Source organism: Streptomyces sp. NPDC037410 (assembly GCF_055602235.1).
The window spans coordinates 175,672-274,597 of the sequence record NZ_JBVJWR010000002.1 but is presented as its reverse complement, the minus strand read 5'-3'; the positions used below and the strand labels follow the sequence as shown (position 1 = coordinate 274,597).

88 protein-coding genes and 1 pseudogene (1 of these 89 cut by a window edge) are annotated in these 98,926 nt (G+C 72.9%); 38 read left to right on the top strand and 51 right to left on the bottom strand.

The window, feature by feature from the left end; all coding sequences use genetic code 11:
• Positions 1 to 337 precede the first annotated feature (337 nt).
• The 5 genes from ACZ7HT_RS04185 to ACZ7HT_RS04165 form a co-directional block, all read right to left on the bottom strand.
• The gene (locus ACZ7HT_RS04185) at positions 338 to 1,876 is read right to left on the bottom strand and encodes an ATP-binding protein (protein ID WP_471159516.1); all 1,539 of its coding nucleotides are present in this window, start codon (positions 1,874 to 1,876) and stop codon (positions 338 to 340) included.
• Positions 1,873 to 2,619, bottom strand: a complete 747-nt coding sequence (locus tag ACZ7HT_RS04180) for a response regulator transcription factor (RefSeq protein ID WP_471159514.1) — start codon at positions 2,617 to 2,619, stop codon at positions 1,873 to 1,875. Before ACZ7HT_RS04180 ends, ACZ7HT_RS04185 begins: the two co-directional genes overlap by 4 nt.
• 71 nt (positions 2,620 to 2,690) lie before the next feature.
• Entirely contained in the window at positions 2,691 to 4,214 is a 1,524-nt protein-coding gene (locus tag ACZ7HT_RS04175; protein WP_471159512.1) for a streptophobe family protein, read from the bottom strand.
• Positions 4,215 to 4,334: 120 nt separating this feature from the next.
• The gene (locus ACZ7HT_RS04170) at positions 4,335 to 6,566 is read right to left on the bottom strand and encodes an MMPL family transporter (RefSeq protein ID WP_471159510.1); all 2,232 of its coding nucleotides are present in this window, start codon (positions 6,564 to 6,566) and stop codon (positions 4,335 to 4,337) included.
• A gap of 176 nt (positions 6,567 to 6,742) precedes the next feature.
• Positions 6,743 to 7,930 carry a serine hydrolase domain-containing protein gene (locus tag ACZ7HT_RS04165; RefSeq protein WP_471159508.1) on the bottom strand — a complete coding sequence of 396 codons (1,188 nt, stop codon included), beginning with the start codon at positions 7,928 to 7,930 and terminating at the stop codon, positions 6,743 to 6,745.
• Positions 7,931 to 8,126: 196 nt separating this feature from the next.
• On the opposite strand from ACZ7HT_RS04165, the gene ACZ7HT_RS04160 reads away from it, so the two are divergent.
• Complete coding sequence (locus tag ACZ7HT_RS04160) at positions 8,127 to 9,479, top strand: MFS transporter (RefSeq protein ID WP_471159506.1); 1,353 nt, start codon at positions 8,127 to 8,129, stop codon at positions 9,477 to 9,479.
• A gap of 62 nt (positions 9,480 to 9,541) precedes the next feature.
• Here the strand turns inward: ACZ7HT_RS04160 and ACZ7HT_RS04155 are convergent, their stop codons facing one another.
• A complete protein-coding gene (locus tag ACZ7HT_RS04155) occupies positions 9,542 to 10,138 on the bottom strand; it encodes a TetR/AcrR family transcriptional regulator (RefSeq protein ID WP_471159504.1) in 597 nt (198 codons plus the stop codon).
• A gap of 172 nt (positions 10,139 to 10,310) precedes the next feature.
• On the opposite strand from ACZ7HT_RS04155, the gene ACZ7HT_RS04150 reads away from it, so the two are divergent.
• The 3 genes from ACZ7HT_RS04150 to ACZ7HT_RS04140 are packed head-to-tail and all read left to right on the top strand — an operon-like array spanning position 10,311 to position 14,242.
• Positions 10,311 to 11,876 (top strand): class I adenylate-forming enzyme family protein, encoded by a 1,566-nt coding sequence (locus ACZ7HT_RS04150; protein ID WP_471159502.1) that lies wholly within the window; start codon positions 10,311 to 10,313, stop codon positions 11,874 to 11,876.
• Between the two features lie 22 nt (positions 11,877 to 11,898).
• Positions 11,899 to 13,092, top strand: coding sequence for an acyl-CoA dehydrogenase family protein (locus tag ACZ7HT_RS04145; protein ID WP_471159500.1), 1,194 nt, complete (start codon positions 11,899 to 11,901; stop codon positions 13,090 to 13,092).
• 34 nt (positions 13,093 to 13,126) lie between these two features.
• The gene (locus tag ACZ7HT_RS04140) at positions 13,127 to 14,242 is read left to right on the top strand and encodes a CaiB/BaiF CoA transferase family protein (RefSeq protein ID WP_471159498.1); all 1,116 of its coding nucleotides are present in this window, start codon (positions 13,127 to 13,129) and stop codon (positions 14,240 to 14,242) included.
• A 28-nt stretch (positions 14,243 to 14,270) separates the two neighbouring features.
• On the opposite strand, the gene ACZ7HT_RS04135 is transcribed toward ACZ7HT_RS04140, so the two are convergent.
• The 3 genes from ACZ7HT_RS04135 to ACZ7HT_RS04125 all read right to left on the bottom strand — a co-directional run bounded on the left by ACZ7HT_RS04135 (position 14,271) and on the right by ACZ7HT_RS04125 (position 16,367).
• A complete protein-coding gene (locus ACZ7HT_RS04135; protein WP_471159496.1) occupies positions 14,271 to 14,624 on the bottom strand; it encodes a hypothetical protein in 354 nt (117 codons plus the stop codon).
• A 41-nt stretch (positions 14,625 to 14,665) separates the two neighbouring features.
• The gene (locus ACZ7HT_RS04130) at positions 14,666 to 15,589 is read right to left on the bottom strand and encodes a TauD/TfdA dioxygenase family protein (protein ID WP_471159494.1); all 924 of its coding nucleotides are present in this window, start codon (positions 15,587 to 15,589) and stop codon (positions 14,666 to 14,668) included.
• A 73-nt stretch (positions 15,590 to 15,662) separates the two neighbouring features.
• The gene (locus ACZ7HT_RS04125; RefSeq protein ID WP_471159492.1) at positions 15,663 to 16,367 is read right to left on the bottom strand and encodes a TetR/AcrR family transcriptional regulator; all 705 of its coding nucleotides are present in this window, start codon (positions 16,365 to 16,367) and stop codon (positions 15,663 to 15,665) included.
• Positions 16,368 to 16,582: 215 nt separating this feature from the next.
• Here ACZ7HT_RS04125 and ACZ7HT_RS04120 point away from each other — a divergent pair, with 215 nt between their 5' ends.
• A complete protein-coding gene (locus ACZ7HT_RS04120; protein ID WP_471159490.1) occupies positions 16,583 to 17,788 on the top strand; it encodes an NADH:flavin oxidoreductase in 1,206 nt (401 codons plus the stop codon).
• Between the two features lie 210 nt (positions 17,789 to 17,998).
• On the opposite strand, the gene ACZ7HT_RS04115 is transcribed toward ACZ7HT_RS04120, so the two are convergent.
• The 5 genes from ACZ7HT_RS04115 to ACZ7HT_RS04095 all read right to left on the bottom strand — a co-directional run bounded on the left by ACZ7HT_RS04115 (position 17,999) and on the right by ACZ7HT_RS04095 (position 22,259).
• Positions 17,999 to 18,193 carry a hypothetical protein gene (locus ACZ7HT_RS04115; RefSeq protein WP_471159488.1) on the bottom strand — a complete coding sequence of 65 codons (195 nt, stop codon included), beginning with the start codon at positions 18,191 to 18,193 and terminating at the stop codon, positions 17,999 to 18,001.
• 180 nt (positions 18,194 to 18,373) lie between these two features.
• Positions 18,374 to 19,477, bottom strand: coding sequence for an acyl-CoA dehydrogenase family protein (locus tag ACZ7HT_RS04110; RefSeq protein ID WP_471159486.1), 1,104 nt, complete (start codon positions 19,475 to 19,477; stop codon positions 18,374 to 18,376).
• Positions 19,456 to 20,637: an acyl-CoA dehydrogenase family protein gene (locus ACZ7HT_RS04105; protein WP_471159484.1), complete on the bottom strand. Its 1,182-nt coding sequence runs from the start codon at positions 20,635 to 20,637 to the stop codon at positions 19,456 to 19,458. The genes ACZ7HT_RS04110 and ACZ7HT_RS04105 overlap by 22 nt, the downstream gene beginning before the upstream one ends.
• On the bottom strand, positions 20,634 to 21,602 hold the full coding sequence (locus ACZ7HT_RS04100) for an NADPH:quinone oxidoreductase family protein (RefSeq protein WP_471159482.1): 969 nt from the start codon (positions 21,600 to 21,602) through the stop codon (positions 20,634 to 20,636). Before ACZ7HT_RS04100 ends, ACZ7HT_RS04105 begins: the two co-directional genes overlap by 4 nt.
• A 69-nt stretch (positions 21,603 to 21,671) precedes the next feature.
• Positions 21,672 to 22,259: a helix-turn-helix domain-containing protein gene (locus ACZ7HT_RS04095; RefSeq protein WP_471159480.1), complete on the bottom strand. Its 588-nt coding sequence runs from the start codon at positions 22,257 to 22,259 to the stop codon at positions 21,672 to 21,674.
• Positions 22,260 to 22,326: 67 nt separating this feature from the next.
• Between ACZ7HT_RS04095 and ACZ7HT_RS04090 the strand changes: the two genes are divergently transcribed.
• Complete coding sequence (locus ACZ7HT_RS04090; protein ID WP_471159478.1) at positions 22,327 to 23,280, top strand: NAD(P)/FAD-dependent oxidoreductase; 954 nt, start codon at positions 22,327 to 22,329, stop codon at positions 23,278 to 23,280.
• 97 nt (positions 23,281 to 23,377) lie between these two features.
• A complete protein-coding gene (locus ACZ7HT_RS04085; RefSeq protein WP_471159476.1) occupies positions 23,378 to 24,151 on the top strand; it encodes a VOC family protein in 774 nt (257 codons plus the stop codon).
• Between the two features lie 73 nt (positions 24,152 to 24,224).
• Here ACZ7HT_RS04085 and ACZ7HT_RS04080 read toward each other — a convergent pair whose 3' ends face one another.
• The 8 genes from ACZ7HT_RS04080 to ACZ7HT_RS04045 all read right to left on the bottom strand — a co-directional run bounded on the left by ACZ7HT_RS04080 (position 24,225) and on the right by ACZ7HT_RS04045 (position 33,307).
• Entirely contained in the window at positions 24,225 to 24,974 is a 750-nt protein-coding gene (locus ACZ7HT_RS04080) for a PIG-L deacetylase family protein (RefSeq protein ID WP_471159474.1), read from the bottom strand.
• A complete protein-coding gene (locus tag ACZ7HT_RS04075; protein ID WP_471159472.1) occupies positions 24,971 to 25,918 on the bottom strand; it encodes an SIS domain-containing protein in 948 nt (315 codons plus the stop codon). Before ACZ7HT_RS04075 ends, ACZ7HT_RS04080 begins: the two co-directional genes overlap by 4 nt.
• A gap of 104 nt (positions 25,919 to 26,022) precedes the next feature.
• A complete protein-coding gene (locus tag ACZ7HT_RS04070; RefSeq protein ID WP_471159470.1) occupies positions 26,023 to 27,141 on the bottom strand; it encodes a GntR family transcriptional regulator in 1,119 nt (372 codons plus the stop codon).
• A gap of 83 nt (positions 27,142 to 27,224) precedes the next feature.
• The gene (locus ACZ7HT_RS04065) at positions 27,225 to 28,532 is read right to left on the bottom strand and encodes an alpha/beta fold hydrolase (protein ID WP_471159468.1); all 1,308 of its coding nucleotides are present in this window, start codon (positions 28,530 to 28,532) and stop codon (positions 27,225 to 27,227) included.
• A 92-nt stretch (positions 28,533 to 28,624) separates the two neighbouring features.
• On the bottom strand, positions 28,625 to 29,011 hold the full coding sequence (locus ACZ7HT_RS04060; RefSeq protein WP_471159466.1) for a VOC family protein: 387 nt from the start codon (positions 29,009 to 29,011) through the stop codon (positions 28,625 to 28,627).
• 74 nt (positions 29,012 to 29,085) lie between these two features.
• The gene (gene nadE, locus ACZ7HT_RS04055; RefSeq protein WP_471159464.1) at positions 29,086 to 29,916 is read right to left on the bottom strand and encodes an ammonia-dependent NAD(+) synthetase; all 831 of its coding nucleotides are present in this window, start codon (positions 29,914 to 29,916) and stop codon (positions 29,086 to 29,088) included.
• A gap of 66 nt (positions 29,917 to 29,982) precedes the next feature.
• Entirely contained in the window at positions 29,983 to 31,134 is a 1,152-nt protein-coding gene (locus tag ACZ7HT_RS04050; protein ID WP_471159462.1) for a sulfite oxidase, read from the bottom strand.
• Between the two features lie 4 nt (positions 31,135 to 31,138).
• Positions 31,139 to 33,307, bottom strand: coding sequence for an ATP-binding protein (locus tag ACZ7HT_RS04045; protein WP_471159460.1), 2,169 nt, complete (start codon positions 33,305 to 33,307; stop codon positions 31,139 to 31,141).
• Between the two features lie 283 nt (positions 33,308 to 33,590).
• Between ACZ7HT_RS04045 and ACZ7HT_RS04040 the strand changes: the two genes are divergently transcribed.
• A complete protein-coding gene (locus ACZ7HT_RS04040; RefSeq protein WP_471159458.1) occupies positions 33,591 to 34,814 on the top strand; it encodes a GNAT family N-acetyltransferase in 1,224 nt (407 codons plus the stop codon).
• 42 nt (positions 34,815 to 34,856) lie between these two features.
• Here ACZ7HT_RS04040 and ACZ7HT_RS04035 read toward each other — a convergent pair whose 3' ends face one another.
• The 5 genes from ACZ7HT_RS04035 to ACZ7HT_RS04015 form a co-directional block, all read right to left on the bottom strand.
• Entirely contained in the window at positions 34,857 to 36,458 is a 1,602-nt protein-coding gene (locus tag ACZ7HT_RS04035) for a molybdopterin-dependent oxidoreductase (RefSeq protein ID WP_471159456.1), read from the bottom strand.
• A gap of 200 nt (positions 36,459 to 36,658) precedes the next feature.
• Positions 36,659 to 37,561: an amino acid ABC transporter permease gene (locus ACZ7HT_RS04030; protein WP_471159454.1), complete on the bottom strand. Its 903-nt coding sequence runs from the start codon at positions 37,559 to 37,561 to the stop codon at positions 36,659 to 36,661.
• Positions 37,558 to 38,223 (bottom strand): amino acid ABC transporter permease, encoded by a 666-nt coding sequence (locus tag ACZ7HT_RS04025; protein ID WP_359519261.1) that lies wholly within the window; start codon positions 38,221 to 38,223, stop codon positions 37,558 to 37,560. The genes ACZ7HT_RS04030 and ACZ7HT_RS04025 overlap by 4 nt, the downstream gene beginning before the upstream one ends.
• Before the next feature lie 10 nt (positions 38,224 to 38,233).
• Entirely contained in the window at positions 38,234 to 39,082 is an 849-nt protein-coding gene (locus ACZ7HT_RS04020; protein WP_471159451.1) for a glutamate ABC transporter substrate-binding protein, read from the bottom strand.
• A 36-nt stretch (positions 39,083 to 39,118) separates the two neighbouring features.
• Entirely contained in the window at positions 39,119 to 39,874 is a 756-nt protein-coding gene (locus ACZ7HT_RS04015) for an amino acid ABC transporter ATP-binding protein (protein ID WP_471159449.1), read from the bottom strand.
• Between the two features lie 229 nt (positions 39,875 to 40,103).
• On the opposite strand from ACZ7HT_RS04015, the gene ACZ7HT_RS04010 reads away from it, so the two are divergent.
• On the top strand, positions 40,104 to 40,562 hold the full coding sequence (locus ACZ7HT_RS04010; RefSeq protein WP_471159447.1) for a Crp/Fnr family transcriptional regulator: 459 nt from the start codon (positions 40,104 to 40,106) through the stop codon (positions 40,560 to 40,562).
• A gap of 88 nt (positions 40,563 to 40,650) precedes the next feature.
• On the opposite strand, the pseudogene ACZ7HT_RS04005 reads toward ACZ7HT_RS04010, so the two are convergent.
• A pseudogene (locus ACZ7HT_RS04005) lies at positions 40,651 to 40,719 on the bottom strand (hypothetical protein); the annotation flags it as partial.
• 7 nt (positions 40,720 to 40,726) lie between these two features.
• On the opposite strand from ACZ7HT_RS04005, the gene ACZ7HT_RS04000 reads away from it, so the two are divergent.
• The 3 genes from ACZ7HT_RS04000 (at position 40,727) to ACZ7HT_RS03990 (ending at position 43,568) form a co-directional block, all read left to right on the top strand.
• Positions 40,727 to 40,912: a hypothetical protein gene (locus ACZ7HT_RS04000; RefSeq protein WP_471159445.1), complete on the top strand. Its 186-nt coding sequence runs from the start codon at positions 40,727 to 40,729 to the stop codon at positions 40,910 to 40,912.
• 285 nt (positions 40,913 to 41,197) lie between these two features.
• Positions 41,198 to 42,136: a radical SAM protein gene (locus tag ACZ7HT_RS03995; RefSeq protein ID WP_471159443.1), complete on the top strand. Its 939-nt coding sequence runs from the start codon at positions 41,198 to 41,200 to the stop codon at positions 42,134 to 42,136.
• A gap of 82 nt (positions 42,137 to 42,218) precedes the next feature.
• Complete coding sequence (locus tag ACZ7HT_RS03990; protein WP_471159442.1) at positions 42,219 to 43,568, top strand: carboxyl transferase domain-containing protein; 1,350 nt, start codon at positions 42,219 to 42,221, stop codon at positions 43,566 to 43,568.
• Between the two features lie 9 nt (positions 43,569 to 43,577).
• Here ACZ7HT_RS03990 and ACZ7HT_RS03985 read toward each other — a convergent pair whose 3' ends face one another.
• From ACZ7HT_RS03985 to ACZ7HT_RS03975, 3 genes are all read right to left on the bottom strand, one after another.
• Positions 43,578 to 43,904, bottom strand: coding sequence for a plasmid stabilization protein (locus ACZ7HT_RS03985; RefSeq protein ID WP_471159440.1), 327 nt, complete (start codon positions 43,902 to 43,904; stop codon positions 43,578 to 43,580).
• Between the two features lie 65 nt (positions 43,905 to 43,969).
• Positions 43,970 to 44,431: an ATP-binding protein gene (locus ACZ7HT_RS03980; protein WP_471159438.1), complete on the bottom strand. Its 462-nt coding sequence runs from the start codon at positions 44,429 to 44,431 to the stop codon at positions 43,970 to 43,972.
• Positions 44,432 to 44,504: 73 nt separating this feature from the next.
• The gene (locus tag ACZ7HT_RS03975; protein ID WP_471159436.1) at positions 44,505 to 45,710 is read right to left on the bottom strand and encodes a serine hydrolase domain-containing protein; all 1,206 of its coding nucleotides are present in this window, start codon (positions 45,708 to 45,710) and stop codon (positions 44,505 to 44,507) included.
• 185 nt (positions 45,711 to 45,895) lie between these two features.
• On the opposite strand from ACZ7HT_RS03975, the gene ACZ7HT_RS03970 reads away from it, so the two are divergent.
• The 4 genes from ACZ7HT_RS03970 to ACZ7HT_RS03955 all read left to right on the top strand — a co-directional run bounded on the left by ACZ7HT_RS03970 (position 45,896) and on the right by ACZ7HT_RS03955 (position 49,058).
• On the top strand, positions 45,896 to 46,285 hold the full coding sequence (locus tag ACZ7HT_RS03970; protein WP_471159434.1) for a hypothetical protein: 390 nt from the start codon (positions 45,896 to 45,898) through the stop codon (positions 46,283 to 46,285).
• Between the two features lie 95 nt (positions 46,286 to 46,380).
• A complete protein-coding gene (locus tag ACZ7HT_RS03965; RefSeq protein ID WP_471159432.1) occupies positions 46,381 to 47,769 on the top strand; it encodes an MFS transporter in 1,389 nt (462 codons plus the stop codon).
• Positions 47,770 to 47,983: 214 nt separating this feature from the next.
• Entirely contained in the window at positions 47,984 to 48,502 is a 519-nt protein-coding gene (locus tag ACZ7HT_RS03960; RefSeq protein WP_471159430.1) for an SgcJ/EcaC family oxidoreductase, read from the top strand.
• A gap of 97 nt (positions 48,503 to 48,599) precedes the next feature.
• Entirely contained in the window at positions 48,600 to 49,058 is a 459-nt protein-coding gene (locus ACZ7HT_RS03955; protein WP_471159428.1) for a group II truncated hemoglobin, read from the top strand.
• A gap of 59 nt (positions 49,059 to 49,117) precedes the next feature.
• Here ACZ7HT_RS03955 and ACZ7HT_RS03950 read toward each other — a convergent pair whose 3' ends face one another.
• Genes ACZ7HT_RS03950 through ACZ7HT_RS03935 form a run of 4 tightly spaced genes read right to left on the bottom strand, consistent with a single transcriptional unit; the run spans position 49,118 to position 51,802 of the window.
• A complete protein-coding gene (locus tag ACZ7HT_RS03950) occupies positions 49,118 to 50,575 on the bottom strand; it encodes a sensor histidine kinase (RefSeq protein WP_471159426.1) in 1,458 nt (485 codons plus the stop codon).
• On the bottom strand, positions 50,572 to 51,249 hold the full coding sequence (locus ACZ7HT_RS03945) for a response regulator transcription factor (protein WP_471159424.1): 678 nt from the start codon (positions 51,247 to 51,249) through the stop codon (positions 50,572 to 50,574). The genes ACZ7HT_RS03950 and ACZ7HT_RS03945 overlap by 4 nt, the downstream gene beginning before the upstream one ends.
• A gap of 59 nt (positions 51,250 to 51,308) precedes the next feature.
• Positions 51,309 to 51,443: a TrmO family methyltransferase domain-containing protein gene (locus ACZ7HT_RS03940; RefSeq protein WP_471159422.1), complete on the bottom strand. Its 135-nt coding sequence runs from the start codon at positions 51,441 to 51,443 to the stop codon at positions 51,309 to 51,311.
• Entirely contained in the window at positions 51,443 to 51,802 is a 360-nt protein-coding gene (locus tag ACZ7HT_RS03935) for a hypothetical protein (RefSeq protein ID WP_471159420.1), read from the bottom strand. The genes ACZ7HT_RS03940 and ACZ7HT_RS03935 overlap by 1 nt, the downstream gene beginning before the upstream one ends.
• Positions 51,803 to 52,061: 259 nt before the next feature.
• Here ACZ7HT_RS03935 and ACZ7HT_RS03930 point away from each other — a divergent pair, with 259 nt between their 5' ends.
• Positions 52,062 to 53,837, top strand: a complete 1,776-nt coding sequence (locus ACZ7HT_RS03930; protein ID WP_471159418.1) for an FAD-dependent monooxygenase — start codon at positions 52,062 to 52,064, stop codon at positions 53,835 to 53,837.
• Here ACZ7HT_RS03930 and ACZ7HT_RS03925 read toward each other — a convergent pair.
• From ACZ7HT_RS03925 to ACZ7HT_RS03905, 5 genes are all read right to left on the bottom strand, one after another.
• Positions 53,814 to 55,463 carry a glycosyl hydrolase family 8 gene (locus ACZ7HT_RS03925; protein ID WP_471159417.1) on the bottom strand — a complete coding sequence of 550 codons (1,650 nt, stop codon included), beginning with the start codon at positions 55,461 to 55,463 and terminating at the stop codon, positions 53,814 to 53,816. The genes ACZ7HT_RS03930 and ACZ7HT_RS03925 overlap by 24 nt on opposite strands.
• A gap of 198 nt (positions 55,464 to 55,661) precedes the next feature.
• On the bottom strand, positions 55,662 to 56,714 hold the full coding sequence (locus ACZ7HT_RS03920) for an AI-2E family transporter (protein ID WP_471160053.1): 1,053 nt from the start codon (positions 56,712 to 56,714) through the stop codon (positions 55,662 to 55,664).
• Between the two features lie 91 nt (positions 56,715 to 56,805).
• Positions 56,806 to 57,423 (bottom strand): 4'-phosphopantetheinyl transferase family protein, encoded by a 618-nt coding sequence (locus tag ACZ7HT_RS03915; RefSeq protein ID WP_471159416.1) that lies wholly within the window; start codon positions 57,421 to 57,423, stop codon positions 56,806 to 56,808.
• Positions 57,410 to 57,640: an acyl carrier protein gene (locus ACZ7HT_RS03910; RefSeq protein WP_471159414.1), complete on the bottom strand. Its 231-nt coding sequence runs from the start codon at positions 57,638 to 57,640 to the stop codon at positions 57,410 to 57,412. Before ACZ7HT_RS03910 ends, ACZ7HT_RS03915 begins: the two co-directional genes overlap by 14 nt.
• A 60-nt stretch (positions 57,641 to 57,700) precedes the next feature.
• Entirely contained in the window at positions 57,701 to 58,558 is an 858-nt protein-coding gene (locus ACZ7HT_RS03905; RefSeq protein ID WP_471159413.1) for a class-II aminoacyl-tRNA synthetase family protein, read from the bottom strand.
• A gap of 287 nt (positions 58,559 to 58,845) precedes the next feature.
• Between ACZ7HT_RS03905 and ACZ7HT_RS03900 the strand changes: the two genes are divergently transcribed.
• Genes ACZ7HT_RS03900 through ACZ7HT_RS03885 form a run of 4 tightly spaced genes read left to right on the top strand, consistent with a single transcriptional unit; the run spans position 58,846 to position 64,202 of the window.
• Entirely contained in the window at positions 58,846 to 59,946 is a 1,101-nt protein-coding gene (locus ACZ7HT_RS03900; protein ID WP_471159410.1) for a phytanoyl-CoA dioxygenase family protein, read from the top strand.
• Positions 59,928 to 61,229 carry a DUF6271 family protein gene (locus ACZ7HT_RS03895; RefSeq protein ID WP_471159406.1) on the top strand — a complete coding sequence of 434 codons (1,302 nt, stop codon included), beginning with the start codon at positions 59,928 to 59,930 and terminating at the stop codon, positions 61,227 to 61,229. Before ACZ7HT_RS03900 ends, ACZ7HT_RS03895 begins: the two co-directional genes overlap by 19 nt.
• Positions 61,226 to 62,923: a condensation domain-containing protein gene (locus tag ACZ7HT_RS03890; RefSeq protein WP_471159404.1), complete on the top strand. Its 1,698-nt coding sequence runs from the start codon at positions 61,226 to 61,228 to the stop codon at positions 62,921 to 62,923. Before ACZ7HT_RS03895 ends, ACZ7HT_RS03890 begins: the two co-directional genes overlap by 4 nt.
• Before the next feature lies 1 nt (position 62,924).
• The gene (locus ACZ7HT_RS03885; RefSeq protein ID WP_471159402.1) at positions 62,925 to 64,202 is read left to right on the top strand and encodes an MFS transporter; all 1,278 of its coding nucleotides are present in this window, start codon (positions 62,925 to 62,927) and stop codon (positions 64,200 to 64,202) included.
• Between the two features lie 21 nt (positions 64,203 to 64,223).
• Here the strand turns inward: ACZ7HT_RS03885 and ACZ7HT_RS03880 are convergent, their stop codons facing one another.
• On the bottom strand, positions 64,224 to 65,024 hold the full coding sequence (locus ACZ7HT_RS03880; protein ID WP_471159400.1) for a TSUP family transporter: 801 nt from the start codon (positions 65,022 to 65,024) through the stop codon (positions 64,224 to 64,226).
• Between the two features lie 98 nt (positions 65,025 to 65,122).
• Here ACZ7HT_RS03880 and ACZ7HT_RS03875 point away from each other — a divergent pair, with 98 nt between their 5' ends.
• The gene (locus ACZ7HT_RS03875) at positions 65,123 to 65,896 is read left to right on the top strand and encodes an AraC family transcriptional regulator (protein ID WP_471159398.1); all 774 of its coding nucleotides are present in this window, start codon (positions 65,123 to 65,125) and stop codon (positions 65,894 to 65,896) included.
• A gap of 10 nt (positions 65,897 to 65,906) precedes the next feature.
• Here ACZ7HT_RS03875 and ACZ7HT_RS03870 read toward each other — a convergent pair whose 3' ends face one another.
• Both ACZ7HT_RS03870 and ACZ7HT_RS03865 read right to left on the bottom strand, forming a co-directional pair.
• Positions 65,907 to 67,169 carry a ricin-type beta-trefoil lectin domain protein gene (locus ACZ7HT_RS03870; RefSeq protein ID WP_471159396.1) on the bottom strand — a complete coding sequence of 421 codons (1,263 nt, stop codon included), beginning with the start codon at positions 67,167 to 67,169 and terminating at the stop codon, positions 65,907 to 65,909.
• A 124-nt stretch (positions 67,170 to 67,293) separates the two neighbouring features.
• Positions 67,294 to 68,475 carry an alginate lyase family protein gene (locus ACZ7HT_RS03865; protein ID WP_471159394.1) on the bottom strand — a complete coding sequence of 394 codons (1,182 nt, stop codon included), beginning with the start codon at positions 68,473 to 68,475 and terminating at the stop codon, positions 67,294 to 67,296.
• Positions 68,476 to 68,730: 255 nt separating this feature from the next.
• On the opposite strand from ACZ7HT_RS03865, the gene tpx reads away from it, so the two are divergent.
• Positions 68,731 to 69,231 carry a thiol peroxidase gene (gene tpx, locus ACZ7HT_RS03860; protein WP_471159392.1) on the top strand — a complete coding sequence of 167 codons (501 nt, stop codon included), beginning with the start codon at positions 68,731 to 68,733 and terminating at the stop codon, positions 69,229 to 69,231.
• Between the two features lie 70 nt (positions 69,232 to 69,301).
• Here tpx and ACZ7HT_RS03855 read toward each other — a convergent pair whose 3' ends face one another.
• Complete coding sequence (locus ACZ7HT_RS03855) at positions 69,302 to 69,712, bottom strand: Fur family transcriptional regulator (RefSeq protein ID WP_471159390.1); 411 nt, start codon at positions 69,710 to 69,712, stop codon at positions 69,302 to 69,304.
• 198 nt (positions 69,713 to 69,910) lie between these two features.
• Here ACZ7HT_RS03855 and katG point away from each other — a divergent pair, with 198 nt between their 5' ends.
• The 6 genes from katG to ACZ7HT_RS03825 all read left to right on the top strand — a co-directional run bounded on the left by katG (position 69,911) and on the right by ACZ7HT_RS03825 (position 78,754).
• Complete coding sequence (gene katG / locus ACZ7HT_RS03850; RefSeq protein ID WP_471159388.1) at positions 69,911 to 72,136, top strand: catalase/peroxidase HPI; 2,226 nt, start codon at positions 69,911 to 69,913, stop codon at positions 72,134 to 72,136.
• 226 nt (positions 72,137 to 72,362) lie between these two features.
• Entirely contained in the window at positions 72,363 to 75,158 is a 2,796-nt protein-coding gene (locus ACZ7HT_RS03845; RefSeq protein ID WP_471159386.1) for a hypothetical protein, read from the top strand.
• Positions 75,159 to 75,436: 278 nt separating this feature from the next.
• Positions 75,437 to 75,955 (top strand): toxin-antitoxin system HicB family antitoxin, encoded by a 519-nt coding sequence (locus ACZ7HT_RS03840; protein WP_471159384.1) that lies wholly within the window; start codon positions 75,437 to 75,439, stop codon positions 75,953 to 75,955.
• Positions 75,956 to 76,052: 97 nt separating this feature from the next.
• A complete protein-coding gene (locus ACZ7HT_RS03835) occupies positions 76,053 to 76,895 on the top strand; it encodes a DUF4097 family beta strand repeat-containing protein (protein ID WP_471159382.1) in 843 nt (280 codons plus the stop codon).
• A gap of 96 nt (positions 76,896 to 76,991) precedes the next feature.
• On the top strand, positions 76,992 to 77,972 hold the full coding sequence (locus tag ACZ7HT_RS03830; RefSeq protein ID WP_471160050.1) for an ATP-binding cassette domain-containing protein: 981 nt from the start codon (positions 76,992 to 76,994) through the stop codon (positions 77,970 to 77,972).
• Positions 77,969 to 78,754 carry an ABC transporter permease gene (locus ACZ7HT_RS03825; protein WP_471159380.1) on the top strand — a complete coding sequence of 262 codons (786 nt, stop codon included), beginning with the start codon at positions 77,969 to 77,971 and terminating at the stop codon, positions 78,752 to 78,754. The genes ACZ7HT_RS03830 and ACZ7HT_RS03825 overlap by 4 nt, the downstream gene beginning before the upstream one ends.
• A gap of 82 nt (positions 78,755 to 78,836) precedes the next feature.
• Here the strand turns inward: ACZ7HT_RS03825 and ACZ7HT_RS03820 are convergent, their stop codons facing one another.
• Positions 78,837 to 80,201: an alkaline phosphatase gene (locus tag ACZ7HT_RS03820; protein ID WP_471159378.1), complete on the bottom strand. Its 1,365-nt coding sequence runs from the start codon at positions 80,199 to 80,201 to the stop codon at positions 78,837 to 78,839.
• Positions 80,202 to 80,436: 235 nt separating this feature from the next.
• On the opposite strand from ACZ7HT_RS03820, the gene ACZ7HT_RS03815 reads away from it, so the two are divergent.
• Positions 80,437 to 81,507, top strand: a complete 1,071-nt coding sequence (locus ACZ7HT_RS03815; RefSeq protein WP_471160047.1) for a M20 family metallopeptidase — start codon at positions 80,437 to 80,439, stop codon at positions 81,505 to 81,507.
• A gap of 56 nt (positions 81,508 to 81,563) precedes the next feature.
• Here ACZ7HT_RS03815 and ACZ7HT_RS03810 read toward each other — a convergent pair whose 3' ends face one another.
• On the bottom strand, positions 81,564 to 82,706 hold the full coding sequence (locus ACZ7HT_RS03810; protein ID WP_471159376.1) for a PP2C family protein-serine/threonine phosphatase: 1,143 nt from the start codon (positions 82,704 to 82,706) through the stop codon (positions 81,564 to 81,566).
• A gap of 190 nt (positions 82,707 to 82,896) precedes the next feature.
• Between ACZ7HT_RS03810 and ACZ7HT_RS03805 the strand changes: the two genes are divergently transcribed.
• Complete coding sequence (locus ACZ7HT_RS03805) at positions 82,897 to 84,600, top strand: hypothetical protein (RefSeq protein ID WP_471159374.1); 1,704 nt, start codon at positions 82,897 to 82,899, stop codon at positions 84,598 to 84,600.
• Between the two features lies 1 nt (position 84,601).
• On the opposite strand, the gene ACZ7HT_RS03800 is transcribed toward ACZ7HT_RS03805, so the two are convergent.
• The 3 genes from ACZ7HT_RS03800 to ACZ7HT_RS03790 all read right to left on the bottom strand — a co-directional run bounded on the left by ACZ7HT_RS03800 (position 84,602) and on the right by ACZ7HT_RS03790 (position 89,656).
• Positions 84,602 to 86,734, bottom strand: a complete 2,133-nt coding sequence (locus ACZ7HT_RS03800; protein WP_471159372.1) for an ATP-binding protein — start codon at positions 86,732 to 86,734, stop codon at positions 84,602 to 84,604.
• Positions 86,735 to 87,017: 283 nt separating this feature from the next.
• A complete protein-coding gene (locus tag ACZ7HT_RS03795; protein WP_471159370.1) occupies positions 87,018 to 88,280 on the bottom strand; it encodes an MFS transporter in 1,263 nt (420 codons plus the stop codon).
• The gene (locus ACZ7HT_RS03790; protein ID WP_471159368.1) at positions 88,277 to 89,656 is read right to left on the bottom strand and encodes an MBL fold metallo-hydrolase; all 1,380 of its coding nucleotides are present in this window, start codon (positions 89,654 to 89,656) and stop codon (positions 88,277 to 88,279) included. The genes ACZ7HT_RS03795 and ACZ7HT_RS03790 overlap by 4 nt, the downstream gene beginning before the upstream one ends.
• A gap of 89 nt (positions 89,657 to 89,745) precedes the next feature.
• On the opposite strand from ACZ7HT_RS03790, the gene ACZ7HT_RS03785 reads away from it, so the two are divergent.
• The gene (locus ACZ7HT_RS03785; protein WP_471159366.1) at positions 89,746 to 90,423 is read left to right on the top strand and encodes an ArsR/SmtB family transcription factor; all 678 of its coding nucleotides are present in this window, start codon (positions 89,746 to 89,748) and stop codon (positions 90,421 to 90,423) included.
• The gene (locus ACZ7HT_RS03780) at positions 90,420 to 90,716 is read left to right on the top strand and encodes a sulfurtransferase TusA family protein (protein WP_471159364.1); all 297 of its coding nucleotides are present in this window, start codon (positions 90,420 to 90,422) and stop codon (positions 90,714 to 90,716) included. The genes ACZ7HT_RS03785 and ACZ7HT_RS03780 overlap by 4 nt, the downstream gene beginning before the upstream one ends.
• Positions 90,717 to 90,739: 23 nt before the next feature.
• Here the strand turns inward: ACZ7HT_RS03780 and ACZ7HT_RS03775 are convergent, their stop codons facing one another.
• A complete protein-coding gene (locus ACZ7HT_RS03775) occupies positions 90,740 to 91,015 on the bottom strand; it encodes a peptidoglycan-binding domain-containing protein (protein WP_471159362.1) in 276 nt (91 codons plus the stop codon).
• Between the two features lie 35 nt (positions 91,016 to 91,050).
• Here ACZ7HT_RS03775 and ACZ7HT_RS03770 point away from each other — a divergent pair, with 35 nt between their 5' ends.
• Positions 91,051 to 92,298 (top strand): sensor histidine kinase, encoded by a 1,248-nt coding sequence (locus ACZ7HT_RS03770; protein WP_471159361.1) that lies wholly within the window; start codon positions 91,051 to 91,053, stop codon positions 92,296 to 92,298.
• 132 nt (positions 92,299 to 92,430) lie between these two features.
• On the opposite strand, the gene ACZ7HT_RS03765 is transcribed toward ACZ7HT_RS03770, so the two are convergent.
• Entirely contained in the window at positions 92,431 to 93,648 is a 1,218-nt protein-coding gene (locus tag ACZ7HT_RS03765; RefSeq protein ID WP_471159359.1) for a HupE/UreJ family protein, read from the bottom strand.
• A gap of 304 nt (positions 93,649 to 93,952) precedes the next feature.
• On the opposite strand from ACZ7HT_RS03765, the gene ACZ7HT_RS03760 reads away from it, so the two are divergent.
• From ACZ7HT_RS03760 to ACZ7HT_RS03745, 4 genes are all read left to right on the top strand, one after another.
• Entirely contained in the window at positions 93,953 to 95,344 is a 1,392-nt protein-coding gene (locus ACZ7HT_RS03760; protein WP_471159357.1) for a CBM96 family carbohydrate-binding protein, read from the top strand.
• Positions 95,345 to 95,523: 179 nt separating this feature from the next.
• Complete coding sequence (locus ACZ7HT_RS03755; RefSeq protein WP_471159355.1) at positions 95,524 to 96,801, top strand: MFS transporter; 1,278 nt, start codon at positions 95,524 to 95,526, stop codon at positions 96,799 to 96,801.
• Positions 96,798 to 97,838 carry a TolB family protein gene (locus ACZ7HT_RS03750; RefSeq protein WP_471159353.1) on the top strand — a complete coding sequence of 347 codons (1,041 nt, stop codon included), beginning with the start codon at positions 96,798 to 96,800 and terminating at the stop codon, positions 97,836 to 97,838. Before ACZ7HT_RS03755 ends, ACZ7HT_RS03750 begins: the two co-directional genes overlap by 4 nt.
• Before the next feature lie 232 nt (positions 97,839 to 98,070).
• Positions 98,071 to 98,926 carry the 5' portion of a hypothetical protein gene (locus ACZ7HT_RS03745; protein ID WP_471159351.1) on the top strand. 680 nt of this gene lie beyond the right edge of the window, so 856 of the gene's 1,536 nt are visible here — the first part of the coding sequence; it begins with the start codon at positions 98,071 to 98,073; its stop codon lies off the right edge, out of view.

Genomic DNA, 98,926 nt, shown 5'->3' with positions numbered 1-98,926 from the left:
AGAAAACCAGCCCGGCACACTCCCCCCCCCCCCCCCCTCCGCCCCCCCCCCCCCCCCCCCCCCCCCCCCCCCCCCCCCCCCCCCCCGCCGTGCGTCGGGCGCCGTCGCGGACGGCGACGATGCCGTTGAAGACGCCCACGTACGCGGCGCCGCCGACGACGCTGCGGCCGAGGAGGAGCGTGCCGGGGTTCTCGTAGCCGTAGTTGTCTCCACGATGAGGCTGTCGCCCCAGCACGCGTCATGCCTGTGCATCAGGGCCTTCCTCCACCCGGTTCGCCACTGTCTCTACGGCGCACCGCCTTCGGGACCCATCGCAGAGGGTGACACGGACGGTGCCTCACCCGCTGCCGTCCGCTTCTGGCTGTGACGCGTCGGGCAGCGGCAGTTCGATGCGGAACGTGCAGCCCTGGCCGGGTGCGGTGTCGAGGGTGAGTCGGCCGTCGTGGGCGGTGACGAGGGCGTGGGCGATGGCGAGGCCGAGGCCCGAGCCGCCGGTGGTGCGGGCGCGGGAGTCGTCGGTGCGGTAGAGGCGGTCGAAGACGCGGTCGCGTTCGGCGAGGGTGAGGCCCGGTCCCTCGTCGGCGACTTCGAGGACTGCCCGGTCGGCCGCCGTGCCGACGCCGATACGGATCGGCGTGCCGGGCGGGGTGTGGGTGACGGCGTTGCCGATGAGGTTGGTGACGACCTGGCGGAGCCGGGATTCGTCGGCGACGGCGGGGGCGGTGGCGGGCTTTCCGCCGCCTGGACCCGTGAGGGTCACGGGACGTGCCGCGTCCAGAGCCTGTACGTCGTGCAGCGCGTCGGCGGCCAGCGTTCGGAGGTCCATGGGGGCGAGGTCGAGATCGAGAGCGGGTTCGCGGGCGGAGACCGCGTCCTCGTCGAGGCGGGCCAGGAGGAACATCTCCTCCACCAGGCGTGTGAGGCGTTCGGACTCGGCGGCGATCCGGGTCATGGTCTGGTCGACGTCCTCGCGGGTGGGCAGGGCGCCCATGCGGTAGAGGTCGGTGTAGCCCTTGATGCCGACGAGGGGCGTGCGGAGTTCATGCCCGGCGTCGGCGAAGAAGCGCCGGGTGCGTGCCTCAGCCTCCGAGCGGGCCTGGAAGGCCGTGTCGATCCGGTCGAGCATCTGGTTGAGGCAGGCGGTCAGGTGCCCCACCTCGGTGTGGGGGGCCGCCAGTTCGGGGACGCGGTGGGAGTAGTCGCCGGCGGTGATCGCCGTCGCGGTCTCCTCGATGCGGGTCAGGGGGCGAAGCCCGGAGCGGACGGCGAACCAGCCGGCGACGGCCAGCAGCACGAGCAGGGCGGCCCCCACCGTGAGGGAGAGGTTGCGGGTCTTGGTGACGGTGCGGTCGACCTCGTCGAGGGAGGTCGCCACGACCACGCTGCCCCGGTCCTCGGCCCTTTCGGGTGGGAAGACCTGGGCGGGCTGGGTGAGGGCGATGACCCGCCACTCGTGGTCGCCGTCCTTCGAGGGCACGGTGAAGGGCCGGCCTTCGTGGGCGAGGACGGCCGCACGGTCGAGGGGCGGGAGCTCGGGACCGCCGCCCGGGGGTACGGTGCTCGTTTCGAACTCCCTGGTGGTGGCACCCTCGTCGTCCAGATACGTCACGGTGGTGTCGCCGAGGACGCTGAGCGCCTGCACGCCCGGCGGGGTCTCGGTTCCGGCGGGCGGGGCGAGTCGGGCGGCGATCTGCCCGGTCAGGACGAGCCGGTCGTCGACACGGTCCTGGAGGTAGCCGCGCAGGGCCGTGGTGACGATCACGCCGGTGCCGAGGAGACCGACCGCGACCAAGGCCGTGGTCAGGCACAGCAGGCGGGTGCGGAGGGACAGCCTGCTCGGCCGTCTCTTGGTCGGCCACCAGGTCGGGCGCTTCACGGCCGGGGCTCGCGGATCACGTAGCCCACGCCTCGGATCGTGTGGATCAGCTTGGGCTCGACCCGGTCGACCTTGCGGCGCAGATAGCTGATGTACGTGTCGACGATGCTGGGGTCGCCGCCGAAGTCGTACTCCCACACAGCGTCCAGGATCTGGTTCTTCGTCATGGTCCGTTCGGCGTTGGCGACGAGGAAGTGCAGAAGGCGGAACTCGGTCGGCGACAGCCGCACGGTCCGTCCCGCCCGGGTGACGTGGTGGCTCTCGGGTTCCAGTTCAAGGTCGCCGACAGTGATCCGGGCGGGCTGCTCTCCCTGGGTGCGGCGCAGGACGGCTTGGATGCGGGCGATCAGTTCTTCCAGGTCGAAGGGTTTGGTGACGTAGTCGTCGCCACCGAGGCGCAGGCCGTGGAGCCGGTCCTGGCGGTCGTCCCGTGCGGTGACGAACAGTACGGGCACGTCGCCGCCCCGGCCGGGCAGGGGTGAGCGGGGCTTGGCCCTCAGGCGGCGGATCACTTCGAAGCCGTCCATGTCCGGGAGCATCACGTCGAGCAGGACGAGATCCGGCGTGCGAGCCGCGGCAAGGTCGAGGGCTTCCTGACCTGTGGCGGCGGCGTCGACGTCGAAGCCGGCATAGCTCAGTGCGGTGCGCAGCAGTTCCCGGACGGTGGGCTCGTCGTCGACGACGAGCAGGTGGTGCCGGCGGGGGCGACCCACGGAGTGCGGGGTAGGTGCGGATGCCGCCATGGTGTGGATCGCCGCCTTCACGGACTGGGGACTGGGCCGACAGGGGACCTGCTCAGGAGATCACATGGGGCTCACGACACCGTGTCCGACGGGACCCGGGTGGCGGTTCGGGTCGCGGTCGGTCGTCGGTTCGTGCTGCCGGGCCGCTGTGGGGCGATGCCCGAACGCCGGGCGCGCCGACTGTGCAGGCGGCTGCCGGCGTACGAGGCGAGGGCGGCCAGGACGAAGCCGGTCAGTGCGGACAGTCCCATCCCTCCGTCCAGTCCCCCGGTCATGCCGCCCATCTCGTTGCCCATGAGACTGATGCCGATCCGCACCGACCCCTGCGCGAGCAGGGGAAGCAACAGTGCCGCGATGCCCACCACGATGCCCGTGCGCAGGGCGATCTCCGCGTGGCGGTCGAGCAGTGCCTCGGAGTCCTCGCGCGGGGTGCGGGCCGGGGTGCGGGCGGAGGCCACGTACCCGGCGATCACCAGGAGGAGGAGCATGAGGACCATGGCGATCAGCCACAGCGGCACTCCGGCGCCCGACCAGCCTCCGAGGTCGACGGACTTGTCCTTGCCCGCCGCGTCGCCCTGAGCGGCACCCATGCCGCCGAGCATGCCGAGCATCCCGCCGCCTTCGGGCTGCAGTCGTTCCATGCCCGCCCGCCAGGAGGTGCCGAGGCCGGCGGTGAGCAGGACGGCCATCAGGTTGGGTCCGAGGAGGAGCAGCAGGCCCGCCGCCTTGGCCGCCTGGTCCCGGCCGGTCAGGGCCGCGGCCCCGGCCAGGAGCGCGACGACCAGGGCCGAGCAGCACAGCACGGCTCCGATCCCGGTCAGGGTGGAGGTGACGGCGTTCCACTTCAGGCGCAGGTGGCTGAGGGCGACCGGGCGCGGCAGGGTCGTACGGCGGGCCACGAGACAGCCGAGGGCGAGGACGGCACCGACCCACAGCAGGCCGAAGAAGACGGTCGCCGGGGTGTCGGTGTCGAACATCACCGACGACAGGCCCTTGGTGAGGCCTCCGCCCGCGCCGCCTCCGAACCGGCTGAACGCCCCGGACGAGGCGCCCTTGCCGAAGCGCTCCGTCACGCTCTCCGGCAGCCGGGCCGTGCCCTGAGCCAGGCCGGCCGATATCGGGAGGACCACGGCCGAGGTCACCAGCGCGCCGCCGCACCGGGCCCACATCAGCGCCACGGTGGGCCGCTTCCGTCGGCGCAGGGGCCGGAAGAAGCCGATCGCCAGGACAGCCGTGCCGAGGAACGTCAGCATCAGGGGCGTCACCTCGGCCGCACCGGTCAGGCCGAGGCTCAGGCCTCCACCGCCGCCGCCCAGGCCCCCGAGCAGCCCGCCGAGTCCGCCGCCCAGGCCGCCGCCGTCGGCGGACTCGGCGGAGGGCGCCGATTCCACGGTGACGCCGCCACCGACGGCCATGCTCACCATCATCGACACGAGGCGGGAGACGGGGGCGATCGCTCCGGCGCCGAGGACCGTGAGCGCCGCCCATACGGTGGCTGTCATCGCCAAAACGGCGGTCGCGACAGCGAGGGCTCCTTCGAGGGCATGGCGCCAGGGCGAGCCGGGAGGACGGGGGGACGGCGGGGCGGAGGACATGGGGCAGGCTCCTGTGTACGACATAACGGGGTACGGGAGAGGGGTACGGGGCGGCGGGAGGGGGTCGCCGCCCCGTGGACTTGGGCGCGGGACCGGGGTTGTCGGGCCCTGGGCACGGGCTTAGTGACCGGTGCCGGTTCCCGCGGGTTCGGCGACCCTGTCGGGACCTTGGGACGGCGTCTCGGCGGTGCCGGCCGTGGCGTCACTCCGGTCCCGCTCAAGCCGCTCGCCCTCGACGTCCAGGTCGGGCACGAGGCGGTCCAGCCAGCGGGGCAGCCGCCAGGCCCGTCGGCCGAGCAGGGCCAGGACGGCCGGGACGATCGCCATGCGGACGATGAAGGCGTCGAAGAGGACGGCGGCGGCGAGACCGAAGCCGATGGTCTTGAGCATCTGCTCGTCGCTGCCCATGAAGGACGCGAACACCGAGATCATGATCACGGCCGCCGCGGTCACCACCCGTGCGCTGTGTTCGAATCCGCTGACCACGGAGTCCTTCGGCGACTGCCCGTGGACGTACGCCTCGCGCATCCGGGTCACGAGGAACACCTCGTAGTCCATGGCGAGTCCGAAGACGACGCCCACCATGAAGATCGGCATCATCGACATCACCGGTCCCGGTACCGCGACCCCGAAGAGCGAGGACAGCCAGCCCCACTGGAACACGGCGACCACCGCGCCGAGGCCGGCGAGGACGGAGAGCAGGAAGCCCAGGGCCGCCTTGAGCGGGACGAGGAGGGACCGGAAGACAACGATGAGCAGCAGGAACGCCAGGCCGACCACGAGCCCAAGGTACGGGAGCAGGGCATCGGACAGTTTCTGCGAGACGTCCACGTTCATCGCGGTCGATCCGGCGACCAGGACGTGGGCGTCGCTGTCGCTCGCGAGTGCCGGGTCGCGCAGCGCGTGCACGAGGTCGGCCGTCTCGGTGCTCGCCGGCGCGGTCGCCGGGACGACGGTCAGAACAGCGGTGTCGCCGGACTTGCTCAGCCTCGGCTGTCCGACCGCTGCGACGTCCTTCCTGTCGCGGACGTCCTCGGCCACGGTCTGGGCGGTGGCCTTGGCACTGCCGCCTCCCTCCGCCTGGACGACGACGGTGAGCGGGCCGTTGTAGCCGGGGCCGAAGCCGTCGGCGACCATGTCGTACGCGCGGCGCTGCGTGGTCGAGACGGGCTTGCTCTCGTCGCCCGGCAGTCCCATCTCCAGTGACGCCGCCGGCACGGCGATCACGCCGAGCAGGGCGATGCCACCCAGGAGGACGGCGACCGGCCGCCGGACGACGAACCGGGCCCAGCGCACGCCCATGGCACGCTTCGGACTGTCGTCCTCGCCGCGACGCCGCTTCGCGCGGGGCGGACCGATCCGGCGGCCGCAGATCCCGAGCAGTGCGGGGATCAGCGTGACGGCGATGAGCACCGCGATGACGACCGTGCCGGCCGCGGCGAGGCCCATCTGCGTGAGCAGCGGAATGCCGACCACAGCCAACCCGGCGAGGGCGATGACCACGGTAAGGCCCGCGAACACGACCGCCGATCCGGCGGTGCCGACCGCGTGCCCGGCCGCCTCCTCGCGGCTGCGGCCGCGGGCGAGTTCGGCGCGGTAGCGGGAGACCACGAACAGGGCGTAGTCGATGCCGACGGCGAGGCCGATCATGGTGGCGAGACCGCTCGTGGTCGAGCCGAGCCCGAGCGGCTCCGCCAGCACCTTGATGGCCAGTCCGCCGATGCCCACGCCGAGGATGGCGGTGAGCAGCGGAAGCCCGGCGGCGAGCAGTGAGCCGAAGGTGATGACGAGCACCACGGCGGCCACCGCGAGGCCCAGGGCCTCGGAGGAATGGCCGCCGGCGACCGCGTTGACGGCGTTGCCGCCGACCTCGACCGTCAGTTCCGTCGAGCCGGCCTTCTCGACGGTGTCCTGCAGCGCGGTGCGCGAGCTCTCCTCCAGCTTCGAGGCGGGCACCTCGTAGGAGACCTGGGCGTAGGCGGTGGAGCCGTCGGCGCTCACCGACCGGGTGGCGTAGGGGTCGGTGACTCGCGTGACCTGCGGATCGTCGCCGAGGTCCCGGACCGTCTCCTGGACGGCCTTCTTCGCCTCCGGGTCGGTGATCTTGCCGTCCTCCGCCCGGAACACGACCCGGGCCGTCGCGCCGTCGCCGTTCAGCTCGGGGAAGCTCTTCTCCAGGAGGTCGTAGGCCTGCTGAGCCTCCGTGCCTGGCATCGAGAAGTCGTTGGGCGGCGGGGCGGGAGCCCTCCCGGCCAGCACCCCCGTCCCCACGAGCAGAACCACCCACAGCAACGCGACCAGCCAGCACCTCCGGAAGGAGAACCGGCCCAGCCGGGAAAGGAATGTGGCCACAGCAGACGCTCCACGTCGGTCGAGGCGTATCGGAACAGGTGCCGACGCTGTCAGCCCGTCCTGATCACCTCCGGAGAGATCCTGGGAACTTCCTGAGAGTTCCGGACATCACCGCGGTGGGCGATGCCCGGATCTCCGGCAAGGCCGCTGTCACCGCGGCCCGATTCACAGGAAGTTCACCGAGTCGCTTCGAGGTGGGTCCCTATCCGCAGGAACGCCTGGACGAGCGGGGCGACGGGCACGTCCGGGGAGATGACCTGGGAACCGAAGTGGACGGCGACGAGGTCGAGGCCGGGTGAGACGAAGAGCCGCTGGCCGTGGATGCCGCTGGCCAGGTAGGAGCCGTACGGGTCGTTCGGGATCCACCACAGGTCGTGGTACGAGAGCGTGGCCGGCGAGTCGGGCGGTGCGGCGGGGAACCGTACGCGCCGGGGATAGCCGTCGGGGACGCCGCTGGTGATCGTCGTCGCCACTTCCTCGGGTACGACCTGCCGGTCGCCGACCGCACCGCCGCAGCGCAGCATCTCTCCGAGCCGGGCGACGTCGCGCGCCGTGGCGCTGAAGCCGCCGCACGCCGCCTCGACGCCGTCGCCGTCGAGGATGTAGTAGGCGTCCTCCTCGGCGCCGATCTTCGACCAGATCATCTCGCTCAGCAGCGCGGAAGTGGTGAGGCCGGTGACCCGGCGCAGGACCTCGGCCAGCGTCTCGACATTGCCGTTCTCGTAGCGGAACTCGGTGCCCGGCCGACCGGTCGCGCGGGCGGTCAGGAGGTGTTCACGGATGGTCGTGGGGCCGTGGTAGCCGAACGGCCGCAGCTGCGGGGCGATGACGGCGAAGTACCGCTGTGCCTCGATCGCCTTGTCGAAGGGCCGGCCCGCGTAGCTGACCTGGGTGCCCATGTGCAGCAGGTCCTCGATCGTGGCGTCGCCGAACGCCGTACCGGCGAGTTCGGGAACGTGGGCCGATGCCGGGGCCGATCGGTCCAGCTGGCCCTGGTGCGCCAGGGTCGCCGCCATCAGGCCGATGTACGACTTGGCCGCCGAGGCGTTGAAGTGCGGGGTGTGCGCCTCGGTGCCATGCCGGTAGGTCTCGTGGACGACGGCGCCGTGGTGCATCACGAGGAACGCGTCCGTCTGGGCCGCCGCGAACAGGTCCTCCAGCTTGAACGTGGTGCCGCCGAGCTCGATGTCGAGCGCGTCGAGGTCAGCGGGTCGGTCGGGCAGGGGCCGGGCGGGCTCAGGGCCGCGCCACACGCGGCGGCTGGGGGTGAGCTCACGGCCCGCGGACGTGAAGCGGCGGATCCAGGCGGGGTCCGTGTAGCCGCGGGTCCACGAGAGATCACCGAGTCGGGGCAGGTCGGTCATGGGGTACTCCATACCGCAGAGGTCTTGAACAAGTACGCCGTTAACGTACAACCTGTTCAGCAGCAGGCGACAGACCTCGATGCCGATCGCCGTACGCCTGCCATGCGCGTTTCCGCGTGAACCGTCGACCGCCCCACCGGATCGGCCCGTTCACACCGCCTCCGCGCCCTTCCCCGCCGAGCCGCAGGAGTTCCCCATGGCCGAACCGTCCCCGCCCGCCTCGCCCCGCGAGACGTCCGGAGCACCACCGCATCCGGCGTTCGACCGGCGGCGGGCCTGGCTGATCGCCGCGCTGATCGTGACGTTCATGCTCATCAACTACGCGGACAAGGCCGTCCTGGGACTCGCGGCCGTGCCGATCATGGACGAGCTGGACATCAGCAACAGCACGTACGGGTTGATCTCCAGCTCGTTCGCGCTGCTGTTCAGCCTGTCCGGGCTGATCGTCGGCTTCGTCTCCGCGAAGGTCTCCAGCAGGGTTCTGCTCTTCGCGATGGCCGCCCTGTGGGCGGTGGCCCAGCTGCCGGTGCTGTTCGTGGCGTCGGTGCCGGCCCTGATCGCGGGGCGGATGCTGCTCGGGGCCGCCGAAGGACCGGCGGCGTCGATGTCGATGCACGCCCTGTACAAGTGGTTCCCGGAGGACCGGCGGGGCCTGCCCTCGGCCCTGCAGATCAGCGGCGCGGCACTGGGCATGCTGATCGCGGCACCGGTCCTGACGTGGCTGATCACCGGCTTCGGGTGGCGCTCCGCGTTCGCGGCACTCGCGGCGGCCAGCCTGGCCTGGAGCCTGGTGTGGTGGCGGACGGGGCACGACGGCCCGTACGGCGAGGAACACACCCGTGGTGGACGCCCGCCCGCCGGCACCGCGTACGCGTCTCCCGTCGGACAGCGGCTGCCGTACCGGCTCCTCCTGCTGAACGGCACGGTGCTCGGGAGCATCGCCAGTGCCTTCGGCGCCTCCTGGGCGATGGCGTTGAGCCACGCGTGGCTGCCCGTCTACCTGCGTACAGAGCTCGACATGACGCCCGGCGCCGCGGCCACGCTGATCAGCGTGGTCTCCGCTTTCAGCCTCGTCCTGCTGCTCTCGGTGCCCCCGGTCCTCGATCTCCTGCACCGGCGCGGCCTCTCGCGCCGGTGGTCGAGCGGCGCCCCGCAGGGCATCGCCGTCACGGTCGCGGCGCTGGCCATGGCCGGCTTCCCGTTCGTGAGCGGCGGGACTCGCCTGGTGCTGCTCGCCCTGGCGTTCGGCGGGCACGCCATCACGTTCCCCCTGCACTACATGACGGCGTCCGCCGTGACGCCTCCGCAGCAGCGGGGGGCGGTCTTCGGCATCGTCGCGGCAACCGGCACACTGCCCGGGGTGATCGCCCCGTACCTGACCGGGCATCTGCTGGACTCCGCCTCTTCGCAGAGTGCCGGGTACACCCAGTCATTCGCCCTGTCCGCCGCCGTCATGGCGGCGTGTGGGCTGGTGGCTCTGGTCGCCATCCGGCCGGAGCATGACGCGCGGCGACTGACTCCGGTCGCCGCGACTGTCCCCCTGCGATGAGACCGCCGGTCGGCGCGGCGGACCGACGGGCGTCCCCTCGGCGTCACCGCCGGCCGTCCGGCTCAGGCCGGCTGCTCGAAGCCGCTGGCCCAGTACCGCCCGTGCAACGCCAGGTCGAGGAGCATGCGCACGACCTCCTCGGCCGGCAGGGACGGGGATTCCTGCTCGACCCACCAGCGCAGGACGGCGATCTGCTCGCCCACCCACACCCGGGCGAGCAGATCGGGGTCGATGCGCGGCTTGACGGCGTTGCGTTCCGCACGGGCACGGAACTCGTCCGCGGTGGCCTTCGCGCAGGCGTCCGTGAACATCTGCAGCGGTTTGCCGTCGCCGTCACCGCGCAGCACGATCCGGTACAGGTCGCGCTCCTCGCGCGCGTGCCTCAGCATCTCCAGGACCGGCTTGCCCGTGAAGCCGATCGCGCTGTCCGCCACGGCGGGCGCGAGCCGCTCGCCGAGCTCGTCCAGGAGGTCGGCCGTCACCCGGGCGAACAGGTCCTCCTTGTCCCGGAAGTGGGCGTAGAAGGTGGCGCGCGCGACGTCCGCCCGCTCGGTGATGTCCTCCACCGTCAGCGCGGTGAAACCGCGCTCCAGGACCAGCTCGACCAGGGCGGCCCCCAGGGCACGGCGTGACCGTCTCGTCCGTCTGTCCTCGGCCATCGGGCCCCTCCTCGATCGTCGTTCCGCGTGCGCGCCCAGTCTAAGGACTCTTGACACCTCACACGTTACTGAACAAGCTGTCTGTAACTGAACAAAGAATTCAGTTTCTCTGCGGGGTCGGCTGCCATGCCACCCCAGCGTTCCCACCTTCCGCTCGGAAGCAGGTCACTTGATGAACCTCGGCACCTACCTGTCACGCAGCGCCCGCTATTGGCCCCAGGCCGCCGCCCTCATATGCGGCGACCGGTCATGGACCTTCTCCGAACTCGACAGTGCGACCGACCGCCTCGCCTCCGCCCTGTTCACCCGGGGGCTGCGCCCGGGCGACGCCGTGGCGTCGCTCGCGTGGAACCGCGGCGAGCTCGTGGAGGTCGAATTCGCCCTGTACAAGGCGGGTCTGACGCGTGCCCCGATCAACGCCCGGCTCGGGCGAGGCGAGATCGAGCACATCCTGCGCTACGCCCCCGTACGCGCCCTGGTCTTCGACGCGGCGCACCGCGAGGACGCGCTTGCCGCGATCGCCGCCGCCGGCACCGACTGCCTGCCCGTCCCGCTCGACGCCCCGCTCGACGCCGCTCCGGGCGAGGTGTCCTACGACGCGCTGCTCGCCGAGGGCGACGAAGCACCCTTCCTCGTCGAGGTCGACGACTCGGAGCCGTGTGTCCTGAACTTCACTTCCGGATCCACGGGAGCGCTGAAGGCGGCGGTCCAGACCGTCGGCAACCGCCTGGCGAACATGCGCAAGCTGCTGATGGCCGACGAGTCCCGGCCCCGCCCCGGGACCCGCTACCTGGCTTGCGGCCCCATCACCCACGCCACCGGAATGGGCCTGCTGGCCGGCGTGTTCGGCGGCTCGACCACATACGTCCTGCCCACCTGGAGCCCGCAGAGCTTCCTGGAGACCGTGGAGAAGGCACGCATCACCGCCACCTTCCTGGTGCCGGCCATGGTGAACATGGTCCTCGCCCACCCCGGGGCCGCCGACCACGACCTCTCCTCCCTCACCAGTGTGCGGGTGGGCGGAGCACCCATCTCGCCGCAGCGCCTGCGCGACGCGGTCGAGTTCTTCGGCCCCGTCGTCGCCCAGGGCTACGGCCTCGGCGAGACCACCAGCGTGGTGGCGGGCCTGACCGGCGAGGAGATCGCGCACGCGGTGAAGGAGGACGCCGAGCTGCTGCAGTCGTGCGGGCGTGCCTCGTACGACACCGAGATACGGGTCGTGGACGAGGCGGGCCGGGAGCTCGCCCCGCGCGAGGTCGGCGAGGTCATCGTGCGCGGTCCCGACTGCGTACGGGAGTACTGGAAGGAGCCCGAGCTGTCCGCCGAGACCTTCCGCGACGGCTGGGTGCACACCGGTGACCTGGCGTGGATGCGCGAGGACGGCTACCTGTTCCTCGTCGACCGCAAGAAGGACATGATCATCTCGGGCGGCTTCAACATCTACTGCACCGAGGTCGAGGCCGCCCTGTACGAGCATCCGGCCGTCCAGGAGGCATGTGTCGTCGGCGTGCCCGACGAGCAGTGGGGCGAGGCCGTCAAGGCGGTCGTGGTCGCCCACCCCGACAGGATCGTCACGCCCGACGAGCTGATCGCCTTCTGCGCGGACCGGCTTGACCGCCTCAAGAAGCCACGCTCCGTCGACTTCGTGACCGAGCTCCCCCACAACCGCAACGGCAAGCTCGACCGCAAGGCCGTCCGCGAACCGTACTGGGCGAACACCGCCCGCCGCGTCAACTGACCCGCCTGCTCCGGAGCACCTCATGACCTTCTCCCTGCGCCCCGCCTACGACGACCCGCGCACCGCAGAACTCGTCGACCGCCTGCGCGACTACCTCGACGGCGAACTCGCCGACCACGAACGCGAGCGCGGCATCACCCCCGCCACCCGCCTCACACGCGCCGACCTCGAACCGATCTGGCGCCGCAGCCGCGAACTCGGCTTCTACGGCATCCACCTGCCCGAGGAGTACGGCGGCCAGAACCTCACCTACACCCAACTCGCCGCCCTGAAGGAGGAGGTGGGCGCCAGCGGACGCGTCCTGTCCCACTGCGTCCTGGGCGACATGGGCGGACCGCTGCGCGCGGGCGACATCCTCAAGCACGCCACCGAGCACCAGCTGAAGACGTACCTACTGCCGCTGATCCGCGGCGAGCGGGCCTGCTGCTTCTCCCTCACCGAGACCGACGCCGGCTCCGACGTCCGCTCCATGCGCACGGTCGCCGTGCCCGACGGGGACGGCTACCGGCTCACCGGACACAAGGTGTTCTCCTCAGCCGGCCCCTTCGCCGACTTCGCGATCGTCGTCGCCCGCATGGCCGGTACCGGTGAGGAGGAGGGTGACAAGCCAGTGTTCTCCGCGTTCCTCGTGGACCTCGACAGCCCCGGCTGCCGTGTCGAGGACGGCGCGACTCCGATGTCCGGCGAGCACATCGAGAGCGACATCGTCCTGGACGACTGCTTCGTCCCCGCCGCCAACCTCCTCGGCGAGGAGGGCAAGGGCATGCGCATCGCGCTCGGCCGCGTGACCACCAACCGCCTCCTGCACTGCCCCACCGTGCTCGGCGCCACCCGCCGCGCCGTCAAGCTGACGCTGGACCGCACCCGGACCCGCCAGGTCGCGGGCCAGCCGCTGCTCATGCTCCAGGCGATCCAGCACAAGGTCGCCGACATGGCCACCGAGCTGTACGCCGCGCGCTCCATGACGTACAACGCGCTGGCGGCGCTGGACGAGGGCCGCGAGGTCCACGCCGAGGCGTTCATGTGCAAGCTGTTCGTCGCCGAGTCCGCCTTCCACATCCTCGACGAGGCCGTGCAGATCCACGGCAAGGAAGGCCTCACCCAGGGCAACGAGATCGAGTACCTCTTCCGCAAGATCCGCATGTTCCGCGTCCTCACCGGCACCTCCGAGATCCAGCGCAACGGCATCGCCAAGCTCATGGCCTTCAACCACTGATCCGTACCGTCCCGCCCGGAAGGCGTCCTCCACCATGACCGCCGCATCCCCTCCCTGGTCGGCCCTCACGGGCAAGCGCGTCCTCGACCTCTCCCGACTCCTGCCCGGCCCGTACGCCACGTCGATGCCGGCCGACCTCGGCGCGGACGTCATCAAGGTCGAGGACCCAGCCGGCGGAGACCCATTGCGCGTCGCACCGCCCCTGTTCGAGGCGCTCAACCGCAACAAGCGTTCCGTGGCGCTGGACCTGCGCACCGGTGAGGGCCGGGACGCCTTCCTGCGGCTCGTCCGCACTGCCGACGCCGTCGTCGAGAGCTTCCGTCCTGGCGCTCTCGACCGTCTCGACCTCGGCTTCGACACCCTGCACGAGACGAACCCGCGGCTCGTCCTGTGCTCCCTCACCGGCTACGGACAGACCGGACCGTACGCCGCGAAGCCCGGCCACGAACTCAACTTCCTCGGCCTCTCCGGCTTCTTCGCCGTCCCCGGCCGCCTCGCCGCCGCCCCCACCCGCCCCGGCGTCCGCATCAGCGACCTGATCGGCGCCCTGCACGCCGCCCTGGCCCTGACCGCCGCCCTGGCCGGTGACGGCGAGGGCCAGCACATCGACGTCTCCCTCACCGAATCGATCACGGCCTGGTGCTCACTCTTCGCCCTCCCCCTCCTCGGGTTCGAGGACCCCATGGCAGCGGGGCTCGTCCAGGGCGACAACGACATCTTCACCACGGCCGACGGCCGCCTGCTGTCCTTGGCGACCTTCGAGGACAAGTTCTGGCTCTGCTTGAGGACCGAACTCGCCGTGGAATTCCCCCAACTGGACACGCCCGCCTACGACCGCAGAGCCGACCGCACGGCGGCCAGGGAGCAGGTCCACGCCCTACTGGTGCGCGTCTTCGCGGCCCGCGACCACGGCTGGTGGCATCAGCGCCTCACGGAGATCGACGCCCCCTGGGCTCCGGTCCTCACCCACCCCGCCGGCCTCCTTACCGACCCGCACGTCACTGCCCGCAACCTCTTCGACTCCCAGGAAGGGGGCACTCCCCGGGCTCGCTTCCCCGTCGTCTTCGGGGCCGGCCACGAGACCTTCCGCCGCCCGGCCCCCGCCCTCGGCGAACACACCCAGGACCTCATCGGCGACCTGTCGGCATAGGTTTGCGTCCGTGGCGAGTTCCGCCGGGTCACGCGCCGTTGTGACGCCGGTGCAGGACAAGTCCGATGACGGCGAAGGAAACTCCCAGTCCGACACCGGCGAGGTTCCTCGCCGCCTCCGGGGACATCCAGCGCTGCACCAGATGCTCGACGACGAGCGCCGAAGCGACGAGAGCGAGCTTGGCGGCGGCGAGGGCGTACAGAGGGAGCCTCCCGAAGGCGCCCTCGCTCTTGCCGCGCCGCATGCGCCACCGCTGTACGAGGCGCATCGCCATCATGGCGGCGAGCATGATGCACAGCAGTTGCAGGGCGTGCCGCCACGCCGCACCGGACGCATGCGCCCAACGCCAGCCGAAGTAGAGGCCGGCGAGCCAGAAGATCACATGGATTCCGTGATCACGTCGGCGCCGTTCTGCCGAGCGGATCACTCGGGGCGGTCGCCGATGATGGTCACCCGCTCCATGACGCGGGCGCGGGGATAGTAGTCGCCGTTGGCGTAGTGCTGGGTGGCGCGGTTGTCCCAGAAGGCGATGGTGCCCGGGCGCCAGCACAGCCGGCACTGGTACTCGGGGTGGCGGGCCTGGTCGAAGAGGAGGTCCAGGAGCTCGCGGCTCTCCGCCGGTGCCACTCCCTCGATGTGGCTGGTGAAGATCCGGTTGACGTAGATGAGCTTTCGGCCGGACTCGGGAAGGGTACGGACCACGGGGTGTACCACCGGCGGGTACTTCCGCTGCGCGCGTGCGAGGTCCTCGGCGCTGAGCTGCTTGCCGAACGACTGGCTGAAGTCGTGAACGGCACGCAGCCCGTCCAGCCGCGCCTTGGTCGCGTCGGGCAGGCCGTCGTAGGCGGCGGCCATGTCCGCCCACAGCGTGTCGCCTCCCGCCTCGGGCACCTGCACGGCGCGCAGGACAGACCCCATGGGCGGCGCGGTGTCGAAGGAGACGTCGGAGTGCCACACGTTCTCCACGGCCGGGGAGTCGGCACCGCGGGAGAGCCGGACCACCTCGGGCAGGTCGGCCTTGGGCAGGAACGGATGGATCTCCGGGGTGCCCCACCAGCGCGCGAAGTCGAGGTGCTGGTGCGGCGTCAGGTGCTGGTCCCGGAAGAAGAGCACCTTCCACTCAAGGAGTGCACGGTGCAGCTCCTGGTGGAGTTCCGACGTGAGGGGGCGGGTCAGGTCGACGCCGGAGATCTCGGCGCCGATGGTCGGGCTGCACGGGGCGAGTGCGAACAGCTCGTACGGTGCGCTGGGGCTGAAGTCCCCGGTGGGGCTCAGTTCGCGGACGGGCACGGCCGATACGCCGTTGTCGAAGACGGGGCGTTCGGTTGCCGGCACGGGATGGCTCATGGCGGTTCCTTCCTGGGACGGATGTGGGCACGGGGCAGGAGGCTCCGGGCCGTGGAACGCGGGCCGCGCGGGTTCAGCCGCCGCTGACTGCCGTGCCGGCCTCGGTCCGCGCCAGTCGCGCGGTCGAGGGGCGGCACGGCGCCGTGAGGACTGCGGCGGCCGAGTCGAGCAGACCGGCGACGAACAGCTCGGTGGGGCCCAGGTCACGTGACCCTCCGGTGGACCGGCGGCCTTCGAGGTCGGCGAGCGCGTGGGCGACGAAGCCGGTGAAGTGCCACCAGCGCTGGGCGACCAGCGGCTCGGGCAGGAAGTCACGCAGCACCCGATAGGCGCGCTCGCGCAGCACCGCCAGGCCGTGCGTTCCAGGACGAGCTTCCAGGTCCTTCAGCGTGAGCGTGGCGACATCGGAGTGCACGGTGTAGGCAGCCTGCACGCAGAACCGCAGGTACCAGCTGCCCGACGACGCACCGCCCAGAAGCTCGGCCGGCGGCAGGGTGAACGCCTCGGCGATCGCGTACGGGTCGTCGCCGCATCCCTCTCGGTCGAATGCACCGATCAGGGCCAGTCGGCGCGCGTCGATCGGCACCTGCCGGTGCTCGAGGATCGCGTCCACCAGACCCTGCTTGGAGCCGAAGTGGTAGGCGACCGCGTTGTCGTTGCGTTGGCCGGCTTCCGTGGCGATCTTCCGCAGGGAGACCCCGTTGATCCCGTGCTCCGCGAAGAGGCGCTCGGCGGTCGCGATCAGAGAGAGCTTGGTCGACACGCTCTGGCTGTCCATGAATCGGAAGCTAACGCAACTGCGTTAACAAGGGAAGTGCGATGGACAAGGCATTTCCGAGAGGGAATCACGTTCACACGGGAGGCCAAGTACGCATTCGTTACGGGCGATTGAAAGTGCGGGAGGACTGTGCTCTCCTGCACGACACGACTGCCCGGCACGGCACGCTCGGTGCGGGATCCACTCCGCCGCCCGCGCGCCAGAAAGGATGCCTCATGGTCACATCGGTGCCTCATGACGTCCCCGATGTCCTCGCCCCGGCCAAGCTCGGCCCCCTGACGCTACGCAACCGCATCGTCAAGGCAGCGACCTTCGAAGGCGCCACCCCGGACGCGCTGGTCACCGACCAGCTGATCGAGTACCACCGCAGACCCGCGGCCGGCGGGGTGGGCATGACCACCGTCGCCTATCTGGCAGTGGCCCCCGAGGGCCGCACCGAGCGCCGCCAGATCTGGATGCGCCCCGAAGCCGTCCCCGGCCTGCGCCGCCTGACAGACGCCGTACACGCCGAAGGCGCCGCGGTGTCAGCCCAGATCGGCCACGCGGGACCGGTGGCGAACGCCGCTTCCAACCGCAGCCCGGCGCTCGCCCCCTCCCGCCGTTTCAGCCCACTCGGAATGAGAACGACCAGGGCGGCCGCCGAGGCGGACATCACCCGGATCGTCCAGGCACACGGCGAGGCCGCGAAGCTGGCCGTCGCGTCCGGCTTCGACGCCGTGGAGATCCACCTCGGGCACAACTACTTCGCCAGCGCGTTCCTCAGCCCCAGGCTGAACCGGCGCCGGGACGGGTACGGCGGCAGCCTCGCCAACCGTGCCGCAGTCGCTCGTGAGGCCGCACGCGCGGTGCGCGACGCAGTCGGCGACCGCATCGCCGTCACCGCCAAGCTGAACATGGACGACGGCGTCCCCGGAGGCATCTGGCTGGACGAGAGCCTGCAACTCGCCAGATGGCTCCAGGACGACGGCACGATCGACGCGCTGGAGCTCACCGCCGGCAGCTCCCTGCTCAACCCGATGTACCTCTTCCGCGGCAAGGCGCCACTACACCAGTTCGCCGCCACCTTCCCCCCAGCACAGCGACTCGGTGTGCTGGCATTCGGCAGACGTTTCCTCATCGAGTACGCCTACCAGGAGGCGTACCTGCTGGAGTCGGCCCGCCAGTTCCGCGCCGCACTGGACCTGCCACTGATCCTGCTCGGCGGCATCGCCGACCTCGCCACCGCACGGCAGGCCATGGCCGAAGGCTTCGACTTCGTGGCCATGGGACGTGCCCTGCTGCGCGAGCCCGACCTGATCAACCGCTACAAGGCCGGAACCAGCAGCACGTCCCTTTGCATCCACTGCAACCGCTGCATGCCCACCATCTACAGCGGCACCCGCTGCGTCCTCGTGTCCACGGAGCCCGCTCCGAGGCGCTGACCCACCATCCGCGTCGTCTTCCAGCCGATGAGGGCGGGCCAGGCCCTGTCCTACGTCGCGTAGCCGTTCCTACGGCTGTCACCACGCGCTTCCCCCGCCACGCTGCCGGCGCCGTCGGCGTGCGTGGGGTGGTCACAGCGGCTCCTCGGGGCACAGGGAACTGCCCGGTGTTTCACGGGCAGTTCATGGGCGCACACGGGGACGAAACGATCACGGTCTGAGGCTGGAGACCACGTCGGCGGTGGCGGCCACGCCGTTGTGGATGGTGGGCGCCATGCTGGTGCCGGCGAGGAAGAAGCCGAGCAGGACGCAGACGAGGGCGTGGGTGACCTTCAGACCGCCGGTCCGCAGGAAGATCACGGCCAGCACCAGCAGCAGCACCACGACAGAAATGGAAACGGCCATCGCTCTCACGTCCCTCCGCCGCCGCACCGGAATTGCGGCGTTCGGCGGACAGTGTGGCGGAATGCGCGGCCCGTCCGGGCGTATGGCGGGGCGGCCATACGGGTGAGATTCCGGTCGGGCCGCGGTGGCCGGGCAGTCCTTCCCTTCGCCCGTACGGCCGCACCAGCGGTGCAGCACCCCTTACCCGGGCGCGGGGAGGTCCATCAGCTCCGCGATCACGTCCTGGTGGCGGCCCGTCGAACCGAGCGCGATCTGGTCGGACTTGGCCCGCTTCAGCGCCAGGTGGGCCGGGTGCTCCCAGGTCATCCCGATCCCGCCGTGCAGCTGCACGCACTCCTCCGCGGCGCGCACCGCCGTCCTGGAGCAGTAGGCCTGGGCGACCGCCACGGTCAGCGGCGCGTCCGGGCTGCCGGTGGCGAGGGCGTCGGCGGCGGCGCGGGCCACCGCCCTGGCTCCGACGAGGTCCAGCCAGAGCTGCGCCATGCGGTGCTTGAGGGCCTGGAAGGAGCCGACGGGCCGGTTGAACTGATGGCGCTCGCGGGTGTACCGGACGGTCTCCTCCAGACACCACTCGGCGAGGCCGAGCTGCTCGGAGGCGAGCAGTCCGGCCCCGGCGAGCAGTCCGCGCCGGACGGCCGCACGGGCCGCGGCGCCGTCGGCGAGCCGGATGCCGCTCCCGGGCTCCGTGGTGACGCGGGCCAGGGGGCGGGTGAGGTCGAGCGGGGTCTGCGGCTCGATCGTCGCCTCTCCGGCCGGTACGGCGTACAGGCCGTCGGCGCGCGGCACGAGCAGGACGTCGGCGACGGTGGCGTCGGCCACCCCCGCGACGGTGGCACCGCATCGCGGCTCGGCGTCCGGCGCGGTCGACAGGGGCACCGCGAGCACCGCGACGCGCTCGCCGGAGGCGAGTTCGGCGAGCAGCCCGTCCGCCGGGCCGCCCTCCCCCGCGAGGGCGAGCAGCGTCTCCGTGGCGACCACCGCGCTCGTGAGGTACGGCAGCGGCGTCACCGCGCGGCCCAGCTCCTCCAGGACCACGGCGGCCTCGCGGTGGCTCGCGCCCTGGCCGCCGAGGGCCTCGGGCACGAGGAGTCCGGCGGCGCCGATGTCGCCCGCGAGGGACTTCCAGAGACCGGGGACGCAGGGGCTGTCCGTCTCGATCCGGTCGAGGAGGGTCTGGTGGCCGGCCCGGTCGGCGAGCAGTGCGCGGACGGCCGCCCGCAGGTCGTCCTCGGTCTCGGAGTACAGCAGATCGCCCTGCGCTGTCATCGGGTCAGGTCCTTCCATGCGACGTCCTTGTCGTTGCGGGGCTCCGGGGGCAGGCCGAGGACCCGCTCGGCGACGATGTTGAGGAGCACCTCGCTGGTCCCGCCCTCGATCGAGTTGCCCTTGGAGCGCAGATAGCGGTATCCGGCGTCCCGGCCGGTGAAGTCGACGAGTTCGGGGCGGCGCATCTCCCACTCCCCGTACAACAGACCCTCGTCGCCGAGGAGTTCGACCTCCAGGCCGCTGATGGCCTGGTTGAGCCGGGCGAAGGCGAGCTTCATCGCGCTGCCCTCGGGGCCGGGCTGTCCGGCGACGAGCTGCTGGCGGAGGCGCTCGCCGGTGAGCCGGGCGACCTCGGCGTCGACCCAGAGGTCGAGGAGGCGCCGGTGCAGGTCGTGGGTGCGCAGCTCGGGACGCTCGCGCCAGGTCGTGGCGAGCTTCCCGATCATGCCGCCCTCGCGGGGGATGCGGGCGCCGCCGATGGAGACCCGCTCGTTCATGAGGGTGGTCTGGGCGACCCGCCAGCCGTCGCCGACCTCGCCGAGGCGGTGGGCGTCGGGGATGCGGACGCCGGTGAGGAAGACCTCGTTGAACTCGGCCTCGCCGGTGATCTGGCGCAGCGGCCTGACCTCCACGCCGGGGTCGGTCATGTCGCAGACGAAGTAGGTGATGCCCCGGTGCTTGGGCGCCTCCGGGTCGGTGCGGGCGATGAGGATGGCCCAGCGGGCGAGGTGGGCGCTGGAGGTCCACACCTTCTGCCCGTCGATCACCCAGTCCTCGCCGTCCCGTACGGCACGGGTGCCGAGGGCGGCGAGGTCGGAGCCGGCGCCGGGCTCGCTGAAGAGCTGGCACCAGACCTCCTCGCCGACCCAGAGGGGCCGCAGGAAGCGGGACTTGACGTCTTCTGAGCCGTACGCGAGGAGGGTGGGGGCGGCCATGCCGAGGCCGATGCCGATCCGGCGCGGGTCGTTGTCGGGGGCGCCCGCGGCGGCGAGTTCGGCGTCGACGACGGCCTGGAGGGCGCGGGGCGCGTCGAGGCCGCCGAGGCCGCCCGGGTAGTGGACCCAGGCGAGTCCGGCGTCGAAGCGGGCCTTGAGGAAGTCGGTGCGGTCGGTCGCGGCCGGCGGGTGCTCGGCGAGCAACTGCCGTGTGCGGGTGCGGAGTTCTTCGGCGTCGGTCATGCGTGGACTCCTTCCGGGAGGACGACCAGACGGCCGGTGGTGGTGCCGTCGGCGACGCGCTGGACGGCGTCGGCGGCACCGGCGAAGGGGATGCGTTCGCCGATGAGCGGCTTGACGATCCCCTTGGCCGCGTAGGCCGTCAGGGTCTCGTGGCAGCGGGCGATCGAGGCCGGGTCCTTCGCCGCGTACAGGCCCCAGTGGAGGCCGAGGACCGAGTAGTTCTTCACCAGGGCGTGGTTGAGGGCGGGGGCGGGGACGGTGCCGCTCGCGAAGCCGACGATCACGATGCGGCCTTCGAAGGCCACGCACTTGGCGGACTGCTGGTAGGCCTCGCCGCCGACCGGGTCGTAGATCACGTCCGCGCCGCGGCCGCCGGTGGCGGCCTTGACGGCGGCGACGACGTCCTCGGCGCGGCGGTCGATCACCAGGTCGCAGCCGAGGGCGCGGGCGACGGCCGCCTTCTCGGGGCCGCCGACGACGCCGATGACGGTGGCGCCGGCCGCCTTGCCGAGCTGGACGGCGGCGCTGCCGACGCCGCCCGCCGCCGCGTGCACGAGGAGGGTCTCGCCCTCTCGCAGGGCGGCGCGGCGGTGCAGGCCGAACCAGCCGGTCTGGTAGCCGATGTGCAGGGCGGCGGCCTCGGCGTCGTCGAGCGCGTCCGGGGCGGGCAGGAGCCCGGCGGCGTCGGCGAGGGTGTACTCGGCGAATCCGCCGTGCGGGAGGGCCGCGGTGGTGATGACCCGGCGCCCGTCCTCGGTCTCGGCGCAGACCTCGACGCCGGGGGTGAAGGGCAGCGGGGGCCGCACCTGGTAGTGGCCGCGGCAGAGCAGCGCGTCGGGGAAGTTGACGTTCGCGGCGCGGACCCGGAGGAGGACCTGGCCGTCGCCGGGCGTGGGCGGTTCCACCTCCTCGCGGCGCATCACCGCGCCGGGTTCGCCGTTCTCGTACACACGCCATGCCTGCATCCGGAATGCCTCCTCCGTACCGAGCGGTCGGGGGCATACTAAGCGGTCGCTTGCTCCTGGGGGAACCGCTCAGCCGGACTTCTTGGGGCGCGCCCTGACGTGCATGCGCTCCCCCTGCGGCCCGAACAGGCTCAGGAACTCCACCGGCCCCTCGGCCGTCGGACCGAACCAGTGCGGGACGCGCGTGTCGAACTCGGCGGCCTCGCCGGCGGTCAGGACGACGTCGTGCTCGCCCAGGACGAGCCGGAGCCTGCCCGAGAGCACGTACAGCCATTCGTACCCCTCGTGCACCCGGGGCTCCGGGTTCTCGTACGGCTTCTCCTGGATCACCTTGTACGCCTGGAGCCCGCCGGGCTGCCGGGTCAGCGGGTACATCGTCCGGCCGTGGCGCACGATCGGCTTCGCCCTGACCCGGGGGTCGCCCACCGGCGGGGCGCCGACCAGCTCGTCCAGGGGGACCTGGTGGGCGCGGGCGAGCGGCAGGAGCAGTTCGAGGCTGGGCTTGCGCTGCCCGGACTCCAGCCGGGAGAGGGTGCTCACGGAGATCCCGGTGGCGGCGGAGAGCTCGGCGAGGGTCACCCCCCGGTCACGGCGGACCCGGCGGAGCCGGGGGCCGACCTCGGTCAGCACGGCGTCGATGCGGTCGTCTTCGGTCATGGCGCCAGTCTTGCAGAACCGGCAAGGTTTCTTGCGGTCACGGCAGGCTCCGGCCGAGTCTCGACGCATGGACACTCAGACGGACGACACGTACGACGCGGTGGTGATCGGCGGTGGCGCGGCCGGGCTCAGCGCGGCACTCATCATGGGCCGCTCGCGGCTGCGCACCCTGGTCGTCGACGCCGGCGAACCCCGCAACGCCCCGGCCGCCCACATGCAGGGGGTCCTCTCCCGGGACGGCATGAGCCCCGCCGACTACCTGGCGACCGGCCGGCGCGAGCTCGCCGCGTACGGCGTGGGCGTACGGGACGGCCGGGTGACCGGCGCGGCACGGGACGGCGCCGGCTTCCTGGTGTCCCTGGCGGACGGCACCCGTGTGCGTGCGCGACGCCTCGTGGTGACGACCGGGCTCGTCGACGAGCTGCCGGAGATCGACGGGGTGGCCGAGCGCTGGGGCCGGGACGTGGTGCACTGCCCGTACTGCCACGGCTGGGAGGTCCGCGACCTGCCGTTCGGAGTGATCGCCCACCCGGCGATGCCCGCGCACCAGGCGCTGATGGTCTCGCGCTGGTCCAAGGACGTGACGCTCTTCCTCCACACGGCCGGCGGGCTCTCCGACCGGGACGCGGCGCTGCTCGACGCGGCCGGGGTCGAGGTCGTGGCCGGCGAGGTCGCCGGGCTCGCCGTCGAGGACGACCGGCTGACCGGCGTCCGGCTCGCCGACGGGCGGATCGTGCCGCGCTCGGTGGTGTTCGTCGCGGCGTGGCGCCTCGCGGCACGGGACGGGGTGCTGCGGGAGCTGGGCGCGGAGCTGCGCGAGACCCCGTTCGGCGAGTTCGTCGCGGTCGACGAGACGGGCCGGACGAGCGTGCCCGGCGTCTGGGCGGCCGGGAACGTGACGGGCCCGCAGGAACAGGTGGTCAACGCGGTGAGCCGTGGCTACCGGGCGGGCGTGGCGATCAGCAACGAGCTGCTGCTCGCGGATCTGGAGGCGGAGGCGGCCCGTCGGCCGGCCGGATGAAAGAGGGCGGTTGGGGCTGCGCCGCACGGGCCCAAGGGTGAGGATCGGCCATGGTGACCACATTCGGCCACGTACGACATAAGGACGGGACACCTCCATGCTCGGTACGCAGTTCACCAAGGGCTCCCCCAACTGGCTCGACCTCGGCAGCCCCGACACCGAGGCCGCCGCCGCGTTCTACGGCGCCGTCTTCGGCTGGGACTTCCAATCCGCGGGGCCGGAGGCCGGCGGCTACGGCTTCTTCCAGCAGGACGGCGCCACGGTCGCCGCCCTCGGGCCGCTCGACGAGGGCGCGCACAGCGCCTGGACGATCTACTTCCAGACCCCGGACGCGAGCGCGACCCAGAAGACCGCCGAGGAGGCGGGCGGCACCACGCGCACCGAGGCCTTCGACGTCATGGACGCGGGCCGCATGGCCAACCTCACCGACCCGGCGGGCGCCGAGTTCGCCGTCTGGCAGCCGGGGACGGTGCAGGGCCTGGAGAAGACCTCCTCCCCCAACACCCTCGTCTGGGCCGAACTCCACGTCCCCGACCCGGAGTCCGCGCTCGGCTTCTACAAGTCCCTGTTCGGCTGGCGCTGGGCGGAGATGAGCGCCCCCGGCATGACCTACCGGGTCATCTCCACCGCCGCGGGCGACCAGGAGGCCGCGTCCTTCGGCGGCGCGGCGGAGGTCCAGGAGGGGATGAACCCGTCCTGGGTCCCGTACTTCGCGGTCGAGGACGCGGACGCGATCTCCCGCTCGGTCCAGGGCAACGGCGGCCAGGTCCTGATGCCCGCCGCCGACATCCCCGACGTCGGCCGCATCGCCTGGCTCGCGGACCCCGCCGGCGCGGTCTTCGCGGTGCTGAAGCCTTCGCCGCGCATGTGACCGCTCGCCCCTCGCCTCAGCGGCTGCGTGTGCGCAGCCGCTGAGCGCCGAGCCCCCTGGAGAAAGCCCCGGCCTACCTGCCGAAGAGTTCGAACGTCACCGCGGGGCGGTCGCCGAAGCGGGCGGAGGCGCGGGACGTCGCCGTGGTGAGGAAGGTGCGGACGTACGCCTCCGGGTCCTCGTCCGTGAGGGCCTCGATGTAGGCGCGGTGGCAGAGGAGGGAGCGGATCGCGCGGTCCAGGCCAGGGGTCGCGTCGGCCGCGTGGGTCGGGGTGCTGGAGGCGGCGACCGCGACCCAGCGGACGCCGTTCCAGGGGGCGAGGCCCTGCTCCTCGGTCAGTTCGGGGAAGATCCAGCGGTTGCCCGCGTCGGCCGCCGCGTCCAGGGTGGCGCGGCCGACGGCCAGGTGGTCGGGGGTGTTCCAGGGGGCGCCCGGGCCCCCGCCCCAGGTGTCGCGGTGGTTGAGGGTGATCACGAGCTCCGGGCGGTGGCGCCGGATGGCGGCCGCGATGTCACGGCGCAGGCCGAGGCCGTACTCGATGACGCCGTCGCGGTGGTCGAGGAACTCGACCGTGTCCACGCCGACGACCGCGGCGCTGTCCCGCTGCTCCTGCTCGCGGAGCGGGCCGCAGACGTCGGGCGCGAGCGTGTCGATGCCGGCCTCGCCGCGGGTCGCGAGGACGTACGTGACCTCCTTCCCCTCGTCCGTCCAGGCGGCGATCGCCGCCGCGCAGCCGTACTCCAGGTCGTCGGGGTGGGCGACGACGCACAGCGCGCGCTGCCAGTCGCCGGGCATCTCCAGGAGGTTCTCGTTGTCGATCATGAGCGCAGGATACGGGTCGCCTCCGACGCCGTAGGGCGGAACGCCCCGGCCAGGATGACCGAACGCGAGATGTGGCGCGGGCGGTCGGGGTTGAGGCCGCGCCGGTCCGCGAGGGCGACCGCGAGCCGCTGGGCGCGGACGAGGGCCGCGACCGGGTCGATCGCGTCGGCGGCGAACAGCGCGCCCGTGGACTCCACTTCGTCGCGGAGACCCGACGGCTCCGGGCCGATGCAGCAGACCAGGCTCGAACGGTCGCTGATGCTGATCGGGCCGTGGCGGTACTCCATCGCCGCGTACGACTCCGTCCAGGCGCGGGCCACTTCGCGGAGCTTCAGCGCCGCCTCGTCGGCGAGCCCGACGGTCCAGCCGGTGCCGAGGAAGGTGAACTGGCCGCGCCGTTCCCAGGCGGCGGGCAGCTGCTCGTACAGGACGAGTTCGGCGTCGGCGATCGCGGGCCCGAGGTCCACCCCGAGCCCGGCGCGCAGGAGTTGGAGGGCGGTGGTGGCGAACCGGGTCTGGACGACGGAGCGTTCGTCGGCGAAGCCGAGGTCGACGATCCGGTCGGCGAGCCGCCCGGCGGGGCTGTCGGGGACGCCGGTGACGACGAGCGTCGGGACGCGGCCCGCGGCGCGGGCGAGCAGGTCCACGACCTCCGTGGTGGTGCCGGAGCGCGTGAGGGCGACGATCCGGTCGTAGCCGCGGCCGAGCGGCGTGGCGTCGGAGGCGGGGAACGCGTCGGTCTCGCCCGCGCCGAGGGACTCCCGCAGGGCCGCGTAGGCGCGGGCGATGAAGTACGAGGTGCCGCAGCCGACGACCGCGACGCGCTCGCCCCGGACCGGCAGCAGGCCGGTGTCGCGGTCGGCGATGTCGGCGGCGCGGCGCCAGCAGTCGGGCTGGCCGGCGATCTCCGCGCCGACGTGGGTGCTCGTCATCCGGGTGCTCATGGCCGGGTCCTCTCCTCACAGGGGCCCTCGCGGGTCCGGACCGAGTTGTATCCGTGCGCGACCGGAGCACACCATGAGCAATTCGTGTTCATTGCTTGGACTTTTCACACGGCTCCGCGCGCCCGCCCGCCGCAGGAGGCCCGGACCACGAGGCGCGGTCGCAGCTGCACCTGGTGGAGCGGGGCGGCATCCCCCTCGGCGAGCCGCCGGAGCAGGATCTGCGCGGCGAGGCGGCCGAGCTGGTACTTGGGGGGCGAGACGGCCGTCAGCGGGATCTCCGCGACATCGGCGAACTCGTTGTCGTAGCTGATCAGGGCGAGGTCCTCGGGCACCCGCAGGCCGGCGCGGCGGGCCGCCCCGAGCATCAGGGCCGCCTCCCGGTCGCCGAAGCAGAGCGCGCCGGTGACGCCGGAGGCGCGCAGCGCGGCGAGCGCCCGGTCGGCGCGGTCGGGGTCCCAGTGGGCCATCACGTCCCGCTCGTACGCCGGGGCCCCGGGAAGTCCGAGGTCGCCGAGCGCGCGGGCGAAACCGGACTCGATGGGCGCGGTGGTGGGGGCGTCGGTGCGGGCGACGAGCCCGAGCCGTTCGTGGCCGAGGGCGCGCAGATGCCGCACGGCGTCGTAGGCGCCGCCCTCGTGGTCGGTGCACACGTGCTCGGTGGGGTCGCCCGGTCCATGGGCGGCGAGCCTGCGCTCGACGAGGACGGCGGGGACGGGCAGGGCGAGGAGCTCCTCGGCGCGCCGTCCCGGGTCGGTCGCGGTGTGCAGGCTGGGGACGAGGAGCAGCCCGTGGACCCCGGCGGACAGGAGCCGTTCGACGGCGGCGTCCTCCTCGTCGGGGTCGTAGTGCGAGCAGGCGAGGACGAGCCGGGCGCCGGCCGCCGCGAGCTCCTTCTCGATGCCCTGGAGGACGCGCGGGTAGTAGAAGGCGGTGTCGGGGACGAGGACGCCGACGATCCGGCGGTCGGCCCGGTCCCGCTCGGGCCGGTGGGCGGAGAAGGTGCCCGCGCCCTGGCGCCGTTCGACGAGCCCCAGGGCGACCAGGTCCTCGTAGGCGCGGCGGACGGTGGTGACGGACAGGCCGGTCTCGGTGGCGAGGGCCCGTTCGGTGGGGAGTTTGCTGCCGGGGGGCCAGGTGCCGTCGAGGATGCCGCGCCGCAGCTCCGCCATGAGGGCCCGGAACTTCAGCTCCCGGCCGGAGGCCGGTGTCTCGCGTGCCGCCATCCGGGCCCCCTTCGCGCGGGCCGGGGCTCGGGCCCCGGTGTCCTTGCCGATCGATTGCGCGGCGAATCCTATGACCTGTGTCCTCAGATCTCCCGCCGCGCGAGGGAGAGCAGCCGGTCGAGGACGCGCGGTCCGCCGGCCCGCACCCCGTCGTGCTCGAACTCGTCGGTCACCCAGGTCCGCAGGCCGCGTACGGCGCGCGCGGTCTCCAGGGAGTGGGCGGTGTCCACGTACATGTCGTCGTGGTACACGGCCGCCGCCACCGGGACCTCGTTGGCGGCGAGGCGCTCGGGGTCGTACAGCGGGGTCCAGTCGGTGCGCGCGGCGAGCAGTTCGGCGGTCTCGCGGAGCGGGCGCAGGGCGGGGTCGGTGGTGAAGTGCCAGGGGTGGACGGTCTCGCCGGTGAAGAGCAGCGGCGCCCCCTCGGCGAGGGCCGTGCGGGCGTCGAACTCGGGGTACTCGGCGCGGACCCGCTCGGCGGCCCAGTCGGTGGGGCCCTTGCCCTGGGCGTAGATGGCCTCGTGGAGTACGGCGTACAGCGGGTGTCCGGCGTACGAGAGGTGGGCCTTGACCTGCTCCAGGAACGCGTCGGCGAGTGCGGGCCCGCCCGGGGTGGGCACGAACGCGCCCTCCAGGAGGAGATGGAGCTGGTGGGTGCCCTCGCCGGAGCCGAGGAGGATGCCGAGGGACTGGAAGGCCTCGACGGTGAGGAGCCCGCCGCCGGGCAGGGTGACCTCGTGGTCCAGGAGGTGGGCGGCGATGGCGCGGGCCCGTTCGGCGTCCTGGGGGTAGCGGGCGAAGTGGGCCTCGTTCTTCCGCAGGACGCGCGGGTAGGCGGCGCGGTAGACCTCGTCGGCGGTGGCGTCCAGGGAGGGCAGGCCGCCGGTGACGAGGACGGTGTCCAGGCCTTCGGGGGCGGTCGAGAGGTAGTGGGTGGCGCAGAAGCCGCCGAAGCTCTGGCCGAGGACGGTCCAGGGGGCGCCGCCGGTGAGCCGCCGGCGGATCAGCTCGCAGTCCTCGACGATCGAGTCGGCGCGGAAGTGGGCCAGGTAGTCCGCCTGCTCGGCCGGGCCGCCGCGCAGCGGCAGGGTCTGGCGGTTGGCGGGGGTGGAGCGGCCGGTGCCGCGCTGGTCGAGGAGGAGGACCCGGAACTCCTTCACGGCGCGGCCGAGCCAGGCCTGCGGGCCGATGAAGCGGCGGGCGCCGAAGCCGGGGCCGCCCTCCAGGTAGACCAGCCAGGGCAGCTTCTCGTGGCCGGAGCGGGCCGTGTCGCTCGCGACGACCTCACGGCCGAAGACCTCGATGCGCTCGCCGTCGGGGCGGGTGTGGTCGAGGGGGACGGGGAAGCGGTGGTCGGTGAGGACGAGACCCGGCTGGCGATAGGTGGTCAACGCTGCTCCTGTTCGGTACGCCCCCGCGAGGAGATTGGATCACATGGCGGGGGCGAGCGGCAGCGTGGGACGAGGCCCTTCGCGGTACCCGGTCAGCCGTGCGAGAGGACCGCGATGACGTTCCGGGCCGGGTCGGTGAACCAGGCGATGGCGGGGACGCGCCCGTCGCGCACGATGCCCTTCTCGTCGGCCTCGAAGCCCTCGTAGCGCTCGAACGTCACTCCGCGCCCCGTCAGCTCGTCGACGGCCCGGTCCACGTCGTCGACCTCGAAGTTGAGGATCGTGAAGGTGGCGGGGGTGTGGTTCTCCTTGGGGTAGACGAAGACCCGCGCCCCGCCCGGCAGGGTGAGGTTGAGCATCCGCATCCCCTCGGGGCCGGTCTCCTCCGCCCGCAGGCCGAGGACGTCCCCGTAGAAGCGGCGTGCGGCGTCGAGGTCGTCGACCGAGAAGCAGCTGTACGCCGTGGACTCGCCGAACATGACGTGCTCCCTTCCGGGGGCCTGACGCAGCAGGCGCCCCTTCCAGGATCCTCCGACTCCGCCCCGCCGTCCGCTCAGGGAGCGATCGGCAGCTGCCGCTTGTGCTCGGTGAGCTCGTAGCGGCGGACGATCGTGGCGTAGGCGGCCTCCGCGACCGGCTTGCCCTCCAGGAAGTCGTCGATGTCGTCGTAGGTGACGCCGAGCGCGTCCTCGTCGGCCTTGCCCGGGTCGAGGGTCTCCAGGTCGGCCGTGGGCGTCTTCCACACCAGCTCGGCCGGGGCGCCGAGCTCGTCGGCGATCGCGCGGACGCGGCGCTTGGTGAGGCCGGTCAGCGGGACGACGTCGGCGGCGCCGTCGCCGAACTTGGTGAAGAAGCCGGAGACGGCCTCGGCGGCGTGGTCGGTGCCGACGACGAGACCGTCGTGGGCGCCGGCGACCGCGTACTGGGCGATCATCCGCTGCCGGGCCTTGATGTTGCCGTGCACGAAGTCCTGGTGGTGGGCGTCGCGGAAGGTGACGCCACCGGCCTGGGAGGCCTCCAGGGCCGCGTCGCTCGCCGCCTTGACGTCCACGGTGAGGACCCGGTCGGCGCGGATGAAGCCGAGGGCGGTCTGCGCGTCGCGCTCGTCGGCCTGCACACCGTACGGCAGGCGCATCGCGAAGAAGGTGGCGTCATGACCGGCGGCGCGCGCCCGCTCCACGGCGAGCTGGCAGAGCCGGCCGGCGGTCGTGGAGTCCACGCCGCCGCTGATGCCGAGGACGAGGGAGCGCAGTCCGGTGGAGGTGAGCCGCTCGGTGAGGAAGGCCACCCGGCGCTCGATCTCCGCCTTCGGGTCGAAGGTCTCGGCGACCTGGAGGTCCCGGGCGATCTGCAGCTGGAGGGCGGTGGACGCCGGGTCGGTCACGGAGGTCTCCTCGTCAGGGTCGGTCGGCGGTGTACCCGCTGGTACGGGGCTGCACCGGGGTCGACTCTACGCGCCCGCCGACCGGGCTTCGGACGCCTCCGGGGTGCACAGCACCTCGACCCGCTGGACGAGGTTGTTGGCGAAGCCGCCGCGGTTCCAGGGCGGGGCCAGCGGCTGGATGTTCCCGGCGGTGTCGGTGGCCCGCACGGTCAGGTGGCGCAGTCCCGGCGTCGCGGTCCAGGTGGTGCGCCAGGCGCACCAGGCCCACGGGTGCGCGGGGTCGCGCTCGATCTCGGCCCCGATCCAGGCCGCGCCGCCGTCCTCGCTGACCTCGACGCGGGTCACCGGGCCGTGCCCGGACCAGGCGCGCCCGGTGAGCGGCACGGGGCCGGGGCGGACGACGCGGGTGCGGGACATGAAGTCGGGGAAGCCCGGGGGCACCATCAGGGCGCGGGGCGCGATGAGCGTCACGGGCTCCCCCGGTTCGTCGGCGTCCTGGCGCAGGCGGTAGGCGACGCTCTGCTGGAAGCCGGTGTACGGGGTGTCGGTGAGCGTGATGTCGTGGAGCCACTTCACGTGGGCCATGCCGTACCAGCCGGGGACGACGAGCCGGAGCGGGCTGCCGTGCTGCGGCGGCAGGGGCGCGCCGTTCATCGCGTACGCGACGAGGACGTCCCGGGCGGGGTCGGCGGCCGTGGCCAGGGGCAGGCTGCGGCGGTAGTCCTGCTCGACGCCGCGCTCGACCCCGTGGTCGGCGCCGGTGAAGACCGCGTCGGCGGCGTCCTCGGCGATGCCCGCCTCCGCGAGCAGGTCGGCCAGCGGGACTCCGGTCCAGTCGGCGGTCCCGACGGCCTCCACCAGCCAGGGCTGGCTGACCGGGCGGGGGGTGAGCCGGGCCCGGCCGTTCCCGGCGCACTCCAGGGTCACCCGGCGGGTGACGGCGGGCCGGGCACGGAGCGCCGCCAGGTCCAGGTCGAGCGTCCGCAGGACCCGGCCGCCGACGGTCAGCCGCCAGCCGTCGGCGTCGGTGGCGGGGATGTCGTAGTGGACGAGGACGTAGTGCAGGCCGGGCGGGGTGACGTCGTACCGCAGCGCTTCGAGGGGCAGTCCGTGGTTACGGGCGGCGAGGGCGAGCTCCTGCGGGCTGACACCCTCCTCGGGCCCGGCCACACGCCCCGGTGTGCTGATGTCACCCAGACCACTGAGGGATCCGTCCATGCCCTCATGGTGCGCCGGGGCGGGGGGCGGGGCATGTCGGGCCGGAGGGTGGGAGGGGGCCCTGGTCCTGACGGCGGCCGCGCAGCGCCCGGTCGAGGCCGGCCTGTGGGGGGCCGGTGAGGGCGCGGCCGAAGATCTCCTCGTAGGCGGGGTCGCCGATCGTCGCGCGGGCCGTGTCGGCGTACTTCTCGCGCAGCGCCCGCAGGCCGATCAGGCCGCGCCGGGGCTGGCCGGTGGAGCGCCAGTACGCCTCGCCCGTGCCGCTCACGTCCGCCGCGCGCTCGCCGTCCCCGGCGGCCGCGAGGGCGGTCGCGAGGACGTCGAGGCCCAGGGCGACACCGAGGCTGGCGCCGAGGCTCCGGGTGCCTTCGAGCATGGCGCGGGCGTGGCCGGAGGCGGCCGCCGGGTCGCCCTCCAGGAGGCCGGTGAGGGCGAGCTGGTAGTCGAGGGCGGTGCGGGTCCAGTGCTCGTCGAGCTCCTCGCACAGGGCGCGCAGCCGCAGCGCCCGCTCCCTGGCCTCGGCGAGGCGGCCGAGACCGGTGAGGGCGAAGACCCGGACGAGGTCGCAGCGGAGCCGGGCGGCGGAGTCGGCGGGGCCGCCGGGGGCGGCGTCGAGGACGTGCCCCACGACGACGTACGCGGCCGTCGGACGGCCCGTGGTCAGGGCGAGGAGCCCGGCGAGGGCGGCGGCGTCGAGCGTGAGGTCGCCGGGTCCCTGAATCCTCTCGTACGAGGGGTGCCCGGCGTGCTCGATCCGCTGCGCGTGCTCCGTGTGTCGGGCCTCGCGGGCGCAGCGCTCGCTGACCTCCTGCGCGGGTCCGGACTCGCCCTGGAGGACCAGGGTGACGCCGAGGGCCCACAGGGCGCGGGCCCGGGTGCGGCCGCGGGCCTCGCTGAGGAGGAGGGCCTGTTCGAGGCCGTCGCGGGCCTCGCGGAGGCGGCCGCGGCAGGACCAGGCGAAGGCGACGGAGCCGACGAGGTCGAGGGCGGCGTCGGGGTCGGTGCGCAGCAGCCGGTCCAGGGCGGTGCGCAGGTCGGTGTGGTGCGCGTCGACGGTGCGGTACCAGCGGAGCTGGCGGGCCCCGTGCCATTCGGTCTCGGCCCGGCGTGCAAGGCCCAGGAAGTGGGCGGCGTGCCGGTCGGCGACCGCCGCGGTCTCGCCGGTCCGGTCCAGCCAGGTCGCCCCGTACTCGCGGATGGTGTCGAGCATGCGGAGTCGGCCGGCGGCGTCGGGCGGCCGGACGACGGAGGAGCGGACGAGCCCGTCGAGCGCGCCGGGCAGGGTGGCGCGGTCCAGGGGGCCGCCGGAGCAGACGGCGGTCGCGGAGGCGAGGTCGAAGGGGCCTCGGAAGACGGAGAGCCGGGCCCAGAGGAGGCGTTCGAGGGGGGTGCTGAGCTCGTGGCTCCAGCCGATGGCGGCGCGCAGGGTCTGGTGGCGGTTCGGCCAGACCCGCTCGGTGTGGGCGAGCAGGTCGAAGCGGGCTCCCGGCGGGCCGTCGAGGCGGGTGCCGAGCTGGTCGCGGACGGCTTCGGCGCCCTGGAGGCGGATCTGTGCGGCGGCCAGTTCCAGGGCGAGCGGGATGCCCTCCAGGCGTACGCAGATCTCGCCGGCGGGCCCGGCGGCGGGGAAGTCCTCCCCGGCGGCCCGGCGGAGCAGCTCCAGGGCGTCGCGTCCGGCGGGCGGCAGCGGGTCGAGGGCGACGACCCGCTCCCCCGGCACGCCGAGGGGGCGGCGGCTGGTGGCGAGGACGGTGAGTCCGGGGGCGGCGGCGAGGAGTTCGGTGACGAGCCGGGCGCAGGGTTCGGCGAGGTGCTCGCAGGAGTCCAGGACGAGGAGCAGCCGGTCGTCGGCGAGCCGGTGGCAGAGTCCGGTGGTGGCCATGCCGGGGGTGTGGTCGGCGAGGTCGACGGAGTCGGCGACGAGGGCGACGAGGAGCCGGTCGCCGTCGAGCTGGCCGAGGTCGGTCCACCAGGCGCCGTCCGGGTAGGCGTCCGCCGCGTGGTGCGCGGCGCGCAGGGCGAGCCGGGTCTTTCCCACGCCCCCGACGCCGGTCACGGTGACGAGGCGGTGCTCCGCCAACGCGGCGGATATGCGCTCCAGTTCCGTGCGGCGTCCCACGAAACCGGGGTTCTCGTCCGGCAGATGTCCACGCACGGGAGCAGTCTCCCTCATGCCGGCCTCGAACGGACCTGCGGAGCCGGTTCGTTACGCTGCCGGTCTCCGTACCGGGCGGTCGGATCCGGTTCGTTACGCTGCCGGTCTCCGTACGCGACCTGCGGAGCCGTTCGTCACGCCGCCGATCTCGGTGCTGGACCTGCGGAGCCGTTCGTCACGCCGCCGGTCTCGGCTCTCTCCGGGGCGGCGGAAATTCGTTTGACCTGGTCACGGGGTGGAGCTGCACTGTGCGGGGCACCACGGACGGTGGTGCCGGTGTTCCGGGGAGGCAGCAGTACCGATGGAGATTCGTCCCACGACCGAGCAGGACCGCGGCCTCTTCGTCGACACGATGCACACCGCGTTCGCCCTCGTCCCCGACACGCCGGCCGAGGACGGCGGCGGGGCCTGGTGGTCGGCGTTCGAGATGGAGCGTGGCCTGTTCGCCCTGGCGGAGGACGGGCGGCCCGTCGGCACGGCCGCGTCGTACTCCTTCGAGCTCACCCTGCCCGGTGAGGTCCGCGTCCCGGTCGGCGGGGTGACCGCCGTCGGCGTGCTGCCCTCCCACCGGCGCCGGGGCGTACTCAGCGCGATGATGCGGCGTCAGCTCACCGAGCTGCGCGCCCGGGGCGACTTCCTTTCCGTACTCCTCGCCTCCGAGGCCACGATCTACGGCAGGTTCGGCTACGGCCCGGCGACGTACACGCAGTGGCTGACGGTGCCGCGCCGGCGGGCCGCACTGGCGCTCCCCCGGGCGCTCGGGACCACGGACGCGGCAGGCGCGGGCTCGGTCGAGGTGCTGCGGCGTGCCGAGTGCGCGGAGGTCCTCGAAGCGGTCTACGACCGGTACCGCCGCGCGCAGCCCGGCGCGCTGTCCCGGCCGCACCGCTGGTGGGCCCTGCGGGCGGGGCAGCCCCCGATCGCTCCGACCGCACGGTACGTGGCGCTCCACCGGGACGCCGACGGGACCCCTGACGGGTACGCCAGTTACTCGGTCGGCGACGACCGCACGCTGACCGTCGACGAGACGATCGCCTGCGACGACGCCGTCTTCACGGCCCTGGCCCGGTTCGTCCTCGAACACGACCTGGTCGAGCAGGTCATGTTCAAGCACGTCCCGCCCGGGCACCCGCTGCGCTGGCAGCTCGCGGACTTCCGCGCCGGCGAGGTGGCCAAGGACACCGACTGGCTCTGGGTGCGGCTGCTCGACGTGCCGGGCGCGCTGACCGCGCGCGGCTGGTTCACGGACGGCGAGCTCGTCCTCGATGTCGACGACCCGTTCCTCGGGGAGCGCGGCCGCCATCTGCTGACCGTCCGGGGCGGCAAGGCCGAGTGCGTCCCGACGGACCGGGAGCCCGACCTGTCCCTGGACGTGCGGGACCTGGGCTCGGTCTACCTGGGCGGCACCGCCCCGAGCACCCTCGTGCGCGCCGGGCACGTCCGGGCCCACCGCCCGGGTGCGGCCGCGCTCGCCGACGCCCTGTTCCGCGGGGACCGCGCCCCGCACTGTCTGCACTGGTTCTGAGGGCCCACCGGGCACTGGTTCTGAGGGCCCACAGGCCGGGGGTCACGCTCCTGCGACGGTGACGTCGATCGAGTGCCAGCCCTGAGCTCCGTCGGGCATGGTGTCCGTGCGGTGCTCGGGCTGGGTGGTGCCGGTGCCGTCGGTGGCGCGGACGGTGAGGGTGTGGCGGCCGGGGGTGGCGGCCCAGGGGTGGACCCACTGCCGCCAGGTGTCGGCGCTGTCCTGCGCCGCGAGCCGGGCGTCCTGCCAGGGGCCGTCGTCGACCCGCACCTCGACCCGGCGGATGCCCCGGTGCTGGGCCCAGGCGACCCCGGCGACCATGACGGTGCCGGCGGCGGGGTGGGCGCCGTCGCGCGGGGTGTCGATGCGGGACTGCGTCTTGACGGGGGCCTGCGCCGCCCAGCCGCGCGGCACCCAGTAGGCGTCGTACGCGTCGAAGGTGGTGAGCTCGATGGACGCGATCCACTTGCAGGCGGAGACGTAGCCGTAGAGGCCGGGGACGACCATGCGGACGGGGAAGCCGTGGGTGAAGGGCAGGGGTTCGCCGTTCATCCCGAAGGCGAGGAGCGCGTCGCGGCCGTCCATGACGGCTTCGACGGGGGTGCCGATGGTCATGCCGTCGACGGAGCGGGCGACGAGTTGGTCGGCGGGGCCGCCTTCGGAGGGCGGGCGGACGCCGGCCTCGCGGAGCAGGGGGGCGAGGGGGACGCCGAGCCAGCGGGCGTTGCCGACGAGCGGACCGCCGACCTCGTTGGAGACGCAGCACAGGGTGATGTCCCGCTCGACCGTGGGCCGGGCCATGAGCTGCCGCAGGGTGAGGGTGCGTTCCTCGCGGACGCCGCTGCCGTGGATGCGCAGCCGCCAGCGGTCGGCGTCGACCTTGGGGACGATGAGCGCGGTGTCGACGCGGTAGAAGTCGCGGTTCGGGGTGACGAAGGGACCGAGGCCGGGGACGTCGAGCCGCGCTCCGGCGGGTACGCCCGGGGCGGGGGAATCGGGTCGGGGCAGGACGAGGGCCGCACGGGAGGCGGCGGCGTTCTCCTGTACGGGGGTGCCGACGGCGCGGGCGATCGCGGCGGCGCCGGTCGCGGCGAGTCCGGTGGAGGCGGCGACGATCAGGAAGCCGCGCCGGTCGGCGCGCGCGGTCCCGGGCCGGGGCGTGAGGAGCCGGCCGGTCAGGACGTACAGGAGGAGCGCGCCGGCCGCCGCGCCGACCAGGGAGGGGACGGCGTCCGTGACGGACTCGGAGTCGGGGCGGGTGACGGCGGCGACGGCCCCGAAGACGCCGAAGGCCCCGACGGCCGCCGCGCCGAGCAGGCGGTGGCGCAGCGCGAGCAGCCCGACCCCGAGGGCGAGGAGGGCGAGCAGGAGCAGGATGCCGAGCTGGAGGACGGTCTTGTCGTTCTCGCCGAAGGCGCGGATGGCCCACTCCTTGACGGCGGCCGGGGTGCTGTCGACGACGGCGCCGCCGACGGCCGGGACGGGGCTCGCCTCGGGGCGTACCCAGTGGGCGACGAGGTCCGCGACGGCCAGGGAGACGTACGCCGAGACGAGGCCGCCGAGCGCGGCGAGGAGACGGTCGGTGCGGGTGGGTTCGCGGCGCGGTTCGTCGTGGGGCTGGGGCGCGGGCCTGGTGGCGTTCATGGTCGCTATTTCGGCACACCCGGCCGCCCGGATGGGCCGCATCACCCGGATGGGCCCCCGCGCGTGTCCTGCGCGCGCCCGGCCACGGCTCTCAGCGCGCATCTGCCTGCCCGCCCGCCCGCCACTGCTCCCAGCACGCGTCCGCCTGCCCGCCCGCTACGGCTCTAGTCATGCGCCCGCCTGCTCGCCCGCCACTGCTCTCAGTGCGTGTCCGGGTGCTCGCCCGGTGCCGCCAGTTCCTGCACGGCCTCGACGCCGACGACCGCGCCGGTGGACTTCTTGCCGCGCCGCAGCCGGCGTTCGAGCCAGGAGGCGAAGGTGGTGAGCGCGAAGTTGAGGGCGATGAAGATCACGGCGACGACGGTGAAGCAGGCGATGGTGTTGGCGCCGTAGTTGGCGCTCATCGGGCGGACGGAGGCGAGGAGTTCGGAGAAGCCGAGCATCGCGCCGCCGAGGGCGGTGTCCTTGACGATGACGACGAGCTGGCTGACGAGGGCGGGGAGCATGGCGGTGACGGCCTGCGGCAGGAGGACGGAGGTCATGATCTGGCCCTTGCGCATGCCGATGGCCTTGGCCGCGTCGGTCTGCCCGGTGGGGAGGGCGAGGATGCCGGCGCGGACGACCTCGGCGAGCACGGAGGCGTTGTAGAGGACGAGACCGGTGACGACGGCGTACAGGGGCCGGTTGTCCGGGCTGACGTCGGTGAACTCGGAGTAGGCGGCGTCCGCGAAGAGCATGAGGATCAGGACGGGGATGGCCCGGAAGAACTCGACGACGGTGCCGGCGACGGAGCGGACGAGGACGTGGTCGGAGAGCCGGAGGATGCCGAGGAACGCGCCGAGGGGCAGCGCGATGACCATGGCGAGCGCCGCGGCGATGACGGTGTTCTTGAGGGCGGGCAGGATGTACGTCTCCCAGACGCGGGCGTCGGTGAAGAAGGGCGCCCACTTGGACCATTCGAGCTGGTTCTTGTCGGCGAGGCTCGCGACGACCCACCACACGACGGCGGCGAACCCGATCAGGAACAGCACGCTCCAGAGGAGGTTGCGCCGCCGGGCGCGCGGGCCGGGGACGTCGTAGAGGACGGTGGGCTTGTCCTTCACCGCTTCACCGCCACCTTCTTGGCCACCCAGCCGAGGAAGAGCCCGGTGGGCAGGGTCAGGCAGAGGAAGCCGACGGCGAAGATCGCGGAGATGAGGAGCAGCTGGGCCTCGTTCTCGATCATCTCGCGCATCAGCAGGGCGGCTTCGGCGACGCCGATGGCGGCGGCGACGGTGGTGTTCTTGGTGAGGGCGATGAGGACGTTGGCGAGCGGTGCGACGACGGAGCGGAAGGCCTGCGGGAGCACGATCAGGCGCAGCACCTGGGGGAAGCTGAGGCCGATGGCGCGGGCGGCCTCGACCTGTCCCAGGGGGACGGTGTTGATGCCGGAGCGCAGGGCCTCGCAGACGAAGGCGCTGGTGTAGGCGGTGAGGCCGAGGACGGCGAGGCGGAAGTTGATGGTGGTGAACCGTTCGGCGCCGAGGCTGACTCCGAGGGTCTGGAAGAGGCCGAGCGAGGTGAAGACGATGATGACGGTGAGGGGGATGTTGCGGACGATGTTGACGTAGGCGGTGCCGAAGCCCCGCATGAGGGGGACGGGGCTGACGCGCATCGCGGCCAGCAGCGTCCCCCAGACGAGGGAGCCGATCGCGGAGTAGACGGTGAGCTGCACCGTCACCCAGAAGGCTCCGAGCAGGTCGTACCCCTGGAGGAAGTCGAACACGGCGGCCTGCTCACTGGACGATGACGCCGATCTTCGGGGCGGGCTCGTTCTGGTAGCCGGACGGACCCAGGTTCTTGTCGACAGCGGCCTGCCACGAGCCGTCGGCGACCATCTTCTCCAGGGCCGTGTTGATCTTGGCCTTGAGCTCGCTGCCCTTCTGGACGCCGATGCCGTAGTTCTCGTTGCTCATCTTGAAGCCGCCGAGCTTGAACTTGCCCTTGAACTCGGGCTGCGCGGCGTATCCGGCGAGGATCGCGTCGTCGGTGGTGACGGCGTCGATGACCCCGTTCTCCAGGCCGGTCAGGCACTCGGAGTAGCCGCCGTACTCCTGGAGTTGGGCGTTGGGGGCGATCTTGTCCTTGACGTTCTGCGCGGAGGTCGAGCCGGTGACCGAGCAGAGCTTCTTGTTGTTCAGGTCGGACGGCTTCTTGATCGAGTCGTCATCCGCGCGGATCAGGACGTCCTGGTGGGCGAGCAGATAGGGACCCGCGAAGTCGACCTTCTCCAACCGCTTGGGCGTGATCGAGTACGAGGCCGTGATGAAGTCCACGTCGCCGCGCTGGAGCAGCGTCTCGCGGTCGGCGCTCTTGGCCTCCTTCCACTCGATGTCCTTCGGGTCGTGCCCCAGCTGCTTGGCGACATAGGTCGCCACGTCGACGTCGAAGCCGGTGTACTTCCCGTCGGGGGTCTTCAGGCCGATGCCGGGCTGGTCGAACTTGATGCCGATGACGATCTTGCCGTTGTCGCCGCTGTCCCGTGGCGCCCCGGCCGCGGCGTTCGCGAATCCGGACGCGGTGACGGAGAGGACGACTGCCGCGGCGGCGGCCACGACGGCCCTGCTGGTCCTGAGCGGGTTCATGAGGATCACCCCTGGAGGCTGGGCTGGGCTGGCAGGTCAGTGGTGGAGGATCTTGGAGAGGAAGTCCTTGGCGCGGTCGCTGCGCGGGTTGTGGAAGAACTCGTCCGGGGTCGTCTCCTCGACGATCCGTCCGTCGGCCATGAAGACCACGCGGTTGGCGGCGGAGCGGGCGAAGCCCATCTCGTGGGTGACGACCACCATCGTCATCCCGTCCCGCGCCAGTTGGCGCATGACCTCCAGGACCTCGTTGATCATCTCGGGGTCGAGCGCGGACGTCGGCTCGTCGAAGAGCATCACCTTCGGATCCATGGCGAGGGCGCGGGCGATCGCCACGCGCTGCTGCTGGCCCCCGGAGAGCTGCGCCGGGTACTTGTCCGCCTGCGAGGCGACGCCGACCCGGTCGAGGAGGGCGCGGGCCCGCTCCTCGGCCTTCTTCCGCTCCTTCTTGCGGACCTTGATCTGCCCGAGGGTCACGTTGTCGAGCACGGTCTTGTGCGCGAAGAGGTTGAAGGACTGGAAGACCATGCCCACGTCGGCCCGCAGGGCCGCCAGTTCGCGTCCTTCGGCGGGCAGCGGCTTCCCGTCGACGACGATCTCGCCCGCGTCGATGGTCTCCAGGCGGTTGATCGCCCGGCACAGCGTCGACTTCCCCGAGCCGGACGGCCCGATGACGACGACGACCTCGCCGCGGTGGATCGTGAGGTCGATGGACTGGAGGACGTGGAGAGTGCCGAAGTGCTTGTCGACCCCTCGCAGTACGACGAGCGCGTCGCCGCCGTCCGGGACGGGCATGGCACCCTCCTGGGTCACGCCCCCCGCTTGCCGCTCCCTCCTCACGTTCATGCTCCGCCCTCCACCCGCCCGGCGCACTCCGGACGACGGGCGTACGGAGGGTGAGGACACCGGTACGCAGCGGGGCGCGGGACCCGGGCGCTCCCCGCCTGGCGGGCCGGACCCTGCGCGGTGCGACGGGCGGGCTCACACTGGGGGGTGGGAGCCGAGTGCGCGAGGAGGGTCCGCCATGAGCATCGCCGCACCCAAGGTCAGCACATTGCCGCCGGAACACCGGGAGCGGCTGATGGCCTTCGCCGAGGACGTGTACTTCGATTCCGGCCACCGCCTCTTCGAGGAGCAGCAGCACGCCGACCGGTTCTGGATCGTGAAGACCGGCGCGGTGACCCTCGACGCGAAGGTGCCGGGCCGGGGGTCGCCCGTGATCGAGACCCTGCGCCACGGCGAGCTCGTCGGGCTGTCCTGGCTGTTCCCGCCTTACCTGTGCCAGTCGGGGGCGGAGGCGATGACGCCGGTCCGGGCGTACGAGTTCGACGCGCCGGCCGTGCGGTCGATGTGCCACTCGGACACGGAGTTCGGCGCCTCGGTGATCTTCTGGGTGGGTTCGATCCTCGCGCACCGCCTCCATGTGACCCGCGTCCGCCTGCTCGACCTGTACGCCCCGCACGGAAGCGGTGTGCTGGCCTGACCGGCGACCCGGCCAGGCCTCGCGGGACGGCCACCAGGTCGGCGCGTCCGGTGACGCCGAGCTTGCGGTAGATCCTGCCGAGGTGGTTCTCCACGGTCCGCACGGACAGGACGTACGTCTCGGCGATCTCCCTGCTCGTACGGCCGCGCGCGGCCATCAGCGCGATGTCCCGCTCCCGGGCGCTCGGCGGGACCGCCGCGGCGGCTCCGGCGAGCGCCGGGGTGACCGCCTGCTGGCACCGGCCGCGCAGCGCGAGCGCCCGGGCGGCGGCCCGGGCGGCGCTCGCCGCGCGGCCCCGGCGGCGCCAGGCCCCGGAGGCCTCCCCGAACGCCTCGGCCGCGTACAGGTGAAGCCCGAGCGCGCCCATCCGCTCGGCGACGGCCTCCAGGGCGGCCGGATCGGGCCCGCCCGCCGGGGCCACGGCCGCCGCGTGGGCGGCCCGCACCTCCGCGAGCGCCCCCTGGACGAGCGCGGCCGCCGCGGCGAGCTCGTCCGCGACGCGACCGGTACCGGAGGCGTGCGCGGGCCTCGCCGAACCGGCCCCGGGCACCGAGGAGGGGCCCGAGCGGCGACGCCTCTGGGTGGTGCCGGCCCCGGACGGCGACCACGACCCCGTACAGCGCTGAGGAGCCGCCGTGGAGATCCCCGACCACCCGCTGGAAGTCCTGTGGGACATCACGTACGCGTGTCCCCTGCGGTGCACGCACTGCTACTCCGAGTCCGGGCGGCGCCCGGCGCGCCGCCTCTCCGGTGACGACATGCTGCGCGCCGCCGACGCGATCCTGGCCCTGGGGACGCAGGGGGTGTGCCTGGCCGGGGGCGAACCGCCGCTCGTACCGGAACTGTTCGCGGTCGCGGAGCGGTTCACGGCCGCCGGGGTGCCGGTGTCGCTGTTCACCAGCGGCTGGACGCTCGACCGGGCGGTGGCCGCGCTGGAGCTGCTGACCGCCGGGGCCCGGGCGACCGTCGGTGTCGACTACGTCGTGATGCGGAGCAACGCCCATCAGGTCGAGGAGTTCCTGACCGCCGTCGCGCCCCGGTTCCCGGGCCTCGGGCAGGTGTCGTTCGGGGCGGTCGTCCCGGAGGGGCTGGCCAGCCGGCCGGGCTTCGTGGAGCACGAGCTGCTCGACGACGCGCGGGTGCGGCTCCTGGGCAGCGCGGAGTACGGGCGGCGGCTCCAGGAGCTCGCGCCGCCGGGCGTCCGGGTGACGAGCACCGACAACCTGGCCCTGCGGATGAGCCCCGATCTGATCGCCGCGGGGGTCTGCCTGCCCGTGCTCCAGATCGAACCGGACGGCGCGGTACGGGCGATGGCGGCGTACGAGGGGACCGTCGGGAGCGTCCTGACCGATCCTCCGGCGGAGCTGTGGCGGCGGGCCGTCGCCCGCCGGCACGACCCGTTCGTCCGGGAGGCCCCCGGCCGGGTGCGGACCATGCGGGACTGGGCGGAGGCCACCCGGGCGATCGACCTCCGCTTCGGCACGGAGGGCCGACCGGCGGCGGATCGCCCGCCGGGCGGCGTTCGTCCCCGGCGGCTGACGGCCATAGGGCAGCCGACGGCTACCGGGCGGTAGGGTGGAGGTGCAGCACCGCAGCATCCCGTACGCACGAGCACCATCCCGTCCGCACCCTCCGGCGACGAGCGGCGAGGCCCGCATGAGCGATCCGACGACGGCACGCGAGGCGATCGCCCTCGTCACCGACGACTTCCACGAACTCCCTTTCGCGGAAGGCCCTTTGACCGGTGACGGGCCGATCGGCTGGCCCGGCTACTCCGCCACGCACGCCCGCGCCGCCGACCGCACCGGCGAGACCGAGTCCGTGGTCTGCGGGACGGGCGTGGTGGGCGGGGTGACGGCGGTGCTGATCTCCTTCGAGTTCCGGTTCCTCGGGGGCTCCCTCGGGGAGCGGACGGGCGCGCGGGCCGCCGCCGCGCACGCCGTGGCCCGGGAGCGACGGCTACCCCTGGTCGTGCTGCCGGCCACGGGTGGCAGCCGCATGCACGAGGGCATGCGCGCCCTCCTCCAACTCCAGCTCCTCGCACGCGAGTCGGCGATCACACGGGCCGAGGGACTGCCGCAGATCGCCGTCCTGCGGGATCCGACGACGGGCGGCGGCTGGGCGACGCTCGGCGCGGGCGCCGATGTCGTCATCGCCCTGCCCGGCGCCCAGGTCGGCTTCGCCGGCTCCCGCGTGCGGCCGCCGGACGCGGACCCCGCCGCGTACACCGCGGAGGCCCAGCTCGCCCACGGTCACCTCGACGCGATCGTGCCGCCGGACGCGCTGCGCGAGACCCTCGGGCGCTGGCTCTCGCTGCTCGTCCGGCCCGCCGAGGGCCCCGTCCCGCCGCCGTACGCGCTCGGTGACCCGGCGGCGCCCGCCGCGAGCGGCCGGGAGGCCGTGGCGCGCGCCCGGCACCCCGAGCGGCCCCGGGCCGGCGCGTACCTCGACGCCCAATTCACCCTGCGCGAGGAGATCTCGGGCGACCGCTGCGGGGGCGTCGACCCGGGCATGCGGTGCGGCTTCGGCCGCCTTCCCGACGGCCGTACGGTCGCCTACGCGGCCCAGTGCGGCACCGCGACCCGCCCGGCCGGCTTCCGCACGGCGGCCCGTCTCGTGCGCCTGGCCGACCGCCTCCGGATCCCGGTGCTCACCCTCATCGACACCCCGGGCGCGGCGAACGACGCCGAGGCCGAGCGCGCCGGTGCCGGGCCCGCGATCGCCGACCTGTTCGCCGCCGTCGCGTCCGCCCGTACCCCGGTGACCGCCCTGCTCATCGGCGAGGGCGGCTCGGGCGGCGCCCTCGCGCTCGCCGCCCCGGGCAACACCTGGGCCACGCCGGACAGTTACTTCTCCGTCATCGCGCCCGAGTCCGCCACCGCCATCCTCAAGCGGGCCCCCGAGGAGGCCGCGGCCACGGCCGACCAGCTCCGGCTGCGCCCGCGGGACCTGGTGGACCTCGGCGTCGTCAGGGGTGTGGTGGAGCACCGGCCGGATGCTCGTTGACGCGGGCTCTCAGCTGCCGCCCAGGGCCCGCTTCAGTTCGGCCTTGTCCATCGAGGAGCGGCCGTGGATGTCGCGGCGCCGGGCCTCGGCGTAGAGCTGGTCGTAGGTCGGGCCCTGCGCGCCGCTGTGTGAGCGCAGGCCGCCGCGGCGTCCGGAGGACATGTCCTCGGTCGAGCTCTTGCTCGCGGTCTTCGACTCGCCGGCCCGCGCCCGCTCCTTGTTCACCGTGCGCGCGGCGATCTCCTCGGCGCGCCTCCTGCTCTCGCCCCGCTCCAGAGCGCTGTCCTTGATGTGCTCGTACTGACGCTCCCGTTTGGCGTTCGATCCGCGCGGCATGGTCCGCTCCTCTCCGCACCGATGCGACGGCCCCCGCGTCCGGCGGCTGCCCGCCCCCGCCGGGTCTAACCGGGTGCGCCGGTCTTCCTGCGGGGCGGGCGGCCGACCTCCAGCCAGACCACCTTGCCCACGGCTCCCGGCTCCTTGTCCCGGCTGCCCCACTCGGCGGCCAGCAGGTCGAGGACCATCAGGCCGTGCCCGCCGGGCAGCGCGGGGGACCGCGGGACCCGTGCGCGCGGGTGCTCGGGGCTGGCGTCGGACACCTCCACGCGCAGCCGCCCCTGCCCGTTCCGCAGGACGAACTCCTCGGGGCCGCCCGCGTGCAGGCAGGCGTTGGTGACGACCTCGGAGACGAGGAGCAGGACGTCCTCGACCCGCTCCCCCGCCTCCTCGCTGTCCGCCGGGATCCAGCCCCAGTCGGTCAGCGCCTCCGCCGTGAAGTCCCGGCAGCGCGAGACGACCCCGCGCGTGCCGTGCAGCACCAGCCGACGGACCTGCTCCTGGGGGCCGCCGTCACCGTCACCCATGGGCGCCTCCTTCCCCCAGTCTCGGCCAGGTGACCGCGATCGACCTCCGCTGGGTCGGTGACCGGGCCGGGGCCTAGGGCCGGATCCCTCCGGCGTAGACGTGGTCCGGGGTGACGATCGCGGTGACCGCGCGGGCGACGAGCGTGGACGGCTCCTGGCCCCCGACGGTGATGTCCGTGTTGAGCATGATGACGAGCGTGGCGTCCCGCTCGGGCAGATAGACGGTCACCGTCTCGTACCCCGGAATCGAGCCGTTGTGCCCGATCCAGCCGTTGGCGTCGAAGATGCCGAGGCCGTAGCTGAGGCCGGGGAAGCCCGTCGGCAGCGTCTTGAGCCGCTGTGCCTGCGTCTCGGGGCTGAGCAGCTCACCGGTGGCGAGGATCTTCGCCCAGCGGCGCAGGTCGTGCTGGTCGGAGACCATCGCCCCGGCCGCCCAGGCCCAGCTGGGGTTCCAGTCGGTGGAGTCCACGACCGCGCCGGTGAGCGTCTGGTTCGTGTAGCCGCGCGGGTGCGGCTCGGGGAACTCGGGCCCGGTCGGGAGGAGCGTGTGGCGCAGGTGGGCCGGGCGGAGCACACGGTTGCGGAGGAACTCGGTGAGGGGCTGGCCGGTGACCTTCTCGACCACCAGGCCGAGGAGCACCAGGTTGCTGTTCGAGTACTCGAACTTCGCGCCCGGCTGGAAGGTGTTCTTGTGCTTGAAGCCGTACGCGAGCGACTCCTCCGGGGTGAAGTAGCGCTGCGGGTCGCTGAGCAGGTCGTGGATGAAGTCCGGGTCGGAGGTGTACGGGAAGAGGCCGCTGCGCATCTCGGCGAGGTGGCGCAGGGTGATCCGGTGGCCGTTCGGCACCCCGTGGACGTAGCGGGCGATGGGGTCGTCCAGGCGGATCCGGTGGTCGTCGACGAGCTTCAGGAGCGAGGTGACGGTGAAGGTCTTGGTCTCGCTGCCGATGCGGATGAAGCCGTCGGCGCTCATCGGCTCGCCGGTGACCTTGTCCGCGACGCCGGCCGTGTGGACGTAGCTTCCCTTGCCCGGCATCCACACGCCGACGGCGACGCCCGGGATGCCGGCCTGCTCGCGGACGTCCTCGATGGCCTTGTCGAGCCGGGCGGTGAGTTCGGGGCCGAATCCGCCCGGCGGGCAGTCGTCCTCGCCGTGCATGCCGACGGCGGCCGTGCTCACGGCGTGGACGGCGGTGGCGGGCGTGGCCGTCACGGGGGCCAGCACGGACGCCACGAGCAGCGTCGCGGCGAACAGCCGACGGGAGGGGGTACGTCGCATGTCGTGGGTGCCTCTTCCAGGTCACGGGATCTTCTGGACGGCCACATCACCACCGGGGGCCGACGCGACGGCCCTCCCTCTCGGCACACGCGCGACGAGTCCACCCGTACGGGGTCACGTTGGTAACCGAGACGGCCTCAGGGGCCGGATAATCGACACCCCGACACCGTGGAGACGAAGGATCGATGACGCTGACAGAGGGCCGGCGGGTGAAGCTGGCGGCGGACCTGAGACTCGGCCAGGTCGTCCCGGCGGGCGAGGACCCGTCGGAAGAGGGTGCCGGGGCCGGGTTCCTGGCCCTGGCCGCGGGCATCGAGGGGACCGTCGAGCGGGTGGACGAGGACCGGCCGCAGAGCCAGGAGGTCCGTGAGTACGAGCGGCTCAAGTCCCTGCTCGACGACTTCGGCCACCAGATGCCGCCGGGCAGCAGGGGGCAGCTGGAGGAGCAGGTCGACTCCCTCGAACCCGCGTGGACCGCGTACCAGGAGCGGAAGCTGAGGCTGACGGTCCGCGTCCGCTTCGACAACGGCTTCGTGCTCGACGACGCCCCCGGGGACCTGTTCACGGCACTCTGAGTCCATCGTTTGCGGTCCTGGCAAAGTTCTTTGCCAGGACCGCCCCTTCGGTTCGAGTCTGGACGGCGTCCGCACTCGTCGAAGGGGGAACTCACGTGCTCACGACATCCCTGGCCGCTCCACCCGCCCCACTGAGCCCACGCCGGCGCTGGACCGTGCTCGCGGTCTGCGCGCTCAGCATGTTCCTGGTCGGCGTCGACGCCACCATCGTCAACGTGGGGCTGCCCGAGATCGGGCGGGGCCTCGACGTGGGCACGCGCGGTCTCGAATGGGTCGTCGACGCGTACACCGTGGTCATGGCCAGTCTGCTCATCGTCTCCGGTGCCCTCGCCGACCGTCTCGGGCGCCGCCGGATCTTCCGGACCGGGCTCGTCGTCTTCGGCCTGGCCTCCCTCGTGTGCGCCCTCGCCCCGTCCCTCGGCGTCCTGGTGGCCGCACGGGCCGTACAGGGGATCGGCGCCTCGATGCTCAGCCCGGTGGCCCTGGCGATCGTGGTGAACGCGATGCCCGACCCCCGGGAACGGGCCCGCGCGATCGGTGTGTGGGCCTCGGTCTTCGGGCTGAGCATGGCGGCGGGCCCGGTCACCGGAGGGGCGCTCATCGGCGCGTTCGGCTGGCGCGCGGTGTTCTGGATCAACGCACCGGTGGTGGTCCTCGCCCTCGTCCTGGTCGCCCTGTTCGTGCCGGAGTCCCGTGGAGAGCGCGCCCGCCGCCTCGACCTGCCCGGTCAACTGCTCCTCACCCTGGTGCTCTGCCTCACCGTCGGCCTGCTCATCGAAGGCCCCAGGATCGGCTGGGCGTCACCCGCGGCCCTCACGGGGTATGCGCTGACCGCCCTGGCCACAGCCTGCTTCGTCCGGGTCGAACGGCGGCGCGAGGAGCCCCTGATGGACCTCGGCCTGTTCCGGCGGCCGCCGTTCGTCACGGCGGTGCTCGGCGCGACGGCGGTCTTCGTCGCCCTCAACGTGACGCTGCTGCTCAGCACCCTCTACCTCCAGCAGGCCCGTGGCCTGACACCGCTCGCGGCCGGCGCCGTGACCCTGCCCCTGGCGCTCGGGGCCACGGTGTGCGCGCCCTGGTCCGGCGCCCTCGTGGGGCGCCTCGGACCCCGGCGTCCCCTGGTCCTCGCGGGCGGGTTCACCACGGCCGGCGGCCTCTGCCTGGCGGGCCTGGACGGGGACACCGGCCTACCGTTGATCCTGCTCGCCTTCCTGCTGATCGGCATCGGCTTCGGCTTCGCCAACGCCCCGCTGACGAACACCGCGGTCAGCGGTCTGCCACCGTCCCGGGCGGGCGTGGCGGGGGCCGTCACCTCCACCTCGCGCCAGGTCGGTGTGGCCGTCGGCATCGCCGTCGCCGGCGGACTGGTCGCGGGCGCCGACCGGGCCGGTCTCGCCGCCGCGACCCGCCCGGGGTGGCTGATCGTGGCGGCGTGCGGCCTGTTCCTCCTGGTCGTGGCGCGCGCCGCGCGACCGAGGGCCTAGCCGCACGGCCGAGAGTCCGGCCCGCGCGACCGAAGACCTGGCCTCACGACCGAGGGCCCGGCCCGCGCGGCCGAGGTCTGAGGGGCCGTCTTTCCCGAGTCTTGGACGGGCGCTTGACGTCCGCTGTACGGGGGCTGCATCACGCCCGGCGAGAGTGGCAGCACCCGAACGCACCGGCGTCCGGAGCCCGTCCACGTAAGGCTGGAGCTTGCAGATGAAGCGCATGACCCGTACCCGCGCCGCCCTCGCCGGCGGTCTCACCGCCGCGGCCCTCGGCACGCTCGTCGCCGGGGTCGGCGTGGCGCAGGCGGACGAGGAGGACGGCCGGCGCGTCACGGCGGTGGCCATGCCCGGTGAGCGGGAGATCGCCGGGCTGTTCGACCGGTGGAACGCGGCGCTGCGCTCCGGCGACCCCGAGCGGGTCACCGACCTGTACGCCGAGGACGCCGTCCTGCTGCCGACCGCCTCCCCGAGGATCCGCACCGACCACGCGGAGATCGCCGACTACTTCGCGCACTTCCTGGAGAAGAAGCCGAGGGGCGAGAAGATCCGCTCGGAGATCGACGTCCTGGACGCGGACTCGGCGATCGACGCCGGTCTCTACCGCTTCCACCTCACCGACCCGAAGACGGGCGTCACCAAGCCGCTCGACGCGCGCTACACGTACGTGTACGAGAAGCGTGACGGCCGGTGGCTGATCGTCAACCACCACTCCTCGGTCATCCCGTCCTGAGCCGAAGGCGTCCGCCCCGCCGAGAGCGAACATCCTTGGATCCGGGCCGTGTTGCGGCAAGGCTGTGAGGACACATCCCGGATCCCGGAGGCCTTGCATGAGCGCCGAGCACACGAACATCCTGTACGAGGCGGTGGGTGGCGCCGACGCGCTGCGCCGGCTCTCCGAGACGTTCTACGAGGGGGTCCTCGCCGACCCCCTCCTCGCCCCCGTCTTCGCCGACTTCACCGCCACCCATGTGGAGCACGTGGCCGTATGGCTGGCGGAGGTCTTCTCGGGGCCCGCCGAGTTCACGGCGGAGCTCGGCGGACACCAGGCGCTGCTCCGTGCCCACCTCGGGCTCGGCATCACGGAGGAACAGCGGCTGCGCTGGATGGAGTTGATGAACGAGGCCCTGGAGAAGGAACTCCCCGACGACGCCCTGCTGCGCCGCCGGGTGATGGAGTACTTCGACTGGGGCACGCGGATCGCCAAGGACGTCTCGGCCTCTGCCCCGGGTACGGACCTCGGCGAGCCCGGCCCCACCCCGCGCTGGGGCTGGGACGGCCTGGCCTGACCCCGCCGTCCGACACCCCGCGGCCAGGGCCCGTCCGACCCTGGTCCGCCGGACAGGACCTAGGGGGTGATCCAGCGGGGCGCCTCGGCGGCGGTCCTCAGTCGTATCCGTACGGACAGTCCGCCGCCGGGCGCGTCCCGCAGGGCCACCCCGCCGCCGTCGTCCGTGACCAGCTGCTTGACGATGGCGAGCCCCAGGCCGGAACCCGAGCGCCCGGTCAGCCCCTGGCCGCGCCAGAACCGGTCGAAGGCGCGGGCCTGTTCGGCGGCGGTCATGCCGGGGCCCTGGTCGAGGACCTGGAGGACCGCCTCCTCCGGGCCGCCCGTCTCCACCCGTACCGTGATCGTCCCCCCGTCCGGGGAGACCTCCAGGGCGTTGGAGAGCACGTTGTCGAGGACCTGGTCGAGGGTGCCCGGTCCGGCCAGCACCGGCGGCGGGTCGTCGGCGTCGCCGGTGAGGACGATGGTCACCCCACGCTCGTCGGCGGCCGGGCGCCAGACCTTCAGCCGCTCCTCGACCAGCTCGCGCAGTGCGAGGGGTTCGGGCGCGGACACCTTGGCCTCGGCACGGGCGAGCACGAGCAGGCCGCTGACCAGCCGGCTCATCCGGACGACCTCGGCGGTGGCCTGGTCGACGTCCTCGCGGACGAACTCGTCGTCGACGCCGTCCGCGATGTTGTCCAGGGACAGGCGCAGCGCCGTCAGAGGGGTCCGCAGCTGGTGCGAGGCATCCGCGACGAAGATGCGCTGCGAGGCGACGAGGGTGTCGAGGCGTTCGGCGCCCTGGTTGAGCGTACGGGCCAGGGTCTGCGTCTCCTGCGGGCCGGTGACGGGCGAGCGGGCGGTGAGGTCGCCGTCGCCGAACCGGCTCGCCATGTCGTTGAGCTGACGCAGCGGCCTGGTCAGCAGGCGGGCGACGATCGCGCCGAGACCGGCGGCGACCGCGAGCACGCCGATCGCGAGGATCGCCCGGAAGCCCCAGATCCGCCAGAGCCGGTCGCTCAGGTCGGCGGTCGCGTACCGGACGCGGACCGCGCCGACGATCCGGTCGGCCGGGGCCCGATCCACGAGGGTCTCCTCGTCGTCGCCATCGTCGTCCCCGTCGAGGGCTTCGCGCCGTGCGTACACGGGCACGGTGACGACCAGCTCGGGGCCCCAGACCAGCCGGGAGCCCCAGTCGACGGTGGTCCCGCCGTGGCCGAGGGCCGCGCCGAACGCCGGATCGTCCGGGTGCTCCGGCAGGGGCAGCGGCGGCATCGCGCTCCTGCCGTCGGCGGAGACCACCTCGACCGTGCCCGGCGTCTCGTCCGCGTACGCCCCGGCCATCCGTGCCAGCGCCTGCCGGGCGGGCTCGTCGCCGTCCCCGAGGAGCAGCGCCATCGTGGTGGCCTCGCGGCGTACGGACTCCTCGGTGTCGCCGCGCAGTTGGGCGGTGAGCGTGAACGCGACCGGCACCGTGAACGCGGCGAGGGCCACGGCGACGAGGAGTACGTAGCTGACGATGAGTCGTCGGATCACGGGCGGGCCACGGACTCCACGACCAGCCGGAAGCCCACGCCCCGGACCGCCTCGACGGTCACCGCGCCGGCCAGCTTGCGGCGCAGCGCCGCCACGTGCACGTCGAGCGTCTTGGTCGGCCCGAACCAGTTGGCGTCCCAGACGGCTTCCATGATCTGTTCGCGGGACATCAGCGCGCCCGGCTCCTCCGTGAGGAACGCGAGCAGGTCGTACTCCTTCGGCGTCAGCGCCACCTCGGCGTCGTCCAGCCACACCCGGGCCGCCTTGCGGTCGACGCTCAGCCGGTCCCCGTACCGCTGGGGCCCCGTGGGCTGCTCCGCCGGACGCACCCGGCGCATCACGGCCCGGATGCGGGCGATGACCTCGCGCACGCCGAAGGGCTTGGAGACGTAGTCGTCGGCGCCGATCTCCAGGCCGACGACCCGGTCGGTCTCGTCGCTGCGGGCGCTGATCACGATGATCGGCACGTCGCCGCGCCGCCGCAGCGCCCGGCAGACGTCGAGCCCGTCGGTGTCGGGCAGTCCGAGGTCGAGCAGGACCAGGTCGTAGGGCGTGGTGACGGCGAGTCCCGCCGTCCCCGTGGTGACCCACTCCACCTCGAAGCCGTAGCGCAGCAGCCCGCGCCGCAGGGACTCGGCGACCGGCTCGTCGTCTTCCACCAGGAGTACACGCACGGGGCAACCCTAGTTCGGGTTCCGCACGCCAGTTCGCCACCGGCGTCCGCGCTCCCGCTTCAGCAGGAGTGGCGCATGGTCTCGTCGGCCCGGGCGGGTCGCGTGGTCGGTCTCTGCGGGCCGGACTCCGTCATGTACGGCCTGATGTCGAGGACCGGCGTGCCGTCGACCGCGTCCAGGCCGCGCACAACCATCAGATGCCGGGCCCGTACCCGGGATCCGGGCCCTGCCGCGGATGCCACCAGGCCGCGAGGCCCCACAGCGCCAGTCCGGCGACGGCCGCGCAGACGAGCACCGCCGCCCACGGCCGGAGCCACCGGGTGGCCGCCGCCCAGGTCAGCGGAGGGACGACCAGACCGGCGATGAGGATCAGCGGCACGTCGACGAGGATCACGCCCCAGTCCCGCGCGTGCGCCTCGAAGCCGCCGTCGATGCTGTACGCGGCCCGGGGCAGCGCGAAGGCGCCCGCGACGGCGACGCCCACGACGGCGAGCAGACAGCCGACGGCGCCCTCCGTCCGGTCCCGCGCTTCCTCTGACGAGTTCTCGCTCATGCCCGGGACGGACGCGGGGAGGCTTCGCCCGGTTCCGCGGGGGAAGGGTGCCCGGCCTCTGCTGTGACCCGCTGCCGGGCACGCAGGAGCTCTCGGGGCAGCCGGCCGCGCTCCGGGACGGTGAGGCCCTGGGCGCGCGCCAGTACCGGTCACGGACACGCGGCTCGCCGTACGGCCCTGTCCGCTCGCCGAGCCGGTGGCCCCGGGGGAGCATGGGGACGGGGTCCTGCCGGGGGGCGACTCAGTGCTGGAGGCACGCGTGGCGCACCAACGCTCCACCACCGACGTCCTGATCGTGGGCGCGGGCCCGGTCGGTCTGAGCGCGGCCGCCGAGTTGCGCCGGCACGGTGTGCACTGCCGGCTCGTGGACCGGCTGCCCGCCCGTCTCCCGTACGCCAAGGCCGTCGGGATCCAGCCGCGCACCCTGGAGCTCTGGGACCGGATGGGCCTGGTCCGGGACGTCCTGGAAGCCGCCGTGCCGATGCGCGGTCAGCTGAGCTTCGTCGACGGCCGCGAGCAGTACCGCATCGAGCTGTCGATGCCTCCCGAGGTGCCGTACGGCTTCGCCGCGCTGCCGCAGTACGAGACGGAACGGCTCCTGGAGCAGTACGTGGCCCGCATGGGGACGGTGATCGAGCGCGGCACCGAACTCGTGTCGTTCACCCAGGACCGGGACGGGGTCACGGCGCGGCTGCTCACGGCGTCCGGCGCCGACGAGGAGCTGCGGGTGCCGTATCTGATCGGCTGCGACGGCGCGCACAGCGTCGTGCGGAAGACGCTGGGCCTGTCGTTCGAGGGCGGGGCGTTCCAGGAGGAGTACATGCTCGGCGATGTCGTGGCCGACTGGGACATGCCCTCCGGCTACGGCATCCGTTCGACCCGCCTGGGCGCCGACGGCTCCCCCGGCGACCTGCTCGTGTGCATCCCGCTGCCGGGGGCGGGCCGCTACCGGATGTCGATGAAGCTCCCGCCGGAGCTCTCCCCGTCCCGGGGTGCGGACGCCCCTGACGGTGTGACACACGGCCTGGAAGGCGGCCGGGGTCCTTCGCTCGCCGACCTCCAGGACGTCGTCGACCGACTCGCGCCGCGCCCGGCGCGCCTGTCGGGCCTGCGCTGGTCCTCCGTCTTCCGCATCAGCCACCGGATCGTCGACCGGTACGGGCGGGGCCGGGTCTTCGTCGCGGGCGACGCGGCGCACATCCATCCGCCGACCGGCGCCCAGGGCATGAACACCGGCGTGCAGGACGCCTGCAACCTGGCCTGGAAGCTCGCCCTGGTGGTGCGGGGCGAGGCGGAGCCCGCGCTGCTCGGCACGTACGACGCCGAGCGCCGTCCGGTCGGCGAGGAGGTCGTCGGCCGAACCGTGCGGCACGCCGTACGGGGGATCGAGGCCGACCCCGAGGACCGGAAGACGCTGCTCCTGCGTGAGGCGCAGCTCCTCGTCGGCTACCGGGGCGGTCCGCTCGCGGGCGAGACGTTCGGTCCGGAGGGCGCGCCCCAGCCGGGCGACCGGGCCCCGGACTGCGCGGGCCTGACCACGCCGATCGCCGCGTATCCGCTACGACTCCTGGACGTGCTGCGGGGCCGCCCGGGGCATGTGGTGCTGCTGTACGGGTCGGACGGGGCCGAACTGGCGGGGGCCGCCGAGGCGGTACGGGCGGCCGGCGACCTCCCGACGATCGTGATCCGCGCGGCGGGCGCGGCCGAAACGGCCGCGCTGGGCGCCGTGCCGTCACCCGGCCCGTCCGTGCCGGGCGAAATGGCCTCGCCCGGCGGCCAGTCCTCGCCCGGTGCATCAGCCTCGCCCGCCGACCGGTCCATGCCTGCCGGCCCGGCCGTGCCCGTGTACCGTGACGCCGCCGGGGAGTTCGCGCGGCTCTATCTCCCCGACGGCGCCACCGGTCTCGTCGTCCGTCCCGACGGGCAGCTCGGTGCCCGTTTTCCGCTCGCCGGGACCGCCGCCGCCCTGAGCGGTTATCTCAGGGCCCTGTCCGTGCGGCAGGACGCCCCGCTACGGCACCCAGTGGTTGCCTGAGGCCGTGATCATGACCTGGAGCTGGATGCTGGCCGAGAAGTAGCTGCTCGTGTCGACGGGGGTCGCCAGCATCTTGTTCCACAGGGCGTCGAGCCAGGCCTGGCTGCCCGGGTCGGTCATCGCCGCCACCGCGAACGGGGCGAAGAAGGCGGCCTCGCTGCCCGAGGAGATCTGGGTGCCGTTGAGCTTGTAGCCGACGGCGATCTTGTTCGGGTCGCCGCCGGTCTTCGTCTTGATCCAGCCGTTGACCTTGCGGGCGGCCGCGAGGGACGTGGCGTCGCCGCTGGTCACGGCGTCGTCGCCGATGCGCCAGGGGGTACGGCAGGCGTTCCACCAGTACGCGCCGTCGTTGGGGTCCTCCAGGACCTGGCCCGGGGCGGGCTTCGGCGTGGTGTTGGTGTCGACGACGAAGTCGGGCAGCAGTCCGGTGCCGGAGGCGTAGGTGGACTGGAGGCGGGAGATCTGCGTCTGGTGGGCGCTGCGCACCGCGTCCCAGGTGGTGTCGCCCGAGGCCGCGCGGAAGGCGCGGAAGTGGTCGGTCATCCAGTCCGAGGTGCGGGTGATCCAGTAGTACTGGTCGCCCGAACTGCTCCAGTCGCCGAGCTTCAGGAGTTTGGTCGTCGCGTTGACCTCGTCCTTCTTGATGGCGGCGATGTGCTTGAGCGCGAGGTCCCTGTAGTTGTACGTGCCGGTGCTGCCCCACTGCTTGTCGGCGAGGAGCAGGCCGTAGGCCACGTCCATGTCGCCGTCGGTGGCGCCGTCGCCGCCGTTGACACTCTTGCAGGAGGCGTCCTGCTCGGCGGCGAGGAGGTTGGGGTTGACCGAGGACGGGTGGTCGATCTTCCACTTGACGAGCCCGTCGAAGATCTTCTTGGCGTCGGGGTCGGCGCCCGCCATGGTGGCGGTGACGACCATGCCGTAGCCCTGCGCCTCGGCGACGTACGGGTGGTCGGCGTCGGGCGAGATGACCTGGTACCAGCCGTTGCCGCAGTTCTGCCGGACGAAGGCCGACTTCCACCGGTTGTAGTAGTCGACGACCTTCTGGTCGAGGGCGGACTGCGTGCCGGAGGGCTTCAGGATGCCGGCGGCGTACGGTTTGAGGTGGCTGCCGAAGGGGACGGCGGGTCCTGTGCCGCCACCGCCGGTGCCGGTGGGCGCGCCGTACACCTCGAACTCCCAGAGGGAGTAGCCGTACGGCGTGCCGCGTCCGGTGCCGTACATGCGGACGTACCGGCCGCTGCCGGAGACCGTGAGGTCGTCGGTCGCCCCGTCACCGGCGGCGGTGGAGTAGACGTCGCTCCAGGTCGTGCCGTCGGTGGAGGTCTGGATGCGGTACGCCTTTCCGTACGCGGCCTCCCAGTCGAGCTTCACCCGGGAGATCGTGTGGTTCGCTCCCAGGTCGATCCGTATCCACTGCGGGTCGACCCCTTCGGCGCTCGCCCAGCGGGTGGCGGTGCTGCCGTCGACCGCGAGGCCGGGCCCGAAGGCCGAGGTCTCGACGGACGAGGCCGTCACCGCCTTTCCACCGGACACGAGGCCGTCGGCGGCCTGCGCCTGCGGCATGACCGTCAGGGGCAACGCCAACAGACCCGCGAGCCCGAGAAGCGTGACGCTTCGTCGACGCATGTCAACTCCCTTTCCCTCCATGGCCAATGGTTAGGAAATATTCCTAACCATTGGCCGCGAGAGTAGGGAGGCCGCCCACCCGGCGCAAGACCCCGCGCACGGGTGAACTCGCCTCGCGCGGCGCGGACTCGGGTGTGAACCGGCCGTGGGCAGTCAGCCGCGCGCGGCGCGACTCGGGTCTGAACCGACCGTGGGCAGTCAGCCGCGCGCGGCCCGCAGCGCCGTGTGCACCGACCAGACCACCGACACCAGCGGCACCGCCACGACCGCGCCGACGATGCCCGCGGCGATGGAGCCCGCGACCACCGAGACGGCCACCACCAGCGGGTGGAGCCGCACCGCCCAGCTCATGACGAGCGGGTGCAGCAGATGCCCCTCGATCTGACCGATGATCACGATCAGGGCGATGACGAGGCCCGCCACGAGCGGGCCTTTCGAGGCGAGCGCCACGACGGCGGCGACCGCGAGGGCGATCGGCGAGCCGATCAGCGGGATGAAGGCGGCGAGGAACTCGAGGAGGGCGAGCGGTACGGCGAGGGGGACGCCGAGGAGCCAGAGGGCGACGCCGACGAGCACCGCGTTCACCGCGGCCACCAGGACGATGCCGTGCGTGTAGCCGGTGAAGGTGCGCCAGGCCGCGCGCCCGCCGATGCCCACCCTGCCCCGCACCGACCTCGGCAGCTGCTTCTGGAACCAGGCCCACTGGCGGTCCCCCGAGTGGATGAAGAACACCGCGGAGAACAGGCCGAGGGCCAGCGTGGTGAGGACGGCGACGACATGCCCGGCTCCGCTCAGCGCCGTGCTGAGCAGGGTCGAGCGGTGGCTGGAGAGGAACTCCCCGATCCTGGACTGCAGTCCGGAGAGCGCGTCCGGGGCGAGGCGGAACGGCGGCCGCTCCAGCCAGTCCTCGATCCGCGTGACGCCCGCCCGGAACTCGTGCACGAGCGTCGTGCTCTCCCCCGCGACCGCCTCGCCGACCAGTGCGAGCACCCCGAGGACGAGCGCGATGCTGCCGAGCAGGGTGAGGGCGACCGCGAGCGGCCGGGGCAGGCCCCGGGCGACCTGGTCGGCGACGGGCCGGAGCAGCGCGGTGATCACCAGGCCGAGGAAGAGAGCCACACCGATCTCGTGGAAGCGCCCGAGCACCGCGAACAGGCTGTAGACGAGGAGGCCGACGGCGAGCAGCCGCCACGCGTAGGCGGCGGCCGTACGGAGGAAGGGGCTGACCGTCGGGGGTGTGGCTGGCTGCATGGCCATCGACGTACCACCGCCGCTTCACCGGGCCACGCCCGCGGCGGTGGATTCGCCCGACCCGGTCGCGGCATTCGCCCGTACGGCGAGTTCAGAGGCGGGTTGCCGTGACGGAAGGGGTCGTGCCTGCGACCGCCACCACGGCCGCCCGGTCGTGGTCGGTCCAGTCCAGGACCCTCAGGTCGTCCCGGCCGCCGGCCTTGAACCGGGCCTCGCCGCGCACCCACAGGCGGAGCAGCGCGGCGTCCGGGTCCGGGGCGTCCGCCGCCTCCCTCAGCTCGGCCTCGGGGAGAAGGCGTCGCAGTACGGGGAGGGGGCCGGGCACGCGCCCCCCGGGTTCCACGTCGATCCCGACCGGTCCGGGGCCGACGGCCGCCGCGACCAGACCGTCGGCGTGGCTCAGGCTGACGCCGAGCCCGGCGAGGCGGCTCAGGTAGGGGCGGCCGTGCCCGTGCCGCCGGCATCCCTCGCAGTACTGCTCCGGGCCCGACGCCTCCGGCGGAAGGCCGGTGAACCGGGCGACGCACAGCCGGACCAGGAGGCGGGCGGCGAGGACGTCGTCGCGGCGGCCCGGCACCCGGATCCGGTCGAGCCGCCGCCGTTCCCAGGGTGCGAGCAGGCCCTCGTGGAGCCCCGGCCGGTCCAGGACCTCCCCGGTGGTGGCCACCACGGCCAGGACGTTCAGGGCCGGAAGTTCACTGGGCGCCACTCAGGAAGCGCTCCTGGACCCGCCCGATGGTGCGGAAGTCGTCGATGGTGACCTCCTGGAGGTCGATGGAACGGTCGGACAGCTCCTCCAGGAGGTCGATGAACTCCAGGAAGTCCATGGAGTCGATGAGCCGGGCCTCGATGAGGTCCTCGTCGGTGTCGATCGGACCGTCGAGACCCGGGTTCTTCTCGTGGAGCCACGCGACGATGGGATCCATGGGGGGTGCTCCTTGCTGTGCCGAGTACGGAGGGACGGGTACGGGAGGAGGGCGTGCGGTCTACGCGGCGGCCTCGCGCAGCCGGTCGAGCGCCTGCTCGGGGCTGCCGTGGGCGAGGATCATCGCGTGCACCCAGCGCTCGACGCCGAAGGCGACGCAGGCGCTGTACGCGGGGCCCGCGGACCCCGCGCGGATGTCGAGGCGCTCGCCGAAGAAGTTGCGGTGCCGGTTCACGGAGGCGATGGCCGTGCCGTCGGGGGCGCTGAACTCGTGCTTGACGGGGTCGAGCGCCATGAGCCGGGCGCGGGAGCCGCCCTTGTCGTAGAAGGGGTCGTCGGCCACGGCCCGGTCCAGCACGAGGCCGAGGCGTGCGGCCAGCTCCTGGATGAACTCGGCGCCCTGGTCGAGGTGTTCGAGCGAGCCCTGTTTCGTGCCGAGGTACAGGACCTCGCGCATGTGGAAGCCCCACAGGCGCTTGAGGCCGTCGTAGTGGGTCTCGTTGCGGAAGCAGCGGCCGGCGGCGGAGAGCCGTAGTCCGCCCTCGCCGACGTCCCGGCCCTCCAGGGAGAGCAGCAGGCCGTAGCAGGTGGCGGACGGCAGGAGGTAGCCGGTCGGCCGGAGCGGCAGTTCGCCCGGGGACTCCCCCGCGGCGAGGCCGTCGAGCGCTTCGGGGGCGAACCGCCCGGCGGAGACGCCGAGATGGGGGAAGTTGCGGAAGAAGTCGAGGCGCGCGAGGCCTTCCACGGAGAGCAGCGGCGGCCCCACCACCTCGGGGGCGGAGAGGCGCGCGGCGAGGCCGGTGAGCAGCTCGTCCAGGCCGTGGAGCAGGGCGGTGCGGACCGGGTCCAGGGTGATCAGGCCCGCGCCGGGGCTCTGCAGACCGCCGTCAGGGAGGACGGTGGTGCCGGGTGTGCTCATGGAAAGGGGCTCCCTCTGGGCGTGGGCGGACAGTCACGGCGTGGGGTCCTCGTCGACCACGGCACGGCGGAGAAGCCGCCTGATGCTCCCTCAGGGGCCGGCCTGCGCATGGGGGACACTAGGCCAGTTCACCGCAGGTTGTCTAGACCAAAGTGGCCGCGGCGCCGTGCACTCGCGCCCCTTGACTCGACACGCCGAGAGGCCACTTGACAGAAGCGCTGGTCTAAACCAATTCTTCTGAACGACGTGGCCGCCTGACCTCCGGCCACCGCCTCTGGAGGGACCCCATGACGACACCCGCCCCGCATCGCCCCGCCCGCCGGCCCCGACTGCACCGGGCGGCGTCGGACCTGCCGTACTTCAGCGCGGACGGCGAGTCGTACCTCGCCCAGACCACCCTGCGGGAGCTGAGGAAGTCACGGCCGCTGCGGGTGCTGTCCGAGGAGGACTTCGCCCACTGGCAGACGTACGGCTACGTCATCGTCCGCGAGGCGATCCCGGCCGCGGCCGCCCGGCGCCTGCTCGACTTCGCCTGGGACTTCCAGGGCCTCGACCCCGAGCGGCCGGACAGCTGGTACGAGGACCGGCCGTTCCGCTCCGAACTGGACCAGCAGCTGCACGTGTACGGCTTCGTCGAGGCGTACCACCACCAGCTGCTCTGGGACAGCCGCCAGGCCCAGCGGGTCTACGACGCCTTCGTGGACGTGTGGGACTGCGAGGAGCTGTGGGTCACCCAGGACCGCCTCAACCTCAACCCGCCCAATGTGCGCAACCGCGACCGGGCACTCATCGAGCCCACCGACCGGGGCTTCGACATCGAGCTCCACTGGGACATCGACACCACGCTCGGCGTGCCCCCGCAGCGGGTGCAGGGGATCATCGCGCTGAACGACACGGGCCCGGAGTCCGGCGGCTTCCAGTGCTGCCCCGAGCTGTTCCGCCGGTTCGAGGAGTGGAAGCTCGGCCGGCCCGCCGACCGGGACCCGATCCGCCCCGCCGTGGACCGGACGGAGTTCCCCGTCGTCCGCCCCGAGCTGCGCCCCGGCGACCTGCTCATCTGGAACGGGCTCCTCGCCCACGGCGTGGCCCGCAACACCTCGGCGGACCAGGTGCGGGCGGTCCAGTACCTGTCGATGATGCCGGCCCTGGAGGAGCACACGAAGCTGCGGAAGTCCCGGGTCGAGTCCTGGCGGCACCTGCGCACCCCCCGCTGGAACCGCACCCTGGTCGGCGACCCCGTCCTCCACGAGTCCCGGCGCTACCCGACGGCCACTCTCAACGAGCTAGGGAGCCGCCTCCTCGGGCTCACCTCCTGGAACGAACCCAACGAACCCGACGAACCCCGCGAGGCCACGGGCGAGGAGTCGGCGTGCGCCGTGTCTGCCTGACCCTGCCCACGCACCGCGCCTGCCCCGACACGATCCGGGCCGTCGCGGAGGAAGCCGCCCACGGCGCCCGGGAGTTCGGCGCCGAGGTGCACCTGCTGATCCTGGACTCCTCCCCCGCGCCCGTCCTCGCCGAGCACCGGCAGACCGTGGCCGCGCTGCCCCCGGTGCCCGGGGTGGTCGTCCACCACCTGGACGAGCCGGCGCAGCGGGACTTCCTGCGCGAGGTGATCGTCGGGTCCGGCGTCGCCGAACCCGACCGGATGCTCGGCCTGATGCTGCCGGACCGGGTGTCCTACGGCGCCTGCACCAACCGCGCCTTCCTGTTCGCGGAGGCGCTCGGCTGCGCGTCGGTGCACCGCAGGGACTCCGACAGCCGCTACCAGCGCCTGGACGGGCAGCCGGTCTTCCCGCTCCATCACGAGCTGACGGCCCTCGGCCGGCGGGCCTCCGACGTGGCCGGGCTCGTGTCCCGGAGCCGGCTCGACCCCGCGGCCGCACACCGGCCGGTGGCCCTGGTCGGCGGCTCCTTCGTCGGCGAGATGTCCGTGGACGTCGAGGAGATCCGCAGGCTCGACCCGCTCGTCTACGAGGACGTCATCGGCCTCTCGGTCCCGGACGGCTATCCGGAGATCTGGCGCCGCAACCTCATCGCCGAGTCGTTCCGGGGCGCCGGGACCGCCGCGTTCACCGGAGACCTGACCACGCTCACCACCGTCAGCCCCACGCGCGTCGACATGTGCAACATCGCCCTCGCGCGCGAGGTGTACGGCCGGGTGCCGCTGCCGCCCGCCACCGACACCATCGGCAGCGACTACCTCCTCCTCCACCTGGTCCACGACGCCCGGCTGCCCGGAGTGCTGCACAACCGGCACATCGTCAACTTCCACACCGGCGAGCGGCGTTCCGACAGCGGATTCCTCGCCTACCAGCTGCGGTTCGCGAAGTTCCTGCTCGCCACCCCGCAGCTCCACTCCGTGTACGCGGGGACGAAGGCGGCCGGCGCGTCGCTGCTCGACGCCGGGGGCGGGCTGCGCGCCGCCGCCGTCGCCGCTCTCGTCCGCGAGAGCACCCGGCTCGACCGGGTCGAGAACACCGAGCGCCTCGACGTCGTCGACCGCTCCTACCGCAAGCTCGGCGGCCGCTACACCGAGGCGGCGGACTTCCTCGCCGCCCGCCGCGAACGACTGATCGACGAAGTGCGGGAGGACATGGCGGAGTTCGCGCTCCTCATCGACGCCTGGGCGGACCTGGTCCACGAGGCCGCTTCGAAGGGCGCCGCATGACGAGGACGTACACGATCACCGTCGCCTACGCGGGCGGGGAGCGGCGCCGTGGGCCCGTCACCATGGGCCAGGCCAACATGATCCGCTGCATGCTGCGGGACGAGCCCGAGCACATCAACATCCACGCCGTGTGGCCCGTACCCGAGGGAACGCGGACGGAGTCGGCGGTCGACGCGCTGCGCGCCCTGGTGCTGCGGCACGAGGCACTGCGGACGACCTTCCCCCACGCGCCCGGCGAGTCACCTCGCGAGCAACTCGTGGCGGCGGACGGTGAGTTCACGGTCACGGTCATCGATCACGAGGAGCTTCCCGCGGACGCCGCCGGGTACGCGGACTCGGTGGCCCGCCGGGACCGCGTCGGCCGCTTCCACCTGGACCGGGACTTCGGGCTCCGGGTCTCCCTCGTCGCCGTGGCCGGCGCGCCGGTGTTCGTCGCCCTGGCGGCGAGCCACGCCGTGACGGACGTCAGCGCGCTCTCCGTCCTGGAGGAGGACTGGCTGGACCTGCTCGCCGGCCGGACGCTCCCCGCCGTGACGGCGTTGACCCCGCTCGGCCTCGCCGCCGAGGAGGCGACCCCGGGCGGGCTCAGGAAGGCCGAGGCGTCCCTGCGGCACTGGGAGCGGATCATCCGCACCGGCCCGCAGGCGATGTTCGCGGAGCCGGGCGCCGTGGGCACCGAGGTCGGGGCGGAGCAGCTGACGCTCCGCTCGCTGCGGGGCGGCCGCGCGCTCGCCCTCGTGGCGGAACGCACCGGAGGCCTGCCGTCCACCGTGCTGCTCGCGGCCTGGTGCGCGCTCGTGGCGCACCGTACGGGCCAGTCCTCCTGCGTGGCCGCCGTGCCGACCTCCAACCGGTTCCTGCCCCGGCTCGCCCGCTCGGTGAACACCGTGTCGCAGGACGCGCTGCTCTGCCTCGACATGGGGGTGCCGTCCTTCGACGCGCTCCTGAGCAAGGCGTGGGGGGCGGCGCTCAACGCCTACCGGCACAGCAGGTTCGACGCGGTCCGCCTCTGGGACGTGATCGACGCCGTCACCCACGAGCGGGGCAGCCGCTTCGCCCGCGACGTCGTCTTCAACGACGTCAGCGCGCTCCCGGCGGCGGCCGGATCCACGGGCGGGGCGGACGGGCCCGAACTGGACCTGGTCCGGGGGCCGGTGCAGGTGCTGCCGACCCGGATCCTGACCTTCGTGCACGAGACGGCGCCCCTGCTCCGGCTCTCCCTGTGGGCCGACCCCGCTCTCTTCCCCCCGGACGAGACCGAGGGCTTCCTCACCGGTCTGGTACGGCTCCTGGAAGCGGCCGCCACCGAGGACGTGCCGCTGGCGGCGCTCACCGAGGTGACGGGCGTCCGGCCGGTCGAGCGCGGCGCCGAGTGGGTCCGGGTGGACTGCTCGTGGGTGTCGCCGCACGAGGTGGCGGAGGTCCTGAGCGGGGCGCTGGGAGGCGTACCCGTGCATGTGGACCCGGAAGAGGACGGCCTCACGGCGTTCCTCGCCTGCGACGACTCGCCGCTCACCCCGACGCAGGCACACACGGCGCTGATGGACGCCCTCCCGGGCCGGCCTGGAGTTCTGGCCCCGCGCCGGTACGTGATCGTGCGGGACGCGCCGGAAGAGGCGGAGCGGGACCGGACCAGTGCCTGGCTCCGGCAGCGGATTCTCAGGGAAGGGGCCGGCCGGGACCGGCGCAGGTGACATGACGACGAACAACGACGTGACGATACAGACGGCGGAGAACTCCCTTCCCAGCCCGTGGCGTTCGCCGCGCTTCCGGCTGTTCTTCGGCGCCCGCAGCACCTCGCTCCTCGCCGACGGCATGCTGATGGTCTCGCTGACGACCGCCGTGCTCGGCGCGGGGTACGGGGCGGCGGGCGTGGGGTACGCGCTGGCCGCGTGGATGGCGCCGATCGTTCTGCTGGTGCTGTTCGGCGGGGTGTTCGCCGACCGGTTCACCCCGCAGGTGATGATGGTCGGCGCCGACGTGGTGCGGATGGTGGCCATGCTGGCGCTCGCGCTGCTCCTCGCCGCCGGCGACATGCGGCTGTGGCACATGATGGCGCTGCTCGCGCTCAGCGGCGCCGCGACCGCCATGTTCCAGCCGGGTCTCGCGGGCCTGGTGCCCCGGGTCGCCGAGGACATCCAGCGGGCCAACGCCCTGCTGCGGATCTCCGAGTCGATCTGCACCCTGCTCGGTCCGGGTCTCTCCGGTCTGCTCGTGGCGTACTGGGACGTCGCCGGGTCCTTCGTCGTCATCGCGGCCTTCTACGCGTGCAGCGCGCTCGGTCTGGCGCCGCTGCGGAAGCTCGGCACGGCCCGGGACGAGAGCGACGAGCCGATCCTGCGGCGGCTCGCCACCGGTTGGCACGAGTTCCGGTCCCGGTCCTGGCTGTGGGGCGTGATCGCCGTGTGGTCCGTCTACGGCCTGTTCGTCTTCGGCCCGGCCCTGCCGCTCGGCGCGGCGCTGCTCACCGAACAGCACGGCGCGAGCGGTTACGGCTGGATCGCCTCCGCCGACGGCGCCGGCACGATCGTCGGCGGACTGCTCGGCATGCGGGTCCGGCCACGCCGCCCGCTCGTCGCGGGCGCGTGCGCCATGTTCTTCTTCTCCCTGAACCCGCTGGCGCCCGCCCTCGGGTGGAACTTCACCCTCACGGCGCTCACCGGTGCCGTGGCCGGCTGCGGGTTCGCCTTCTGGGGCGTCATGTGGGCGACGAGCGTGCAGTCGCACATCCCCCTCGCCGTCCTGAGCCGCGTCTCGGCGTACGACGTCGCCGGCTCGATCATGGCCATCCCCCTGGGCCGCGCCCTGTCCGGCCCGGCCGCCGAGAGCGTGGGCGCCGACCGCGTCCTGCTCTTCTCGTCCGTGACGGGTCTGCTCCTGATCGCCGTCATGCTCTCCGTACCGGCCGTCCGCGCCCTCCGCCGGCCACCGGAACCGGCCACCGGGACGGAGACTCCCGCCGACGGCGGCTGAGCATCCGACGGCCCCCGCATCTCATGCCCCGGTGAGCGCCATCGCGAGCGCCACCAGGGCGAGCAGCGCGAGGTACGCGCACGCGTGGACGCGGTCCGGGATCCGGGGCGGGCGGCGGCGGAGGACGGCGATGACCGGCAGGGCTCCGAGGAGCAGTGCCCCCGCCGCGTACGGGTCGACGAGACCGACCAGGCCGGTGCCGTGCGCCGTGGCGGCCGGCGGCGGGGAGGCCGCGAGGGAGACCGCGACGGCCGGGAGCGCCACGGCGAGGGTGAGCGGGTTGGCCAGCGCGGTCGCGACCCGCATGGGGTGACCTGCCCGGCGCATCGCGGGGACGGTCATCACGCTGCCGCCGACGCCGAGGAAGGCGGCGACCGCGCCGATCGGGGCGCCCGCCGTGGCCGGAAGGGGCCGCGGGGACCCCGTCTCCGGCCGGGTCCCGGCACGGAGGAAGCCGGGCCGGAGCAGCAGGTCGAGGGCGGTCAGGGCGGTGTACGCGACGAAGGCCCAGCGGGCGAGCGCCGGTGGGGCGAAGCGGGTCGCGTACGCCCCGGCGCAGGCGCCCGCCGCGAGCAGGGGCAGCAGGGCGCCGCTGCCGCGCAGGGCGAGGAGCACGGACCGGGGGGTGACGGCCGTGGCGAAGGCGGCACTCACGAGCATCACCAGGGCCGAGGTGGCGGTGGCCACCGGGAGGGCCGCCGTGCCGAGGGCGACGTCCGCCCACACCACGACCGGGACCGCCACGAACCCGCCGCCGAACCCGAACAACACCGTCGTCGCTCCGGTGAGGAGCCCGATCGCCATCAGCATCACCACGTCCATGGGTCAAGATCACCAGTCGGCCGGTGGTTCCCGCATGCGATGGTCGGCAGGATTCCTTCGCGTCTCGGCCAGTGCGGTGACCCGGTTACGGTGGCCCGGTGAAGAACATCCCGCTGGACGACGTCGACCACCTCGACCGGGCGGTCCTGCCGATCGGCACGGACTACCCGGCCGGGCAGGTCCTGGACTGGCACGAGCACCGGCGGGCGCAGTTCCTCTACGGGGCGACCGGTGTCATGGTCGTCGACACCGCCGACGGCACGTGGACGGTCCCGCCCGAGCGGGCGGTCCTGATCCCGGCCGCCACCCCGCACCGGGTCCGGATGCTGGGCGTGAGCACCCGCAGCCTCTACGTGGAGCCGGGTGCCGTTCCGTGGTGGCCGGCCCGCTGCACGGTCGTGGACGTGCCGCCGCTGCTGCGCGAACTGCTGCTCGCGGCGGTCGAGTTCGCGCCCGACTACAGCCTGTCGGGGCGGGAGGGCACCATCGCGGCGCTGCTGCTGCACGAGATCGCCGAGCGCTCGCCGCTCCCCTTCCACGTCGGGATCCCCGCGTCCGGCGACCTCGCGTCGCTGTGCCGGGAGTACCTGGCCGCCCCGGACGCGGCCGTCACCAACACCGACTGGGCGGCCGCGTCCGCGCTGAGCGAGCGGGCGTTCACCCGACGGTTCCGCGCGGAGACGGGCGAGAGCCCGGCCGTCTGGCGGTCCCGCGCCCGGCTCCTCGCGTCGGTGCCCCTGCTGCGTACCGCGACGGTCAGCGAGGTCTCGGGCCGCCTCGGGTACGGCTCCCCGGCCGCGTTCACGGCCGCGTTCACGCGGGCGTTCGGCATACCGCCGTCCCGCTTCTCGGCGCGCCGGGGCCGGGGCTGACGTCACCCGTTCAACGGGTCACCGTCCACTTCTGGTTGGCGCCGCCGGAGCAGCTCCAGATCTGCAGCCGGGTGCCGTTGGCGGAGCTGTTGCCGGTGGCGTCCAGGCACTTGCCGGACTGCGGATTGACCACGTCCCGGGCGGAGTTGGCGGTCCAGCGCTGGGCGCCCGTGCCGTTGCACTCCCACAGCTGGACGGGGGTGCCGTCGGCCGTGCCGGCGGAGGTGACGTCGAGGCACTTGCCGAGCGCGCGGACGGTGCCGTCGGCCGCGAGGGTCCACTGCTGGGCCGCGGTCCCGTTGCAGTCGTAGAGCTGGACGGGCGTGCCGTTCGCGGTGTTCGCGCCGGCCACGTCGACGCACTTGCCGCCGATGCCCGTGATCGGTCCGGAGGCCGTGGGCGCGTCGGCGGTGGTGACGCGGACGTGGTCGACGACGAGCTGCTTCGGGAAGGTGGTGGAGCCGTCGGGGTCGCCGGGCCAGTAGCCGCCGACGGCGAGGTTGAGGATGAGGAAGAAGGGCTTGTCGAAGACCCAGGTCCGGCCGCCGAGGTCGGCGGGCGTGCGGGTCTGGTAGACCGTCCCGTCCACGGACCAGCTGATCGCGCCCGGCGACCAGTCGACGGCGAAGGTGTGGAAGGCGTCGGCGAAGGCCTGTCCGCCGGGCAGGGTGTAGCCGGCGCCGATGCCTCCGGAGCCGGAGTAGCCGGGGCCGTGCAGGGTGCCGTGCACGGTGGACGGTTCGAAGCCGACGTTCTCCATGACGTCGATCTCGCCCGAGTTCGGCCAGCCGACCTGGCCGATGTCGTTGCCGAGCATCCAGAACGCGGGCCACATGCCCTGGCCGCGCGGCACCTGCATGCGGGCTTCGACGTGCCCGTACTTCGTGGTGAACCGCCCGGCGGTGTTGAGCCGGGCGGAGGTGTACTCGCAGCGCCCGTACCAGCACTGGTAGTTGCCCGGGTTCTCCTTGCGGGCGGTGATCACCAGGTGGCCCTGTCCGTCGAGCGCCGCGTTGCCGCTGCCGGCCGTGTAGTACTGCCGCTCGTGGTTGTTGACGTTGTCGCCGGTCTCGGTCTGCCACCGCGAGCCGTCGACGGCTGATCCCGCGGGTCCGTCGAAGTCGTCGGAGAAGGTGAGGGCGGCCGTCCCGGCGACGGACTGGAGCGGTTCCTGTGGATCGGCGGCCGGGCCGAGCGCGGCGACGGCCAGGGCGAGCGCGAGGGCGGCCACCGCGGAGGTCAGGGGGCGCAGGCATGGGCGGGAGGAGGTCATGGGGCTCTCTTCCGTCGGCTGTGGGGGGGAGCGGCGGGACGGGTCCACTTCGCCGCCCCCATGATTTAAGGAGTGAAGGAAGGGGCCGTCAAGACATCTGACGCCCCTTCCGACTCCCCACGGCTCAGCGGGAGTTGCCCGCGTGGGTCAGGGTCTCCCAGGCGACGAAGAGGTTGTTCGTGCCCGCGGGCCGGCCTGCCTCGGTGTACTTCTGGGTGTTCGTCATCGCGTACCCCAGGCGGCCGTTCAGCGCGTTGAAGCCGATCTCGGTGACGGGTCCGAGGTGGTCCTTGAGGGTGCCGCCGCAGAGCCAGGCCGGGACGGGCTCGCCGAGCTCGTACTTCGCCTGGAGCCCGAGGGCGTGGCGCAGCCGGTCGGCGACCTCGGGGTAGAGGTCCTGGCCCTGGATGCGGCTGGTCTCGGCGATGTGCGAGATCGCGGAGAGGCCGTACCCGGTGTGGGTGAGGTCGCGGCAGGTCTCCTGGGTGAGCCCGTCGACGAAGGTGGTCTGCCCCTGCCAGTACCGGACGATCTCGTCACGGGTGTCGAGCCCGCTGCCCGGCGCGGCCTTCGGCAGGGCGCCGTCGCTCGTGAGGTAGATGTACGCGGGGACGCGGCCGCGGAACGTGGTGACGGCCTTGTCGTAGGCGGCGCGGTCCTCCAGGAAGACGGCGATGCCGATCGCGGCCTCGGTCATGCTGAGCTCCCAGTTGCCGTTGGACTGGGAGCCGTTGGCCACCTCGGGGAGGTAGACGGTGCGGAGCATGGTCTTGAAGCGGTCGACGCGGGCCTGCGGCCAGCCGGTGTACGTGTAGCGGATGATCTCGGCGGCCCGCGGCCAGGAGGAGCCGGCCCAGCCGGTCTGGAGCGGTGCGTTGGAGTTGGTGTGGTCGGTGATGACGCCGGACCAGGCGTCCATGATCTCGATCGCCTTGTCGGCGTAGCGGCTGTCGCGCGTGACGTACCAGGCCAGGGAGAGCGTGTACGCGGCGAGGGCGTCCTCGCGTTCGTCGGTGCAGCCGTAGTTCGGGTTCGAGTACGAGCCGCACTCGACGACCGGGCGGGGCTTCGGGACCCGGGCGAGGGAGGCGTACTTGCTCGCCAGCATCTGGTCGAAGGCGCCCTTCCAGGGCTGCGCCCCGGCGGTGACCTTCTCCCGGGTGAAGTCGAGCTGCCCCCGGGAGACGAGGACGCCGGGGTGGACGAACGCGGTCGGGGCGGCCTCGGCGCGGCCGCCTCCGGGGGCGGCGACGAGCGTGGCAAGGAGGCCGGCGAGGAGCACGGGGGCGGTGAACCATCTGGTCATGGAGTTACCCCATCTTCACGTATGTGAACGGACGACAGTTGTCGACGCTGGAACCTAAAGGTCTGAACCAGTGCCGTCAAGAAGGCCGTTCACATCGGAGCCGCTCCGCGGGCCGCTCACCCCCGCCGCACACGAGGGCGCGGCGTTCAAGTGCGTGAACCGGCGGGAGGGGGTCACGACAGCCCGTGTCGCCGGGGCGGGCCCGCCTTCCGTACGATTCCCCCCGTTGCCACTCATACGTCTGAAGGAGATCCCATGGCCCAGGTCACGCTGAAGGGCAGCCCCGTACAGGTCAACGGCGCTCTGCCGGCCCCCGGTAGCCAGGCCCCCGACTTCACGCTCGTCGCCGAGGGACTGGCGGACAAGTCGCTCAAGGACTTCGCCGGTCAGCGCAAGGTCCTCAACATCTTCCCGAGCGTCGACACGCCGACGTGCGCCTCCTCGGTCCGCGCGTTCAACGAGAAGGCCGGACAGCTGGACAACACGGTCGTCCTCTGCATCTCCGCCGACCTGCCCTTCGCCCAGGCCCGCTTCTGCGGCGCCGAGGGCCTGGAGAACGTCAAGAACCTCTCGACCCTCCGCGGCCGCGAGTTCCACACCAACTACGGCGTGGAGATCGCGGACGGCCCGCTGGCCGGTCTGACCGCCCGCGCCGTCGTCGTCCTCGACGAGAACGACACGGTGCTGCACGCGCAGCTCGTGGGCGAGATCGCCGACGAGCCGAGCTACGACGAGGCGCTCGCCGCCCTGAAGTAGTCCTCACCGCGTCACGACGCACAGGAGCCCTCCACCGACCCCGGTGGAGGGCTCCTCGCATTGCCCTGCCTCAGGCGCAGGCCGGGCACAGCCCGCGGTAGGTGACGTCCGCCTTCGACACCGTGAAGCCGAACCGCTCCTCCGTCGGCAGCACGGCCAGCGGGTCCCCCGACGGACGGACGTCCCGGATGATCCCGCAGTTCGAGCAGACCAGGTGCTGGTGCCGGTGGCGCGCGTTCGGGTCGTAGCGCTTGGCCCGCCCGTCCAGGGAGAGCTCCACGACCTCACCGAGGGCGACCAGCTCACCGAGCGTGTTGTAGACGGTCGCCCGCGCGATCTCCGGCAGGCGCGCCACGGCGCGCGCGTGGACCTCGTCCGCCGTGAGGTGCACGTGCTCCCCGGCCAGGACCTCCGCGACGACGCGGCGCTGGGACGTCATCCGCCAGCCGCGCGCACGCAGTCGCTCCAGCAGGTCACTCATGTCTCACCTCGGCGGCCTAGGCAAATTTGGGGTTCATCTTGACTTGGACACTGTCCATCGTAGGATCTGTTTCGTAAATGGCCAAGGGACAGGAAGACTCCAGCACGGCGGGAGAAGCACACGTGACACCCGCGCCAGGCCCGTCCGCCGAAACGCACTTCCTGAGCACAGTGATCCGCCATGTCCGGAAGGATTCCGATGTCTGAGAACCACGACGCAACCGCCACCGACGCCACGACGGAGGGCGCGGGCGGCTGCCCCGTCGCGCACGGGCGTGCCTCCCACCCCACCCAGGGCGGCGGCAACAGCCAGTGGTGGCCGAACCGGCTGAACCTGAAGATCCTCGCCAAGAACCCCGCCGTGGCCAACCCGCTCGGTGAGGACTTCGACTACGCGGAGGCCTTCAAGGGCCTCGACCTGCCGGCCGTGAAGCAGGACATCGCCGAGGTCCTCACCACCTCGCAGGACTGGTGGCCCGCCGACTTCGGCCACTACGGCCCGTTCATGGTCCGCATGGCCTGGCACAGCGCCGGCACCTACCGCATCAGCGACGGCCGCGGCGGCGCCGGCGCCGGCCAGCAGCGCTTCGCGCCGCTGAACAGCTGGCCGGACAACGGCAACCTGGACAAGGCGCGCCGTCTGCTGTGGCCGGTGAAGAAGAAGTACGGCCAGAACCTCTCCTGGGCCGACCTCATGATCCTCGCGGGCAACGTCGCCCTGGAGTCGATGGGCTTCGAGACCTTCGGCTTCGCCGGCGGCCGCGCGGACGTGTGGGAGCCCGACGAGGACGTCTACTGGGGCCCCGAGACCACCTGGCTCGGCGACGAGCGCTACACCGGCGACCGCGAGCTGGAGAACCCGCTCGGCGCCGTGCAGATGGGCCTCATCTACGTCAACCCGGAGGGCCCCAACGCCAACCCGGACCCGATCGCCGCGGCCCGCGACATCCGTGAGACCTTCCGCCGCATGGCGATGAACGACGAGGAGACCGTCGCCCTCATCGCGGGTGGCCACACCTTCGGCAAGACCCACGGCGCCGGCCCCGCGGACCACGTGGGCGCCGACCCGGAGGCCGCCACCCTGGAGGACCAGGGCCTCGGCTGGAAGAGCACCTTCCGCAGCGGCAAGGGCCCGGACGCCATCACCTCCGGCCTGGAGGTCACCTGGACCACCACGCCCACCCAGTGGGGCAACGGGTTCTTCAAGAACCTCTTCGAGTACGAGTACGAGCTGACGAAGAGCCCCGCGGGCGCCCACCAGTGGGTCGCCAAGAACGCCGAGGCGATCATCCCGGACGCGTACGACCCGGAGAAGAAGCACCTCCCGACGATGCTCACCACCGACCTGTCGCTGCGCTTCGACCCGGTCTACGAGCAGATCTCGCGCCGCTTCTACGAGAACCCGGCGGAGTTCGCGGACGCCTTCGCCCGCGCCTGGTACAAGCTCACCCACCGTGACATGGGCCCGGTCGTGCGCTACCTCGGCTCCGAGGTCCCGTCCGAGGTGCTGCTGTGGCAGGACCCGCTGCCGGCCCGCTCGGGCGAGCTCGTCGACGCCGCCGACATCGCCTCCCTCAAGGAGAAGATCCTCGGCTCGGACCTCACGGTCACCCAGCTGGTCTCCGCCGCCTGGGCCGCCGCCTCCTCCTTCCGCGGCAGCGACAAGCGCGGTGGCGCCAACGGCGGCCGCATCCGCCTGGAGCCGCAGCGCAACTGGGAGGTCAACAACCCGGACGAGCTGGCGCAGGTGCTGCGCGTCCTGGAGGGCGTCCAGGAGTCCTTCAACTCCGCGCAGACCGGGGACAAGCAGGTCTCCCTCGCCGACCTCGTCGTCCTCGCGGGCGTCGCGGCGGTCGAGAAGGCGGCCGCCGACGCCGGCCACGCCGTCGAGGTGCCGTTCACCGCGGGCCGCGTGGACGCCGCCCAGGACCAGACGGACGTCGAGTCCTTCGCCGCCCTGGAGCCGGCCGCGGACGGCTTCCGCAACCACCTGGGCAAGGGCAGCCGCCTCCCGGCCGAGTACCTGCTCATCGACAAGGCGAACCTGCTCACCCTGAGCGCGCCCGAGCTCACGGTCCTCGTCGGCGGCCTGCGCGTCCTGGGCGTGACCCAGCCGCAGTCCTCGCTCGGTGTCCTCACCGAGACCCCGGGCAAGCTGACGAACGACTTCTTCGCCAACCTGCTCGACCTGGGCACGGAGTGGAAGTCCACCTCCGCCGACCAGACCACGTTCGAGGGCCGTGACACGGCCACCGGCGAGGTCAAGTGGACGGGCAGCCGCGCCGACCTGGTCTTCGGCTCCAACAGCGAGCTGCGCGCGCTGGCCGAGGTCTACGCGAGCGACGACGCGAAGGCGAAGTTCGTGCAGGACTTCGTGTCGGCGTGGGACAAGGTCATGAACCTGGACCGGTTCGACATCGCCTGATCCTCGCCGCCGTTCACCGGCGCGACTCCGGGGCCGGCCCGGGTGGCTTTCCGCCACCCGGGCCGGTCCCTTTCAACGTCCGTCCGGGATTCACATCTTGACGCCGTGTGAGACAACCGAAGGATGTCGAGCACCGTCCTCACGAAGCGAGAGGGGAACCGCGAGCGGGCCGGCCATCCGGCCTCCTCCCGGTGCTCCGACGATTCCGATCGTGAGGAAGAACGTTTTGATACGTGTCACACGCGGCCTGACCACCGCCGTGGCCCTACTCGCACTGACAGCGGCGTCGCCCTGGCCGGCGTCCGCGCAGCCTTCGTCCGGATCACCGCAGACCGGGCCGTGGGGGAACCGGCTCGGTGACCTCACCCTCCCTCCGGGCTGGCAGATCACCGGAGGCGGCGCGGACCGGCAGCTGGTCTGGACGTCCCCCGAGCGCCTCCCCGCGGGCGACGCCCGCGTCGAGTTCCACGTCGGCGACCGGCTCCTCGGCCGCCCGCTCCCCCGCCCGGACGGGCGCTCCTTCGCCCTCCCCCTCGGCGACCTCCGGCTCGAAGCGGGCACCCGGCTCCGGGCGACGGCCGGCGGCCGGCGGCTCGACGCGGCGGGACGCGCCGACATCGCGCGCGAGCGCCCCCTCGCCCCCGCAGCCGTCCCCGAGGCACCGCTTCCCGCGAACCCGGTCGACCCCGGCGTGCCGGGCCCCTACCGGACCGTCAGCGGCGAGTACGCCCTGAACTCCGTACGCATACCGGGGCTCCCGAAGCCCGTCGAGATGCGCGCCACGGTCGTCGGCCCGACCGGAGCACCGGGGAAGCGGCCGGTGGTCCTCTTCCTGCACGGCCGCCACGACACCTGCTACAAACCGGGCGCGGAGGACGCCCCGTTCACCTGGCCGTGCCCGGCCGGCACCCTGCCGGTACCGAGCGAACAGGGATACCTGCGCGCCCAGCGCCTCCTCGCCTCGCAGGGGTACGTCACGCTGTCGATCGCCGCGAACGGCATCAACGGCCAGGACTGGCAGGCCGAGGACGGCGGCGCCCAGGCCCGCTCCTCCCTGGTCCGGCTGCACCTCGCCCGCTGGGCGGACTGGACCGCGCACCGCGCCTCCGCCCCGGCAGCCGTACGGAAGACCGCGCCGGCCGACCTCGCGCGGGTCCTCCTCGTCGGACACTCCCGGGGAGGCGAGGGCGTCAACCGGGCCGCGCTCGACAGCCTGAACCCGCCGCCCGCCGCCCAGGACGGCTACCGGGGCCCCGTGCGGTGGAAGATCCGCGGCAACGTCCTGATCGGGCCCACGGTGTTCGGCCAGAACCCGGCCCCCGACGTGCCCTCCACGACCATCCTGCCGGGCTGCGACGGCGATGTGTCCGACCTCCAGGGCCAGATCTACGTCGACGGCACCCGCGGCGTCAGCCGGGGCGCCGCCCTGCACAGCGCGGTGTACGTGATCGGCGCCAACCACAACTTCTTCAACAGCGAGTGGACCCCCGGACAGGCGAAGGCCCCGGCCATGGACGACTTCTCGTCCGGCGACGGCATCGACCCGGTCTGCTCCCCGGGCACGGCGACCCGCCTGACGGCGACCCAGCAGCAGGCCGCCGGCGCCACGTACATCGCCGCCTCCGCCCGGCTGTTCGTCGGGGGCGACGACGCGGTCCGGCCGCTGCTCGACGGCACCGGCCGCCGCGCGCCCTCGGCCGGTCCCGCACGGGTCCTCACCCACGCCGTCGGCGCGCACCGCACGCCGGCCTTCCTGCCGGGCTCCTCGGTCACCGTCTCCGGCGGCGGCCGGCTGTGCGCCCAGGTCGACCGCGACGCCGCCCGCGCCTGCCTGTCCCCCGAGGAGGGCGCATCGCCGCACTTCGCGTACTGGGAGACCGCCCCGGAGCCGGGCCGCGACGCCGTGGCGATGAAGTGGACGGGTACGGGACGGCCGGTCGCGGTCCACTCGGCCCGGCCGGTGTCCCTCGCGGGCGCCACGTCCCTGGCACTGCGCGTGATCGTCCCGCCCAACAGCACCGGCACCGGCCTGGACGTCGCCGTGACCGACGCCTCGGGCCGCCGTGCGGCACTGGGCCGTGCCCGCGTCGACGGCCTGCCCGGCAGCCCGCGCACCGCCGCGTACTGGAGCCGGGAGATCCGCGTACCCCTGACCGCCGCCACCCGGGCGGGCCTGGACCTCAAGCGGATCGCCACGCTCGAACTGACCCCGCGCGGCGGCGCGGGCCACGCCTGGCTCATGGACGCCTGGGGCTGGCGCCCCGGCACCCCGGAGGCGCGCCCGGCGCCGCTCACGCGCGTCGACCTCGGCCGCCTGACGGTCGCGGAGGGGAACTCCGGGGTCCGGACCTACCGGGTGCCGGTCGCGGTCTCCGGCCAGGGCAGCGGCCAGGTCCGCCTGTTCGTTCCCGTGCCGGGCACCGAGGAGGTCACGTCCCGCATCGTGACGGTGCGTCCGGGACGCCACGACATCGACGTGCCGGTCGAGGTCCGGGGCAACAAGCGGTACGGCTCCGACGTGGCGCACGACGCGTTCGTGAAGGCGGTGCGCGGCACCGTGGTCGGTACGCACCGGGGCGGGGTGACCGCGCGGAACGACGACGCCATGCCCACGGTGCGCCTGACGCCCGTCGCGGACGAGGTGTCCGAGGGCTCGGCCCTGAAATGGCGGGTGACGCTCTCCGAGCCGGCCGACGTCGAGATCTCGGGCGGAGTCCTGCTGAAGCCGGTGACCGACGGTACGGAACTGTCCACGAAGGACGTCGACCGGGCCTGGCTGGAGGCACAGTTCGGCGAGGTGACGGACCCCGAGAGGCCGCTGTCCCGGACGTTCGAGGACGGCACGAGCCTATGGCTCTCGGTTCCGGCCGGCCAGACGAGCACGGAACTGACCGTCCCCACCGTCCGCGACGGCGTCGCGGAGCCGACGGAGTTCCTCCGGGGCGCGTTGTACACGTACGACGAGTCCTGGAAGGAGATCCCGGGCCCGGAGTTCACGGGGCGGGTGCGGGACGCGGCGTGAGCTGACCCGACGGAAGCGGGGGCGGCCGGTGTGACCCTTGGGGGCCACCGGCCGCCCCTTGCGCCACATCCTGGCGCCACATGGCGCCATGCGGCACCACATGGCGCCAACCGGCGCCATTCCGCATCATCAGCAGCGGGCACGTACACCTGACACCCCAGTCACCCACCTGGATCCCAGGACGTTTTCGCAGGTCAAGATGGGTGGCGCCAGACGGCACCCCCGCGACGCCAAAACACCGCTTGCATGTGACGTCATTGTGGTGCCATGATGACGTCATGGACCTCACCCCGTATGTCGAGAACCTCCGCCGCGAACTCGCGGTGGCCGCCGAAGCCGGCGGCGACGAGGCGCGCGAGCTGGCCGAGCGGCTGACCGCTCCCCTGGAGTCGGCGACCCGGCTGACCATGCTCAACGTGCTCTCCGCCGCGACGGACGAGATCACCCGTGAACTCGCGCCCGGCTCGGTCGACGTACGGCTCCGGGGCCTCGACCCCGACTTCGTGGTGACGCTCCCGCCCACCGGCGGCGCCCCCGCGGAGCCGGAGGCCGCGGCCACCGAACCCCTCCCGGCCCCGGCTCCCGCCGAGGGCGACGAGGGCGGCACCGCCCGCGTCAACCTGCGCCTGCCGGCCCACCTCAAGACCCGCGCCGAGGAGGCCGCGGCCCGCGAGGGCCTGTCGGTCAACGCCTGGCTCGTACGGGCCGTGTCGGCCGCGGTCGGCGGTGGCACCCGGACGCGCCCGCCGGAGAAGCCCCAGAGCGTCGGACAGAGCATCACGGGCTGGGTGCGCTGACCGCGCCCCCGGCCACCGCCACTTCGCCCGCACCACCTCACTCCCCTCACGTCCCACCTGTGGGGACGACCTGAAGACTCAAGAGGACGGGACAGCCATGCCTACTTTCGACACCCCCGAAGCGATCTCGGCCACGGCCTACGTCTACGCCGGGTCCATCCAGTTCACCGCGAGCGACCGCATCGACACCGTCGTCGAGGTGCGGCCCCGGGCCCCGAAGAAGGACCTGGACGTACGGGCGGCCGACCAGACCGAGGTCACCTACGCCGGCGGTGTCCTGACCATCACCACGCCCAAGGCCAATCTGCTCGGGCGCGGCGGCACCGTCGACGTGACGGTGGACCTGCCCACCGGATCGCGCATCGACATGACCGGCACCGGGTCCAGCGTGATCGGCGAGGGTCGATTCGGCGAGGTCCGGGTGAAGACCTCCGCCGGCGACGTCCGCCTCGACACCACCGGCCCCCTGCACCTGACCGCGTCGCACGGCCAGACCACCGTGGAACGGGTCGAGGGCGCGGCCGAGATCACCAGCAGCAGCGGCAACCTGCGCATCGGCCACGTCGAGGGCCACGCCGTCCTGAAGAACTCGCACGGCGCCACGACCGTCGGCACCGTGACCGGCGAACTGCGCGTCAGCGGCGCCAACGGCAGCATCGACATCGCGCGCGCCGAGTCGTCGGTCACCGGCACCTCCACCAACGGCGCCCTTCGCATCGCCGTGGTCTCCCGTGGCGAGGTCCAGCTGGAAACCTCCAACGGGTCCATCGAGATCGGCATCCGTTCCGGCACTGCCGCCTGGCTGGACGTCAGCTCCAACCGCGGACACGTACGCAACACGCTCACCGCGTCCGAGGCCCCGGACGAGAGCGAGGAGACCGTCAAGATCCGCGCGAGGAGCAACTGGGGCAACATCGACATCCGCCGCGCCAAGGCCTGAGCACCCCACCTCGCGCCAGACCCCCACCCCGACTTCACCCCTTCACCCCTTCACCTCTTCACCCTTCGACCGGAGGGCCCCATGCCTTCTTCTGTCATGCCCATGATCAGTCGACCGAACAGTCACCCCTCACCGAACGCCATCTCCGCCACCGGCCTGCGCAAGTCCTACGACGACAAGGTCGTCCTGGACGGCATCGACCTGACCGTCCCCGAGGGCACGATCTTCGCCCTGCTCGGCCCGAACGGCGCGGGCAAGACGACGGCCGTGAGGATCCTCTCGACGCTCATCACGGCGGACGGCGGCCGGGCGCGGGTCGCCGGCCACGACATCACCGCGCAAGCGCAGTCCGTACGGGCGGCGATCGGCGTCACCGGCCAGTTCTCGGCGGTCGACGGCCTGATCACGGGAGAGGAGAACATGCTCCTGATGGCGGACCTGAACCACCTGTCGAAGCAGGAGGGCCGCCGGGTCACGGCCGATCTCCTGGAGCGCTTCGACCTGACGGAGGCGGCGAAGAAGCCGGCCTCCACGTACTCCGGCGGCATGAAGCGCCGCCTGGACATCGCGATGACGCTGGTCGGCAGCCCGAGGATCATCTTCCTCGACGAGCCCACGACCGGCCTTGACCCCCGGTCCCGCCACAACATGTGGGGCATCATCCGCGAACTCGTCGCCGACGGGGTGACCGTCTTCCTCACCACGCAGTACCTGGACGAGGCCGACCAGCTGGCGGACCGCATCGCGGTCCTCAACAACGGCAAGATCGCGGCGGAGGGAACGGCGGAGGAGCTCAAGCGCCTGATCCCCGGCGGCCACATCCGCCTCCGCTTCACCGACCCGGACGCCTACCGCACCGCGGCGACCGCGCTCACCGACGCCGCGAGGGACGACGAGGCGCTGACCCTCCAGCTTCCCAGCAACGGCAGTCAGCGCGAACTGCGGTCCGTCCTCGACTGGTTGGACTCCGCGGACATCGAAGCGGACGAACTGACCCTGCACACCCCCGACCTGGACGACGTCTTCTTCGCCCTCACCGCCACCGTCCCCACGCAGTCGAAGGAGTCCGCCCGATGAGCTCTCTGTCCCTCGCCGCCCGTGACACGACGACGATGCTGCGGCGCAACCTCCTGCACGCCCGCCGCTACCCCTCCCTCACCCTGAACCTGCTCCTCACCCCGATCATGCTGCTCCTGCTCTTCGTCTACATCTTCGGAGACACGATGAGCGCGGGCATGGGCGGCGGCGACCGCTCCGACTACATCGCCTACGTCGTCCCCGGCCTGCTCCTCATGACGATCGGCACCACCACCGTCGGCACGGCGGTCTCCGTCTCCAACGACATGACCGAAGGCATCATCGCCCGCTTCCGGACCATGGCCATCCACCGCGGCTCGGTCATCACGGGCCACGTCATCGGCAGCGTCCTCCAGTCGGTGGTCAGCGTGGTCCTGGTCGGCGCGGTCGGCGTCGCGATCGGCTTCCGCTCGACGGACGCCACGGCCCTGGAATGGCTTCTGGCCCTGGGGCTCCTCGTCCTCTTCGCCCTCGCCCTCACCTGGATCGCGGTGGGGATGGGCATGGTGAGCCCGAACGCGGAGGCGGCCAGCAACAACGCGCTGCCGCTGACCTTCCTCCCGCTGATCTCCAGCACCTTCGTCCCGGTCGACCAGATGCCCGACTGGTTCCAGCCCATCGCCGAGTACCAGCCCTTCACCCCGGCCATCGAAACCCTCCGCGGCCTGCTCCTGGGCACCGAGATCGGCTACAACGGCTGGCTGGCCGTGGCCTGGTGCCTCGCCCTCACCGCCCTCGGCTACGTCTGGTCGAAGTCGGTGTTCAACCGAGAGGCCAAGTGACCGAACCCCGGAATCGCCAGGGCGGCGCACTCCGACACCCGTCGGCGTGCGCCGCCCTCGACTCCCCCCGAGTTCAGCTCGTTCAGCGCAGGCGGAGCGCCTCGCTGATGGTGGTGAAGAGGTCGGTCTGGTTGGTGACGCCCAGGACGCGGTAGGCCTTGGGGCCCTGCGCGGCGATGCGGACCTGGGTGCCGGTGTGCTCCTGGGACTGGCCCGGGGTGTTGGTCGAGTAGTTGACCTTCAGCTGCTGGCCCTCGTTGGTGACCAGGGTGGAGGACAGGCCGGGCGGGGTGGCCTCCAGCGGGACGATCTGGCTGGTGTGACCGTGGTCCGCGGTGGTGACGACCAGGGTGTCCGGGTGCTTGGCGGCGTAGTCGCGGGCGAGCTTGACCGCGCGGTCGAAGGCGGCCGTCTCACCGATCTGGCCGCACGGGTCGGCGGCGTGGTCCTGCTTGTCGATCGAGGCGCCCTCGATCTGCAGGAAGAAGCCCTGCTTGGAGTGCTTCCGCTGCTGCTTGGCCTCAAGGAGCTCGATCGCCTTGGCGGCCGAGTCCACCAGGCTCGGGGTGCCCGCCGGACGGTTCGGGTTGGTGGTGGCGCAGCGCTGGGGGTCGGTGCCGCCGACGGCGGCGGGCTTGCCGGTCCACTCGACGGGCACGTTGCCGGAGGCGAAGAGGCCGAGGACGGGCTGTCCGGGCTTGACGCTCTGCAGGCCGGTGTTGTCGGTGACGACCTGGTAGCCCAGCTTCTGGGCCTGCTCGGTGACGGTCAGGCCCTTGTAGGTGCCGTCGGTGACCTGCTGGTCGAAGCGCTTCTTGCCGCCGCCGAACAGGACGTCGACCTTGTGGTTGACCGACTGCTCGGCGATGGAGCCGGGGCCGCCGGCCGCGATGGTGTCGGTGGGGCACTTGGCCATGTCGGCCGGGCCCTGGCAGGAGCGGTCGGTGGCGTGGGAGGCGAGGACGGCCGGGGTGGCGTCGGTCAGCTCGGCGGTGGTCACGCTGCCGGTGGCGTAGCCCTGCTTCTGGGCCAGCTCGAGCAGGGTGGGGACGGCCTTGTCGGTGCCGGGCGTCTTGGAGATGCGGCCGTTGACCGTCTTCACACCGGTGGCCCAGCCGCTGCCGCTGGCCGCGGAGTCGGTGACGTAGTCCGGCGTGCCGTCCTCGTGCACCGCGTACGTCGTGTACGCGCCGGTCAGCGGGAACCTGTCCATGTTCAGGCGGCCGTTGGCACCGACCGTGTAGTCGCGGGCGAGGGTGATCTCCGAGTCGCCCATGCCGTCGCCGATCAGCAGGATGACGTTCTTCGCCTTGCCGCCCTTGATCGCCGCCTTCGCCGCCTGGGCGCTGTCGAACGCGCCGGCGGTCGACGTGACGGTCACGGCCGCGGCGGTCGCGGCCACCAGGGCGGTAGCGACGGCGAGTTGACGACGGGTGGGCTTGGGCATGAAGGGCACTCCTCGTTGGTTCGGTCGTGCCGGTACGGCGTCCGGCGCGACCAGATGACCAGCCGCAGGCGACGAGGAGGTGAACGGACCGTCGAACGTACGTTTACCGCATGCGTCCAGTGTCGATCATGGCGCCGGCACTCCCCGCGCGGGTCTCGGGCCGGGCCGGGCTCGCCGCTCGCACCATACTGAGGAGGTGATCGAGAACCACCACGCCCGTGTGAACACCGACGCCATGCTCGACGACCTGCGCACCCTGGTCGAGATCGAGTCCCCCTCCCGGGACCTCGACGCCATCAACGCGTCGGCCGCCGCCGTCGCCTCGATCATCGAGAAGAGGCTCGGCGGGCAGGCCACGCTGATCGACAGCGCCGCGGGCCCCCACGTCCACTGGAGCGGCGGCGGTACGCCCCGGGTGCTCGTGCTCGGCCACCACGACACGGTCTTCCCCCTGGGCACCCTGGAACGGCGCCCCTTCCGGGTGGAGGACGGGCGGGCCTTCGGCCCCGGGGTCTTCGACATGCTCGGCGGGCTCGTCCAGGCCGTCCACGGACTGGCCGCGCTCGACGACCTGAGCGGAGTGGAGATCCTGGTCACGGCGGACGAGGAAGTCGGCTCGCGGGCCTCGCGCGCGCTGATCGAGGAGCGGGCCCGGGCCTGCGGTCACGTGCTGGTCTTCGAGGGGGCGGCCGAGGGCGGCGGGCTCAAGACCGCCCGTAGGGGATGCGGGTCGTTCGAGGTACGCATCACGGGACGGGCCTCGCACGCCGGCCTGGAGCCCGAGGCCGGCGTCAACGCCCTGGTGGAGGCCGCCCACCAGGTCCTGGCCATCCAGGCACTGAGCCGCCCCGACCTCGGCACGACCGTGTCCCCGACGGTGGCGTCCGCGGGGACCTCGGACAACGTCATCCCCGCTCAGGCCAGGGTGTGGGTCGACGTCCGCGTCGAGTCGGCCGAGGAGAAGGACCGCGTCGAGGCGGCGTTCGCGGCGCTGACTCCCCGTCTGGAAGGGGCCGTCCTCGCCGTCGACGGAGGTGTGAAGCGGCCGCCGCTGCCGGAGTCGGCGTCCCGGACGCTCTTCGCGATGGCACGCGAACTGCTCCCCGGGATCGAGGGCGTGGCGGTCGGCGGCGGCAGTGACGGCAACTTCACGGGCGCGCTTGGCATCCCGACCCTGGACGGCCTGGGGGCCGTGGGCGGCGGCGCCCACGCCGACCACGAGTACCTCCTCGTCGACAGGATGGCGGAGCGGGCGTACCTGGTCACCGGGCTGGTCGGGGCCATCCGGAACGGTCGGGCGGAGTAGCCGTACGCCGGGGGCGGCCCCGACCCCAGAGGTCCGGGCCCCGTGAGACGCCCCGGTCACGGATTCGGCGCGAGCCGCTGCACCGCGACGAGTGCCGCGTCGTCCCCCAGATGGCCGCCGACGTACTCCCGGAGGTCGCTCCGCAGCCGGCCGAGCAGGGCCGGCGGGTCCTCTCCCGTCCAGGCGGTGAGCCGCTCCGCAAGCGGGTAGAACGCGCGCGTGCGGTCGCGGGCCTCGACGACCCCGTCGGTGTAGAGCAGCAGCACGTCACCGGCGCCGTAGGGGAACTCCTCCACCTCGACCTCCGGTGAGAACACGTCCGAGAGCCCCAGCGGAGGACTCGGGTGCGTCACTTCCAGGGGGATGACCCGGCCCTCCCTGAGGAGCAGGGGCGGCGGGTGCCCGCAGTTCACGAGCCGGACCACCGGCTCGTCGTCGGGGATGTCGAGCACCAGCGCCGTCACGAAGGCCTCGTCCGCGTCGTCGGCCGCCGGGTCGGCGCCGGGCGCCGTCTGCGCCGGGCCCCCGGCCTCCTCGGCCGAGCCGACGCCCGCCTCCAGGTGTCTGACCAGGTCGGGCAGCTCCCGCTCGCGGCGGGCCGTGACCCGGAAGGCACCCAGGACGAGCGACGCCTCGCTGATGGCGTCGAGGCCCTTGCCCCTGGCGTCCCCGATGAGCAGCCGGGTGCCGGACTCGGTGCGGGCGGCCGCGTACAGGTCGCCGCCCATCTGCGCCTCCTCCTCGGCCGCCAGGTAGACCGAGGCGATGCGCAGGGGACCCGCCCGTTCGGGCAGCGGGCGCAGGACGACGCTCTGGGCCGCGTGGGCGATGGAGCGCAGCCGCGTCACCCGGCCCTCGTCCCGCTCGCGCAGGTAGGCGAAGAAGGTCACGATGACCGAGATCAGGATCAGGGCGACGATCTGGTAGGTGTGGTTCAGGTCCGTGAAGCTGGTCCGCGCGACCGCGACCACCGATTGCGCGATCACCGCGACCGCGCCCACGAAGGCCGTCATCCGAGGCCCCGCGAACGAGGCCGTCACGGCGGGCGCGGCGATGAGGAAGGGGCCCAGATGGACGTCGGGGGGAACCAGGACGTCCACCGCCGTGACCGCCGCGATCAGCGCGAAGGGCGCGGCGAGCAGCAGCCGCCCGCCGCGCCGCGAGAGACGGGGAACGGAGACTCGTCGGCGGGGGCCCATGGGAAAGGCATACCTCAGGTGACGGGACATGTCCTGTTGCCGCCGGGCCCGGCCGTCCGGTGTTCACATAGGGTGTGCGACGGCACCATGGTCGTTCAGGAGGTCACGAGTGGGGTCGGAATCCCCGGCGATTCGCGTACCGGTCGGGGCGGGATCCCGCTCGTGGACGAGCCGGACCACCGGGCGCCGCGTGTTGCTGGTGGTCCACAACGTCACCTCGGCCGGGCGCCTGAGGGATCTGGTGCCGCTGTTCCACGACGACTTCCGCGTCCAGCTCCTGGTCACCTCGACGGGCTCTTCGGCGTTCCAGGGCGGCATCCGTGAACTCCTCCGCGCGTGGCAGCTGCCCGAGCTGCCGTGGGAACAGGCCCTCTCGACTCCGGTGGATCTGGCGATCTCGGCGAGTTTCGGCGGCGAACTCGACCTGATTCAGGGCCGGTTGTCCGTTCTGTCGCATGGTGTCGGATATACTAAGAAACTGGACACGCCGGGAGCCGGGAGCCGGGAGCCGGGAGCCGGGAGCCGGGAGCCGGGAGCCGGGAGCCGGGAGCCGGGAGCCGGGAGCCGGGAGCCGGGAGCCGGGTCGCCGACGTTCGGGCTGTCGTCGGAGTGGCTGCTGTCCCGTGGAAGGCCCTTCGTCGACGGGCTCGTCCTCTCCCACCCCGAACAGCTGGAGCGCCTGTCCCGGGCCTGCGCGGAGGCGGTGCCCTCGGCCGTACTCGCCGGGGACCCCTGTTTCGACCGGATGCTCGCGGCGCGTCCGTACCGGGACAGGTTCCGGCGGGCGCTGGGGGTCCGGCGCGGTCAGCGGCTCGTCGTCCTGAACTCGACCTGGAACCCCGAGGGCCTCTTCGGCGACGGCGGCGGACAGGACGTCCTGCCCGCCCTGCTCCCCCGGCTCGCCACCGAGCTGCCGACGGACGGCCACCGCCTGGCCGCCGTCCTCCACCCGAACATCTGGTACGGACACGGCCCCGGCCAGATCCGGGCCTGGCTGGACCGTGCCCGGCGCGCCGGACTGACCCTGATCGACCCCGTCCACGCGTGGCGGCAGGCCCTGCTCGCGGCCGACCTCGTGCTCGGGGACTTCGGTGCGGTGTCCTACTACGCCGCCGCCCTGGGCACCCCTGTGCTGCTTGCGGCCGACGGGGCGGACGTGGTCGACGACGAGGCGCCCCTCGCGGGGTTCGTCCGGCACGCGCCACGGCTCGACCACCGCGCTCCCCTGCGCGCCCAAGTGGACCGGGCGATCGCCGAGCACCGTGCGGACCCCGCCCACGCCGGGTTCGTCACCTCTGCCCCGGGCCGGTCGGCCGAGCTCCTTCGACGGCACTTCTACGCGCTGATGGACCTGCCCGAGCCTCCCGGCCCCGCCTCCCTCGAACCGCTCCCTGTCCCCCCGTACACCCCGGGGAAGGTGACGGCCCCGCTGCACGTGCGCACGCGCGTGGAGGGGACGGACATCGCGGTCGAGCGGTCGGCCGGGCATCCCCCGGGTGCCGCCGGCGACGCGCACCTCGCCGTGCACGAGGAGACACGGCACCCCGGGGACCTCGACGTGGCCGACGTGATCACGCGCGACGGGCCGGCGGACGATCCGCGCTGGGGTGGTCCCGGCGTCTGGGCGGACGAGGTGCTGCGCCTGCACCCGCACTGCTCGACGGCGGTGTACGTGACGGGTCCGCACACCTGTGTCGTACGCGGCAGGGGGCACGACGCGTTCCGGCTCTCCGCGTGCGCCGGGACCGACGCGGACGCGGATCCGGCCGCGTACGCCTCCGCCCTGCACGCCTGGCTGGCGTACGACGGGAGGGTTCCCCCGCAGGGAGTCACGCTCCGGATGCACACGGCGTCCGGCGTGCATCCCTTCCGGGTGGACGTGGCCGCCGGCTGAGTCAGCGGACGGTGCCCGCCTCGCACCGCCGCCGCAGACCGGCGAGGTAGGCGAGGTGCGGAGTGGCGGTGGACGGCAGCAGCGCCTCGGCCTCGGCGATCCCGGACAGCGCCGCCGTGTCGTCACCGGCGTCGTGCAGGGTCTCGGCCAGGTCCGTGAGGGCGCGGGCCTGGTTGTACGGCTCCGGGGGTGCTCCGGTGCGTCCCGCGAAGAAGTCCACGGCGTTCTCCAGGCACCGGCGGGACGCGTCGAGCCTGCCCAGGCCGCGCAGGGCCCGTCCCTGGTGGCGCTCGGCCAGCGCGAGGGCCCTCGGCAGGTCCGCGGCGCCTTCCCGGCCGGGTTCGATCCGCCGGTAGATGCTCTCGGCCTCGACGAACCGCTCGTACGCCTCCTCATACGACCAGCGGTACAGGCTCAGCAGGCCCAGGAGTTCCACGGCCGACGCCTCTCCCCGCAGATGGCCGGCCGCCCGCTCGTAGGTGACGGCCGCCCGCGCGGCCCGGTTCGCCTGCTCCCAGCGCCCCGTCTCCCCCAGGCAGTGGGCCAGCTGGAAGTGGAGCGCGGCCGCCATCCGCTCGTCGGCGCGGGTCTCCTCCGCGCAGCGCGCCGCGTCCCGGAGCGCCGGAAGCACCTCGTCCCAGTACCCCGCCTTCAGCTGGAGCGGCCACAGGGCACGGGCGAGCCACAGCGCGGTGCCGGTACGCCGCTGTTCCTCCGCCACGACGACCGCCCGCGCGACGTTGGCGACTTCGGCCGCCAGGACGGCGATGCCGTCGGGCACGTCACCGGGCCCGGCCTCGTACTCCGGCGGCAGTTCGGTGCGCCAGCTCTCCGGCAGGGCCGCACGGGCCGCGGGCAGCACCCGCCTGAGCAGCGCTTCGAGGACGCGGTCCACGGCGTCCGCGCACTCCCCGAGCCCGTACGCGGAAGCCGCGGTCTCGGCGAGCTGCCTCCTGATCTCGGGCCGGAAGCGGTACCTCCCGTCGGGGAGGGCGTCGAGGAGGCCGACGTCCGACGCGTCGTCGAGCAGCCGGGCGGCGGCGTCCTCGTCGACGCCTGCGGCGGACGCGGCGATCGCGGCGCTGACGGACGGCCAGCCGCCGAGCGCGGTGAGCCGGCACAGGCGCAGCGCGTCGGGACCGAGGCGGAGCGAGGTGAGGTGCGCGGCGGTACGCACCGGATGGTCCTGCCCCGCCTCGGCCGGGGACACGGGCCCGGCCTCGTCCCGGGTCAGCAGCCGTGCCTCCGCGTGGAGGGCGAACGCGTTGCCCCGGCAGCGGTCGAGCACACCGGGCAGCTGCGCCTTGACCCGTGCGGCGTGCTCCGGCCCGGCCACCTTCCGCACGAGTTGCTTCGCGTACCGGTCGGTGAGCGGCGGTACGGCGATGCGCTCGGCCTCCAGGAGCAGGGGCGGCCCGGACACGACGACCACGAGGAGGACGTCGGGCGTCGACGGCACGAGGCCGCGGACCTGTGCCAGCGAGGTCGTGTGGTCGATCACCACGAGCGCCTTACGGCCTGCGGTGAGCTGCCGGTAGAGCCGCTCGCGGCCCGACTCGGTGGACGGCATCCGGTCGGGGTCCACGTCCATCTCGCGCAGCAGCCGCAGCAGGACACCCGCCGGCTCCGGGCCGGTCTCCCCGGAGGTGTCGCGCAGATCGACGTAGTACTGCCCGTCGGGGAACCGGTCGCGGCCCTCCGCCGCGAGGCGGAGCGCCACCGACGTGGAGCCGCTGCCCGCGGGGCCCGAAAGGAGGACGACCCGGGGCCGGCCCTCCCAGGGGCGGTCGGCCTCCCGCAGCAGCTGCTTGAGCACCTTCTGCCGGTTCGTGAACGCCCACGGCGCGGGCGGCATGGAGCCCCTGGACGGTTCCCCGGCCTCGTCGGAGACGCTCTCCAGCATCAGCGCCCATTCACCGGCCCGCCGCGGGTCGTCGGCAAGGCGTGCGTGCAGGCGTCCCGCCAGATCCCGGCGGTCCTCCGCGCCCGCAGGCAGCGGGGTCTCCCGCCCGAGGGTCCGTCGCACCAGGGCCCCGGCCGACACGGTCAGGTTCTTGCCGATCTCCCCGGCGGCGCCGTTCCCCACGCCCAGCAGGAACGTGGTCAGCGCACTGAGCGCCACGACCTCCAACACGTCGGCCCCTCCCACTGGTCGCCCATCCGCCCGTCCCGCTCCCGTGCGTCCCGCCGGACTGTATCGCCGCGTCCCCGGATCGCGGAAACACGTTCGCCGCCCGGTAACTCCCCTGCCTGGCGCGATACATGTGCCGCCTGGGCAGATCAGCACCGGAAGGATGAGTCGCGCGCGGGCGGGCGAGGCGACTCTGTCACCTCGCCGCCTCCCGCCGCGGATTCACCGCCCGCGGCGCGTACCGGTTTCCACCGCGGGATCTCCCCCGCCGCCGCGGGGGACGTCGTCAGGCCTTGGGGCGTTCCGTGATCCAGCGGGCGGCGAGGAGGCCTGAGGCGGCGGTGAGGACGGCGGCGGCGATGACGGTGGCGTTCAGGCCGAGGAGGTCGGCGAGGATGCCGGCGACGAGGGCGCCGGCGGCGTAGCCGATGTCGCGCCAGAAGCGGTACGTGCCGAGGGCGTTGGCGCGCCAGGCGGGGTGGGCGTGGTCGGAGACGGAGGCGATGAGGGCCGGGTAGACCAGGGCGGTGCCGAGGCCGAGGGCGACGGCGGACAGGACGCCGGCGAGCAGCGGCCGGTCGAGGAGTGCCAGGGCGAGGACGAAGCCGGCGGACTGGACGAGCATGCCGGTGACGATGAGGGGTTTGCGGCCGATGCGGTCGGCGAGGTGGCCGGTGGGGATCTGGCCGATGCCCCAGAGGATGGGGTAGAGGCCTTTGATCAGGCCGACGGCGGCGATGCCGAGGCCGTGGTCGGTGAACAGGAGGGGGAAGACGCCCCAGGTGAGGCCGTCGTTGAGGTTGTTGACCAGGCCGGCCTGGCTGGCGCCGCGCAGGGAGCGGTCGCGCCAGGAGGTGCGGGTGAAGGTGGCCTTCAGGCCGGTGTCCTCGCCGGTGGGCAGGGGCTTGGCGTGCTGGGCGAGTTCGAGGGCGACATGGGCGGCGGTGTCGCGGACGACGAGCGCGAGGGCGAGTCCGGCGACGACGAAGACGACGCCGATGAGTTCGGGGACGGGGCGCAGGCCGTGGGTGGTGGCGAGGTAGCCGGTGAGGAGGGCGGTGGCTCCGACGGCGGTGTAGCCGGCGGCCTCGTTGAGGCCGGTGGCCAGGCCGCGCCGGGCGGGGCCGACGAGGTCGATCTTCATGTTGACGGTCATCGACCAGGTCAGGCCCTGGTTGAGGCCGAGGAGGACGTTGGCGGCGACGATCCAGCCCCACGCGGGCGCGTACGCGAGGGCGAAGGGGACGGGGACGCCGATCAGCCAGCCGGCCACGAGGAGCTGCTTGCGGCGGAAGCGGGCGGTCAGGGCCCCGGCGGCGAGGTTGGTCAGGGCCTTGGTGAGGCCGAAGGCGATGATGAACGAGAAGACCGCGAGGTCGCTGGTCAGGCCGAAGGTCTCGGTGCCGATGAGCGGCACGGTGGTGCGTTCCAGGCCCACCAGGCCGCCGACGCAGACGTTGACGATGACGAGCAGGGTGAACTGGAGCCGGTTCTCGCGCAGGCCGAGGCGGACGGCCGGACGGTTCCCGGCGGGGAGTGCGGTCTTCACGGGCGGGTGTCCTCCGGGCCCCGGACGAGCTCCTGGCCGTGGGCCGCGGCGTAGTCGGCGGGACCACCGTCGAGGACGGCGATGCCGGTGTGGCCGGCGCGTTCGAGGAGGCTGGCTCCGGTCATGGCGCGCTCGCCGTGACGGCAGGCGACGACGGCGCCGTTCGGGGCGTCGGCGGCGGCGCGGTCGAGCGCGCCGAGTTCGACGTGGAGCGCTCCCGGGACGTGTCCTGCGGTGAACTCCGCTTCCTGGCGGACGTCGACGTAGGGGCGGCCGCCGGCCCGGTCGGCGGTGACGAAGTCCGTCGTCGCCTGCTCGCTGCCGTCGGCGAGCCAGGCGGGCATGCCCCCGGCGAGGCGGCCGGCGAGGCGCTCGTACCCGATCTTGTACGCCTGCCAGACGATCTCGCCGAGGTCCTGCCCGTCTCCCGTGACGAAGACGAGCGGGGCGGTGTCGGGCAGCAGCCAGCCGAGCCAGGTGGCGAACTGGCCCCGCAGCGCGATGGAGAGGGAGCCGGGGATGTGGCCGGCGGCGTACTCGGCGGCCGGTCGTGCGTCGACGACGTGCGCGCCGGCGGCCATGAGGGCGCGGACCTGCTCGGCGGAGAGCTCCGGCAGGAGCGGGGTGCCGGTCAGGACGGCGGGGCCGCGCCGGTTGGTCTCGGCGAGCCGGTCGAAGTAGGCGGGGTACGTGCCGAGGCCGGCGGTGAGCTGCCGTACGAAGGTGTCCTCGTCGGGGGCGGCGAGCAGCGGGTTGGCCCGCTTCTGGGCGCCGATGGTGGAGGTGCGCTCCTTGCCGGGCGGTGCGGAGCAGAAGGAGCCGGCTCCGTGGGTGGGCCAGACGGCGGTCTCGTCGGGGAGCTCGGCCAGCCGGCGCAGGGAGTGGTACTGGGCGCGGGCGAGCTCCTCCGTACGGTCGGGGCCGAGGAGGTCGGTGCGGGCGGCGGAGTTCACGATCAGGGAGCCGCCGGTGAAGACGCCGAGCTCCCGGTCGCCGTCGAGCAGCAGGAAGGACAGGTGTTCGTCGGTGTGTCCGGGGGTGGCCAGGGCGCGCAGGGTGAGACCGCCGAGGTCGACCTCGTCGCCGTCGGCGAGGCCGTGGTGGTCGAAGGCGCGGTGACCGGCGGCGGAGGCCAGGACGGCGGCGCCGTGGTCGTGGCCGAGCTGGAGGGCGCCGGAGAGGAAGTCGGCGTGCAGGTGCGTGTCGGCCGCGTAGGCGACGGTCAGCCCGCGTTCGTGGGCGGCGGCGTGCAGGGTGCGCAGGTCACGGCCGGCGTCGACGGCGAGGGCGCGGCCGTCGCCGAGGTCGACGAGATAGGCGCTGTTGCCGAGCCCGTGGTCGACCAGCGGAATCAGGTGATCGTCGGCGAAACCCATCGTGCCGTCCTTCCGGAGGTGCCGTGCCGGGCGGGGAGCGTCACCGCGGGGCTTCAGTTACAGTAATCCATGGATATGTGGAGGATGCAATGCGAGACGCCACCAGGAGCGGCGGCAAGGCCGCTCTCTACGACGCGTTCGCAGCCAGCGGCAAGGCGCTGGCCAGCGGAAAGCGCCTGGAACTGCTTGATCTGCTCGCCCAGGGCGAGCGCACCGTCGACGCGCTGGCGAAGGCTTCCGGGCTCAACCTGACGACCGCGTCGGCCCATCTGCAGACCCTCAAGCAGGCCGGTTTCGTCGCCACCCGGCGCGAAGGCGTACGGATCCACTACCGGCTCGCGGGCGACGACGTCGGCCGGCTCTTCGCCCTGCTGTGCAAGGTCGCCGACCGCCACCAGTCCGCCGTCCCCGCCGCCCGGGACGCCTACCTGGGCGAGGACGGCGCCGTCGAGGTCACGCACGAGGAGCTGCTCGGCCGGGTCGCGGCCGGCGGCGTGGTGGTGCTCGACGTCCGGCCGGTGGAGGAGTACCGCGCGGGACACATCCCCGGGGCGCTCTGCATCCCCGTCGCCGAGCTGACCGACCGCATCGGCGAGCTGCCCGAGGAGGCCGAGGTCGTCGTCTACTGCCGCGGCGAGTACTGCGCGCTCGCCTACAACGCCGTACGGCTCCTCACCGATCACGGCCGCCGGGCGATCCGGCTCAACGACGGCATGCTCGAATGGCGCCTCGCCGACCGCCCCGTACACACCGGAGACGCGGCGTGACCGTCCCCGCGCCGGACCTCACCGTCGACGGCACCGGCCTGCTCTGCGTCACGCTCCTCCTGCGCCTCCGCAAGGAGATCGACGGCGTCGCCCCGGGCACCGTCGTCCACGTCATCGCCACCGACCCGGCCGCACCCCTCGACCTGCCCGCCTGGTGCCACATGACCGGCCACGAGTACCTCGGCCGGGTCCCCGGCGCCGACTCACCGGCCTTCGCCCTGCGCCTCACCGCCGACGCCCTCCCCACCAGGCCGGACGCCCCCTGGCACAGGGACGGAACTCCGCGAAGTTGAACCGCGTGCCAGGCTTCCCCCTCCTACTGCGTCAGGTGTCCCCAGGTCTGGGGCCCGACGATGCCGTCGACCGCGATCGCCACACGCCCCTGGAACTCGCGCACCCTGCCGTCCGTGACCGGACCGAACCGACCGTCGACGGCAAGCTGCTGCAGATCAGGGACGCGAGCGTTCAACAACCGCTGCACCAGCGGCCGGCAGAAGCCGACCGACCGACCCGAGATGCCGTCCGCCCACAGGCCGAGATCAAGATCTACAGCTGGTACTAGGTTCACCATGAGATCGGGTACGGGTTTCATGGCACCGTCCTCCTGACGTGCCCTAGCGTCGTGCCATGACGATTCCAGCCGGACTGAGACGCACGGTCCTCCGGGCGCAGCGGGACACCGGCTTTCTGGCCGCTGGTGTGCTGCCGCACCTGGCGCTGGTGCCCGTGTGGGCCTGGGCGGCGACGACTACCGCCAGGACGGGGAACTGGCTCCTTACGGGTTCCGTGTCGGCCGCCCTGGTCCTGCTCGGCACCCCGGTGCTGACGGCCGTTCAGCGGGCTCGCTACCGGGCGCTCATCGGTGTGGACGTCCCCCGGCTCACCCCCACCGCGCCGGAACCACGGACGTGGGCCTCGACCGCCCGGTGGCTCGCGGCGACGCGGCCTTGGCGCAAGATCGGCTACCACCTCCTGCTGGGCCCGCTGCTCGCGCTGCTGGAGCTGCTGGTGCTCGCGGTGGCAGCGGCGTGCCTGGCGGGCGTCATCGCCTACGCCTGGTCATGGGCGCTGCCGACCGGAATCCGCCAGGACTGGTTCGGCTACCTGACCCAGCTGCCGGCTTACACAGCGGCTGGACTCCTCCTCCTGTGCGCCCTGCCCTGGACCGCGCGGGCGGTAGCCCGGGCCGAGGCGCGGCTGGCGTCGGGCCTGCTCGGGCCGAGCCGGGCGCAGCGGCTCCAGGAGCGGGTCGATCAGCTGGCCGTGAGCCGGACCGACTTGATCGATGCCGTCGACGCGGAGCGCCGCCGGATCGAGCGCGACCTGCACGACGGCACCCAGCAGCGGTTGGTGTCTCTCGCGGTCAACCTGGGTCTGGCCATTGCCACCCTCCCGGACCTGCCGAGCGACGCCCGCGAGGTGATCGCGAGAGCGCACCTGGAGGCGAAGGAGGCGATCGCCGAACTCAATGACCTGGTGCGGGGGCTGCACCCGGCCGTGCTCGAAGACCGAGGTCTGGACGCGGCGTTGTCCGGGCTGGCTGCCCGCACGCCCCTGCCGGTGCTGCTGCGGGTCGATCTGGAGGAGCGGGTGGCGCCCAACGTGGAGTCGGTCGCGTACTTCGTGATCTCCGAGGCGCTGACCAACGCAACGAAGCACGCCGACGCGATGCGTGTAGAGGTGACAGTCCGCCAGGTCGGCGAGGTGCTGCGCGTGCGCGTCACCGACGACGGGCTGGGCGGTGCCGACGCCGCCGCCGGCACGGGGCTGACCGGGCTGGCCAAGCGGGTCGGCTCCCTCGACGGGGCCTTCCACGTCAACAGCCCCGTCGGCGGGCCCACCACCATCACCGCGGAGCTGCCGTGCGCGCGGTGATCGCCGAGGATTCGGTGGTGTTGCGGGTCGGCCTGATCAAGGTGCTAACCCGCCCCACACCCGGCACCACCCCGCTACACTCCCCAACCTCAAGCCGATGACCAGGCAAAACACCAAAGTCCGGCTGGAGTACTAGGCGGCGCCGCCCGGGGGCAGCAGGCGTTCGACGAACCAGACGAGGCCGATGACGCCGACGGCGGCGGCCGCGCCGATGTGGGCGAGCGTCGACCAGGAGCGGCGGCGGGCGAGCAGGATCAGCGGGAACGCCGCCAGGACGATGGCGAGCTGACCGAGTTCGATGCCGGCGTTGAAGCTCAGGAGCGAGACGAGCAACCGGCCGCTGAAGTCGTCGGTGAAGTCCAGGGCCCCGGCGAACCCGAGACCGTGCAGCAGGCCGAATCCGAAGACGACGAGGACGCGCTGCCGTGACTCGCCCCGCGTGATGTTCTCCACGGCGACGTACACGATCGACAGGGCGATGAGGGGTTCGACGATCTCGTTGGGGACGTCGACCCAGCCGAGTACGGCAAGGGCGAGCGTCACGCTGTGCGCGAGCGTGAAGCTCGTCGCGAGGCGGACGACGCTGCGCCGGCCCTGCGCGCCGAGCAGGAGGAGCACCAGGAACAGGACGTGGTCGGCGCCGCTCAGGATGTGTTCCAGGCCGAGGGACACGAACCGGCCGGCCGACGCCCACGAGAGGTCCTGACCGCCGGAGGACGAGGCGCCGCGGCCCGCGGCGGCAGTGCTCCGGCCGGCCTTCAGCTCGCGGTGGCCGGTGTCGAAGACGTCGCTGCCGCCGGACCCGCCGAGTTCGTAGTCGACCATGTTGGTGTGCTCGGCGCCGATGGCGTCCGCCTCGGAGAACACCCCGTACCGCACGGTGAATTCGCCGCTTCCCGTGCCCGGACACCGGTAGGTGAGGAGCAGGCGCGCGTAGAGGAACCGCTGCCGCTTCACGATCCCCGTGTCGCCGAGCGCGGCGGGGCACGGTGCGCCGTCGAGGGTGAGGGTGAGGCGCTCGGAGAGGTACGCGGCGAGCTGTGCGCGGTGGCCGTCGAGGAAGGTCTTGTGCTCGGCGTCCGCCGTGGTGCGCGGCAGCGTGCCGAGGCCGGTGGCCTTCGTCAGCGTGTCGTAGTCGAGCTCCAGGGTGTAGCGCACGGTCGCCCCGTCCTGACGGATCACGGACGTGCCGTCCGTCGTCGGGACGTGCGCCGACGCGGCCGGGGCCGACCACGCGAGGAGCAGCCCGGCGAGCAGGAGCAGCACGGCACCCGGCACGACGCGGAGCCGGGCGCTGGTCGGCCTGCGGGGTGCGCCTCGATGTCCCGGCGCCGGAGTCGGTGTCGTCACGCCGAGGAGTGGAGCCGGGCGAGAAGGGGGCCGCGTGACGTGTCGATGTCCCGGCCGCGAGGGCCGGTTGAACTCTCGGCGCCACGCCGGGCCGTACGGGGGCGGCTGCCACGGCCTGTCAACACGCCTACGTCACAAGGGAGAACGCTCACGTGCCGGGCACCCAAGGTTCATGCGACGGCTGTAGCCACGGCTCAGAGCGGATCCCTAGGTTCCTCACAGCCTCGCGCACGAGGCACGAGGCGCCACCCTCACCTCGGAAGGAATCCCCGTGACGGGCATCCGCCACATCCGAAGAGCGTCCATGGCGACCGCAGCGGTCGCCACCACCACCGCCGCCGTCGTGGCCCTGCTGACGGCCGCGCCGTCGGCCAGCGCGGCCACCAGCACCTTCACACCGGCCGCCGACACCTACGTGCAGAACACCGCCCCGTCCACCAACTACGGCACTTCGGCGCTGTTCACCGTGGACAACTCGCCGGTGCGCCAGTCGTTCCTGAAGTTCACGGTCAGCGGCCTCACCGACCCCGTGTCCAGCGCCAAGCTCCGGATCCGCGTCACCAGCAACGGCAACAGCACCAACGGCGGCACCTGGAAGTCGATGAGCGACACCACCTGGTCGGAGACCGCGGTCACGTGGAACAACAAGCCCGTCATCGACGGCACCACGCTCGCGTCGCCCGGCTCGGTGGCGAACGACCAGTGGGTCGAGATCGACGTGACCTCGGTCGTGACCGGTAACGGCACGTTCGGCTTCGGCGGGACCTCCACCAGCTCCAACGGCGCGTACTACGACTCCCGCGAGTCCGGTGCCGACGCGCCGCAGCTGGTGATCACCACCGGCACCGCCCCGACCCCCACGCCCACGCCCACGGCGTCCACGACGGCGCCGCCGACGGCGGACCCCGTACTGGTCGGCGCCGGCGACATCGCCGACTGCGGCACCGGCGGCGACGAGGCCACCGCCAACCTCCTGGACGGCATCAGCGGCACGGTCATGGCGATCGGCGACACCGCCTACCCGAACGGCGCGGCCTCCGACTACACCAACTGCTATAACCCGACGTGGGGCCGGCACAAGGCCCGCACCAAGCCCGCGACCGGCAACCACGAGTACAACACCTCGGGCGCGACGGGGTACTTCAACTACTTCGGCGCCTCCGCGGGCGACCCGACGAAGGGCTACTACTCCTTCGACCTGGGCACCTGGCACGTCGTGGCCCTCAACTCCAACTGCTCCGTCGTGTCCTGCGCGGCCGGCTCGGCGCAGGAACAGTGGCTGCGGAACGACCTCGCGGCCAGCACCAAGCCGTGCACCGTCGCGTACTGGCACCACCCGCGCTACACCTCCGGCTCCAGCCACGGCTCGACCACCACGGTGCAGCCCCTGTACCAGGCGCTGTACGACAACAACGCCGAGGTCGTCGTGACCGGGCACAACCACAACTACGAGCGGTTCGCCCCGATGAACGCCACCGGCGGCGTGGACAACACCCGTGGCATCCGGCAGTTCGTCGCCGGCATGGGCGGCACCGGCCTGAACGGCTTCGGCACCATCCAGCCCGGCAGCGAGGTCCGCGACGGCACCACGTGGGGCGTCCTGAAGCTGACCCTGCACGCCAACAGCTACGACTGGCAGTTCGTCCCCCAGTCGGGCAAGACCTTCACCGACAGCGGCACCAACTCCTGCCACTGACGGGCACATGAGCGACGGGTGCCCTCCCCGGTCCTCCCGGCCGGGGAGGGCACCTCCCGGGCCTCCCGGGCCTCCCCGGTCCTCCCCGGCGCCTTCCCCAGCAGGGGAGGGCCCCCTCCCGCTCTCTCCTCGCGAGCAGAGACTCGTGCCCACTCCCCCGCCCCGAAAGGTCCGCCCCCATGTATCTGTCCTCGATCGACCGGCCGGGGACCGGCGCCGCGTCCCCCGCAGGCCGGTCCCGCCTCCGCGGGATCAAGGTCGTCGGCGGCAACGTGTTCGCGCTCGGTACGGTCAGCCTGCTGACCGACGTCTCCGCCGAGATGGTCACCGCGATCCTCCCGGTGTACCTGGTGTTCGGGCTGTCCATGAGCCCCCTGGCGTACGGCACGCTCGACGGCGTCTACACCGGAGCGACCGCGCTGCTGCGGCTCGTCGGCGGGTACGTCGCGGACCGGGTCCGCAAGCCGAAGGCGGTGGCGGGCGTCGGGTACGCGATGTCGGCGCTGGCCAAGCTCGGGCTGCTCGCGGTCGGCCGCTCGGCCGGTGCGATCGGGTTCGTCATCGCCGCCGACCGGGCCGGCAAGGGACTCCGTACGGCTCCCCGGGACGCCCTGATCACCCTGTCGGCCCCGCCGCACGCCCTCGCCCGCGCCTTCGGGGTGCACCGGGCGATGGACAGCTTCGGCGCGTTCCTCGGGCCGCTGGTCGCGCTCGCCGTCCTCGCGGCCGCGGGCCAGGCCTTCGACGCCGTCCTCGTCACCAGCTTCTGCATCGCGGTGCTCGGCGTGCTCGTCCTCGTCCTCTTCGTCCGGGACCGCCACGACGAACGACCCCCCGCCGCCGTGGCCTCGCCGCGCGAGGCCGTGGCGCTGCTGCGGTCCGCCCCGGTGCGCCGCCTGCTCGCCGCGGCCTGCCTGCTCGGCTTCGCCGTCATCGGCGACGGCTTCGTCTACCTGCTCCTGCAACGCCGGGAGGAGGTCTCCCTGAGCAGCTTCCCGCTGCTCGCGGTCGGCACCAGCCTGGTCTACCTCCTGCTCGCGGTCCCCGTCGGCGCGCTCGCCGACCGGATCGGCCGCGTGCCCGTCGTGCTCGGCGGCTACACGGCGCTGCTCGGCGTCTACCTGCTCCTGACCGCCTCCCTGCACGGATGGCCGCTGGTCGCCCTGATCCTGGTGCTCCACGGCCTCTTCTACGCCGCGACCGACGGCGTCCTCATGGCGCTGGCCGGCCCCGTACTCCCCGAGCACCTGCGCACCACCGGCCTCGCACTGATCCAGACCGGGCAGGCCCTGGCCTACCTCGCGTCCTCCGTCCTCTTCGGACTCGCCTGGCAGCTGTGGGGCCCGGACACCGCCGTCCGCTGCGCCGCCGCCCTGGTCGTGCCGGCGGTCGCCGCCACCGCGTTCCTGCTGCTCGTCCGCCCCACCGCCCCTTCCCACACGGAGGAAACCGCATGACCACGCAGCCGGCCGTCGAAGCCGAGCCCGACCCGAACCCGTCCCCCGCGCCGCGCACGCCGGGGCGGACGGCCCGCATCGCGACCACGGTCGCCGCCGCCCTCGCACTCGCCGCCGTCGCCATCGGCTACGCCCGGCACAGCTCGTCCGCCCAGGCCCCCGACACGGCCGTCACCGCCGAGACCGTCTCCCTGGCGCCCGGGCCACGGCTCCTGACGCTCACGAGCACCGGGCAGGTCACGACCGTCGACCAGGCCGACCCGGGCGGCGCGCGCGCCGTCTCGAAGACCAGGTGCGACCGTGTCTACGCCGCCGCGGGCACCGTGGCCTGCCTGTACGCCGACGGGGCCCTCGGCACCGTCACGATGCGCGTCCTCTCCCCCGGCCTCAGGGAACGCAAGGCCATCCCGGTCAGCGGCGTCCCCAACCGGGTCCGCGTCTCGGCCAGCGGCCGCATGGTCTCCTGGACCTCCTTCGTCGGCGGAGACAGCTACGCCACCCTCAACTTCGCCACCCGCACCGGCATCTACGACAGCCGGACGGGAACCCTCTTCAAGACCCTGGAGACCTTCTCCGTCGTCAAGGACGGCAAGCCCTACCAGGCCTCGGACGTCAACTACTGGGGCGTGACCTTCACCAAGGACGACAACACCTTCTACGCCACCATGTACACCAAGGGCCACCGCTACCTGGTCCAGGGCGACTTCGCGGCCCGCACCGTCCGCACCCTGCGCGACCGCGTCGAATGCCCCTCGCTCTCCCCCGACGGCACCAGGATCGCGTTCAAGGCGCCCATCGACGGCGACTCCACCCGCGGCTGGCGCCTCTCCGTACTCGACCTGGGCACCGGTCGCGTGACGGCCACGGCCGAGACCCGCAGCGTGGACGACCAGGCGGCCTGGCTGGACGGCTCCACCCTCGCGTACGCCGAGCAGCACGACGACGGCACGAAGGACCTCTGGTCCGTCCCCGCCGACGGCTCCGGCGAGCCCCGGCTGCTGCTGCGGAACGCCCACTCCCCCGCGGCACTCGGCTGACCCGGCCGACCGGCGAACCGTCCTGGCCGAAAATCGTTTGCCGGGTCTTTGCCCGGCAGGCGGTTCGTCCCCTCCTGAACCCTTGCGTCCGGAGGTCGAAAGCCTCTATAAGGTTCCGTGTAGGCATCGGTTGGGATGGCCGGAATGGCATCCATGCCACCGACCAGGGGGACCCTCCACTTCCCGCCGGCAGCACCGTGCGCGCACGCGTACCGACGGAGAACGTGAGGCCATGACCGACAACGACGCCTTTCGCGATGCCATGACCCGTCTGGCCGTCGACCCCGCGTTCGCGGAACAACTCGACGGCAGCCCCGACGAGGTGGCACGCAGACTCGGTCTGACGCCCGAGCAGGTCACCGAGCTGCGGCGGCTCCGCGTGGAATCGGACACGGCCGAGGGGCCGGCCACCCTCGACGCGCGGCTGTCCAAGTCGTCGCTGTTCTTCGGCAACGCGGCCCACGCGCTGTCCGCCCACGACGTACCCGTCGAGACGGGCCCGCACGACGCGGCGGACGCCCTCGGCGACTCCGACTACCGCGATCTGGCCGGACAGCTCGACGCGACGGCGTCCGAGCTCACCGGCCTGATCGGCGACGCCCTCACCGACGCGCCCGCGGGCGACGGCGGCTCCCTCCTCGGCGACCTCGGCGACCTCGGCGAGCCGGGAGACATGGGGGGCCTGGGCGATGCCGGCGACTTCGGCGGTTTCGGGGATGCCGGGGGCTTCGGAGACGTCGGAGACGGCGGGGGCTTCGGAGACTTCGGCTCCTTCGGGGACGGCGATACGGGCTTCGGCGATACGGGCTTCGGCGAGGCCGGGCTCGGAGGCCACGAGGGCGGCTTCGGCGACGGGCTCGGTGGTGGTGCCGGGGACGGGTTCGAGGGCGGCCACGGCGGTGGCTTCGGCGGAGGATTCGGCGACGGGCTCGGTGGAGGGTTCGGGGGCGGTGCCGAAGGCGGGCTCGGCGACGGCTTCGGCGGTGGTGCCGGGAACGGGTTCGAGGGCGGCCACGGCGGTGGATTCGGCGACGGGTTCGACGGGGGCCACGGCGGCGGGTTCGGCGGAGAGTTCGGCGGCCACGGGG

Bases quoted from the DNA above. Each gene is read 5' to 3' on its own strand.
- ACZ7HT_RS04180 (WP_471159514.1), bottom strand. From the start codon at position 2,619: ATGGCGGCATCCGCACCTACCCCGCACTCCGTGGGTCGCCCCCGCCGG.
- ACZ7HT_RS04175 (WP_471159512.1), bottom strand. From the start codon at position 4,214: ATGTCCTCCGCCCCGCCGTCCCCCCGTCCTCCCGGCTCGCCCTGGCGC.
- ACZ7HT_RS04165 (WP_471159508.1), bottom strand. From the start codon at position 7,930: ATGACCGACCTGCCCCGACTCGGTGATCTCTCGTGGACCCGCGGCTAC.
- ACZ7HT_RS04160 (WP_471159506.1), top strand. From the start codon at position 8,127: ATGGCCGAACCGTCCCCGCCCGCCTCGCCCCGCGAGACGTCCGGAGCA.
- ACZ7HT_RS04155 (WP_471159504.1), bottom strand. From the start codon at position 10,138: ATGGCCGAGGACAGACGGACGAGACGGTCACGCCGTGCCCTGGGGGCC.
- ACZ7HT_RS04150 (WP_471159502.1), top strand. From the start codon at position 10,311: ATGAACCTCGGCACCTACCTGTCACGCAGCGCCCGCTATTGGCCCCAG.
- ACZ7HT_RS04145 (WP_471159500.1), top strand. From the start codon at position 11,899: ATGACCTTCTCCCTGCGCCCCGCCTACGACGACCCGCGCACCGCAGAA.
- ACZ7HT_RS04140 (WP_471159498.1), top strand. From the start codon at position 13,127: ATGACCGCCGCATCCCCTCCCTGGTCGGCCCTCACGGGCAAGCGCGTC.
- ACZ7HT_RS04130 (WP_471159494.1), bottom strand. From the start codon at position 15,589: ATGAGCCATCCCGTGCCGGCAACCGAACGCCCCGTCTTCGACAACGGC.
- ACZ7HT_RS04125 (WP_471159492.1), bottom strand. From the start codon at position 16,367: ATGGACAGCCAGAGCGTGTCGACCAAGCTCTCTCTGATCGCGACCGCC.
- ACZ7HT_RS04120 (WP_471159490.1), top strand. From the start codon at position 16,583: ATGGTCACATCGGTGCCTCATGACGTCCCCGATGTCCTCGCCCCGGCC.
- ACZ7HT_RS04115 (WP_471159488.1), bottom strand. From the start codon at position 18,193: ATGGCCGTTTCCATTTCTGTCGTGGTGCTGCTGCTGGTGCTGGCCGTG.
- ACZ7HT_RS04110 (WP_471159486.1), bottom strand. From the start codon at position 19,477: ATGGAAGGACCTGACCCGATGACAGCGCAGGGCGATCTGCTGTACTCC.
- ACZ7HT_RS04105 (WP_471159484.1), bottom strand. From the start codon at position 20,637: ATGACCGACGCCGAAGAACTCCGCACCCGCACACGGCAGTTGCTCGCC.
- ACZ7HT_RS04100 (WP_471159482.1), bottom strand. From the start codon at position 21,602: ATGCAGGCATGGCGTGTGTACGAGAACGGCGAACCCGGCGCGGTGATG.
- ACZ7HT_RS04095 (WP_471159480.1), bottom strand. From the start codon at position 22,259: ATGACCGAAGACGACCGCATCGACGCCGTGCTGACCGAGGTCGGCCCC.
- ACZ7HT_RS04090 (WP_471159478.1), top strand. From the start codon at position 22,327: ATGGACACTCAGACGGACGACACGTACGACGCGGTGGTGATCGGCGGT.
- ACZ7HT_RS04085 (WP_471159476.1), top strand. From the start codon at position 23,378: ATGCTCGGTACGCAGTTCACCAAGGGCTCCCCCAACTGGCTCGACCTC.
- ACZ7HT_RS04080 (WP_471159474.1), bottom strand. From the start codon at position 24,974: ATGATCGACAACGAGAACCTCCTGGAGATGCCCGGCGACTGGCAGCGC.
- ACZ7HT_RS04075 (WP_471159472.1), bottom strand. From the start codon at position 25,918: ATGAGCACCCGGATGACGAGCACCCACGTCGGCGCGGAGATCGCCGGC.
- ACZ7HT_RS04070 (WP_471159470.1), bottom strand. From the start codon at position 27,141: ATGGCGGCACGCGAGACACCGGCCTCCGGCCGGGAGCTGAAGTTCCGG.
- ACZ7HT_RS04060 (WP_471159466.1), bottom strand. From the start codon at position 29,011: ATGTTCGGCGAGTCCACGGCGTACAGCTGCTTCTCGGTCGACGACCTC.
- ACZ7HT_RS04050 (WP_471159462.1), bottom strand. From the start codon at position 31,134: ATGGACGGATCCCTCAGTGGTCTGGGTGACATCAGCACACCGGGGCGT.
- ACZ7HT_RS04045 (WP_471159460.1), bottom strand. From the start codon at position 33,307: ATGAGGGAGACTGCTCCCGTGCGTGGACATCTGCCGGACGAGAACCCC.
- ACZ7HT_RS04040 (WP_471159458.1), top strand. From the start codon at position 33,591: ATGGAGATTCGTCCCACGACCGAGCAGGACCGCGGCCTCTTCGTCGAC.
- ACZ7HT_RS04035 (WP_471159456.1), bottom strand. From the start codon at position 36,458: ATGAACGCCACCAGGCCCGCGCCCCAGCCCCACGACGAACCGCGCCGC.
- ACZ7HT_RS04020 (WP_471159451.1), bottom strand. From the start codon at position 39,082: ATGAACCCGCTCAGGACCAGCAGGGCCGTCGTGGCCGCCGCCGCGGCA.
- ACZ7HT_RS04015 (WP_471159449.1), bottom strand. From the start codon at position 39,874: ATGCCCGTCCCGGACGGCGGCGACGCGCTCGTCGTACTGCGAGGGGTC.
- ACZ7HT_RS04010 (WP_471159447.1), top strand. From the start codon at position 40,104: ATGAGCATCGCCGCACCCAAGGTCAGCACATTGCCGCCGGAACACCGG.
- ACZ7HT_RS04000 (WP_471159445.1), top strand. From the start codon at position 40,727: ATGTCCCGCTCCCGGGCGCTCGGCGGGACCGCCGCGGCGGCTCCGGCG.
- ACZ7HT_RS03990 (WP_471159442.1), top strand. From the start codon at position 42,219: ATGAGCGATCCGACGACGGCACGCGAGGCGATCGCCCTCGTCACCGAC.
- ACZ7HT_RS03985 (WP_471159440.1), bottom strand. From the start codon at position 43,904: ATGCCGCGCGGATCGAACGCCAAACGGGAGCGTCAGTACGAGCACATC.
- ACZ7HT_RS03980 (WP_471159438.1), bottom strand. From the start codon at position 44,431: ATGGGTGACGGTGACGGCGGCCCCCAGGAGCAGGTCCGTCGGCTGGTG.
- ACZ7HT_RS03975 (WP_471159436.1), bottom strand. From the start codon at position 45,710: ATGCGACGTACCCCCTCCCGTCGGCTGTTCGCCGCGACGCTGCTCGTG.
- ACZ7HT_RS03970 (WP_471159434.1), top strand. From the start codon at position 45,896: ATGACGCTGACAGAGGGCCGGCGGGTGAAGCTGGCGGCGGACCTGAGA.
- ACZ7HT_RS03960 (WP_471159430.1), top strand. From the start codon at position 47,984: ATGAAGCGCATGACCCGTACCCGCGCCGCCCTCGCCGGCGGTCTCACC.
- ACZ7HT_RS03955 (WP_471159428.1), top strand. From the start codon at position 48,600: ATGAGCGCCGAGCACACGAACATCCTGTACGAGGCGGTGGGTGGCGCC.
- ACZ7HT_RS03940 (WP_471159422.1), bottom strand. From the start codon at position 51,443: ATGGTTGTGCGCGGCCTGGACGCGGTCGACGGCACGCCGGTCCTCGAC.
- ACZ7HT_RS03935 (WP_471159420.1), bottom strand. From the start codon at position 51,802: ATGAGCGAGAACTCGTCAGAGGAAGCGCGGGACCGGACGGAGGGCGCC.
- ACZ7HT_RS03925 (WP_471159417.1), bottom strand. From the start codon at position 55,463: ATGCGTCGACGAAGCGTCACGCTTCTCGGGCTCGCGGGTCTGTTGGCG.
- ACZ7HT_RS03920 (WP_471160053.1), bottom strand. From the start codon at position 56,714: ATGCAGCCAGCCACACCCCCGACGGTCAGCCCCTTCCTCCGTACGGCC.
- ACZ7HT_RS03910 (WP_471159414.1), bottom strand. From the start codon at position 57,640: ATGGATCCCATCGTCGCGTGGCTCCACGAGAAGAACCCGGGTCTCGAC.
- ACZ7HT_RS03905 (WP_471159413.1), bottom strand. From the start codon at position 58,558: ATGAGCACACCCGGCACCACCGTCCTCCCTGACGGCGGTCTGCAGAGC.
- ACZ7HT_RS03900 (WP_471159410.1), top strand. From the start codon at position 58,846: ATGACGACACCCGCCCCGCATCGCCCCGCCCGCCGGCCCCGACTGCAC.
- ACZ7HT_RS03890 (WP_471159404.1), top strand. From the start codon at position 61,226: ATGACGAGGACGTACACGATCACCGTCGCCTACGCGGGCGGGGAGCGG.
- ACZ7HT_RS03885 (WP_471159402.1), top strand. From the start codon at position 62,925: ATGACGACGAACAACGACGTGACGATACAGACGGCGGAGAACTCCCTT.
- ACZ7HT_RS03880 (WP_471159400.1), bottom strand. From the start codon at position 65,024: ATGGACGTGGTGATGCTGATGGCGATCGGGCTCCTCACCGGAGCGACG.
- ACZ7HT_RS03870 (WP_471159396.1), bottom strand. From the start codon at position 67,169: ATGACCTCCTCCCGCCCATGCCTGCGCCCCCTGACCTCCGCGGTGGCC.
- ACZ7HT_RS03865 (WP_471159394.1), bottom strand. From the start codon at position 68,475: ATGACCAGATGGTTCACCGCCCCCGTGCTCCTCGCCGGCCTCCTTGCC.
- tpx (WP_471159392.1), top strand. From the start codon at position 68,731: ATGGCCCAGGTCACGCTGAAGGGCAGCCCCGTACAGGTCAACGGCGCT.
- ACZ7HT_RS03855 (WP_471159390.1), bottom strand. From the start codon at position 69,712: ATGAGTGACCTGCTGGAGCGACTGCGTGCGCGCGGCTGGCGGATGACG.
- katG (WP_471159388.1), top strand. From the start codon at position 69,911: ATGTCTGAGAACCACGACGCAACCGCCACCGACGCCACGACGGAGGGC.
- ACZ7HT_RS03840 (WP_471159384.1), top strand. From the start codon at position 75,437: ATGGACCTCACCCCGTATGTCGAGAACCTCCGCCGCGAACTCGCGGTG.
- ACZ7HT_RS03835 (WP_471159382.1), top strand. From the start codon at position 76,053: ATGCCTACTTTCGACACCCCCGAAGCGATCTCGGCCACGGCCTACGTC.
- ACZ7HT_RS03830 (WP_471160050.1), top strand. From the start codon at position 76,992: ATGCCCATGATCAGTCGACCGAACAGTCACCCCTCACCGAACGCCATC.
- ACZ7HT_RS03825 (WP_471159380.1), top strand. From the start codon at position 77,969: ATGAGCTCTCTGTCCCTCGCCGCCCGTGACACGACGACGATGCTGCGG.
- ACZ7HT_RS03820 (WP_471159378.1), bottom strand. From the start codon at position 80,201: ATGCCCAAGCCCACCCGTCGTCAACTCGCCGTCGCTACCGCCCTGGTG.
- ACZ7HT_RS03815 (WP_471160047.1), top strand. From the start codon at position 80,437: ATGCTCGACGACCTGCGCACCCTGGTCGAGATCGAGTCCCCCTCCCGG.
- ACZ7HT_RS03810 (WP_471159376.1), bottom strand. From the start codon at position 82,706: ATGGGCCCCCGCCGACGAGTCTCCGTTCCCCGTCTCTCGCGGCGCGGC.
- ACZ7HT_RS03790 (WP_471159368.1), bottom strand. From the start codon at position 89,656: ATGGGTTTCGCCGACGATCACCTGATTCCGCTGGTCGACCACGGGCTC.
- ACZ7HT_RS03785 (WP_471159366.1), top strand. From the start codon at position 89,746: ATGCGAGACGCCACCAGGAGCGGCGGCAAGGCCGCTCTCTACGACGCG.
- ACZ7HT_RS03775 (WP_471159362.1), bottom strand. From the start codon at position 91,015: ATGAAACCCGTACCCGATCTCATGGTGAACCTAGTACCAGCTGTAGAT.
- ACZ7HT_RS03770 (WP_471159361.1), top strand. From the start codon at position 91,051: ATGACGATTCCAGCCGGACTGAGACGCACGGTCCTCCGGGCGCAGCGG.
- ACZ7HT_RS03760 (WP_471159357.1), top strand. From the start codon at position 93,953: ATGGCGACCGCAGCGGTCGCCACCACCACCGCCGCCGTCGTGGCCCTG.
- ACZ7HT_RS03755 (WP_471159355.1), top strand. From the start codon at position 95,524: ATGTATCTGTCCTCGATCGACCGGCCGGGGACCGGCGCCGCGTCCCCC.
- ACZ7HT_RS03750 (WP_471159353.1), top strand. From the start codon at position 96,798: ATGACCACGCAGCCGGCCGTCGAAGCCGAGCCCGACCCGAACCCGTCC.